Origin of the sequence: Variovorax sp. 278MFTsu5.1, assembly GCF_048305045.1 — a bacterium.
GTDB lineage: Bacteria > Pseudomonadota > Gammaproteobacteria > Burkholderiales > Burkholderiaceae_C > Variovorax > Variovorax guangxiensis.
This window is the reverse complement of the sequence record NZ_CP157622.1, coordinates 5,045,386-5,160,728: the sequence shown is the minus strand read 5'-3', so window position 1 is coordinate 5,160,728 and position 115,343 is coordinate 5,045,386. Positions and strand designations below refer to the sequence as shown.

89 protein-coding genes and 2 pseudogenes (2 of these 91 only partly in view) are annotated in these 115,343 nt (G+C 67.2%); 34 read left to right on the top strand and 57 right to left on the bottom strand.

The window, feature by feature from the left end; genetic code table 11:
• Positions 1–2,726: the 5' portion of a beta strand repeat-containing protein gene (locus tag ABL844_RS23850; protein ID WP_418125898.1), read on the bottom strand. It extends 688 nt beyond the left edge of the window; 2,726 of the gene's 3,414 nt are visible here — the first part of the coding sequence; it begins with the start codon at positions 2,724–2,726; its stop codon lies off the left edge, out of view.
• 69 nt (positions 2,727–2,795) lie between these two features.
• Positions 2,796–3,551: pseudogene (locus ABL844_RS23845) on the bottom strand (ESPR-type extended signal peptide-containing protein); the annotation flags it as partial.
• Between the two features lie 440 nt (positions 3,552–3,991).
• Between ABL844_RS23845 and ABL844_RS23840 the strand changes: the two are divergent.
• The 6 genes and pseudogenes from ABL844_RS23840 (at position 3,992) to ABL844_RS23815 (ending at position 11,557) form a co-directional block, all read left to right on the top strand.
• Complete coding sequence (locus ABL844_RS23840) at positions 3,992–4,837, top strand: PASTA domain-containing protein (protein WP_418129209.1); 846 nt, start codon at positions 3,992–3,994, stop codon at positions 4,835–4,837.
• Positions 4,838–5,007: 170 nt separating this feature from the next.
• Positions 5,008–5,966, top strand: a pseudogene (locus ABL844_RS23835) (DUF72 domain-containing protein).
• Between the two features lie 205 nt (positions 5,967–6,171).
• Positions 6,172–7,224 carry a hypothetical protein gene (locus ABL844_RS23830; protein ID WP_418129208.1) on the top strand — a complete coding sequence of 351 codons (1,053 nt, stop codon included), beginning with the start codon at positions 6,172–6,174 and terminating at the stop codon, positions 7,222–7,224.
• A 61-nt stretch (positions 7,225–7,285) separates the two neighbouring features.
• The gene (locus ABL844_RS23825) at positions 7,286–9,151 is read left to right on the top strand and encodes a DUF1963 domain-containing protein (protein ID WP_418129206.1); all 1,866 of its coding nucleotides are present in this window, start codon (positions 7,286–7,288) and stop codon (positions 9,149–9,151) included.
• A gap of 164 nt (positions 9,152–9,315) precedes the next feature.
• Positions 9,316–10,281 carry a glycosyltransferase family 2 protein gene (locus ABL844_RS23820; RefSeq protein WP_418129204.1) on the top strand — a complete coding sequence of 322 codons (966 nt, stop codon included), beginning with the start codon at positions 9,316–9,318 and terminating at the stop codon, positions 10,279–10,281.
• 10 nt (positions 10,282–10,291) lie between these two features.
• Complete coding sequence (locus ABL844_RS23815; protein WP_418122048.1) at positions 10,292–11,557, top strand: TCR/Tet family MFS transporter; 1,266 nt, start codon at positions 10,292–10,294, stop codon at positions 11,555–11,557.
• 19 nt (positions 11,558–11,576) lie between these two features.
• Here the strand turns inward: ABL844_RS23815 and ABL844_RS23810 are convergent, their stop codons facing one another.
• On the bottom strand, positions 11,577–12,269 hold the full coding sequence (locus tag ABL844_RS23810; protein WP_418129202.1) for an SMI1/KNR4 family protein: 693 nt from the start codon (positions 12,267–12,269) through the stop codon (positions 11,577–11,579).
• Positions 12,270–12,520: 251 nt separating this feature from the next.
• On the opposite strand from ABL844_RS23810, the gene ABL844_RS23805 reads away from it, so the two are divergent.
• Together ABL844_RS23805 and ABL844_RS23800 are read left to right on the top strand one after the other, a co-directional pair.
• Positions 12,521–12,943 carry a tripartite tricarboxylate transporter TctB family protein gene (locus ABL844_RS23805; RefSeq protein WP_260319668.1) on the top strand — a complete coding sequence of 141 codons (423 nt, stop codon included), beginning with the start codon at positions 12,521–12,523 and terminating at the stop codon, positions 12,941–12,943.
• Positions 12,944–12,959: 16 nt separating this feature from the next.
• Complete coding sequence (locus ABL844_RS23800; RefSeq protein ID WP_418129200.1) at positions 12,960–14,486, top strand: tripartite tricarboxylate transporter permease; 1,527 nt, start codon at positions 12,960–12,962, stop codon at positions 14,484–14,486.
• 109 nt (positions 14,487–14,595) lie between these two features.
• Here ABL844_RS23800 and ABL844_RS23795 read toward each other — a convergent pair whose 3' ends face one another.
• Positions 14,596–15,501 carry an AraC family transcriptional regulator gene (locus tag ABL844_RS23795; protein ID WP_418129198.1) on the bottom strand — a complete coding sequence of 302 codons (906 nt, stop codon included), beginning with the start codon at positions 15,499–15,501 and terminating at the stop codon, positions 14,596–14,598.
• Positions 15,502–15,616: 115 nt separating this feature from the next.
• On the opposite strand from ABL844_RS23795, the gene ABL844_RS23790 reads away from it, so the two are divergent.
• On the top strand, positions 15,617–16,366 hold the full coding sequence (locus ABL844_RS23790; RefSeq protein ID WP_418129196.1) for an SDR family oxidoreductase: 750 nt from the start codon (positions 15,617–15,619) through the stop codon (positions 16,364–16,366).
• 28 nt (positions 16,367–16,394) lie between these two features.
• On the opposite strand, the gene ABL844_RS23785 is transcribed toward ABL844_RS23790, so the two are convergent.
• From ABL844_RS23785 to ABL844_RS23765, 5 genes are all read right to left on the bottom strand, one after another.
• Positions 16,395–16,859 (bottom strand): hypothetical protein, encoded by a 465-nt coding sequence (locus ABL844_RS23785; RefSeq protein WP_418129194.1) that lies wholly within the window; start codon positions 16,857–16,859, stop codon positions 16,395–16,397.
• A 125-nt stretch (positions 16,860–16,984) separates the two neighbouring features.
• Positions 16,985–18,337 carry an MFS family transporter gene (locus ABL844_RS23780; protein ID WP_418129192.1) on the bottom strand — a complete coding sequence of 451 codons (1,353 nt, stop codon included), beginning with the start codon at positions 18,335–18,337 and terminating at the stop codon, positions 16,985–16,987.
• 204 nt (positions 18,338–18,541) lie between these two features.
• Entirely contained in the window at positions 18,542–19,168 is a 627-nt protein-coding gene (locus tag ABL844_RS23775) for a response regulator transcription factor (RefSeq protein ID WP_184642728.1), read from the bottom strand.
• Positions 19,165–21,357: an ATP-binding protein gene (locus ABL844_RS23770; RefSeq protein ID WP_418129190.1), complete on the bottom strand. Its 2,193-nt coding sequence runs from the start codon at positions 21,355–21,357 to the stop codon at positions 19,165–19,167. Before ABL844_RS23770 ends, ABL844_RS23775 begins: the two co-directional genes overlap by 4 nt.
• A 108-nt stretch (positions 21,358–21,465) precedes the next feature.
• Positions 21,466–25,026 carry an indolepyruvate ferredoxin oxidoreductase family protein gene (locus ABL844_RS23765; protein ID WP_418129188.1) on the bottom strand — a complete coding sequence of 1,187 codons (3,561 nt, stop codon included), beginning with the start codon at positions 25,024–25,026 and terminating at the stop codon, positions 21,466–21,468.
• 269 nt (positions 25,027–25,295) lie between these two features.
• Between ABL844_RS23765 and ABL844_RS23760 the strand changes: the two genes are divergently transcribed.
• Positions 25,296–26,183: a LysR family transcriptional regulator gene (locus ABL844_RS23760; protein WP_126023502.1), complete on the top strand. Its 888-nt coding sequence runs from the start codon at positions 25,296–25,298 to the stop codon at positions 26,181–26,183.
• Between the two features lie 159 nt (positions 26,184–26,342).
• Here the strand turns inward: ABL844_RS23760 and ABL844_RS23755 are convergent, their stop codons facing one another.
• From ABL844_RS23755 to ABL844_RS23740, 4 genes are read right to left on the bottom strand one after another with little or no spacing between them, the layout of a single operon-like run.
• Positions 26,343–28,067 carry a tannase/feruloyl esterase family alpha/beta hydrolase gene (locus ABL844_RS23755; RefSeq protein WP_418129186.1) on the bottom strand — a complete coding sequence of 575 codons (1,725 nt, stop codon included), beginning with the start codon at positions 28,065–28,067 and terminating at the stop codon, positions 26,343–26,345.
• A gap of 29 nt (positions 28,068–28,096) precedes the next feature.
• A complete protein-coding gene (locus ABL844_RS23750; protein ID WP_418129184.1) occupies positions 28,097–30,976 on the bottom strand; it encodes a carboxylesterase family protein in 2,880 nt (959 codons plus the stop codon).
• Positions 30,973–31,959, bottom strand: coding sequence for a Bug family tripartite tricarboxylate transporter substrate binding protein (locus ABL844_RS23745; protein ID WP_418122038.1), 987 nt, complete (start codon positions 31,957–31,959; stop codon positions 30,973–30,975). Before ABL844_RS23745 ends, ABL844_RS23750 begins: the two co-directional genes overlap by 4 nt.
• 33 nt (positions 31,960–31,992) lie before the next feature.
• Entirely contained in the window at positions 31,993–32,673 is a 681-nt protein-coding gene (locus ABL844_RS23740) for a TetR/AcrR family transcriptional regulator (protein ID WP_126023505.1), read from the bottom strand.
• 144 nt (positions 32,674–32,817) lie between these two features.
• Between ABL844_RS23740 and ABL844_RS23735 the strand changes: the two genes are divergently transcribed.
• On the top strand, positions 32,818–33,582 hold the full coding sequence (locus ABL844_RS23735; protein ID WP_418129182.1) for an alpha/beta hydrolase: 765 nt from the start codon (positions 32,818–32,820) through the stop codon (positions 33,580–33,582).
• 24 nt (positions 33,583–33,606) lie between these two features.
• Here ABL844_RS23735 and ABL844_RS23730 read toward each other — a convergent pair whose 3' ends face one another.
• On the bottom strand, positions 33,607–34,611 hold the full coding sequence (locus tag ABL844_RS23730) for a LysR substrate-binding domain-containing protein (RefSeq protein WP_260319671.1): 1,005 nt from the start codon (positions 34,609–34,611) through the stop codon (positions 33,607–33,609).
• 100 nt (positions 34,612–34,711) lie between these two features.
• On the opposite strand from ABL844_RS23730, the gene ABL844_RS23725 reads away from it, so the two are divergent.
• The 4 genes from ABL844_RS23725 (at position 34,712) to ABL844_RS23710 (ending at position 39,594) form a co-directional block, all read left to right on the top strand.
• Positions 34,712–35,338, top strand: a complete 627-nt coding sequence (locus ABL844_RS23725; RefSeq protein WP_418129180.1) for an FMN-dependent NADH-azoreductase — start codon at positions 34,712–34,714, stop codon at positions 35,336–35,338.
• A 48-nt stretch (positions 35,339–35,386) separates the two neighbouring features.
• Complete coding sequence (locus tag ABL844_RS23720) at positions 35,387–35,704, top strand: YciI family protein (protein WP_418122032.1); 318 nt, start codon at positions 35,387–35,389, stop codon at positions 35,702–35,704.
• 285 nt (positions 35,705–35,989) lie between these two features.
• Positions 35,990–38,830 (top strand): ExeM/NucH family extracellular endonuclease, encoded by a 2,841-nt coding sequence (locus ABL844_RS23715; protein WP_418129177.1) that lies wholly within the window; start codon positions 35,990–35,992, stop codon positions 38,828–38,830.
• Between the two features lie 494 nt (positions 38,831–39,324).
• Complete coding sequence (locus ABL844_RS23710) at positions 39,325–39,594, top strand: hypothetical protein (protein WP_418129175.1); 270 nt, start codon at positions 39,325–39,327, stop codon at positions 39,592–39,594.
• A gap of 141 nt (positions 39,595–39,735) precedes the next feature.
• Here ABL844_RS23710 and ABL844_RS23705 read toward each other — a convergent pair whose 3' ends face one another.
• A complete protein-coding gene (locus ABL844_RS23705; RefSeq protein WP_418129173.1) occupies positions 39,736–40,125 on the bottom strand; it encodes a nuclear transport factor 2 family protein in 390 nt (129 codons plus the stop codon).
• Positions 40,126–40,154: 29 nt separating this feature from the next.
• On the bottom strand, positions 40,155–40,904 hold the full coding sequence (locus tag ABL844_RS23700; RefSeq protein WP_418129171.1) for a glucose 1-dehydrogenase: 750 nt from the start codon (positions 40,902–40,904) through the stop codon (positions 40,155–40,157).
• A gap of 193 nt (positions 40,905–41,097) precedes the next feature.
• Between ABL844_RS23700 and ABL844_RS23695 the strand changes: the two genes are divergently transcribed.
• The 3 genes from ABL844_RS23695 (at position 41,098) to ABL844_RS23685 (ending at position 43,517) form a co-directional block, all read left to right on the top strand.
• Positions 41,098–42,072, top strand: a complete 975-nt coding sequence (locus ABL844_RS23695) for a LysR family transcriptional regulator (protein WP_418117435.1) — start codon at positions 41,098–41,100, stop codon at positions 42,070–42,072.
• Positions 42,073–42,547: 475 nt separating this feature from the next.
• Complete coding sequence (locus ABL844_RS23690) at positions 42,548–43,072, top strand: hypothetical protein (protein WP_418129169.1); 525 nt, start codon at positions 42,548–42,550, stop codon at positions 43,070–43,072.
• Positions 43,073–43,127: 55 nt separating this feature from the next.
• Positions 43,128–43,517, top strand: coding sequence for a hypothetical protein (locus ABL844_RS23685; protein ID WP_418129167.1), 390 nt, complete (start codon positions 43,128–43,130; stop codon positions 43,515–43,517).
• 81 nt (positions 43,518–43,598) lie between these two features.
• Here ABL844_RS23685 and ABL844_RS23680 read toward each other — a convergent pair whose 3' ends face one another.
• Positions 43,599–43,994 carry a winged helix-turn-helix transcriptional regulator gene (locus ABL844_RS23680; protein WP_418117430.1) on the bottom strand — a complete coding sequence of 132 codons (396 nt, stop codon included), beginning with the start codon at positions 43,992–43,994 and terminating at the stop codon, positions 43,599–43,601.
• Positions 43,995–44,085: 91 nt separating this feature from the next.
• Here ABL844_RS23680 and ABL844_RS23675 point away from each other — a divergent pair, with 91 nt between their 5' ends.
• On the top strand, positions 44,086–44,496 hold the full coding sequence (locus ABL844_RS23675; RefSeq protein WP_418117431.1) for a DoxX family protein: 411 nt from the start codon (positions 44,086–44,088) through the stop codon (positions 44,494–44,496).
• A gap of 12 nt (positions 44,497–44,508) precedes the next feature.
• Positions 44,509–45,255, top strand: a complete 747-nt coding sequence (locus ABL844_RS23670) for an SDR family NAD(P)-dependent oxidoreductase (protein ID WP_418129165.1) — start codon at positions 44,509–44,511, stop codon at positions 45,253–45,255.
• 155 nt (positions 45,256–45,410) lie between these two features.
• Here the strand turns inward: ABL844_RS23670 and ABL844_RS23665 are convergent, their stop codons facing one another.
• Entirely contained in the window at positions 45,411–46,337 is a 927-nt protein-coding gene (locus ABL844_RS23665; RefSeq protein WP_418129163.1) for an alpha/beta hydrolase, read from the bottom strand.
• 120 nt (positions 46,338–46,457) lie between these two features.
• Here ABL844_RS23665 and ABL844_RS23660 point away from each other — a divergent pair, with 120 nt between their 5' ends.
• Together ABL844_RS23660 and ABL844_RS23655 are read left to right on the top strand one after the other, a co-directional pair.
• The gene (locus tag ABL844_RS23660; protein ID WP_418129161.1) at positions 46,458–47,435 is read left to right on the top strand and encodes a LysR family transcriptional regulator; all 978 of its coding nucleotides are present in this window, start codon (positions 46,458–46,460) and stop codon (positions 47,433–47,435) included.
• 229 nt (positions 47,436–47,664) lie between these two features.
• The gene (locus tag ABL844_RS23655; protein ID WP_418129159.1) at positions 47,665–48,288 is read left to right on the top strand and encodes a tyrosine-type recombinase/integrase; all 624 of its coding nucleotides are present in this window, start codon (positions 47,665–47,667) and stop codon (positions 48,286–48,288) included.
• A 269-nt stretch (positions 48,289–48,557) separates the two neighbouring features.
• Here ABL844_RS23655 and ABL844_RS23650 read toward each other — a convergent pair whose 3' ends face one another.
• From ABL844_RS23650 to ABL844_RS23610, 9 genes are all read right to left on the bottom strand, one after another.
• Positions 48,558–49,451 (bottom strand): NAD(P)-dependent oxidoreductase, encoded by an 894-nt coding sequence (locus tag ABL844_RS23650; RefSeq protein WP_418129158.1) that lies wholly within the window; start codon positions 49,449–49,451, stop codon positions 48,558–48,560.
• 9 nt (positions 49,452–49,460) lie between these two features.
• Entirely contained in the window at positions 49,461–50,912 is a 1,452-nt protein-coding gene (locus ABL844_RS23645) for an aldehyde dehydrogenase family protein (RefSeq protein WP_418129157.1), read from the bottom strand.
• A gap of 24 nt (positions 50,913–50,936) precedes the next feature.
• Positions 50,937–52,358: an amidase gene (locus tag ABL844_RS23640; protein WP_418129156.1), complete on the bottom strand. Its 1,422-nt coding sequence runs from the start codon at positions 52,356–52,358 to the stop codon at positions 50,937–50,939.
• Positions 52,359–52,362: 4 nt separating this feature from the next.
• Positions 52,363–53,856, bottom strand: a complete 1,494-nt coding sequence (locus ABL844_RS23635) for an ABC transporter substrate-binding protein (protein WP_418129155.1) — start codon at positions 53,854–53,856, stop codon at positions 52,363–52,365.
• Between the two features lie 54 nt (positions 53,857–53,910).
• Positions 53,911–54,729, bottom strand: coding sequence for an ATP-binding cassette domain-containing protein (locus ABL844_RS23630; RefSeq protein ID WP_418129154.1), 819 nt, complete (start codon positions 54,727–54,729; stop codon positions 53,911–53,913).
• Positions 54,726–55,721, bottom strand: a complete 996-nt coding sequence (locus tag ABL844_RS23625; RefSeq protein WP_184641491.1) for an ABC transporter ATP-binding protein — start codon at positions 55,719–55,721, stop codon at positions 54,726–54,728. The genes ABL844_RS23630 and ABL844_RS23625 overlap by 4 nt, the downstream gene beginning before the upstream one ends.
• Positions 55,722–55,896: 175 nt before the next feature.
• A complete protein-coding gene (locus tag ABL844_RS23620; RefSeq protein WP_418117425.1) occupies positions 55,897–56,796 on the bottom strand; it encodes an ABC transporter permease in 900 nt (299 codons plus the stop codon).
• Complete coding sequence (locus ABL844_RS23615; protein WP_369661268.1) at positions 56,793–57,743, bottom strand: ABC transporter permease; 951 nt, start codon at positions 57,741–57,743, stop codon at positions 56,793–56,795. The genes ABL844_RS23620 and ABL844_RS23615 overlap by 4 nt, the downstream gene beginning before the upstream one ends.
• Positions 57,744–57,779: 36 nt before the next feature.
• Positions 57,780–58,865 (bottom strand): tartrate dehydrogenase, encoded by a 1,086-nt coding sequence (locus ABL844_RS23610; protein WP_126024279.1) that lies wholly within the window; start codon positions 58,863–58,865, stop codon positions 57,780–57,782.
• Between the two features lie 351 nt (positions 58,866–59,216).
• Here ABL844_RS23610 and ABL844_RS23605 point away from each other — a divergent pair, with 351 nt between their 5' ends.
• The gene (locus ABL844_RS23605; RefSeq protein WP_184641495.1) at positions 59,217–60,644 is read left to right on the top strand and encodes a sensor histidine kinase; all 1,428 of its coding nucleotides are present in this window, start codon (positions 59,217–59,219) and stop codon (positions 60,642–60,644) included.
• 31 nt (positions 60,645–60,675) lie between these two features.
• Positions 60,676–61,536: an aldo/keto reductase gene (locus ABL844_RS23600; protein ID WP_418129153.1), complete on the top strand. Its 861-nt coding sequence runs from the start codon at positions 60,676–60,678 to the stop codon at positions 61,534–61,536.
• 13 nt (positions 61,537–61,549) lie between these two features.
• On the opposite strand, the gene ABL844_RS23595 is transcribed toward ABL844_RS23600, so the two are convergent.
• From ABL844_RS23595 to ABL844_RS23560, 8 genes are all read right to left on the bottom strand, one after another.
• On the bottom strand, positions 61,550–63,040 hold the full coding sequence (locus tag ABL844_RS23595) for a nucleobase:cation symporter-2 family protein (protein WP_126024282.1): 1,491 nt from the start codon (positions 63,038–63,040) through the stop codon (positions 61,550–61,552).
• A 168-nt stretch (positions 63,041–63,208) separates the two neighbouring features.
• Entirely contained in the window at positions 63,209–64,192 is a 984-nt protein-coding gene (locus ABL844_RS23590) for an NAD-dependent epimerase/dehydratase family protein (protein ID WP_418129152.1), read from the bottom strand.
• A 55-nt stretch (positions 64,193–64,247) separates the two neighbouring features.
• Positions 64,248–66,014 carry an EAL domain-containing protein gene (locus ABL844_RS23585; protein ID WP_418129151.1) on the bottom strand — a complete coding sequence of 589 codons (1,767 nt, stop codon included), beginning with the start codon at positions 66,012–66,014 and terminating at the stop codon, positions 64,248–64,250.
• 116 nt (positions 66,015–66,130) lie between these two features.
• Positions 66,131–66,670 (bottom strand): helix-turn-helix transcriptional regulator, encoded by a 540-nt coding sequence (locus tag ABL844_RS23580; protein ID WP_418129150.1) that lies wholly within the window; start codon positions 66,668–66,670, stop codon positions 66,131–66,133.
• Positions 66,671–66,676: 6 nt separating this feature from the next.
• A complete protein-coding gene (locus tag ABL844_RS23575) occupies positions 66,677–67,432 on the bottom strand; it encodes a GntR family transcriptional regulator (RefSeq protein WP_418117417.1) in 756 nt (251 codons plus the stop codon).
• Between the two features lie 14 nt (positions 67,433–67,446).
• Entirely contained in the window at positions 67,447–68,184 is a 738-nt protein-coding gene (locus ABL844_RS23570; RefSeq protein WP_418129148.1) for an aspartate/glutamate racemase family protein, read from the bottom strand.
• Between the two features lie 42 nt (positions 68,185–68,226).
• The gene (locus tag ABL844_RS23565) at positions 68,227–69,720 is read right to left on the bottom strand and encodes an NCS1 family nucleobase:cation symporter-1 (protein WP_418129147.1); all 1,494 of its coding nucleotides are present in this window, start codon (positions 69,718–69,720) and stop codon (positions 68,227–68,229) included.
• Between the two features lie 459 nt (positions 69,721–70,179).
• A complete protein-coding gene (locus ABL844_RS23560) occupies positions 70,180–71,304 on the bottom strand; it encodes a hypothetical protein (RefSeq protein WP_418129146.1) in 1,125 nt (374 codons plus the stop codon).
• A gap of 341 nt (positions 71,305–71,645) precedes the next feature.
• Between ABL844_RS23560 and ABL844_RS23555 the strand changes: the two genes are divergently transcribed.
• Complete coding sequence (locus ABL844_RS23555) at positions 71,646–72,428, top strand: winged helix-turn-helix domain-containing protein (protein ID WP_418129145.1); 783 nt, start codon at positions 71,646–71,648, stop codon at positions 72,426–72,428.
• A 36-nt stretch (positions 72,429–72,464) separates the two neighbouring features.
• Here the strand turns inward: ABL844_RS23555 and gspD are convergent, their stop codons facing one another.
• Positions 72,465–75,131, bottom strand: a complete 2,667-nt coding sequence (gene gspD / locus ABL844_RS23550; RefSeq protein ID WP_418129144.1) for a type II secretion system secretin GspD — start codon at positions 75,129–75,131, stop codon at positions 72,465–72,467.
• A 431-nt stretch (positions 75,132–75,562) separates the two neighbouring features.
• On the opposite strand from gspD, the gene ABL844_RS23545 reads away from it, so the two are divergent.
• Positions 75,563–76,312 carry a TerC family protein gene (locus ABL844_RS23545; protein ID WP_126024292.1) on the top strand — a complete coding sequence of 250 codons (750 nt, stop codon included), beginning with the start codon at positions 75,563–75,565 and terminating at the stop codon, positions 76,310–76,312.
• Between the two features lie 31 nt (positions 76,313–76,343).
• On the opposite strand, the gene ABL844_RS23540 is transcribed toward ABL844_RS23545, so the two are convergent.
• Positions 76,344–78,062 (bottom strand): S-layer protein, encoded by a 1,719-nt coding sequence (locus ABL844_RS23540; RefSeq protein WP_418129143.1) that lies wholly within the window; start codon positions 78,060–78,062, stop codon positions 76,344–76,346.
• A 164-nt stretch (positions 78,063–78,226) separates the two neighbouring features.
• Here ABL844_RS23540 and ABL844_RS23535 point away from each other — a divergent pair, with 164 nt between their 5' ends.
• Entirely contained in the window at positions 78,227–80,257 is a 2,031-nt protein-coding gene (locus tag ABL844_RS23535) for a putative bifunctional diguanylate cyclase/phosphodiesterase (protein ID WP_418121988.1), read from the top strand.
• Between the two features lie 24 nt (positions 80,258–80,281).
• On the opposite strand, the gene ABL844_RS23530 is transcribed toward ABL844_RS23535, so the two are convergent.
• From ABL844_RS23530 to ABL844_RS23515, 4 genes are read right to left on the bottom strand one after another with little or no spacing between them, the layout of a single operon-like run.
• Complete coding sequence (locus ABL844_RS23530; protein WP_126024294.1) at positions 80,282–81,508, bottom strand: M20 family metallopeptidase; 1,227 nt, start codon at positions 81,506–81,508, stop codon at positions 80,282–80,284.
• A 17-nt stretch (positions 81,509–81,525) separates the two neighbouring features.
• A complete protein-coding gene (uraD, locus tag ABL844_RS23525; protein WP_418129142.1) occupies positions 81,526–83,328 on the bottom strand; it encodes a 2-oxo-4-hydroxy-4-carboxy-5-ureidoimidazoline decarboxylase in 1,803 nt (600 codons plus the stop codon).
• Positions 83,325–84,287: an allantoinase PuuE gene (gene puuE / locus ABL844_RS23520; RefSeq protein WP_126024296.1), complete on the bottom strand. Its 963-nt coding sequence runs from the start codon at positions 84,285–84,287 to the stop codon at positions 83,325–83,327. Before puuE ends, uraD begins: the two co-directional genes overlap by 4 nt.
• Before the next feature lie 8 nt (positions 84,288–84,295).
• The gene (locus ABL844_RS23515) at positions 84,296–84,970 is read right to left on the bottom strand and encodes a GntR family transcriptional regulator (protein ID WP_019655080.1); all 675 of its coding nucleotides are present in this window, start codon (positions 84,968–84,970) and stop codon (positions 84,296–84,298) included.
• Between the two features lie 94 nt (positions 84,971–85,064).
• On the opposite strand from ABL844_RS23515, the gene uraH reads away from it, so the two are divergent.
• A complete protein-coding gene (gene uraH / locus ABL844_RS23510; protein WP_418129141.1) occupies positions 85,065–85,415 on the top strand; it encodes a hydroxyisourate hydrolase in 351 nt (116 codons plus the stop codon).
• Positions 85,416–85,424: 9 nt separating this feature from the next.
• Here uraH and ABL844_RS23505 read toward each other — a convergent pair whose 3' ends face one another.
• Entirely contained in the window at positions 85,425–85,922 is a 498-nt protein-coding gene (locus tag ABL844_RS23505) for a hypothetical protein (protein ID WP_126024298.1), read from the bottom strand.
• A gap of 56 nt (positions 85,923–85,978) precedes the next feature.
• On the opposite strand from ABL844_RS23505, the gene xdhC reads away from it, so the two are divergent.
• From xdhC to ABL844_RS23490, 3 genes are all read left to right on the top strand, one after another.
• Positions 85,979–86,788 (top strand): xanthine dehydrogenase accessory protein XdhC, encoded by an 810-nt coding sequence (xdhC, locus tag ABL844_RS23500; RefSeq protein WP_184641695.1) that lies wholly within the window; start codon positions 85,979–85,981, stop codon positions 86,786–86,788.
• A 219-nt stretch (positions 86,789–87,007) separates the two neighbouring features.
• Positions 87,008–88,213: a urate hydroxylase PuuD gene (locus ABL844_RS23495; RefSeq protein WP_126024299.1), complete on the top strand. Its 1,206-nt coding sequence runs from the start codon at positions 87,008–87,010 to the stop codon at positions 88,211–88,213.
• Between the two features lie 78 nt (positions 88,214–88,291).
• Positions 88,292–89,635: a glycerate kinase type-2 family protein gene (locus tag ABL844_RS23490; RefSeq protein WP_418121985.1), complete on the top strand. Its 1,344-nt coding sequence runs from the start codon at positions 88,292–88,294 to the stop codon at positions 89,633–89,635.
• 27 nt (positions 89,636–89,662) lie between these two features.
• Here ABL844_RS23490 and ABL844_RS23485 read toward each other — a convergent pair whose 3' ends face one another.
• Entirely contained in the window at positions 89,663–90,250 is a 588-nt protein-coding gene (locus ABL844_RS23485) for a phospholipid scramblase-related protein (RefSeq protein ID WP_418129140.1), read from the bottom strand.
• A 230-nt stretch (positions 90,251–90,480) separates the two neighbouring features.
• Between ABL844_RS23485 and ABL844_RS23480 the strand changes: the two genes are divergently transcribed.
• Positions 90,481–91,923: an NAD-dependent succinate-semialdehyde dehydrogenase gene (locus ABL844_RS23480; RefSeq protein WP_418129139.1), complete on the top strand. Its 1,443-nt coding sequence runs from the start codon at positions 90,481–90,483 to the stop codon at positions 91,921–91,923.
• Between the two features lie 6 nt (positions 91,924–91,929).
• Here the strand turns inward: ABL844_RS23480 and ABL844_RS23475 are convergent, their stop codons facing one another.
• From ABL844_RS23475 to ABL844_RS23465, 3 genes are all read right to left on the bottom strand, one after another.
• The gene (locus ABL844_RS23475) at positions 91,930–92,646 is read right to left on the bottom strand and encodes an MgtC/SapB family protein (RefSeq protein WP_126024302.1); all 717 of its coding nucleotides are present in this window, start codon (positions 92,644–92,646) and stop codon (positions 91,930–91,932) included.
• A 93-nt stretch (positions 92,647–92,739) separates the two neighbouring features.
• Entirely contained in the window at positions 92,740–95,505 is a 2,766-nt protein-coding gene (mgtA, locus tag ABL844_RS23470; protein ID WP_418129138.1) for a magnesium-translocating P-type ATPase, read from the bottom strand.
• 226 nt (positions 95,506–95,731) lie between these two features.
• Positions 95,732–95,935 (bottom strand): hypothetical protein, encoded by a 204-nt coding sequence (locus tag ABL844_RS23465; RefSeq protein WP_369661290.1) that lies wholly within the window; start codon positions 95,933–95,935, stop codon positions 95,732–95,734.
• A 251-nt stretch (positions 95,936–96,186) separates the two neighbouring features.
• Here ABL844_RS23465 and ABL844_RS23460 point away from each other — a divergent pair, with 251 nt between their 5' ends.
• The gene (locus tag ABL844_RS23460) at positions 96,187–96,837 is read left to right on the top strand and encodes a low molecular weight protein-tyrosine-phosphatase (protein WP_418129137.1); all 651 of its coding nucleotides are present in this window, start codon (positions 96,187–96,189) and stop codon (positions 96,835–96,837) included.
• Here the strand turns inward: ABL844_RS23460 and ABL844_RS23455 are convergent.
• The 11 genes from ABL844_RS23455 to ABL844_RS23405 form a co-directional block, all read right to left on the bottom strand.
• Positions 96,803–103,048 (bottom strand): autotransporter outer membrane beta-barrel domain-containing protein, encoded by a 6,246-nt coding sequence (locus tag ABL844_RS23455; protein ID WP_418129136.1) that lies wholly within the window; start codon positions 103,046–103,048, stop codon positions 96,803–96,805. The genes ABL844_RS23460 and ABL844_RS23455 overlap by 35 nt on opposite strands.
• Positions 103,049–103,206: 158 nt before the next feature.
• The gene (locus tag ABL844_RS23450) at positions 103,207–103,641 is read right to left on the bottom strand and encodes an acyl-CoA thioesterase (protein WP_369661293.1); all 435 of its coding nucleotides are present in this window, start codon (positions 103,639–103,641) and stop codon (positions 103,207–103,209) included.
• Positions 103,641–104,942, bottom strand: a complete 1,302-nt coding sequence (locus tag ABL844_RS23445; protein WP_418117398.1) for a TRAP transporter large permease — start codon at positions 104,940–104,942, stop codon at positions 103,641–103,643. The genes ABL844_RS23450 and ABL844_RS23445 overlap by 1 nt, the downstream gene beginning before the upstream one ends.
• Complete coding sequence (locus ABL844_RS23440) at positions 104,939–105,463, bottom strand: TRAP transporter small permease (protein ID WP_418117397.1); 525 nt, start codon at positions 105,461–105,463, stop codon at positions 104,939–104,941. Before ABL844_RS23440 ends, ABL844_RS23445 begins: the two co-directional genes overlap by 4 nt.
• 3 nt (positions 105,464–105,466) lie before the next feature.
• Positions 105,467–106,519 (bottom strand): TRAP transporter substrate-binding protein, encoded by a 1,053-nt coding sequence (locus tag ABL844_RS23435; RefSeq protein WP_369661294.1) that lies wholly within the window; start codon positions 106,517–106,519, stop codon positions 105,467–105,469.
• Positions 106,520–106,564: 45 nt separating this feature from the next.
• Positions 106,565–107,800, bottom strand: coding sequence for an alpha-hydroxy acid oxidase (locus tag ABL844_RS23430; RefSeq protein ID WP_418129135.1), 1,236 nt, complete (start codon positions 107,798–107,800; stop codon positions 106,565–106,567).
• A 6-nt stretch (positions 107,801–107,806) separates the two neighbouring features.
• Positions 107,807–108,787: a Bug family tripartite tricarboxylate transporter substrate binding protein gene (locus ABL844_RS23425; protein WP_418129134.1), complete on the bottom strand. Its 981-nt coding sequence runs from the start codon at positions 108,785–108,787 to the stop codon at positions 107,807–107,809.
• Between the two features lie 38 nt (positions 108,788–108,825).
• Positions 108,826–110,442, bottom strand: a complete 1,617-nt coding sequence (locus ABL844_RS23420) for an indolepyruvate oxidoreductase subunit beta family protein (RefSeq protein WP_418129133.1) — start codon at positions 110,440–110,442, stop codon at positions 108,826–108,828.
• Between the two features lie 14 nt (positions 110,443–110,456).
• The gene (locus ABL844_RS23415; RefSeq protein WP_418129132.1) at positions 110,457–112,616 is read right to left on the bottom strand and encodes a thiamine pyrophosphate-dependent enzyme; all 2,160 of its coding nucleotides are present in this window, start codon (positions 112,614–112,616) and stop codon (positions 110,457–110,459) included.
• A 99-nt stretch (positions 112,617–112,715) separates the two neighbouring features.
• A complete protein-coding gene (locus ABL844_RS23410) occupies positions 112,716–113,321 on the bottom strand; it encodes a c-type cytochrome (RefSeq protein ID WP_184641521.1) in 606 nt (201 codons plus the stop codon).
• 38 nt (positions 113,322–113,359) lie between these two features.
• Positions 113,360–114,574, bottom strand: coding sequence for a PQQ-dependent sugar dehydrogenase (locus tag ABL844_RS23405; protein ID WP_418129131.1), 1,215 nt, complete (start codon positions 114,572–114,574; stop codon positions 113,360–113,362).
• 120 nt (positions 114,575–114,694) lie between these two features.
• Between ABL844_RS23405 and ABL844_RS23400 the strand changes: the two genes are divergently transcribed.
• Positions 114,695–115,343, top strand: the 5' portion of a protein-coding gene (locus ABL844_RS23400; RefSeq protein WP_418129129.1) for a LysR family transcriptional regulator. The gene runs 266 nt beyond the window's last position; 649 of the gene's 915 nt are visible here — the first part of the coding sequence; the start codon lies at positions 114,695–114,697; the stop codon falls past the right edge of the window.

Here is a 115,343-nt window from a genome sequence, read left to right as displayed (position 1 = left end):
AGTGCCACGCCGCCTGCCTGCGTCACGCTGGTGCCGGCGCCCAGCGCCACGCCCTGCACCGCGGCGGCCGAAGACTGCGTGCCCAGCGCGATCGAGTCGGCCAGGTGCGAGGTCGAGCCCTGGCCAATCGCGATGCCGCCGGGCGCGCTCTGCTGCACCACGGCACCGTTGCCGATGCCCACGCCGTTGTTGCCGTTGACCACCGTCTGCGGGCCGACCGCGACGGATTCCGCGCCGATGGCCAGCGAGTCGGCCGCCGTGGAGTTGGCGTGGAAGTACTGGATCGGCGTGACCGCGAAGGACTGCAGCGCGCCGCTGAGCTGGCGCACCGTGACCGCGTCCTGCGCCTGCGTGCCGTCGGCGACGTTGGTGATCTGGCGGTAGGTGGTCGCGCTGCCGACGGAGAGGGCGCCCAGCAGCGTGCGGTCGGTCGTGTTGAACGGGATCAGGGAGCTGCCCGCCGGGATGTTGCCGGTGCTGCCCGCGACCGTGCGGTCGGAAACGGAGCCCGAGCCTAGTGCGACCCCGTTGTCGACGGTGGCGCTCGCATCCTTGCCCACGGCGACAGCGTCGGCACCCGTGGCGCCGTTGTTGTTTTCGTTGCCGCCGCCGGTGGACTGGACGCTGAAGTACCTGATCTTGTTGGCGGTGACCGTGCTGCTCAGGTTCTCGATCGACTGGTTGGTGGCGAAGAGCTGCGAGCCGTTGATCGCGTCGGTCGAGGTGCCGGAGATCCTGCCGGCCGCCACATTGGTGATCGTGCGTTCGCCGCCGAACGTGCCGACGCTGACCGTGCCCACCGGCGCGATGCCCTGGAAGTTGTAGGCCTTGCCGTCGATCGTCGTGCCCGGTGTTGCCACCGCCGTCGCAGTGACAGAGCCCGCGCCCAGCGCCACGCTGTTGGCGGTGCCGGCCGTGGCGCCCAGGCCCATGGCCACGCTCGAGGCACCAGCGGCTGTCGCGTTCTTGCCTGATGCGATGGCGTCGGCACCTGTCGCACCGTCGTTGGCTTCGTTGCCCCCACCGGTGGAGTTGACGTGGTAGTACCTGGTCTTGCTACCAGCCACCGTGGAGGTCAGCTGGTCGATGTTCACGGCATCGGTGCCTGCCACGCCGGGCGCCACATTGGTGATCACCTTGCCGCCCGCGTTGATGCCAGTCAGCGTCACGCTCGGACCGCCCACGATGGTCAGGCCGTTGTTGTCGATCTTCGTGTTGCCGGTGGTCACCGAATTGAAGGTCGGATCCGGCACCACGTCGACCCTGATCTGGTTGCCCGTGCGTGTGACAGTCGTATTGCTGCCGTTGGCGAAATCCGCGGTCCCGCCCGGCGCGATGTTCTGCGGCGCGCCGCCGTTGGCGCTCAGGTTCCAGCCCTTGCCCGCCGTCGTTGCCACGTCGGCGATCGCTGAGTTGGTGGCGGCCAGCTGCGAGCCGTTGATCGCATCGGTCGACGTGCCGGAAATCCTGCCGGCCGCCACGTTGGTGATCGTGCGTTCGGAGCCCACCGCGCCGACGCTGACCGTGCTCGTTGGCGTAGTGCCCTGGAAGATATACGGCGTGCCGTTGATCGTTATGCCTGGCGTTCCCACCGCAGTCGCCGTTACCGAGCCTGAGCCCAGTGCCACGTCGCCGGCATTGTTCGCCACCGCCGTGTCGCCGAACGCGACCGCGCCCGCAGCCAGCGCCTTGCTGGTGCTGCCGATGGCCACGCTGCCCTGGCCGACTACGGTGTTCTGGTAGCCGATGCCGACCGCGCCCTGTGCCGGCGTGCCAGGTACGCTCACATCCTGGCCGCCGCCGCCGACCTTGTTGGTATTACCCATCGCCACGGAGCCGTTGCCGGTGGCGGTGTTGTCCAGGCCGTTCGCAATCGCGCCGTTGCCGGTGGCGGTGTTCGGGTCGCCGATTGCAACGGCGCCATTGCCGCTGGCAACATTGCCGGAGCCGATGGCCACCGCCTTGCCGCCGGTGGCCCTGGAACTGTTGCCGATCGCGACTGCATCGGCCGAATCGGCGACGGTGCTGTTGCCCATCGCGATTGCGTTGATTGCCGAGGCCTTGGCGCTGTTACCGATTGCGACTGCCTGGTCGGCGGACGCAGCGGCGAGTGCGCCCAGGGCGGTGGCGTTCTGACCGCTTGCCGCCGAGCCAAATCCGATGGAAGTTGCGCGGGTCAGGGTTGCGGCGGCGTTGTTGCCCATCGCCACGGCACCATCGGCGGCGGCGCTGGCTCCCGACCCCGCCGCGACCGAGCCGATTCCGGCCGACACGGCCTGATTGCCCATGGCCAGCGAGAAGTCCGCCGAAGCGTTGGCGAGATTGCCGAGCGCCGCCGAGCTGATTCCTGTTGCGTTGGCCAGCGTGCCTACGGCGACGGCATTCTCGGCTGCCGCGTGGGCCTGATAGCCGCCGGCGAACGCGAAGTTCGCGCTGGAGTTGGCGCCGACACCGACCGCGGTGGCATTCCCTCCCGTAACCGTGGCGAAAGTACCGAGTGCGGTGGCTCCGGCTGCGGTGGCCTGGGAGGCAGCGCCAAGTGCAACTGCATTGACATTGCTTGCGATCGTGCCGGATCCCAGTGCCATCGCGCCGCCGGCGCCCGAGGTCGCTGCATTGGGGCCGAGCGCCACCGAGGTTGCCGCATCCGCCTTGCTCTGGAAGCCGATCGCGGTCGCGTTGTCCTTGGAGGCCGTCACGTCCGTGCCGATGGCAACGGCCCCCACCGCTGTGGCCCCTGTTCCCGCAGCGGTGCGCGAGCCGATGTAAACCGAATTCAATTGGGTCGCGACCGACTGGAAGCCAACGGCGACGGCATTCTGGGCCGTCGCGGTGGCAGTGGTACCTTGAGCGACGGCATCCAATGCGGCCGCATTCGCTTGGTATCCCTGGGCGACGCTGCGCAGTCCGGTCGCTTTTGAGCTGGCGCCCAAAGAGATGGCGTTGTCCCCGCTGGCAATGGCGAGCAAGCCCGTTGCAACGGCATTGGCGCCGCTGGCAATGGCAACCGAGCCCGTTGCAATGGCATTGGCGCCGCTGGCGGTGACGTCCGTACCGATCCCGATGGCACCGCCTGCCGTAGCGCCTGTCGTGGGGGCGGTACGAGCGCCCAGATAGATAGAGTTGATGGCCGAGGAGTAGGCTTGGAAGCCCAGGGAGATGGAATTCTGTCCGGCGCTCAGGGAGGCATATCCCACTGAGAGTCCGCCGAGCAATTGGGCTTGTGCGCTAGCCCCGAGCGCGGTGGCCCCGATGCCTGACGCTGCGGAGCCAAGGCCCATGCAGGAGGCTGTGCTGTCGTAAGCGTTGTAGGGCGCCGGAGCACAAGTCACTGACTGTGCTTGCGCCAGCGAAGACCACCCGAGTCCACTCATCGCCAACAGCGCGGTCACGATCCCGTTGCGCAGATGCCCCGACGGAGGAGGGATGAGCGCGCTCCCTGCAGCCGCCGCCCGGCTCCCGCTGCGTTTTCCTCCAGCGGAAGTGATTTCAGACGCCGCTACCCAGGCGCCGAGGGATTCGTTCCACAACGAACGATAAGTCTTGTTCATGAGCCCCGTCCCATCCATTAAAAGATCGTTGAATAGCCAAGGCCATTCGGGCTCCCTGTGCAATTTCTAAATTATTTTCTGCAAACAAATCTTATGAAATGAATTGAAGGGGGTGCCTTTTAATGTCTCATTTTGGAGTCAATCGGTTGAATTTATTTGAATTTTAAATCAGGCCGAATGTCCAAATAGTAATATAAAGATACTCTTTGAATTATTTTGTTGTAGTTTTAAAAATCAGCCATTAAGGTATAGGTTGTAATCACATTTTTGACATGGATTGCGCTCGAAAATCTATTTGATTTTTTATTGAATTTGATATTTCCATGCCGAACGCGGTATCCGGAGAAGCGCGCATGCCGCGACTCGTCGTGATAATCCCGGCCGGTCCCGAGTGGCAACGCCGCTTCGAAGCCTTCCCACCACTTCTCTCCATCCCCGTCATGTCTTCCCGCTTCTGCTTCCCCGCCATTGCTGCATCCGCCGCCCTCGCACTCGGCTTCGCGCCGAGCTTGCCGGCCGTGGCCCAAACGGGCGCACCGGCGCCGCGCGTGCAGTCCGACCTGAAGGACATCCGCATGCGGGCGATCACCAGCCTGCCCAAGGCGGGCGGCAGCGCCGACGACCGCAATAGCTGCTCATGGCGCGTGATCCAGCCGAAGTCGCCAGCGGCCAAATTGGTGGCCGCGCAGGGCTGGGCGGTGACCGCCGATGTGCCGATGGGTTCCTATCGCGCCGTCAGCTTCGCTGGCCAGATGGAAGCCGGAACCAGCGGCACCTGCACGATCACCCAGGGCAACGTGGCGGTGTTCGATGGCGACAGGCTGGTCGCGCTGGCCTACGGCAAGTCGCCCGAAGACCCCGCCATCGGCAACCTGACCGCGCTGGAAGGCGGCTCCGTGCGCGTGTGGGACGGCGACCTCATCGGCTCGCCGGTGGGCGACCTGCGCGTCGAGGCCGACGGCACCCTGCGCCTGGGCAAGCTGGCCGACGAGGAGTCGGTCTGCAAGGGCCGAGCCAAGGTGCCGAACGTCTACGGCATGCCGATCGACAAGGCGCGCAAGGTCCTGGCTGCCAGCGGATGGAATCCGGTGCGCGGCGGGGCCAGCAGCGAGTCCCGGCAGGCCGGGTTTGTCAAGCGCGGCATCGCCGAGGCCGAGTCCTGCGCGGGCACCGGCCTTGCCTATTGCGACTTCGGCTATTCCGGCCCGGCCGGCCGGCTGACCGTGACCACGGCGGGAGAGAAGAGCCTTCCGAGCGTCGTCGGTTACGACGTCAACTGCCGCTGATGCAGATGAAGCCTGGCGCCGCGCACTGAAGCTAGGCAGGGCGGGGCGGGGCGGATTCAGGCAGGCGATGCCTGCGCACCTACACGGGTTGCCCGGCCGTTCCCACATTCGCCCGCATCGCGGCGCAAAAGCATCGACTCCGGATCGAGTACCAGCACCGGAGCACAGACTTGGCAACCCCGTCCACCCGAAGAACGCGCACGCGAGCAGCGAAAAAGCCGCATGGAGACATCCGCATCGGAATCTCCGGCTGGCGGTACGCGCCGTGGCGGGGCCGCTTCTATCCGGCCGGGCTGGCACAGCGCAACGAGCTTGCCTTCGCCTCGCGCATGCTGCCCAGCATCGAACTCAACGGATCGTTCTATTCGCTGCAGCGCCCCGAGTCGTACGAGACATGGCGCGACCAGACGCCCGACGGCTTCGTGTTCGCGGTCAAGGGCTCGCGCTACATCACGCACATGCTGCAGCTCAAGGACGTGCGCCCGGCGCTCGCCAACTTCTTCGCCTCGGGCGTGCTCGCACTGGGCCGCAAGCTCGGCCCCATCCTCTGGCAGCTTCCTCCGCGCATGCGCTACGACGCCGAGCGCGTCGAAGCCTTTCTCTCGCTGCTGCCGCACGATGCCAAGGCCGCGTCGGCGCTGGCGCGCGAGCACGACGAGCGCATGAACGGGCGGTCCTCGATGAAGGCCCCACGCGGCCTTCGCATCCGCCATGCCATCGAAGTGCGCAACCGCAGCTTTGCCGACCCCGATTTCATCGCCACGCTGCGCCGGCACGGCGTGGCCCTGGTGGTGGCCGACACCGCGGGCCGCTGGCCGATGCTCGAAGACATGACGGCGGACTTCGTCTACATCCGGCTGCACGGAGACAAGGAGCTCTACGCCAGCGGCTATGGCGACGCCGCACTCGACCGCTGGGCCGAGCGCATCGAAGCGTGGAGCCAGGGCGCCAGGTCGGCGACGCCAGGCTTGCTTCGGATGTCGGTGCACGGCGGGGCCGGCACGATGTGTACTGCTACTTCGACAACGACACCAAGGTGCGCGCGCCCTACGACGCGGCGCACCTGGCGATGCGGCTGGGGCTTCCGACGGGCTTCGAGCCGCAAGAGAAAGCCCGCCACCGAAAATGAAGGAGCCCGGCCGGCTCTCGGCGTGAAGCAATCTTCTTCAACTACATTGCCCGCATGACCGCACTCATGCCGGGCGAAGCGCCCATCTACCTCGAAGCCGCGGCAAGCGGCGAATTCATCGAACTGCACGAACACGACAACCTGCTGCGCGTGCGCAGCGGCGGGCGCGGTTGAAGGTATTGCAAGGCCAGGTCTTTTCCGCCCGATGATCTTCGACCGCGACACCTACCGCCGCTTCTTCGACGGCTACTTCATCCGCGACTGCACCATCGGCTTCGAGGATGGCCGCCTTGGCTTCCTGCTGTTCGAGGAGCAGGAGGACAAGGACCATGACGAGCCGTTCAAGGTCCGGTTGCTCGCCGTCAAGCTGGCGAATCCGGTCGAGACGCGGTTCTTCACGCTGACCACCCATGCGCTGGGGCTGGGCTGCGATCTGTCCAGCGCCTGGGCGCCGGACCATTCGGAGTTCGTCTCGGTGGGCATCGGGCGGGAGACGCTGGCCTACAAGCCGAAAGTCCACAAGGGGCAGGAGGCGCGCATTCCGTTTCATGGCGCGGGCGAGCCGCATCCCGCTTCTGGACTCATGTACGACAGCATCGTGCTGCGTACCGCGCGCGCCGGCACCACGGTGTTCTCGGTCGGTGCGCCGTTCCGGGTGTACGAGCGACTGGGCCCCGGGCAATGGCGCGAGCACACGGAGATTCCGCTGCCCGAGGGGCTGGCCAGCACGGAGCCGGATGTTGCTGACGAGGCCCTGTCGAACTCGGATTTCAACGATCTTGCCGGCCTGTCCGCGCAGGACCTGTACGTGGTCGGCTCGCGCGGCGCCGCCTGGCGACGGCATGAGGGGCTCTGGAGGCAGCTGCCCTTTCCCTCGACGCTGGATCTGAAGACTGTAGCCGTTGCGCCGGACGGCACGGCCTACGTCACCGACGAGCGCGGCCACGTATGGCAAGGGCGCGACGACAGCTGGCGTCGCCTGACTCAGAAGCCGCACAGCGAAAGCTTTCTCGACAGCGCCTGGTTCGCCGGCCGGCTCTGGTGCACCGGCAACACGGGCGGCTGCTACGTGCTCCAGGGCGGCAGGATGGTGCTGGCCATGGATGCACGCCGGCAACCGATGCCCAAGGGCTGCTCGCTGGTATCGCGGCGGCTCGATGTGTCGCCGGATGGCCGCAGGATGCTGGTTGCCGGTTGGCACGGGGCGCTGGAGTTCGACGGCGAGCATTGGACGGTGCTGTTCTACGGCGAACCCTGAGCCCGACCATCCATCGGCTGCCAGGCTCGCTTGCTCATCCCCCGAAAGAAGTCTCTCACCCATGTCCAGCAACAAGTTCCAGATCGGCAAGTGCGCATTCGAGTTCGCGCCGGATACCCAGGTCGTCTTCGAGGACGGCGGCATGTCCTTCGAACTGAAGGCTCGGCCCGTCGCCTTCGACAAGGCGCTGCACGCGCCGTCCTTCGACCCGGAGGGTTCCGACAACCCGGCGCCGGGGCAGGTTGCTCCTTCGTTCCGCTCCTCGACCTTTCACTTCCATGACAACCACGACACGCCGCACCGGCGCGTGCGCTACCTGAAGGATCAGCCGACGCACGGCTTCTATCTCTGGGAGAAGGGCTTCGACTTCGGCACGCGCTTCTTCGGCGAGATCGACCTGCGGCCCGACCGCATCAAAATGCACGGCCTGCTGCGGCACGACTACGAGACGGACGAAGAGGGCGTTGCGGTCGACGTGGTGTGGCACTGCACGCCGGGAGAGGTGGAACTGCGCGCGCACACCTACGGCAGCTTCGATGAGGCGATGGCTGCTCCGCCAGAGCGCGTGCGGCGGTTGATCATCAGCCATTGGGATGCCGTGTGGCGCGAGGAACTGCTGCGCTTCACGCAGCTCGAGTTCCTGTCGATGGAAGACCAGTGGACGGGCAACCCCGAGAAGGCCGTCACGGCCTTGCCCGAATCCCTTTGCACGCTGACGCGCCTGCGCGAGCTGCATCTGCGCAGCCGCCATATCGCCCGTCTTCCCGAGAACCTCGGGGCGCTCGAATCGCTGGAAGTGCTTTCGCTCCAGTACTGCCAGATCGAGACATTGCCCGACAGCATCGGCGAGCTCGTGCATCTGCAACGACTGCTGCTGGACGGGAACCAGCTCAAGACATTGCCTGAATCGGTAGGCCACCTGCCGGCCCTCCAGCTGCTGAGCATCAACCGCAATCCCTTCGAGTCGCTGCCGGCTTCGCTGCGGAACATCGCGAAGGTCAATATCGAGAGGAAGAACGAAGCGCTCTTCCGCGACATCCGCTATCGCCCCGACGTGGAGGTCGCGATCGACCGCGAGGCTTTCATGGCACGCAACAGCCCGCGGCATGTGGCGCTGTTGAGCGATGCGCTGGCACGTCACGATCTCAAGGCCTACGAAGGGCCGCTTCGGCGCCACGCGCGCCAGGCGCTGCGCCTGTGCACCACGGAGCGTGAGAACTATGCGATCCCGGGCGGCACGCGCATCGGCGGCAGGCCGGACCTGCCGCCCGGCATCGACTACCCGGCCACCGACGGAAAGCTCTGGCGCTTCTACGCGCAGATCGATCTTGCAGAAATCGCCGGGCTTCAGTCGTGGCTGCCGCGCACCGGCCGCCTCTACTTCTTCGGCGAGGGCCAGGAGGAGGGCGACGGTGTGCGCGTGCTGCATTCGAATGCTTCTGCCGCCGAGCTGCAACCCTATGCATGGCCGGAGGACGCGGAGTTCGCCGACGGCGTCGACGTGGGCGACGCTCATGAAGGCTACAAGGTCCGCATCGACGCCACCGTGTCGCTGCCGAACCTCTACAACGCCGGAGGAGGTCGCCTGAGCGGTGAAGACGCCTCGCTGCTCGAGATCGACAGGGACGACAAGCTGCAGGAAGCGTATTGGGCGCTCGAAGCCGAGCTCGCCGGCGATGGCGAGCGCAGGAACGGCGCGCACCTGATGAACGCACACGTCTTCACGCAGCACGAGAACCCGCAGGAGCAGGCCTCGCGCGAAAGGGGCGGCCTGCCGCAGGAGTGGATCAACCTGCTCACGCTCGATTCGGACAACAAGCCCGGCTTCTGCTTCTGGGATGCCGGCACCTTCACTTTCAGCATCCACGAGAAGGACCTGGCCCTGGGCGACTTCTCGCGCGTGCACTGGAGCCTGGAAAGCAGCTGAATCCGCTTGGTTGGTGCGGACTAGAACTTTCGCAGTCCCGCTCGCGTTGTTCTTTCGCAATACCCGCATTCCGCCGTGCCGGATGAGGCGTCGGCACGCATTCCCATACCTAGAATCGCGCCGGTCCGGGCGTCCGCCCGGCTCCATCAACCGGAGAAGCCGCGATGTCCTTTTCGTTCGGTGCCGTCGTCGTCACGTACTTCCCCACCGACGGGCAACTGACGAATCTCCATTCGCTTTCGCGCTCGTGTCCGCGTCTGTGCGTGGTCGACAACACGCCGGAGCCGGGCGACTGGCATGGCGCACTCGCCGATGCGGGAATCACCGTGCTGCACAACGGCAACCGTGGCGGCATCGCGGGCGCATTCAACTGCGGCATCACCGAGCTCGAAGCGCAACGCGTCGAACTCTTCTTCCTGCTCGACCAGGATTCGGTGCTGCCCGCTGGCTACTTCGACGCAATGTGCCAGGCGGCGGAGACGGCACAGAGAAAGGCTTCCGGTGAAGGCAAGCAAGACGCTGCCTTCCTGATCGGCCCGCTCGTCCACGACACCAACCTCGACGCGCTGATCCCGCAATTCGGCCTGCAGGGCAGGCGCGTCTACCAGCTCGACCTGCGCAAGCCCTTCACCGAGCCGCTGGCGCGCTGCGCCTTCATGATCTCGTCGGGCTCTCTGATTTCGCGCGGGGCCTGGGCCAAGGTCGGGCGCTTCGACGAGCGCTACGTGATCGACCACGTCGACACCGACTACTGCATGCGCGCCCTGCGCAGCGAGGTGCCGCTCTATCTCAACACTCAGGTGGTGCTGCGGCACCAGATCGGCGACCTCGAGGCGAAGTCGCTGTTCGGCTGGAAGATCTACGTCATCAACTATCCGGCCGTGCGGCGCTACTACATCTCGCGCAATGCACTCGACCTCTCGCTGGCGCACATGCGTGCCTTTCCGGCGATCCTGTTCATCAACGTCTACACGCTCAAGCAGATCCTGCCCATGCTGATCTTCGAGCGCGACCGGCTCAGGAAGAGCATCGCGCTGCTGGTCGGCTGCTTCGACGGCCTGCTCGGCAGGCTCGGCGGCATCCGCGAGGTGCGCCCGCGCGTGGGCAAGTACCTGAGCCGCAGCGGTTGAGGTTGCAGCGATGAGTCCGACCCTCCAGGCACCGCGCGTGCGCCGCGCAGCGCTCGCCTTCATCTTCGTCACGGTGCTGATCGACTTCCTCGCGTTCGGCCTGATCCTCCCTGGCCTGCCGCATCTGGTGGAGCGGCTGGCCGGCGGCAGCGCCGCGACCGCGGCGTACTGGATCGCGGTGTTCGGCACGGCGTTCGCGGCGATCCAGTTCGTGTGCTCGCCGGTGCTGGGCGCGCTGTCCGATCGCTTCGGGCGGCGGCCTGTGATCCTGCTGTCATGCCTGGGCCTTGCCGTCGACTTCGTGTTCATGGCCCTTGCCGACAGCCTGCCGTGGCTCTTCATCGGCCGCGTGGTGTCGGGCGTGTTCTCGGCCAGCCTCACCACCGCCAATGCCTACATCGCCGACGTGACGGCGCCGGAAGAAAGAGCCAGGAGCTACGGCATCGTGGGCGCGGCCTTCGGCGTGGGCCTGGTGCTCGGTCCGGTGCTCGGCGGCCAGTTGAGCCACATCGATGCCCGCCTGCCGTTCTGGTTCGCGGCCGGCCTCACGATGCTCAACTTCTGCTACGGGTGGTTCGTGCTGCCCGAATCGCTGCCGCCAGAGCGGCGCAGCCTGAAGTTCGACTGGTCGCATGCCAACCCGGTCGGCTCGCTGATGCTGCTGAAGCGCTATCCGCAGGTGTTCGGCCTGGCGGCGGTGATCTTCCTGGTCAACCTCGCGCAGTACGTGTACCCGAGCGTGTTCGTGCTCTTCGCCGACTACCGCTTCCAGTGGAAGGAAGACACCGTGGGGTGGGTGCTCGGCCTGGTGGGCGTGCTGAGCGTGGTGGTCAACGCGCTGCTGATCGGGCCGGGCGTGAAGCGTTTCGGCGAGCGCGCGGCGCTGCTGTTCGGGCTGGGTTGCGGCGTGCTGGGCTTCGCGATCTGCGGCGTGGCCGATGCCGTGGCGGTCTTCATGCTCGCGCTGCCGTTGTGCACCTTGCTGGCCTTCGCGGGGCCGGCAGCGCAGGCGCTGGTCACGCGGCAGGTCGACGCGGCGCAGCAGGGGCGCATCCAGGGCGCGCTGACGAGCCTGGTGTCGGTGGCGGGCATCGTCGGGCCCGCGGCCTTCGCCGGCAGCTTCGGCTATTTCATCGGCGTGGACGCACCGGTGCAGCTGCCGGGCGCGCCGTTCTTCATTGCCGCACTGTTCCTGTGCGTGGGCATGCGGGTCGCATGGCGGCGCACGCGGCCTGCGGTGGCGGCAGCCGGCGAGACAGCGACCGAGCCGACCTGAGGCCGCCGGGCGGGCCGCTTCAGCCCAGGAACTCGCCCTCGTCGAACTGGTGCTCCATGCGCCGGGTCGCCAGCGCGACATGGGCGGCGAGCATCTCGTCCAGGTCGATGCCGGCCAGCGCCTTCCGGCACAGCGGCTGGTAGCGCGCCACCCAGTCCTCTTCGCCCGCGTCGTGCTCGTAGACGACGTTGTGGAAGGCGCCGTTCCGGTCGAAGGCCAGCAGCGTGCGGTCTTCATAGCGGTGGTGCGCCCAGCCGAAGACCACGTAGTGCTCCGTCAGCGCTTCCTGCGAGGCCGGCTTCAGCCCGCCGAACTCCCGCCGGCTGCCGAAGGTGCACAGCGCTCCCATGAGGCTGGGCCAGGCGTCGTCGACGTCCGGGCTCTCGGCCCAGGAGAGCAATCTGTCGATGGAGAGCAGGTCGAGATGGCGCATGCGGTTCTCGGGCAGCAGCGAGAAGGCGCCCAGCGATTCATAGAGCGCCCTCAGCGGCTCGGGCAGGCGCATCCCGATGCGGGCCTCCAGGCGCTCGATGGCGTCAGGGGTCTCGGGGGCCTGGCGGACCGCCGAGAAGGCGTATGCGAAATCCTCGGCCGCGTCTTCGTCCTCGATCCGGGCGACCTGCCGGGCGAGTTCCTCGACCCTGGCTTCGTGGCGGTCGAGGGCGGCGGTGAAGCGGGGGAGGCGGTCGGTCAGGGAAGGAGCTGTCTGCATGGTCTGTGCGGCGGGGCGGGGCAGGGCGCCAGCCGTGCTGTTTGGGGCGCGGCGAGTATAGGTGGGCGGTCTCCGGGCGGCATCTGGGCAGTACTGGCCGCATGGCCCGTACGTAATTCCCCTTACGGTCCGGTCAGATTGCAATCAGTTTGGCGCCAGAGCATGCAGGGGTCCGGACTTCCGCCCGGATGGAGACGATCAGCCCCGGTTTGCCGGTGCCGGTGATTTCGAAACCCATCGCACAAGAAGAGATGAAAAACAGAACCCTTGTCAGAGGCTTGTTCCTCATGGCGATAGCGCTGGCCTTCGGCCTGACCTCGCTTCGCTACCCCATCGGAGACTTGAGCCGTGCCGGCCCCGGTTTGTTCCCCGCCATGATCAGCGCGATGCTGCTGGTGATCGCGGTTTCCACCGTGATCCGGTCGTTCTTCGTGGAGCGCGTGGCGCTGGAGTTCAACTTCAAGAACATCTCGCTGATCCTGGGCAGCCTCTGCGGCCTGGCGGTGATCTCCATGTACGTGAACATGATCGCCGGGATCATCTTCATGGTCTTCTGCTCGGGCTTCGCCGCGTCGTCCTACTCGGTCGTGCGCAACGTGAAGATCTCCGCCGGGCTGGTCGTCATGGCGCTGGCCCTGCAGAAGCTGCTCGGCCTGAACCTTCCGCTGTACTGAGGAAGGAACGAGCATCATGGAAGTCCTCAACAACCTCGCGTTCGGGTTCTCGCATGCCCTGACCATGCAGAACCTGCTGTTCTGCGCCATCGGCTGCACGGTGGGCACGCTCGTCGGCCTGCTGCCGGGCCTCGGCCCGCTGGCCACCATCAGCCTGCTGCTGCCGCTGACCTACTCCATTCCCACCACCGGCGCGCTCATCATGCTGGCCGGCATCTACTACGGCGCGCAGTACGGCGACAGCGTCAGCGCCATCACGATGAAGATCCCGCATGCGAGCAGCATCGTGGCCTGCATCGACGGCTATGCGATGACGCTCAAGGGCCAGACGGGCCTCGCGCTCTTCACCGCGGGCTTCTCCAGCTTCATCGGCGGCACGGTCGCCATCCTGGTGCTGTCGTTCCTCGCGCCCGTGCTCGGTGAAGTGGCCTTCCGGTTCGGGCCCGCCGACTACGTCGCGATGATGCTCGTGGGCTTCGTGTGCGTGAGCTTCGTGACCACCGGCAGCCTGCTCAACGGCCTGGCGATGTGCATGATCGGCGTGCTGCTCGGCACCATCGGCACCGACGTGAACAGCGGCATGCAGCGCTTCACGCTCGACCTGCCGTTCCTGGTCGACGGCGTTGGCATCGTGAGCATCGCGCTGGGCTGCTTCGGCATCGCCGAGATCACCAAGAACCTCGACTCGCGCGAGGAACGCTCGCCCTTCAACGGCAAGATCAACCTGATCCCGACCTGGGCCGAGTTCAAGCGGATCATTCCGAGCGCCCTGCGCGGCAGCGCGGTCGGCTCCTTCCTGGGCATCCTGCCCGGCGGCGGCCCCACCATCGCCCAGTTCGCCGCTTACGCGATCGACAAGAAGGTCAGCAAGTACAAGCACGAGATCGGCACCGGCTGCATCGAAGGCGTGGCCGGCCAGGCCGCTGCCGACGAAGCCGCCGCGCGCACCAGCTTCATTCCGCTGATGAGCATCGGCATCCCCGAGAACGCGGTCATGGCGCTGATGCTGGCCGCCTTCATCATCAAGGGCATCCAGCCCGGCCCGAACATGATCGGCAGCCACCCCGAACTCTTCTGGGGCCTGGTGGCCAGCATGTGGATCGGCAACGTGTTCCTGCTGGTGCTGAACGTGCCGCTGGTGCGCTACTGGCTGTCGGTGTTCAAGATTCCGTATGCGGTCCTGTTCCCGTCGATCCTGTTCTTCTGCTGCATCGGCACCTACAGCGTGAACAACAGCCTGGAGGACATCTTCATCACCGCCGCCTTCGGCTTCATGGGCTACATGTTCATGCGTCTTGAGCTCGACGCCGCGCCGCTGATGCTGGGCTTCATCCTCGGGCCGATGCTGGAGGAGAACTTCCGCCGCGCCATGCTGCTGAGCCGCGGCAGCTTCGGCATCTTCGCCACGCGCCCGATCAGCGCCACGCTGCTGAGCCTGGTCGGCGTGTTCATCGTGTGGCAGGTGGCTTCGTTCCTGATCAAGGTGCGCAAGAACAAGGGCGCGGCCCTGCCGCCGCAACCCGTGCCGGCGATGGAGGAATAGACACGCCTGCCGGCCGCTTCGGCGGCAAGCAATGAGAGACCTGTTCGCCGCGTTGCCCGCCTGGGTAACGCGGCGAACTGCTTTGAGGTGGCCCCGTTCGCGCGCACCGTCAGTGCATGCGCGCGAACTTCCCCGGCGGCTGCCCCACATGCCGGCTGAACGCCGTGCTGAAGGTGCTGGCCGAACCGTAGCCCACCCGCTCGGCCACTTCTGCGATCGCCAGCTCTTCGCGGCGCAGCAGCTGCTTGGCCAGGGCCATGCGCCATGAGAGCAGGTATTCCATCGGCGGCATGCCGACCGCGCGGCTGAAGCGGTCGAAGAAGGCGGAGCGCGATAGCGCGCTCTTGCGCGCCAGCTGTTCCACCGTCCAGCCGCGCGCGGGGTCGCCATGCATGTGGCGGAACGCGGCCGCGAGCCGCTTGTCCGCCAGGCCTCGCAGCAGGCCGGGCGGTGCCTCTTCGCCGGAGGTGGTGCGCAGGGCTTCCACCAGCAGCACTTCCACGAGCCGGGTGAGTACCAGCTCGCGGCCCGGCCGACGGTCCAGCGATTCCTCGCGCACCATCTGGGTCAGCAGCGGCAGCTTCTGCGAACCCCGCACATGCAGCACGGCGGGAAGCAGCGACACCAGCATCGCCGAATCGGGCGAGTCGAACTCGAAGTAGCCGCCCAGCATCCGCACCTCGGGCCGGCCGCCGCGCGTGCCGTGGCGTATTTCGCTGCCGCTCGTGTCCATGGCCGCCTTGCGCGCGTCGATGGGCACCGGCGTGCCGGGCTCCAGGCTCGTCATCGTGAAGCCGGGCGTGGTGGGCAGCAGCACGAAGTCTCCCGCGGTGAGCGTCAGCGTTTCCGCTCCATCGACCGACAGCAGGCAACTGCCTTCGAGCAGTGCGCAGAAGCTCGGCAGGCCGAACTGCGTGTAGCGCACGCCCCAGCGCCCGGCGCCGCTGATCACCTTCGAGAACACCGCCCGGGGCTTGAGCAGCGCGATCACCTGCGACAGCGGGTCGATGGCCATGGGTGGACTTTCGCAAACAAATGATGGACTGATGATTGTAGATGGTCCGGTAGGTCGAGCCTATCGTACGAGTTCCTTCCAACCGCTCGTTCACTTACCCATTCAGAGGACCACCATGAAGACTGTTCTGATCACCGGCTGCTCGTCCGGCTACGGCCTTGCCACCGCGCGCCATTTCCATGCTCAAGGCTGGAACGTCGTCGCGACCATGCGCAAGCCGCAAGACGGACTTTTCGAAGACTCCCCGCGCATGCGCGTGCTTGCGCTCGACGTGACGCGGCCCGAGAGCATCGTCGCCGCGCTGGACGCGGCAGGCCCTGTCGACGTGCTCGTCAACAACGCCGGCATCGGCCTGTTCGGTGCCTTCGAGGCCACGCCGATGGCGACGACGCGCGAGCTCTTCGAGACCAACACCTTCGGCGTGATGGCCATGACGCAGGCCGTGCTGCCCGCGTTCCGCGAGCGCCGCGGGGGCGTGGTCGTCAACGTGACTTCGAGCGCGACCCTTGCGCCCATGCCCCTGGTTGCGGCCTACACCGCCAGCAAGACGGCGGTCGAGGGCTTCACGGCCTCGCTCGCTCACGAGCTGAGGGCATTCGATGTCGCCGTGAAGCTCGTCGAACCCGGCTACGCGCCCACGACGCGATTCACCGAGAACGGTGGCGAGCGGATGCAGGGCCTGATCACCGAGCCGTATGCGCCCCTTGCTCGGTCGATCTTCGGTACGCTGGCGCAGGCCACGCAACTGACGAAGGAGTTGGATGTCGCCGAGGCGGTCTGGCGCGCGGCGAACGATGCGACGGGGCAACTGCGATTTCCGGCGGGCGCCGACGCGGTCGCGCTGGCGCAGCGGAGCGCGGGTTGAGGCAGCCGGCCGGCGCCGGCCGCGAGCTTCAGCCTGCCGTTGCCGCAGTTGCGGTCGCAGGTGCAGGTGCAGGTGCAGGTGCAGGTGCAGGTGCCGGTGCAGATGCCGGTGCAGATGCAATCGCAGCCGCGGTGGCCGGCAAGGCCTCGGGCTCGCACTGCAGCGCGCTGTCGGTGCCGGGGATGGGCGCGGTGAGGATCTGGGCCAGCCAGTGGTCGAGCGTGTCGTCCGGCGGTGCTGTGGGGCGATGCTCGCGGGCCGAGGGCTCCGCGGCGCCGGAGGCTCCGCGGGTGATGGGGCTCACCTCGTCGGGAAACCATCTGAAGATGCTGACCTGACTCTTGTAGCCATCACCCGAGCGCACGAAGAGGAATCCCTGCTGTGCGTTGCCTTCCGCGTCGACCGGGACACCGGCAGCCCGAAGGGCCGTGACCCTTGCGCCGGTTTCCATGTCGCGCGGCAGCTTCAAGGTGATGCTTGCGTTGTGGACCATCCGTCTCGCCATGTTCGTACCCTCATGCTTTCTTGCGGCTCGCTGACTCGAAAAGCTTTCCCAGGGGCCCGCGTTTTTTTGAGGGAGGCGCGGGCCTCCCGGAACTTCATTGCGGTAGCGCCTGCCTACTTGTCGTGATGCAGGTAGCTCGCCTGCTTCGGCAGCAGAAGGCTCACGGTGAAGGCCACGACCATCATGGCCGTCACGTACCAGTAGAAGTAGGACTCGTGCCCGATCGACTTCAGGCCCAGCGCCACGTACTCGGCGCTGCCGCCGAAGATCGCGTTGCCCACCGCGTAGGAGAGGCCAACGCCCAGCGCGCGGATCTCGGGCGGGAACATCTCCGCCTTCACGATGCCGCTGATCGAGGTGTAGAAGCTCACCACCGCCAGCGCGAGGGTGATGAGCGCACCTGCCACCAGCGGGCTGCCGACGTTCTGCAGGTTGCTCAGCACGGGCACCGTCATCAGCGCGCCCAGGGCGCCGAACAGCAGCATGTTGCTGCGGCGGCCGATGCGGTCCGACAGTGCGCCGAACAGCGGCTGCATGCACATGTAGATGAACAGGCAGGCCGTCATCACGTTGCTGGCGGTCTTGATCGACATGCCGGCGGAGTTCACCAGGTACTTCTGCATGTACGTGGTGAAGGTGTAGAAGATCAGCGAACCGCCGGCCGTGTAGCCGAGCACCACGAAGAAGGCGCGCTTGTGATGGGTGAAGAGCTCGCGCATCGTGCCCGCGCCCTTGGTGGCACGGGTCTTGTTGCTGGCCGTCTCGGTCAGCGTGCGGCGCAGCATCAGCGCCACCACGGCCGCCACGGCGCCGAGCACGAAGGGAATGCGCCAGCCCCAGGCCTTGAGCTCGGCCTCGTCGAGCACCTGCTGCAGCACCACAACGACCACCACCGCGAGCAACTGGCCGCCGATCAGCGTGACGTACTGGAACGAGGAGAAGAAGCCGCGCTGGCCGCGCATCGCCACTTCGCTCATGTAGGTTGCGGTGGTGCCGTATTCGCCACCCACCGACAGGCCCTGCAGCAGCCGTGCGAGCAGCAGCAGCGCCGGAGCGGCCGCGCCGATCTGCGCATAGGTAGGCAGGCAGGCGATGACCAGCGAGCCCACGCACATCATGACCACAGAGGTCACCATCGAAGTCTTGCGGCCCTTGCGGTCGGCGATGCGGCCGAACAGCCAGCCGCCGATCGGGCGCATCAGGAAGCCGGCGGCGAACACGCCGGCGGTGTTCAGCAGCTGCACCGTGGGGTCGGACTTGGGGAAGAAAGCTGGCGCGAAATAGATGGCGCAGAAGGCGTAGACGTAGAAGTCGAACCACTCCACCAGGTTGCCGGACGAGGCGGCGAAGATGGCGAAGATGCGCTTGCGCTTTTCCTCGAAGGTGTAGGGCGTGTTGTTGTTGGCGGTGGCGGGTGCCGCGTCGGGGCTGGAAGCGCCGGCGGCCGCGCTTGCGATGGCGGTCATGAAAGGGGTCCTTGTCTCTGGCTGCGGCCCGCGGCGTTAAGAAGAAAAGGCACGCGGGGGCCGTTGCGGCGAGTCTGTCCGGCCGCGGCAGCGCTGTCGTCCGTAACCGGCCGTTGGCCGTCTACGTATCGGTACGCAAGGGTAAATACCTAGATTGGGGCCGCGACGGGCGTGCGCCGTCGGCGATGGCCGGTGCCTGGCGAGCTACAGCGAGTGTTCCCGCAGGAACCGATCCAGCTGATGGCTGTTCGCCAGCCCCAGCTTCGCGAACACGTGCGCCCGGTGCGTTTCCACCGTGCGCTGCTCCAGCGGGGCGAGTTCCTGCGCGATCTGCTTGTTGGGCTTGCCCTCGGCGACCAGCCGGGCGACCTGCATCTCGCGCGGGGTGAGCTTGTCCCACAGCGCCTGCGCGGCCTGGCGGGCCTGGCGGCGGGTGGCGATCTCGCCGGCCTGTTGCAGGGCGCGGGCGATGGTGTCGAGCAGGCGCTCGTCGTTGCAGGGTTTCTCGAGCCAGCCGAAGGCGCCGTTCTGAACGGCCTCCACGGCCATGGGAATGTCGCCGTGGCCCGAGAGGAAGATGACCACGAGCGGGCTGTCCTGCGTGCGCAGCGTGTCGAACACCTGCAGGCCGCTCATGCCTTCCATGCGCAAGTCCATGATCACGCAGCCGGCGCGCTGCAGGTCGGTGCCTTCGAGGAAGGCTTCGCCCGAGGCGAAGGTCTGCACCGCGTAGCCGCGCGACAGCAGCAGCAGGCCGAGCGAGCGGCGCACGGCCTCGTCGTCGTCCACGATGCACAGGTTGTTGGCGGGAGCGGCGCTGTTGTGGGTCATGTCGGTGGCGATATTTCCAGCTCGAGGGTGAAGACTGTGCCACCGCCCGGACGGTCGGCAAAGGTGAGGCGGCCCCTGTGCGCCTCGACGATGGTGCGGCAGATGTTCAGGCCCAGCCCCAGCCCGCCGGTCTTGGTGGTGAAGAAGGGCGAGAACACCTGCTCGGCCACGGCGGCGTCGATGCCCGGGCCGCGGTCGGCCACGTGGATGTGCATGCGTCCTTCCTTGAGCCCCGCCTCGATCTCCACCAGCCGCTGCTCGGGCGGTACGGCCTGCATGGCGTGCAGGCTGTTCGACAGCAGGTTGAGCAGCACCTGCTCGAGCAGCACGCGGTCGCCGCGCACCTCGGGCAGTCCGGGCGGAATGCGAAGCTCGGCGCGCGCCTGGCGCATGCGGATCTCGCCCTGCAGCAGCGCGATGGCGTTGCCGGCCAGCGCTGCCACCGAGCAGTCTTCCGTGCCCACGGTGCGCTGGCGCACGAAGCCGCGGATGCGCCGCACGATCTCGGCGCTGCGCTGCGCCTGCATCACGGCTTCGTCCAGGCTGCTCACCAGCAATTGCTGGTTGCCCTGCTCGGCGAAGGCCTTGGCGGCGCTCGCGAAGTTGCTCAGCGCCATCAGCGGCTGGTTGAGTTCATGCGCCAGCGTGGAGGCCATCTCGCCCAGGCTCGCCAGGCGCTGGGCGTGCTGCAGCTGCTCGTCGTTCTGGCGCTGGCGCAGCTCGGCGCGCTTCTGCTCGGTGATGTCCACCACCGAGCTCATCCAGCCGGCGTGCTTGCCGTCGGCATCGATCAGCGCGGCGGTGTAGACCATGGTGATGACCTCGTGCCCGTCGCGGTGCCGCAGGCGCGACTCGAAACCGGAGCGCACGGGCTGGCCGCTCATCATCGCGTCGTAGTGGCGCCAGTGCTGCGTCACGTCGTTCGGGTGCCAGTAGGGGTAGGGCGGCAGCTTGCCCAGCAGCTCGTCGGCGCCATAGCCGGTCATTTCGCAGAAGGCCGGGTTCACGTAGATGATGCGGCCTTCGAGGTCGCGGGCGCGCATGCCCACCAGCAGAGAGTCTTCCATCGCCTTGCGGAAGGCATGGGCCTCGTCGAGGTCGTGGGTGCGCTCGCGCACGCGCAGCTCCAGCACGCGGCGCGCGTCGCGCTGCTCGGCGAAGCGGCGTTCGCGCAGCTGCCAGTAGAGGCCGGCCAGCAGCAGCACGACGGCGCACAGCAGGCCCAGCATCCAGGCGCGCTCGCGGGCATTTGAGACTTCCGCGTGGTCGGTCATCACTGTCAGTGTCCAGCCGAGGTCGGGCAGGCGCTCGTCCACCGCGAGGTACTCGCGCGGCCGGCCGCCGATATCGGTGCGCACCAGGTAGCCGAGCTGGCCTTCCTCGCGTTCCACCTTCCACGGCAGTGCCGTGAAGCTGGTGCGCGTGCCGTACTGCTGGTCGCGACGCATGCCTTCGAGCTCGGTGGCCTGCAGCGGGCGCGATGACCGGTACATCCACGACGGTACCGAGCTCAGGAACACGACGCCGCGAGCGTCGGTCAGCAGGATGGGGTCGCGCACGAAGGTCCAGGTTTCCTGCACCTGGCGCAGGCTGACCTTGACCGTCACCACGCCCCGGATCTCTCCGCCTTCGCCGCGCACCGGCGAGGAGATGAAGAGCCCCGGCTCGCCGGTGGTCTGGCCCACGCCATAGAAAAGGCCGTTGCGCCCCGCGCGGGCGTCGATGAAGTAGGGGCGGTTGGCATACGACTGGCCGACGAAGCTCTGCGGCGTGTTCCAGTTGCTGGCCGCCAGCGTGAGGCCCTGCATGTCGATCAGGTAGAGCACGTCGGAACCTGCCTGCCGGTTCACCCGCTCGATGTAGAGATTGGCGCGCTGCTTGGCGGCAATGTCGTCGGGGCGGGCCAGCGCGGCCAGCACGTCGGGATGCAGGCCCGCGGTGAAGGGCAGGTAGCTGTACTTGCCGGCGGCGTCGCGCAGGCCGAGCACGTGCACTTCCATGGCGCGGCGGATCGAGTCGGCCTGGAAGCTCGCTTCGCGGTTCGCCGCCCATTGGCCCGCGAGGCCGATCAGCAGCAGGGCCAGCGTGCACGCGGCCATCCAGGCGATCGTGCTGCGATGCCGCCGGCGAGGGCGGGCCTGGGCGGTCGCCGACGCCGTATGCGTCGGATCGGGGGCGGGGGTGGACATGGTGGGCGGCATGGGGGCAGGGCCGACCGGCGGCGGGAGGATTTTGCCCTGATCCTCCCGGGCAGGCTCTGCCGCCCGCCTTCCGCCGACCTTCCGCCCACCTTCCGTTCAGGCCGCCACCGGCTGCTCCTGCGTGCCGGCCCGCTGCATGGCCCGCCCGGCCGGGCGCGCGTCGAGCTGCCTTGCGAGCGCCTCCCACCGCACTCGCGCCGACACCACGCTTTCCTCCTTCACATGCCCGAAACCGCGGATCTGCTCGGGCAGCCGTGCGAGCGACAGGGCAGTATCGAAGTCGATGGCACCGAAGCGCGCGAGCACGTCCTCGACCATTGCACGGTAGTCCTCGATGAGCTGCCGCTCCATGCGCCGCTCGGCGGTGCGGCCGAACAGGTCGAAGGCCGTGCCGCGCAGGCCGCGAAGGCTCGCGAGGACGCGGAAGGCACCCATCACCCAAGGCCCGAAGCTGGTCTTCACCGCGCGGCCCTCGGTATCGCGGCGGCCGAGCACCGGCGGCGCGAGATGGAAGCGCAGCACCGGCTTGCCCTCGAACTGCTCGCCCAGCTTTTCCATGAAGCGCCGGTCGGTGTAGAGGCGCGCGACCTCGTACTCGTCCTTGTAGGCCATGAGCTTGAAGAGGCCCGATGCGACAGCCTTCGCCAGCTGGTTGCTGCCGCGCTCGCGCTCTTCGAGCGCACGCACGCGCTCCACCAGCTCCGCGTAGCGCTGCGCGTACGCGGCGTTCTGGTACGACGCGAGGAACTCGATGCGGCTCCTGACCAGCGCCTCCAGGCTCTGCGGCCGCTGCAGCGCGACGACCTTCTCCGGCGAAGCTTCTCGCGTCACCGCCGCGAGGTCGAGCGCCGCCTTGCGGCCCCAGCGGAATGCGGCCTGGTTCGCCTTCACCGCCACGCCGTTGATCTCGATGGCCTTGTCCAGCGCCTCGGCCGACAGCGGCACATGGCCCTTCTGGAAGGCGAAGCCCAGCAGGAACAGGTTGGCCGCGATCGCGTCGCCCATGAGCCGCGTGGCCAGCTGCGTCGCGTCGACGAAGTCGGCACGGCCTTCCACCGATTCCTCGATGAGCGCGCGCACCTGCGCCGCCGGAAACTGCCAGTCGGGCTGCTGCGCGAAATGGCCCGTGGGCTGTTCGAAGGTGTTGACCAGCGCATAGGTGCGGCCCGGCCGCATGCGCGCGATGGCGTCCGGCGCGCCGGCCGTGAGCATGTCGCATCCCAGGATCAGGTCGGCCTCGCCGGTGGGAATGCGCTGCGCCTTCAGCTGCGCCGCGTCGCGTGCGATGCGTACGTGCGAGGTGACCGAGCCGTTCTTCTGCGACATGCCCGTCATGTCGAGCACGCTCACGCCCTTGCCTTCGAGGTGCGCGGCCATGCCGATCAGCGCGCCGATGGTGATGACGCCCGTACCGCCGATGCCGGTGATCAGGATGTTGTGCATGCCTTCGAGCGCTGGCTGCTTCGGCTCGGGCAGAGGCGCCTCTTCGGCTGCAGCCTTCGCGGCGACCGGCGCCTGCCTGCGCGGCTTCACGCCTTCGACCGTCACGAAGCTGGGGCAGAAGCCCTTGATGCACGACTCGTCGGCGTTGCAGGCGCTCTGGTCCACCGCGCGCTTCAGGCCCAGCTCGGTCTGCTTCGGCAGCAGGGCGGTGCAGTTCGACTGCTCGCCGCAGTCGCCGCAGCCCTCGCAGACCGCGTCGTTGATGAACACCCGGCGCGCGGCCTGCGGGAACTCGCCCTTCTTGCGGCGGCGGCGCTTCTCGGCGGCGCATACCTGGTCGTAGATCAGCACCGAGACGCCCTCGAACTCGCGCAGCTCGCGCTGCACCGCGTCCATGCTGTCGCGGTGGTGAACGGTGAGCATGAAGCCGTCTCGGTCGGGCGGCAGCACGCTGCGGTCGGCCCAGCGCGAAGGGTCTTCGGCCACGAGCGCAAGGCGCTTCACGCCCTCGGCCGCCATCTGGTGCGCGATGCGCGGCACGGTGATGGGCCCGTCCACCGGCTGGCCGCCGGTCATCGCCACCGCGTCGTTGTAGAGGATCTTGTAGGTGATGTTCACGCCCGCCGCCACGGCCGCGCGGATGGCGAGCGAGCCCGAGTGGTAGTAGGTGCCGTCGCCCAGGTTCGCGAACACGTGCCTGCGCCTGGAGAACCACGCCTGCCCCAGCCACGGCGCGCCTTCGCCGCCCATGTGCGTGGTCGTGCGGTTGTGCTCGGGGTAGATGGCGGTGGCCATCACGTGGCAGCCGATGCCCGCGAGCGCGAGGCTGCCTTCGGGCACCTTGGTCGAGGTGTTGTGCGGGCAGCCCGAGCAGTACCAGGCCGGGCGCGACGGCGTCGCTACGGCCTTGCCCAGCACCACGTCCTTCGCGTCGAGGATCGCCAGCCGCATGCGGATGCGGTCGCTGGTGTGAAAGCGCGCCACGCGCCCCGCGACGACGCGCGCGATCTGCGCCACCGAGAAATCGGCCGTGGCCGGCAGCAGCCACTTGCCGCGCGGATGCGCGCCCCATTCGCCCTGCTCGTCGAACTTGCCGATCACGCGCGGGCGCACGTCCTCGCGCCAGTTGTAGAGATGCTCCTTGAGCTGGTATTCGACGATCTGGCGCTTCTCCTCGACCACAAGAATTTCTTCGAGGCCATCGGCGAACTCGCGGATCGAATCGGGCTCCAGCGGCCACGGCATCGACACCTTGAAGAGCCGGATGCCGATACGCGCGGCCTCGTCGGCATCGATGCCCAGTTCTTCCAGCGCCTCGAGCACGTCGCGGTACGACTTGCCCGAGGCCACGATGCCCAGGCGTGCCTTCGGCGAATCGATGGTCACGCGGTTGAGCCGGTTGGCGCGCGCATAGGCGATGGCGGCGTAGATCTTGTAGTCCTGCATCAGCGCTTCCTGCTTGCGCGCCTGCACGCCGAGCGTGTCGGTCGACAGGCGCGCATGCACGCCGCCGGGCGGGAAGACGAAGTTCGAAGGCAGCTGGGTGTGCACGTCGAGCACGCCGGCCGGAATGGAGCCTGAAGACTCCACCGTGTCGGCCAGCGCCTTGAAGCCCACCGGCAGCCCCGCGAAGCGCGACATCGCGAAGCCATGCAGGCCGAGCTCGATGTACTCCTCCACGCTCTGCGGGTAGAGCATCGGGATCATCGACGCGGCGAACAGGTGGTCGCTCTGGTTCGGCAGCGTGGACGAAGACGCGCCATGGTCGTCGCCCGCCACCAGCAGCACGCCGCCGTGGGGCGAAGTGCCCGCGTGGCTCATGTGCTTGAACACGTCGCCGCAGCGGTCCACGCCCGGGGCCTTGCCGTACCACATCGCGAAGACGCCATCGACGGCGGACTCGCCCGTCAGGTGCACCTGCTGGGTGCCCCACACGGCGGTGGCGGCGAGTTCCTCGTTCACGCCGGGCAGGAACTTCACCGCGCTGGCTTCGAGCTGGGGCTGCGCCTTCCACAGCGCCTCGTCCAGGCCGCCGAGCGGCGAGCCGCGGTAGCCCGAGACAAAGCCCGCGGTGTTCAGCCCGGCCTTCTGGTCGCGCCATTTCTGCACGAGCATGAGGCGCACCAGTGCCTGGATGCCGCTGAGGTAGATCCGGCCTTCGGTGGCCGTGTATTTGTCGTCCAGCGCAACGCTGGCCAGTTCGTGGGATGCCATGGCTGAAAAAAGACTCCGGGTAGGACTCGTCGGAATGCGGGCATGGCCCCGGTAGAGGGCCGGCTCGCGGAATGCCCCGGCGGGGTAGACGCCGGGGCAGCAACGATTCTTCCGCCTTGTCCGCGGAAAGTGCTTCTTCGTTTTGGCAAAGAGCAGCCAATTCCGGAAGATCTGTCTTTTACGGGCGCGATCCGCCGAAAGTATTTCGGTAGAGGCTGTGGTTCCCTCCGGCCCGACAATGTCTGCCTTGCTGACCCACCCCACACACCATGAGACCCGACCTCGATTCGCTGGCGCTCTTCCTTCGCGCCATTGAGCACGGCAGCCTGTCGAAGGCCGCCGCCGAGAGCCACATGGTGCTGTCGGCCGCCAGCCGCCGGCTTGCCATCCTCGAAGAGCAACTTGGCGTGGTGCTGCTCAACCGCACCTCGAAGGGCGTGACGCCCACCGGCGCCGGCGAGTCGCTCGCCATGCATGCGCGGCAGATATTGCGCGACGTCGACCGCATGCGCGCCGACCTGTCGGACTACGCGCAGGGCGCCACCGGCCGCGTGCGGCTGCATGCCAACGCATCGGCCATGGGCCAGTTCCTGCCCGACGACGTGGCGAGCTTCCGCCAGCGCTATCCCGAGATCCGCGTGAGCGTGGAAGAGCACCGCAGCGTCTACATCGTGCAGGCGATTCGCGACCGGCAGGCCGACGTCGGCGTCATCACCAGCGAGGCGGCCGACCCGGCGCTGCACTTCATTCCGTACCGCACGGACAGGCTCGTGGCCATCGTGCGGCAGAAGCACCCGTGGCGCGGGCGCGAGGTGTCGTTCGAGGAACTGCTCGACTACGACTTCGTCGGCCTGGAAGACGACTCCGCCATCTCCCGCACCATGGAAGACGCCGCGATGAGCGCGCGCAAGGTGCTGCGCTTGCGTGTGCGCGTGAAGAGCTTCGAGGCCGTGTGCCGGATGATCGAAGCGGGCATGGGCGTGGGCATCCTGCCCGAAGGCGCTGCGGTGGCCTATCGCAAGGAGATGAAGCTGCGCTTCATCAATCTCACGGACGCGTGGGCCTCCCGGCGGATGTACCTGTGCACCCGGCAGGAGGCGCTGAGCTTTCCGCAGAGGCGGCTTGTCGACCATCTGCTGGCGCGCGGGATGTCCTGAGGCTCGGGTCCGGGTTCGTTCAGGGCGAGGCTCACGCCGACGGGGTGCCTTGCTGCGCGAATGTCCCCCGGTCTTCGGCCTTTGTGATGGAGGGCGGTTCGGTTGAATCGCACTCTTCGGCAGCCTGCGATAGATGTGATTGCGCAGACGCCCGACAAGTCAGGGCAACGACGCAACACAACGATAGCTTTCAGCCTTCGTCACGTCGCCCGACACGTACGCCGGGTAGTTCGGATAGCGGCACATGGGGCGCGTCGCGAGTGTGCTGAAGGGGGCGGAGGGCGAGTTGCGCACCTGCACGAGTGCATCGGCCGGCGCGCTGCCACTCGTCACCCATTTATCCAGCGTCGTGAGCAAATCGTGATTGGTGGGAATTTCGGCGCCTGTCGTGAGGCTTGCCGCCGTACCGCCATGATTCGATGCGGGTGACACGTAGAGGCGCACGAACTCGTCGACGACCGGCTGCGTGAGCTTGTCGACGACGCTCTGGTAGTACTGGATGCCGGCCATCGGGCTCTGCGCCCAGTCGCCCGAGTTCTCGCGGATGATGAGCTTGCCGCCCCGCGCGCGGAAGGCCGAAAGATCGGGATCGGTCGAGTCCATCAGCGCCGACACCTTCTGGATGCGCGCCTGGAAGTTCGAGGCGTTCCATGTGCGGATGTCGAAGGCGGCGTTCTTCGCGATCACATAGCGAGCGTAGCTGCTGCCGTAGATCACACCGCGAGCGTCTGCCGAAGTCGGCGCCAGATTGGGAACGAGGCCTGTCGTCACCCATCGACCCACGCCTTCCCCGCCGAGTTGGATCTCGCCGCCGTACAGGCGGCCCGGGTAGGTAGTGAGACCGTTGGCGAGCGGGAAAGGCAGGACTGTCGGTCCGTACGACGCCTTGAGTACGGCGAGTTGCGCGTCGGACAGGCAGGTGTCGCCCGTGTCGCCGCCGCCAGGGCAGCGCAGGCGCTGCAGGTCGATGCGAGACGGACAGGCGAGATAGTTGCTCACCACGCCATCTGCGCTGTTGTCCAGCGCGTCGCATGTGGTGTTCACATAGTTGGCGAGCAGGCGCACCTTGCTGGCGTTGATTGCCCCGCCGGAGAACTGCGGCAACTGGTAGCTGATGAACCCGTTGAAGAGTCCCGTCCAGCTGATCACGGGCACGACGGAAACGATGCCGTCGAAATCTTGCGGGTAGCGCTGCGCCATGGTGAGGCCCTCGCGCCCGCCCTCGGAGCCGCCGTAGAAGTACTGTTTGGACGGCGTGCGCAGGTAGTACTGCTGCATCAACACGTGCGCGACGTCCTTGACCTTCTTGTATGACTGATGCGCGAAGTTCAGGAACATCTCGTCGTTCAACGCAAACCTGGCTGGATCGGTAGCGTTGTAAGCGGTTCCGTCGTGGCCAGAGTCGGTGCCGAAGGTCGCAAAACCCTGGGTGATCGGCTGCGCTTGACCCGGTGCCGCGTCGCGAAGCGCGGCGACGCCATCGATGACCGTGCCGTTGAAACCGCCACCTCCCACCATGACGGCCTTTTCGTTCCATGTGGTCGGCAGGTTGAGCTGGAAGCGTATCGGATCAGCATCCGGCGTAAGGGGAGCGATCGTGCCCTGCACCCTGCAATATTCGGCGAAAGCTGGCGCGGTAGTGACGGCGGGTACGAGCATGGCCGAAGACACAGTTGCCTTGCCGCTCGTCAGCGCGATCTGCCCCGGCGACACCGTTTTGCCGGCCATGCCGGCGCAAGCCTGAGCGAGCGAGGTCTTGTCCGGTACGGCCAGGTTGACGGCCTTGCCGCTCCAGCGGCCTGCGCCGCACGCAGCAAGCAGCGCAGAGCAGGCAACAAGGCCAGCTACGCCGAGCCAGCGGTTTGGATGATTTTCTCTCGTCATATGTGTCTCGGGTCGGGTTTCATGGGGCCTCAGGCGGCATCGAAGACGCGCCCTGCGTTGAGTATGTTCGCCGGGTCAAAAAGCAGCTTGAGGCTGCGCATCGTGTCGAGCTCCTCGCCGGTACGGCTGTGGGGCAGGAATTCCTTCTTGACCACGCCGATGCCGTGTTCCGCGGAGATGCAGCCGCCCGCCCGTTCCGTGGCGAGATACACCATCTTCTCGATCTCGTGCAGGCTGCCGTTGGCACTGTGCGGACCGGACAGCACGTGCAGGTTGCCATCGCCGATGTGACCGAAGAAGAGATGCTTCTGGTCCGGAAAGAGCTGCCTGAGATCCCGTCCGACCTGCTCGACGAACTCCTGCATGCGAGACATCGGAATGCCCACGTCGAAGGCGGCAAAGGGTTTCAATGCACCGAGGAGTTCACCAACGGCTTCACGGTACGTCCAGAGGCGCCTTGAATCCTCCACGGACTGGGCCACGATCACGTCGGCGACCAGGCCTGAATCGAGTGCCTGCCCCAAGGCTCGCTCAAGCGCCTCCCGATCGGCAAGGTCGTCGGCCCCGAGCGTCTCGATCAGCACGTACACCGGATGGTCTTCTTCGAACGGACGCCGCAGCGAAGTGATCTGCGTCGCGGCAGCCAGATAGTCGCTCCACATCACCTCGAACGCCGACAGCGCCGGCAAGGCCCGCTGCAGGTCTCTCACCAGCTGCGTTGCTGCCTCGAATGACGGCAGCGCGCAAAGGGCGGTGCTCGACGATGTCGGCTTGGGCGACAGCTTCAGGTCCAACCGGGTGATGACCCCCAGCGTGCCTTCAGACCCGATGAAAAGATGCTTCAGGTCGATGCCAGTCGTGTTCTTCGTCACCCGGTTGAGCATCGACAGAAGCCGGCCGTCGGGCAGCGCGACCTCCAGGCCGAGGACCCGTTCACGCATCGTGCCGAAGCGGATGACGCGGTTGCCGCCCGCGTTCGTGGCTGCGTTGCCGCCGACATGGCAGGAGCCACGGGCACCGAGGTCCAGCGGAAAAGTCCAGTCCCGCTTTTCGACCCACTGCTGGAGTTCTTCGAGCACCACGCCGGCCTGCACCCGCACGGTCCCAGCGACCTCGTCGAGGTCCTCCACGGCGTTGAGCCTGGCCAGCGAGAGCGCTATCTCGCCGTTGCACGGCGTCGCGCCTCCGGCCAGGCCGGTGAGGCCACCCTGCACCACCACCTGCTGCCCCAGGCGCGAGCAGACAGCGAGCGCACTGGCCACTTCCTGCGGCGTCCGTGGACAGATGACGAGCGATGGGCGCACGCGCTTGGCCTCGCTCCAATCGCCTGAATGCGCCTCCAGGCGACCCGGGTCCTGCAGGACCCGGGATTCGCCCAGAACCCCGACCAGCGCCTCGCGGACTTCTTCAATTGACAGTGCTGTGTTTTGCCTGGACATGAAAACTGCTTCTCGACTTTCGATGGGAGACATTGACTGCGAATGCGCCGAAGCGAGCTTTCTCGAAGGTCCGTCGAAGGTCCTGGTCCAGGGGCGCGCGGATGTGTGCGCGGGCCAGCCCGGATCACCTTCTTTTGCGAACCGCGCCCAGGCTTCGTGCATCTCGCGCGCCAGCTCACCGGGCGCCGCGGCTCCCGCAAACTCGCGGCCCATGGGGGTATGCAGGTTTGCGAAGACGAATGGCAATTCGACACCATGCGCAGCGCCCAACCGGCCGCCGCATTGCGGCGAGCGCCAGGAAAAGAGATACCGGTACGTCGGCCCGAGGTGCGCGTCGGCCAGCTCGGCGATCCGCCGGGCAGGGGTGCTGTAGAAGTACTCGGACTGCAACGCGCACAGCGCGGCGCCGGGGCTTTCCTGGCCGGCGGGCATCGGCAGGCCGGCTTCGCGAACGAAGTCCTCGAGGTCCGTGGCGGTCAGGCGGGAGAGCGCGTCCGTCGGCACGTAGTACAGGCGCATCTCTTGCGCATTGCTGCCCACCAGGATCTGCAAGCGCCTCGGTGCGGCCGTCCATTCATCCGCCATCGCCTGCAGGGGCTCTGCCCGCAGGATCCGCCCGTCGACGACAGGGCGCAACGGGAAGAGGTTGCGGGCGCTCATGCCGTGCGCTTTTCGCAGGCGCGGGTCGCTCGCCAGTGCATGCACCGCTTGCAGAAGACCGGTGATGGGCGCCGCGGCCATGGCCAATCGCGTCGGTTCGATGCCGGCCACCGACGCGATCGCCCGGAAAGCCACGGTGGCTTCGTCCACGCTCTGACAAGCGATGCTCGGGCTCTGAAGGATTGCGCGGTGAAAGAGGCCGCGCGAAGCGGGCATGCCCATCAGGCAAGCCAGGGCACCGGCCCCCGCGGATTGGCCGAACACGGTGACCCTTTCGGGGTCGCCGCCCCAAGCGGAGATGAAGGCCTGGACCCACTGCAGCGCCGCGAGCTGGTCGAGCAACCCGCGGTTGTCCGGCGCCGAAGGAAGGTGTGCGAAGCCGTCCACGCCAAGCCGGTACTGGATGGAGACGAACACCACGCCCTGCCTTGCGAACGAGGCGCCGTCGTACAGCGGATCGCTCGCGCCGCCGCGGAAGAACCCACCGCCATGGACCCAGACCATCACCGGCAGATGGGCGCCGGGCGGCGCATCCGGCGCCCAGATGTTCAGCCGCAGCGCGTCTTCGCCGCCGCGCGGGTCGTCCTGCGCCTGCGGGTCGCGCGGCCATTGGAAGGCGACCGGGCCGAACGAGGAGGCATCGCGCACGCCTGTCCATCCGGGCACGGGCATCGGGGCCTCGAATCGCAGCGCGCCGAAGGGCGGCTGCGCATAGCGCACGCCTTTGAAGACACGCACGCCGTCGAGCCATGCACCCCTGAGCCCGCCGCCATGGGCCAGGCGCACCTCGGGTGCGTGCTTCGCGTTCATTCGGTGGCCAGGCCCAGCCTGTCGATCAATGGGCGCCACACCGCGGCATCGCGAGCGGCCCAGCTGCGCACATCCGCGGGCGCGGAAGCAATGAGCGTGACGTTCATGGCCTCCATGCGTGCCTTGTACTGTTCGTTGGTGCGGCATTGCTCCGTTGCTACGTTGAGCTTGGCCGCGATCGGCTGTGGCAGCCCCGCCTTGCCCACCACCGCAATCCAGGAAGGCCTCGCAAGATCTGCCGCGGCCGGAACCAATTCGGCAATCGTAGGCACGTCAGGCAGCAGCTTCGATCGCTGGCTGTCGAAGACCGCCAGTGCCACGAGCTTGCCGGCCTTCACCTGCTGCGCCGCCGTGCCGATCACGAGCGTCATGGCCTGGATCTGCTTGCCGATCAGCCCGGTGAGGCCCGCGCCCTCGCCGACGAAGGGCACGTGCGTGCCTGGCACGCCAACCTTGTCCAGCAGCGCCGTGGTCAGCAAGTGTGCCGGGCTTCCCTTGCCGGGAGACCCGAAGTTGATGCCGCCGGGCGTGGTCTTCGCCAGCTTCTCCAGGTCAGCCAGCCGCGCGATGCCTTCGCCCGCGGGCACCGTCAGCACGAGCGGCGAGGTGCCCAGGATCGCGATGCCCTCGAAGTCGGTCGCCGGATCGTAGGGGCGCTGCTTGTAGGTGTAGGGCGTGATGCTCATCTGGGACATGCCGATGCTCATCAGCGTGTAGCCGTCGGGCGACTGCCCCTTGAGGTTGTTGATGGCCAGCAAGCCATTGGCACCTGGCTTGTTCTGCACGATCACCGGGTGCGCGAGTTCGCGTGCGATGCAGTCGGCCCAGACGCGCGTCATCGAGTCCGATGCGCTGCCCGGCGGTTGTTGCGCGATCAGTTGAATTGGCTTGGCTGGGTACACCGCAGCATCCGCCCAACTGGCTGCGGCGCATGAAGAGATGAGGATCGCGAGCAGCAGCCTGGGCGTGTGGATAGGGTTCATCTTGTCTCCTGGAAAATAGGTGTTCGCCCGGGCCTAGCTGCGTGCCGCCGGGGCGCGCGAAGGCTTCCTGGGCTTGCGAGGCGCCGCGGCCGCTTCGCAGTGCGCGACGATCAGATCCGCAAGGCACGCGAGTTGCGCTTGCGATCGCTCCGAGCGCACTTCCTCGGCGGTAGAGGGAAAGAGCTGCAGGAGGCCCAGGCCCCGCAGCGCGGAGAAGACAAGCCCTACGACTGCGTGCCGATCGGCGGCGTTCTCGAGTTCCGGGAAGGCGCCGAAGAATCCCGCTTCCATTTGTTCGCCGAGTTCGATCCGAAGACTGGCAATTTGTGCGAGGACTTCGGGTTGATTGCGCGTGCCGAGGTAGATGTTCCAGGCTGCGACGAAGCGAGGCTGCGCGTAGATCAACTGCCAGGCCGCGTTGACGAAAGCCGACGCGCGTTCGTGCAGCGGCAAGGTTTCCGCAGGCCAGAGTTCGCCCGCATCCACACCCGACTGGATGAGCTCGCCGAGCACCTGCATCATCAGCACCGCCTTCGATTCGAAGTGATGCTGGACCGCACCGGAAGTCATGCCGGCGGTCCTGGCCAGTTCGTGGATCGACATGTCCTCCAGGCTTCGGGTCTGGATCACATCGATGGCCGTGGCGATCAGGTGTTTTCTTGTGGCGGCGCTGCGTTCGGCATGCGTGCGACGGGGTGCGGAAGGTCTGTGCATGTATTTACATTACGGATTTTCAGTAAAATGTATTTGCATCCGGCGTGCCCCTGGATAGGGGTAACCCGATGGCACCGTCCGCTTCCGCAAGGAGCCTCTTCGATTTCCCGTTCCTCTTCGAGGATTCAAGGTATGAAGCGCTTGATGAAACTGTCTGTCGCCTTTGCTGCGTTGTCGCTGTTCGCAGCCCTCGCCATGGCCGGCCCAGCCGGGCCGCGTGTCGTGAAAGACATCGTGCTGGTCCACGGCGCCTTCGCCGATGGCTCCTCGTGGTCCGAGGTCACCGCACTCCTGCAGCGCAAGGGCTACAACGTCACAGCCGTGCAGAACCCGCTGACGGGCCTGGCCGACGATGTGGCTGCCACTCGCCGCGTGCTGGAACGCAAGGGAGATTCGGTGCTGCTGGTGGGGCACTCCTGGGCGGGCGCTGTCATCACCGAAGCCGGCAATGCACCCAATGTGAAGGGCTTGGTCTACCTCTCCGCGCTCGTGCCCGACTCCAACGAGTCCGTGGCCGAGCTTTTGACCCGACAGAAGGCGCCTATGGACGGCATGCAGCCCGACGCCAACGGCCTCGTGTGGCTCGACGATGCGGGTGCCTTCGGCAAGGTGATGGCCGGCGACGTGCCGCTGGCGAAGGTGCAACTGCTGGCCGCGGCGCAACAGCCGATGGCGGCGCGCGCGTTCGAAGAAAAAGTGACCCACGCAGCCTGGCACGACAAGCCCAGCTGGTACCTCGTCACCGAGAACGACAACGCACTGGCACCGCGCGTGCAGCGCTGGACCGTGCAGAACATCGGCGCGAAGAGCATCGCGCTTCGCTCGAGCCACATGTCGCTCGTTTCTCACCCGAAGGAAGTTGCCGCGTTCATCGAACGCGCAGCCGAAGCGGCGGCCGCGACACCCTAGCAGCCGCGCGCCGATTGCGCAGCGTCAATCGCGCTGGGCGGCTTCGAGCAGCACTGAAAAGCGGCGGTTGGCCTCCGTCATCGCCTGAGTGAGCTCCAGGCTCAACACGTCGATCAGTGCCCGAACCGCAGGCACCAGGCCGCGCCGTGATGGAAACACGGCATGCAGTTGGTGCGGCGCGAGCGTGTGGTCGGGCAGCAGGATTTTCAGTTCCCCCTTCTCGATCGACTCCGCACACAGGTTGAAGGGAAGCTTCGCGATGCCTACGCCCGCGAGCACGGTCTGCCAGATCAGGTGGACATCGTCGGTCGCGAGCATCGGCACGTACTCGATGGCCTCATCGACGCCTTGCGGACCGGTGACCCGCCAAGCCGGACGCTCGCCCAGGGTCACGCCGAGCCCGATGCCGACCTGGCCCTGTAGCGAGGCCACGGTTCCGAACGGGCCGTGCGCCGCGACGAAGCCTGGGCTGGCCACCAGCACCTGCTGACTCAGGCCGAAGTTGCGCACGATCAGTTGGGAATCGTCGACGACGGTCCGCACTCGCACCGCCACATCGAATCCTTCAGCGACGACGTCGACCCTTCGGTTGGTCAATTCCAGGTCGAGGCGGACGTCGGGGTACCGCGTCAGGAACACCGGGAGCACCGGCGCGAGAAAAAGATGCGCGATCCCCACTGGGCAGCTAACGCGCAACCGCCCGGCCGGCCGGGCGTTCGCATGCTCGGCCACTTCCATGGCGGCACGGGCGGCATGGGTCATGGCCTCGCAGTGCTGAAGGAACGCAGCGCCGACCTCGGTCACATGCATCGCACGCGTGGAGCGCTGCAGAAGCCGAACGCCGAGCCGCTTCTCGAGATCGGCGATGCGTCGGCTGATGCGCGACTTCGGCATGCTCATTGCACGCCCGGCGGCCGAGAAGCTGCCGTGCGACACGACCGCCACGAAGAGGGCGAAATCATTCAGGTCCACGGGCGAGTTCCCGCGCATGGCGAGGTCTGGGGACTGTGCGGGTGCGGGCTGCTGCATTGATTGTCCTGCGGGCCAGAACGAAGAGTTGCGATTGTGCCGTCTGGTGCCGCGAGGAGGCCGCGCCTATCTTCATGGCTCCTCTCGACACTCCCACATCATGCAAGTCCTTCATCTCGATTCCAGCATCCTCGGCGATGCCTCCGGTTCACGCGCCCTCAGTGCTTCCATCGTGTCGGCGATCCGCACGCACAACCCGGACGTCAACGTCGTCTACCGCGACCTCGTGCTGGACGCCATTCCTCATCTCGACGGCCCCATCGCTTCCGGATTCCGCGACCTGTCCATCGCTTCGGACGACCCCCACGTGGCGCGTGAACATGCCCGCTCCAACGCGCTGGTTCACGAACTCCAGGGCAGCGACGTCATCGTCGTCGGCGCGCCCATGTACAACTTCTCCGTCGCGACCCAGTTGAAGGCCTGGATCGATCGCGTCATGCAACCCGGCAAGACCTTCAAGTACACGCCCGCCGGTCCCGTCGGCCTGGCCGGCGGCAAGCGCGTGATCGTCGCTTCCACGCGCGGCGGCGTCTACACCGCGGGGCCCATGGCCGCGCTCGACTTCCAGGAGACCTATCTCAAGGCGGCCTTCGGATTCATCGGCATCACCGACGTGCATTACCTGCGGGCCGAGAGCATGTCCAGGGGCCCGGATATCCGGGCGCGTGCCATGGAAGACGCACGGGCCGGCGTGCTGCGGGTGGTCGACGCGGCTCTGCGCGACTGAAGGCGCATCGCCCCAAACACACGTTTCATTCAACATCCGAGGAAAACCATGCTTTACGTCGTAACGCTGAACTACGCGCGCCCCATCGAGGAAGTCAACGGGCATCTGGACGCCCACAAACAATGGCTGGGCAGGTTCACCAAGTCGGGACACATCCTCGCCGCAGGACCACTCGCGGACGGCACGGGTGGGGTGATGCTGGTCCATTGCGCCGACTCCAATGAACTCGAAGCCATGATGGAGCAGGACGCCTTCGTGATCGAGCGCGTGGTCACCGTCTCGGTGCAAAGTTTCGAGCCGGCGCTGCGCGCGGAGGCCTTTGCGGCGCAATGGGCGCCATTGGCAAAAGCCATTGCCGCCGGCTGATATCCGCACAGGCGACTTCACAAGAGACGCGCAGAGGCGCTCGACCTCGGTGCATGTTCCGGCGGGACCTCGCGCCATCTCCTCCTGGGAAACATGCCGCGAGGCTTGCGATATTCATGCTCGACACAAGCAGGACAGGACACAGGCGGGATTCGGCTTGGCGCTGGCGGCCAGCCCGGCGCCCCATCACCCAGGGTTGCCTGGGGGTGTCTCGGGGGTTACACACAAGAACCATAAAAACGGCCGCGGTTCGCTTGCCGGCCCCCACAACAAGAGAGACCCCAAATGACGCATCGAGGACGAGGATCGAGGCCCGCGTGGCCATTCAGGACACTGGCGCTGACTGCTCTTGCCATCGCGCTGACCGCCTGCGGCGGCGGTGGTGGTGGTGGTGGTGGCGCTTCCTTTCCACTGATTCCCCCATCGTCCGGCGGCTCGCCCTCCGGCAACACGCCGCCTCCGGCGACGCAGCCACCGGCCACGCAGCCTGACAACGCCACACCCGAGGTGCCGCCGCCCACATGCGCGGCAGCCGTTCCGGCCGGCGCACCGCTGACGGCCATCTCGTCCGTGCAAGGCACGGGCCACATCAGCCCCATGGCGAACCAGGCCGTGACCGTGCGCGGCGTGGTGGTGGGCGATTTCCAGAACTCCGGCTCCGCCTCGGTGAAGCTGAACGGATTCTTCGTACAGCAACTCGTGCCCGATGCCGATCCGCTGACCTCCGAAGGCGTCTTCGTCTACGCGCCGGGCGGCAGCACCCGCGTGGCCGTCGGCGACTTCGTGCAGGTCACCGGCGAGGTGACCGAGTTCGGCCAGACAGCCGGTGCCGGCGCGAAGCCTGACAGCATCACCGAGATCGTCGGAACTGGTGCCACTGCGCTGGCCGTCAGCGTCTGCGGCAGCGGCGTGGTCGTCAAGCCCACGCAGATCACGCTGCCGGTGGCGGACGAATCCACGCTGGAGCGCTACGAGGGCATGCTGGTCGAGATCGCGCAGCCCCTGGCGGTGACAGAGCTCTTCGAGCTGGGCCGCTACGGCCAGATGGTGCTGTCGCTGAACGGGCGCCAGTTCAACCCGACCAACGGCAACGCGACGGCGACGCATGCGCAGAACCTGCTCTCGCGCATCATGCTGGACGACGGCTCGTCGGTGTCCAACCCGAACCCCATTCCGTACCTGAGCGCGGCCGGCACCGAGGGCACCCGCCGCATGGGCGACACCACGCAGAAGATCACCGGCATCCTGAGCCACAACTTCGGCGCCTACCGCATCCAGCCGACGGTCGCGCCGGTGTTCGCGCAGGCCAATCCGCGCCAGCCCATGGCGCCGGTGGTCGGCGGCTCGCTGAAGGTGGCCAGCCTCAACGTGCTCAACTACTTCACCACCTTCCAGGACGGCACGAACTCTGCAGGCCAGACCGGTCAGGTCTGCCTGCTCGGCACAGGCGTAGCGACGGACTGCCGCGGCGCGAACAACCTGAACGAGTTCAAGCGGCAGCAGGCCAAGATCGTGGCGGCCATCGCGGGGCTCGACGCCGACGTGATCGGCCTGATGGAGATCCAGAACACCGACGTCGCGACGAACGACCTGCTGGCCGCCCTCAACGCCAAGGTCGGCGCGAACACCTATGCGGCGGTCAATAGCGGTGTGTTCGGCACCGACGCCATCAAGGTCGACATCCTCTACAAGCCCGCGAAGGTGCAGCGCGTCGGCAACGTCGTGCTGCCGACCGGCGCCGACCTGGCCGACTACACCGCCGCCAGCGGCCGCCCGCCGCTGGCCCAGCGCTTCAGCGTGGTCGGCAACAACGGCGGCTTCTGGTTAGTGGTCAATCACCTGAAGAGCAAGGGCAGCTGCCCGACCACGGGCGACGTCGACCAGGGCCAGGGCTGCTGGAACCTCGCGCGCGTCAAGCAGGCGCAGGCACTGAACAGCTTCGTCGGCAAGCTCAAGGCTATGGGCACGACCGTCGAGACCGATGTGCTGATGATGGGCGACTTCAACAGCTACCTGCTCGAAGACCCGACCAAGCAACTCGAGGCCGCGGGCAACGAGAGCCTGCTCAAGCGCATGCCCGCGGCCGACCGCTACACCTACGTGTTCGGCGGCGAGACCGGCGCGCTCGACCATGCCTACGTATCGGCCTCGCTGGCGACGCAGGTCAACGGCGTGAACGTGTGGCACATCAACTCCGACGAACCGACCGCGCTCGACTACAACACCGACTTCACCACCGACGACCGCTACGCGCCCACGCCGTTCCGCGCGTCGGACCATGACCCGGTGCTGGTGGGCTTGAACCTCGCGGCCGATGCCGCCGTGGTCGAGCCCATCGTCAGCGCGTCGATTCCGGCTTCGGCGAAGACCGGCGAGACCTACAGCATGGACATCACCGAAGCCACGCCTGGTGGTGCGACCACCCTGACGTCGCTGACGGTCGACTGGGGTGACGGCACCGCCGCCACCACGGCAGCGGGCACCGGCGCCGTCACGCACACCTACGCGGCCCCCGGCACCTTCAGCGTGGTGGTCATGCTCACCAACTCCGCCGGCCAGACCGCGACGAAGACGGGCAATGTGAATGTCACCACCACGGTCGTGGTGCTGCCGCCCGGCCCGCCCGATCTGTTCTTCAGCGAGTACGTGGAAGGTTCGTCGAACAACAAGGCGATCGAGCTCTACAACCCGACCGCTTCGGCGATCGACCTGAGCCTCTATGCCGTCAAGCTGTATTCGAACGGCGCGACCGCGGCTACGAGCACGCAGGCGCTGAGCGGCTCCCTGCCGCCTGGCGGCATGATCGTGCTGGCGAACTCCGGTGCTACCGCCGCCTTCAAGCCTGCCGGCACGTTCGACAGCGGCGTCGCCAACTTCAACGGCGACGATGCCCTGACGCTGGAGAAATCGGGTACGGTCATCGACCGCATCGGCCAGGTCGGGTTCGACCCCGGAACCGAGTGGAAGAGCGCCAACGGCGCCAGCACGCTGAACCAGACGTTGCGCCGCAAGCCCACCATCAAATCGGGCGATCCCAACCCGGGCATTGCTTTCGATACGGCGACGCAATGGGACAGTTTTCCCATCGACACCTCCGCGGGTCTGGGCTCGCACACGGTGAACTGAACGCTGCGGGGCGCCCGTACAAGGGCGCGCCGCATGCAGCAAAGAGATCGGGAAGGGGCGTTCAGCGCAACGCCTCGATCCGGCCGAAAACGATTCAAGCAAGCTCGAACCAATCGATGCGCTGCTTGTTCAGGGCGACGCTCACGCCGACGGGGCTGACTCGGTGAGAGGCCCGCGGGGTCTGCGCACAGCGTATTGCGGAAGCTGCATTTGTTGGCAGTCTCTGCGACTTCGTGCTGTGCGGAACGGCCGCTTGCCGTGTTCTTCTCTAGAGTGAATGCCCCTGTCACTCGATACCCCGCCAAGGGGAGAAGAAAGGCGCAACACACCAAGCTACCACCAGATGTTCGAAGGCTGCTTGCCTCGCGGCAGGTCGTCGGTGCGAAAGCAACGATGCAGATGCGAGGTATCAAAAGGCGACGGCCAGGGTGTTACCAGCACCCCAGCCGTCTAACCAAGTTCGTGCACCAACCTTGGAAGGAACCGCACAAAAAATGGCTACCAAGACTATAGCCCGGCCTCGCACGCCGGTAGCTTCCGCAGAAACCGCCCAAGACCCGGCGGATCTTCTTGAAAACACCCTCACTCAACTCGAAGCCCTGCTGTGGGTTTGCCACGGTGAAGAGATCGACTGGTGCAGCGGTGATGGGCCTCGGCAATTGAACAACCTGCTCTGGCTTGCGGCCGAGATGGCTCGCAAGGCTGGGGAGTTGTTTCAGGTGAGCGAGAAGGCGCGGCGTGGGGCGCCTGAGGCTGGCGGGTAGGAGCTGGTCTGCGGGCTGCAGGTTCGCCGCCTTGCATCGCCAGCGCGCTGGCGATGCAAGGCAATCAGCGGAGACCAAGTAGTCTCTACAACCTTGGACTCGCCAACTCAACATTGGTACGTCGGAAGGGGCAGGTCGAACTCAATCCTTCTTGAACGCGCGAGTCGCCTCGGCCGTATCAAGAGCCTCCCGCAACAGCTTGATTCGACCGTCCTCTGCGATCAGAACTCCCGCGTAGACCTGCCGGTAGATCTTGCCGGTGTCCGGAACCAGTGCCTCGACCCTGTACTCGGCAAACACTCGATCGGGCGTCTGGATCCAGAACGTAGGCTCTTGAAAAGCGAAGTCTGGAACTTTCTTCAGCAACCCCGTCAGCAAATTGGCAACAGCGGCCGGCCCCTGGGCTCGCGCATTGATGGTTGGAAGTTCCAGGATGCCATCTTCCGCAAAGAGTGCACCGGCTGCCGTGGGACTCGAGACGCTGTCCAGATAGGCGTTGAGCAGATCGGTCGCGGTGGTCAGTTTGGTCATTTGCAATTTCCTCTGGATGCGTGGGCAGCTCAGACTTGGGCCATGCCGCCGTCGACGAAGAGCTCGATGCCGTTGACGAAGCTGGCGGCGTCGGACGCGAGGAAGGCCACGGCCTTGCCGATCTCGCTGGGCTCGCCCAGCCGGCCCAGAGGTACCTGCGATGCCAGGTGGTCGAAGAGCCCCTGGCGCGCTTCCTCGGGCACGAGGTCGCCCAGGCCGGGCGTGCGGATCGGGCCGGGGCTCACGGCGTTCACGCGGATGCCGCGGCCCTTGAGGTCCAGGGCCCAGGAGCGCGCGAAGTTGCGCACCGCCGCCTTGCTCGCGCTGTAGACGCTGAAACTGGCCGTGCCCTGGATGGAGGTGGTGGAGGAGGTGAGGATCACCGAGGCCCCGTTGCTCAGCAGGGGCAGCGCCTTCTGCACCGTGAACAGCACGCCGCGCACATTGGTGCCGAAGATGCGGTCGAAGTGCTCTTCGGTGATGGCGCCCAGCGGCATCATGTCGCCGCCGCCAGCGTTGGCGAACAGGATGTCCAGCCGGCCGGCCGTCTTCGCGATGTGAGCGTAGACGGCATCGAGGTCCGACAGCACCGATGCGTCGGCGCGCAGCGCCGTGGCGGAAGAGCCGATCTGAGCGACCGCCGCGTCCAGCTCCTGCTGGCGACGGCCTGTGATGAAGACGCGCGCGCCCTGCGCCGCGAGTTCCTTCGCGGCACCGAGGCCGATGCCGCTGCTGCCGCCGGCGACCAGGGCGATCTTGCCTTCGAGTTGCTTGTTCATGGTGTGCTCCGTTTCGTGAATGGATGAGGATGGATCGGTGCCTCGCGGCGGTCCGCTGCACTTCTGCAGCGACGCCTTGTTGGAGGCATGGAGCAAATGTAGGCCTCGCTCATTGAACGAAAAAGAGAGATGAATGGAATGACTATCCACGCATATGGATAATCAAGGGCTTGTTCTGCAGCAAGGAATGCCCATGGACCAACTGCTGGCGATGCGCGCCTTCGCCCGCGTGGTGGAAGCCGGCGGGTTCACCCGCGCGGCCGATTCGCTCGACATGCCCATCGCCACGGTGAGCAAGCTGGTGCGAGAGCTGGAAGCCCATCTTGGGGTGTCGCTCCTGCAGCGCACGACCCGGCGCGTGACGGTGACGCCGGAAGGCCAGGACTACCACGCCAAGTGCACGCGCATCCTGCGCGATCTTGAAGACATCGATGCCTCGTTCAATCTCGCACGCGGCAGGCCGCGCGGACATCTGCGCATCGACGTCGGCGGCTCCACCGCGCGTGACGTGCTCATTCCGCTGCTGCCGGACTTCATGGCGCGCTACCCGGACATCCGCATCGACCTGGGCGTGTCCGACCGCCCGGTGGACCTGATCGGCGACAACGTCGACTGCGTGATACGCGGCGGTCCGCTGGACAGTTCATCGCTCGTGGCCCGGCACCTGGGCAACGCGGCGCTCATCACCTGCGCCACGCGAAACTATCTCAAGCAGTTCGGCACGCCGGCATACCCCGACGAACTGAAAAACGGCCACCGGCTGGTGAGCTACGTGTCCAGCCAGACGGGCCGGGCCATGCCGTTTCGATTCGAGCGCGACGGCGAGAAGATCGAGATCAAGGTCGAGCATCGCATGGGCGTCAACGAAAGCAACGCACATCTGGCCGCGTGCGTCGCAGGCCTGGGGATCGTGCAGACATTCACCTATGCGGCCGACTCATCGCTGCGCGACGGCTCGCTGGTGGAGATCCTGAAGCCCTGGCGACCGGCGCCGTATCCTTTCCACGTCGTCTACCCGCAGACCCGGCATGTCACCCATCGACTGCGGGTCTTCATCGATTGGGTGGTCGAGGTCTTCCCTGGGCGACTCAATGAAGGAAAGTCTCCCGCGAAGACGGCATCTTCCTACGCGAGGCCGCGTGCACGGCATGCAGGGCGAACTGGCTAGTCGCTGGGGCGCTGCTCTTTCCATCGCCAGCCAAGTCATGGGGTCGCCCCCGCACGGATCATCCTGAGGACTGCCATTTCGTGCGCTTGGCGGCTTCCGCTTGCCCCCCCAGGCCTTCATCAATAACCTGGTTGCAGCCTTTCTCTGAACGCTTTATGACGGAATTTGGAGAGAAGTCGGCGGTGGGCGCAAGAAATCATCTGCATCCCATAGTGTTAGGCGCGAGAGCTAGCGCTGCCGCCTGCATGGCGCTGAGTGTGGGCGGACATCGCCCTACAACCAGACAAACGACTGCTATCCGATGTAGCGGTCATTTACGGTGGCTGGAACTGATTGCTGCAAGGGGCCCGGGGCGTCAGCCTCGCCTCGGCTACAGTCGGCAGAATCCGGCCAAGAGCTGTCGTTCGGCGGTGCAGCTGAATCCGCATTCAAGCGCCGCTGTCTCTGCGGTTGATGAAGCCATCATAGTCTTGCCATGCCAATTGAAGTGAATCTCTCGGTGCTCGAATCGGGCCAGATCGTAGCCCGGCTAGGGCGCTGCGAGGGATTGCGTGAGGCGCTTGAACACGCCCATGTTTCCGACGGCCATCTCAAAATAGAAGTTCGGCATGTTCTTTTGCTAAAGGACATTTACGGCGATGAATCCACGCAGCACTCATCGGACCTTGCACTCTGGAGAGGCGCGGAGAGCTGTTCGGTGTTGCACGAGTTGGACCTCGACGACGCCGAGAAGGTCGGATACATCGGCGATTGGAATCTGCCATTTCTTCGGTGGTTGCACGGGCTTGCCATCGAGACATTTGAACCAGTCAGTATCTGCTACGAGCACGAGCGAGGCGACTATCTTTACGAGGTGGCGTACTGGTCCGCTGACCCTCAGGCCACTGACGGGTATGCAGAGGAATTCATCGTGGAAAACTACGAGGGGGACACCGAGCCTCTCTGGATTTGTGGAGTAGTGCGCCGTGCCGATGGTCTGGTAGAAGTCCATGCGAGCTAAACGGGTGACCTCGGCCAATACCAGACGTTCAAGTCTTTCTCCAATCGTCCCTCCAATGGAATCCGAAGCTTTCACGCCCGAACAGTTTAAGAAGAGGCCTGCGGCGGCCCAAGTAGACGTCGATCTACGAAAGTGGCTTCGAGGCATTTCAGTTGAAAAACGGTTGGCGTTCATCCGTGCGCTCTGGCCGCTGAACTACACGTACAGCATGTCGCTCGCAAGATCGTCGCAACTTCCAAATAATCATGTTGAGGCGTTGCTTGTGGAATGGCTTCACGCTGCGCAGAATAGCGCCGGCAATGGTCTGGTTGCCCTGGCGCCTCTCCTTGGTGAAGCCAGATTTTGGAAGGTCGTAGATGCCTCGGACCTGACGGAGGAAATGCGAAACTTTTTTAATCTCTACCGTAAAAGCTATCGTCGATACAACGGCGCCACTGGGGCCTAACGGCCAAGACCAGACCTTCGAACATGGGTCGGAATTTAGGCGAGCCGAGCATCGAAGCCCCCGCGTGGCGCGGGCATAGCATCACCCTGACTTCGACTTTGTCGCCTTAGCAGCGCGGCCACGCGTAGCATTCTTGACGGGCACGCTTCGCCCGTATTCGGTCCACCACGCGGTGAGTGCCGCCATCGTCGGTCCGAGTCCTCGCGCCTTCTCGGTGATTTCGTATTCGACCCGCGGTGGGACTTCCGCGAACACCGTGCGCGACACCAGGCCATCTGCCTCCAGTTCGCGAAGCTGAGCCGTCAGCATGTGCTGGGTGATGCCAGGAATGGCCTTGCGCAGTTCTCCGAAGCGGTACACGCGCTGATTGAGCAGCCACATGATTTCCAGCTTCCATTTGCCCGATAGCAGGGCAAAGGCGCGACGCATTTCCTCGTGCATGTTGAGACCTGAGTCTTCATTAGTCTGCTTAACCATACTAAGCGCCATTTTTTCATCCTACTTGTCAGTTTTTATCTTAGTCGACATCCTTGCTGCATTTCGAACTCAAGGAACTGATCAGGAAATCATGGCCGCTACATACATCTATTGGCTCAGCACCGCGCTACTCGCTCTGCTTTATTTCGCGTCCGCCACCATGTACATCGCCAAGGGCGACTTCGTTCGCAACGCGCAGGCAGATCTTGGCTATTCAGCGCCCTACCTGGTGCCCCTCATGGTCGTGGTCAAGGTGCTCGGACCTCTTGCGATTTTGTGGCGCTTCAACGTGGCGCTCAGTGATCTGGCCTACGCCGGCATCTTCTATCACCTGATCCTGGCTGGCATGGCTCACCTTGGTGTCCGTAAGCCCACAGCCGCGGTCCCGGCGGCCGTAGGCCTCGTCCTTCTAATCGCCTCATTCGTGACGCAAAACGCCGTTCGCCAACTTCCATCGCCCTACGCACCGCTCGCCACGGTCTTCCAGGCACCCCTCATCTAAAAGGAAACAGACATGACACGACTCAATGGGAAAGTGGCAATAGTCTTCGGGGCGGGCCGCGGAATCGGCCGCGCCACGGCCAAGCTCTTCGCAGCAGAAGGCGCAAAGGTAGCTGTTGTCTCACTCACTCAGGCCAACATCGATGCTGTCGTGGGCGACATCGAGATCGCGGGCGGCACCGCCCTAGGCGTGCGCTGCGATGTGAGCAAGACTGAGCAGATCTCGATGGCAGTGGAGAAGGTGGTAGCAGCCTACGGTGGCGTCGACATCCTGGTAAACGTCGCGTTCGACCCATCGGTAGTTCAAGCTTCGATCCTCGAACTCTCTGCCGAGCAGTTGCAGCGCAACTTCGACATGAGTCCGATCGCCTACCTCCGGACGATGCAAGCCTGCTATCCGTATTTGAAGGCGTGCGGTGAGGGGCGAGTTATCAACTTCGCGTCCTTGGCCGGTGTGACCGGGCTCACGCCCTACGGCCCGTACAACATGGCCAAGGAGGCTGTACGCGCGCTGACTCGGACCGCAGCACACGAATGGGGCAAGGACAACATTACGGTCAACAACGTCATGCCCGTTGCCGATACGTGGGGCGCTGCGGCGGCCAATGCGCCTCCACCGTCAAATGCGCTTGGTCGGTATGGCTCACCCGAGCAGGACATCGCACCCGTCGTCTTGTTTCTTGCGAGCACGGATGCGAAATTCTTGACCGGGTACAGCCTCTCCCCTGATGGCGGCCACATCATCGATGCAGGTCGCTGATGAGAGCGCCAGCAGAACAGCCGCCCCCAAGAATGACCGCTACGGAGCAACACGTATAGCCGGTATGGGCCCTGAGCCGCCGCTCATCAGACCGCGTTTACGCGTGGCAAAGCGGACAGTCGGCGCCCTTGCTGAAACGCAGGCTTCAGCAGCTTTCAACCTAGGTGCTTGCGCATGAAGGGGATGAGCTTCTCCAGGGCTTTGCCCACCGGACCCGGCTGGTCGTACAGCTCGTAGTGGGACGCGCCCTCGACTACTACAAGTTCCTTATGCTTGGACGCCGCCCGGCCATAAATTTCCTGTCCATCGCGATAGGCGCCGAAGGAACCGGGCTTGTCGCCCATCACCACGATCATCGGCGCGGTGAGCAACGTCTCCGCGAGATGAAAGGCATCCCAGCCCACGGCCGAGGCCCGGCGCGAGAAAAGCGCGCGCGTGCCGGCGCCCTCATTGACGCAGCGGTTGCGGTAGTAGTCGGTAGCACCCAACACATCGACGTCGGTCATGCCGGCCTTCCGTGCATCGTCGAGTGAGGTTGGCACAAAAAGATCGACTTGTGGCTGGCCGCCGCGGGCTTCGGCCGTGCGTTGCCGCGCCATGGCCTCCATCGCCCCGATGGGGTCGTAGCCGCTGAAGCCTTCGCGACACAGGCGGCCGAAGTTGACGCCGGTGATGCTGGCCAAAGCCTTGAAGCGTCGTTCGGTCATCGTGGCGTTGATGGCATACCCTCCACCGCCGCAGATGCCGAGCACGCCAATGCGCTCGGCATCGACGTAGGGCAGAGTGACCAGATAGTCCACCACGTGGCGGAAGTCTTCCACTGCCAGCACCGGGTCCTCGATGTAGCGCGGCTCGCCGCCGCTGGCGCCCTGCGTGCTGCGGTCGAAGGCGATGACGACGAAGCCGGCTTCGGCCAACGCCTTGCCGTAGACGTTGCCCGCGGTCTGCTCCTTGCAGCTACCGATCGGGTGCGCGCTGACGATGGCGGCATAAGTCTTCTTCTCATCGAAGTCTGGCGGGAACTGCAGCGTGGCGGCGATGTCGCCCAGCATTCCTGGGTGGCGAATGGTGACGGCCTTCATGGGGACTCCTTGGTAGCGGTGGTCGAGAGGATTAATCGATGCAGGAGTGCAGCGTAGACAAGCCATTGGTCAATGGGAAGCCCATAATCGCAAGCACAGTGATAAGCCAGGATTGACAAAATGCCTCTTCGCACCGCAGTGGATCCAGGGCTTCTGCCGGCGCTGGCGTGGTTCGCAGTGATCGCACGTCACCGCAGCTTCACCAAGGCCGCGGCAGAGATGGGCGTCACGCGCGCTGCGCTGTCGCAGAACCTGCAGGCCCTGGAGCGACGTCTGGACGCGCGGCTCCTTCACCGCACTACACGCGACGTCTCGCTCACCCAAGAGGGGCAGCGCCTTTACGACGCCTTGCTTCCAGCACTGGGCGGCATTGACCGCGCGGTGCACGGGCTGGGCGAATCGCTTGCCGAGCCTAGCGGCCTGCTCCGCGTCAACAGCTCGCGTATTGCGGCGCGTTGCTTGATTGAGCCCCACTTGCAGGAGTTCCTGGCGCGCCATCCGAAGCTGCAGCTCGAACTGGTGATGGACGACGCGCTATCGAATATCGTCGCCGACGGGTGCGATGCGGGTATCCGGCTGGGCGAGAGTCTGGCCGAGCATGTCGTGGCGGTGCCGATCTCGCCCATGCTGTCGATGGCGGTGGTTGCCTCGCCCGACTACTTCGCGCGCCGCGGCCGGCCCGAGTCCCCGGGAGACCTGGTGCAACACGACTGCATCCGGTTCCGCCAAACGGGCAGCGGCGCAATCTTCCGCTGGGAATTCAGCGACCCAAGTGTCGCGGGCCATGCATTCCGCTTCGAGCCCAAGGGCAGCTATCTGACCAACGACGACGAGGGCATGCTGCGGGCGGCGTTGCAAGGCGTGGGCTTGATCCAGCACCTGGACCTCGCCGTGCAGCCGCACTTGGCCGCAGGTCAACTCGAACGAGTGCTGGCTGGCTGGTGCATGCCGTTCGCAGGCTTCTACCTCTACGTGCCCACACGCGATCAGATGCCTGCCAAGGTGCGTGCTCTGATGGACTTTCTGGTCGAGAAGCGTGAGGCCCCTGCCGCGCCCACCAAGTCACGGGAGGGCAGGTCCAAAGAGAAGCGTAGCTGATGCCGCTGGCCCTCGGGGGTGTCGCCGTAGGTGCAGCGCGCTTGCGCGGCCGGACTACCGCATTGCAGACCTTCGCCGCCGACCGCTTGTGGCCAATTGTGCCCCTTGCCGCAGTTCAGGCATAGCCGCGAAAGCGGATGCCTAACCCATGGAACGCAAGTGCTGCATCAAGGACAACTGCACACGGCGCGCGCATGCTCACGTTCCCTCAACTCGATGGGAGACCATCATGGGATCAGCAGACACTGGAAACTGTCGTGAGCCCTGGAGCAAGGGCAAGATCGTCGGCCAGAAGGCGCCTTTCAAGCTCAAGGACATTTGGGCGCTGCGGGTGCGGCTGCAACTGCAGGGTCGAGTGCGCGAACTCGCCCTCTTCAACTTGGGCTTGGACAGTAAGCTGCGAGGCTGCGACCTTGTCAGCCTGAAAGTCAGGGACGTCTGCCACGGAGAGCAAGTTGCCCCACGGGCAACGGTGATGCAGCACAAGACGCAGCGTCCGGTGCAGTTCGAGCTGACGCCCGGAACCCGCGAGGCCGTGCAGGCCTGGATCCGGCGCACCGGACTGCGATCGGACGACTTCCTGTTCCCGAGCCGAATGCACGACTCGCCGCACCTCGGCACCCGGCAGTACGCCCGGATTCTTGGCGGCTGGGTCAGAGAGCTTGGACTAGATCCTGCCGACTACGGAATGCACTCGATGCGACGGACGAAAGCGACGCTGATCTACCGGCGAACGAGGAACCTCCGCGCGGTGCAGCTGCTGCTCGGCCACTCCAAGCTCGAGTCGACCGTCAGATACCTGGGCATCGATGTGGATGACGCCCTGGAGATCTCGGAGCAGACGGAAATCTGAGCGAGTGCCGATTGAGAGGCGCAGATCCGTCTTCCACGCTACGGCGGTGAAGCGGCTCGATGCGCCGCCGGATGGCTCGATCGCGGCGCATGGCAGTCATTCAGCGGGCCGCGTCGACTGGCTGAAACCAGTCTGGAACGGGCATTGAACGCAGTCATGCCCATGTCGACCGCGGCCGAGATCGATCCTTCGGAGCAATGCCTGTCCGGTGCCCTGTGCATGAGCCCCGAATGAAATCGGCATCGCACAGGGCAGGAACGGTCGAGTATTCAGCGCAAGGCCTCAACCAGATCAAGCACCATCCGGTCCCCACCGAACTTCTCGACCCCATGCGTCAGCAGCGCATCCACAGCCTGCGCAATGCCATGGCTCGAAGACGACTGCTGGGCCATGTCGTTGTAGTACCCCAGGTCCTTCTTCGCATTCGCCATCGAGAACTTCAGCGAATCGGTGCTGCCGGTCAGCAGCTTGGGCTTGACGCGTTCCAGCGCCACGCCGTTGCCGCCGCCCTTGGCGAGCACATCGACGAACACGTCGGGCTTCACGCCGGCGCGTTCGGCGCAGGCCGCGGCCTCGCACAGCAGCGCCACGGTGCCCAGCGACACGAAGTTGTGCAGCAGCTTCATCGCGTGGCCGGCACCGATGCCGCCCACGTGCGTGATGTTCTCGGCGAAGCAGCGCAAAACCGGCAGGCACGAGGCCAGCACTTGCTCGTCGCCGCCCACCAGCAGGTTCAGCCGGCCTTCGGCGGCTTCCTTCGCGGTGCGGGTCATGGGCGCGTCGATGAACTTGCCGCCCTTGGCGCTCACGGTTTCAGCCACCTTGGCGGTGGAGGCGGGCACTGCGGTGGAGCAGTCGATGACCACGGTGCCGGGGCGCAGCGTGGTGAGCGCGCCGTTGTCGCCCAGCATCACGGCCTCGACCTGCGGCGTGCCGGTCACGCACAGGATCAGCACGTCGACCTGCGCGGCCAGCGTGGCCACGTCCTTCACCGAAGTGGCGCCGGCCTTCAGCAGGCCGTCGATGGGCTGGTTGCCCGCGTGCTCCAGCACGGTGAGCTGGTGGCCGTGCTTGACGATGTTGCTGGCGATGCCGTGGCCCATCAGGCCCACGCCGACGAGGCCGACCTTGCGCGGCGCTTGCTGCTGTTCAGTGCTTGTCATGTGTTGTCTTCATCCGTGCTTGATGGCGATGGTCTTGAGGGTCGTGAAACCGAGCAGGGCCTCGAAGCCCTTCTCGCGGCCGAAGCCGCTGGATTTCACGCCGCCGAATGGCAGTTCTACACCACCCGCCGCACCGTAATTGTTGACGAAGACCTGGCCGCAGTGCAGCTTGTGCGCCATGCGCAGCTGGCGCGCGCCGTCGCGAGTCCACACGCCGGCCACCAGCCCGAAGTCCGTGCCGTTGGCCAGGCGCACCGCCTCGGCCTCGTCGGCGAAAGGCGTCAGGGCCAGCACGGGGCCGAAGATCTCGCGCTGCGCGATGTCGCTCTCGTGCGGCACGTCGCGGAAGAGCACAGCTTCCTGGTAGTAGCCGGTGGAAGACGCGTTGGGCGACACGGTGCCGCGCGCCGCCACCTTCAGGCCGGCGGCCTCGGCGGTCGCGACCATGTCTCGCACCTGGCGGAACTGCTTTTCGTTGATGAGCGGGCCCATGTCCAGGTCTTCGGCGGGCGTGCCGGCGCGTACGGCCGTGAAGCGCTTCGCGAGCCGCTGCACCACTTCTTCATAGACCGACTGCTCCACCAGCACGCGGCTGCCCGCCGAGCAGGTCTGGCCGGCGTTCTGGATGATGGCGTTCAGCAGCACCGGCTCCGCCGCGTCGAGGTCGGCATCCGCGAACACGATCTGCGGCGACTTGCCACCCAGCTCCAGCGTCACCGGGCAATGGCGCTCGGCAGCGGCCAGGCCTACGCTGCGGCCGGTCATGGTCGAGCCGGTGAACGAGATGTGGTCGATGCCGGGGTGTGCGCACAGCGCAGCGCCGGCTTCCTTGCCGTAGCCGGTCACCACGTTGAGCGCGCCGGCCGGAAAGCCGACCTCGGTCGCGATCTCGGCCAGGCGCAGCAGCGACAGGCTCGCGTCTTCCGCCGGCTTCACCACACAGGCGTTGCCGGCCGCGAGGGATGCGCCCACGCTGCGGCCCGCGATCTGCATCGGGTAGTTCCAGGGAATGATGTGGCCCGTCACGCCGTGCGGCACGCGCACCGTCAGCACGGTGTAGCCGCGCTCGTAGGGCAGGGTGTCGCCGTGCAGCTTGTCGCAGGCGCCGGCGTAGTACTCCATGTAGCGGGCCAGCGCGGTGGCGTCGTTGCGCGCCACGCGCAGCGCCTTGCCGGTGTCGCGCGCCTCCAGCTGGGCCAGCTCCTCGTGATGCTCCATGACGGCGGCGCCGAGCTTGGCGAGCAGGCGGCCGCGCTGCAGCGCGGTCATGCCGCCCCAGGGGCCGTCGAAGTTCTCGCCCATGGCCTGGCGTGCGGCGCGCACGGCGGTGTCCACGTCGGCGGCGGTGCCGCGCGCGATCTCGCCGAACTTGCTGCCATCGCTCGGGTCGATCACGTCGATGGTGGCGTTGCCTTCGGACTGCACGTGGCGTCCGTCGATGTAGTGGGCTGCTGCGTTCATGATGTCTTGTCTCCTGAAGGCCGGTCAGCGGGACGTGTTGGGTTCCGGCCAGGGTTTCTGCGGTTCGCGGATCTGCTCGAAGGCGCGGCTGAACTGCAGCACGCCCAGGTCGTCGAAGCGGCGGCCGGCAATCTGCAGGCCAATCGGCAGGCCCTCGGCCGAGTAGCCGCAGTTGATCGAGGCAGCGGGCTGCTCCGACATGTTGTAGGGCACCGTGAAGCCGATGTGCTCCAGCGGCAGCATCGGGTCGTTGGTGGGCGATGCGTGGTCGGCCGGCGCGGGCATGTTGGGCGACACCGGCGAGATCACGAAGTCGTAGGCCTTGGTGGCCGCAATGGCCGCCGCCCGCGCCGCGATGAACTGGCTGTAGGCGTCGAAGATGTGCGCGCCCGAGAAGCCGGCCGCGCTCTCGGCCCATTCGCGGATGTACGGCAGGATTTTCGCGCGCACTTCGGGCGCCATCGCCTGGATGTCGATGCACGAGCGCATGCGCCAGAAGTGGTCCATGCCCTGCAGCATCTTCGGCGTCATGAAGGGCGGGATCTCTTCGATCACGGCGCCGGCGGCCTCGATGCGCTCGGCCGCGCGGCGCACGGCCTCGGCGATCTGCGGATCGAGCGGCAGGCCGCAGCCCGCGTCCATGTGCAGCGCCACGCGCTTGCCCTTGATGAACGACGGGTCGACCTCGAAAGCCGTCCAGTCGATGGCGGGCGGCGGCAGTTCCGAATAGTCGCGGTCGTCGGGCTGCGCGACCGAGGCCATCATCAGCGCCGAGTCGGCCACGGTGCGCGTCATCGGGCCGGCGCAGCGGCCCATGTAGGGCGAGCTCAGCGGAATGCGCCCGAAGCTGGGCTTGAGCGTGTAGATGCCGCACCAGCTCGCCGGCAGGCGCAGCGAGCCACCGATGTCGGTGCCCACGTGCAGCGGGCCATAACCTGCAGCGGCTGCGGCGCCGGCGCCCGCGCTCGAGCCGCCGGGCGTGCGCGACAGGTCCCACGGGTTGCGCGAGAGTTCATGAAAGCTCGACAGTCCCGACGACAGCATGCCCAGGTCGGGCATGGTGGTCTTGGCGATCAGCACGGCGCCATCTTCCTTCAGGCGCGCGGCGGGCGGCGAGTCGTACGTCATCGGCACCAGCTCGTAGGCGGCGGTGCCCAGCGGCATCGCATCGCCCTTGGTCGCGAGGTTGTCCTTGATGGTCACCGGCACGCCGTCGAGCGTGCCCAGCGGCTTGCCGGCCAGCCAGCGGGCTTCGGAGGCGCGGGCCTGCTCCAGCGCCAGCTCGGGGCGGAAGAGCCAGGTGGCGTGCAGCTCGGGCTCGTACGCCGCGATGCGCTCGTTCACCGAGCGTGCCACTTCCACCGGCGAGAGTTCCTTGGCTGCATAGGCGGCATGCAGCTCCTGCACGCCCAGGGCATAAAGCGGCTTCGAAGTCGAGGTGCTCATCGCATCAGCCCCACGAGATCGCGGCCAGGTCGTTCACCACGATCGGCATGCTCGGCCACAGGCCCTTCACTTCCTTGCGCGCGATGGTCGGGAACACCGCCTGGTAGAGGAAGCCGTTGACCGCATCGGTCGCCAGCATGCGCTGGGCGTCGGCCAGCAGGTCGGCGCGGCGCTTCTTGTTCTCTTCGTTCTGGATGGTGACGAACAGGTCGCGGAACTTCTTCGAGTCGTAGCCCCAGTAGTAGTCGGGCTCGGTGTACTTCACCAGGTCGAAGGGCTCCACGTGCGCGACCATGGTCAGGTCGAAGTCGTGCGCGCCGCCGAAGGTGCCGCTGAGCCACTGCGCCCATTCGACGTTCTGGATCTTCACGTTGATGCCGATCTGCGCGAGCTGCGCGGCGATCACCTCGCCGCCCTGGCGGGCGTAGGAGGGCGGAGGCAGCTGCAGGCGCAGTTCCAGCGGCGTCTTCACGCCGGCCTCGGCCAGCAGCTTCTTCGCCTTTTCCACGTCGAAGGGGTTCATCGCGGTGGTGTCGATGAAGCCCGGCGCGCCCAGCGCGTAGTGGCTGCCGATGGGCCTGCCGAAGCCGTCCGCCGCGCCCTGGATGATCGCGTTGCGGTCGATGGCCGCCAGGATCGCGCGGCGCACGCGCACGTCGTCCAGCGGTTTCTTGCGGTTGTTGATGGTCAGGATCACCTTGCCGCGCGTGCCAACCTCGATCACCTGGAAGCGCGAGTTACCCTTGAACTGGCTCACCGAGCGCGTGCCCGCGCGCGGGAAGATGTCGATGTCGTTCGACAGCAGCGCGGCGGTCTGCGCGGCGGTGTCCGACATGAAGCGGAAGACGAACTTCTGCGTCTTCGCGAGGTTCGGGTCGCGGTAGGTGGGCGATTTGACGAGCGTGCACGAGGCGCCGCGCTGCCATGCCGCCAGCTTGTAGGGGCCGGTGCCCACGGGTGCGGTGGCGTTCGTCTCTGCGCTCTTGGGCTCGACAATGCAGGCGGTCGACTGGCCCAGCATGAAGGGCAGGTCGGGGTTGGGCAGCGTGCTGTTGACGCCCACCGTGTACTCGTCGAGCACCACGGTGCCGATCTCGCTGAAGAAGCGCTTGTCCTTGTTGGTGCTCTTGGCACCGCCCGCGCGGTCGTACGAGAACTTCACCGTGTTCGCGTTGAAGGGCTGCCCGTTCTCGAAGCGCACGCCCTTGCGCAGCTTGAAGACGAAGGTCTTCATGTCGGGCGACGACGACCAGCTCTCCGCCAGCATCGGCGTGACCGATCCATCGGCATTCACCTTGGTGAGCGTCTCGAAGATGTTGTATTGCGTGATCTCCGCGATGGCCGACGCGGCGCCGCTGGTCGGGTCCAGGCCCGGCGGTTCGAGTGGCATGCCGATCGTCAGCGTGTTCTTGCCGGCCTGCGCGCGGGCCTGGGGCAGGAAGACACCCGGGATCGCCGCGGCCATGGCGGAAGTCATGAGTGTGCGTCGCTTCAACATTCGATAGTTCCTGGAGGTGAGGGTGAAAGGGAGGGGAAAGAGGGCTCGTCCCGGCTAGCGCGACGGCGTGTGCAGGACGGCGGAAAGCAGGGTGCGCGTGTACTCGTGCTGCGCGTGCTCGAACAGGTCGGCCGGGCGGCCGCGTTCCACGATGCGGCCCTTGAAGACCACGCAGACCTCGTCGCAAAGGTGGTTGACCACTGCGAGGTCGTGGCTGATGAGCAGGTAGCTGATGCCGAACTGCTGCTGCAGGTCCTGCATGAGGTTGAGCACCTGCGCCTGCACCGACACGTCGAGCGCGCTCACGGGTTCGTCGGCCACGATGAGCTTGGGGCGCGTGATGAGGGCGCGTGCGATGGCGATGCGCTGGCGCTGTCCGCCCGAGAACTCGTGCGGGTACTTGTCCATGTCGGTGGTGCGCAGGCCCACGGCGGCCAGGGTCTCGGCGGCGCGTTCGCGCTGCTCTGCACGCGTGGTGGCAGCGAGCGCTTCGAGCGGCTCTGCGACGATGCGCGCGACCGTCTGGCGCGGATCGAGCGAGCCGTACGGGTCCTGGAACACCATCTGGAAGTCGCGGCGTGCGACGCGCAGCTCTTCCTTGGAAAGCGCGTGCAGGTTGCGACCTTCGAGCGACACTGTGCCCGAGGTCGGCGTATCGAGGGCCATCACCAAGCGCGCGATGGTCGACTTGCCCGAGCCCGATTCACCGACGATGCCCACGCTCTGGCCGGCCTGCACTTCGAAGCTCACGCCGTTGAGCGCCTTCACGGTCGGCGGCGGGCCGAAGAGCTTTTCGCGCGGGAGCGCGTAGTGGCGATAGAGGTTGTTCACTGCCAGCAGGGGCTGGCGGGCGTTAGCAGCGGGCTGGCTCATGCGGTGGCGGTCCTGGCGGTGGATGCGGCGATTTCTCCGAGCCGCAGGCAGCGCACCACGTGATCGTTGGGCAGCAGCGTCTCGCGCGGCCGCGTGCTCTGGCACAGGTCGATGGTGTGGGCGCAGCGGCCGGCGAAGGCACAGCCGCGCGGCATGTCGACCAGCTCGGGCACGCTGCCGCGGATGGTCGGCAGCCGGCCCGCGCGCACCGCGCCGAGGGCGGGGCGCGCCGCGAACAGGCCGCGGGTGTAGGGATGGGCGCGTCCGGCGAACACCGCGTCAGTCGGGCCGCTTTCCACCGCGCTGCCGCCGTACATCACGAGCATGCGCTTCACGCTGTTGGAGATCACGCCGAGGTCGTGCGAGATCAGGATCAGCGCCATGCCCATTTCCTTGACCAGGCCTTGGATCAGGTCGAGCACCTGCTTCTGGATGGTCACGTCGAGCGCGGTCGTCGGCTCGTCGGCAATCAGCAGGTCGGGGCCGCAGGCGAGCGCCATCGCGATGCCGATGCGCTGGCGCTGGCCGCCGGAGAACTGGTGCGGGTACGCATCGAGCCGCGAGGCCGCGTCGGGAATGCCCACGCGGTCGAGCAGGTTCAGCGCTTCCTTGCGGGCCTGCTCCTTGGTCAGGCCGCGATGCAGCCGCAGCGGCTCGCCGACCTGGCGCGCGATGGTGTGCACCGGGTTCAGGGCCGTCATCGGCTCCTGGAAGATCATGCCGATGCGGTTGCCGCGGATCTCGCACATCTTCTTTTCGGGCAGCCCGACGAGCTCCTGCCCGTCGAGCTTGATGCTGCCCGAAACCTTGGCGGTGGAGGGCAGCAGGCCCATCAGCGACATCACGGTGATCGACTTGCCGCAACCGGATTCGCCGACGATGCCCAGCGTTTCGCCGCGCTCCAGCGAGAACGAGATGCCGCGCACGGCCTGCGCCGGCCCGCGCTGGGTCTGCAGGCCGATCTGGAGGTTGTTGACTTCGAGGAGTGGCATGGTCAGTGGATCGGGATCGGGCAGCCGAACGCAGAAGGAAGACAAAAGCTACGCAGAAGTCGCAGAAGGGAATCAGGAAAATTGTTTATGGATTTCTTTCGCGACCTTCGCGAAACCTTCGCGCCCTCTGCGTACTGGTACCCGCATTTGAAGTGCTCGTTCATCGACCACCTCTTCACCGTGCACGCGCAAGACGAGGATCGAGCAGGTCGCGCAGGCCGTCGCCGAGCATGTTCAGGCCGAGCACCGCGAGCGCGATCGCCATGCCGGGAAAAACGGCCAGCAGCGGCTGCTGGAACATGAGGGTCTGGGCTTCGCTGAGCATGCGCCCCCACGAAGGTTGCGGCGGCTGCGTGCCCAGGCCGAGGTAGGAGAGGGCGGCTTCCGCGAGGATGGCGATGGCGAAGCGAATGGTGATCTGGACGATCAGCACGGCCGAGATGTTCGGCAGCACGTGCTGCATCGTGATCGCGAAACTGCCCTTGCCGCAGGCGCGCGCGGCGGCGACGTACTCGCGCGACCAGATCGCGTTGGCCGATGCACGCGTGATGCGCGCGAAGGTCGGGATGTTGTAGATGCCGATGGCCACGATGGCATTCACGATGCCTGCGCCGAACACGGCCGTCATCATGATGGCCGAGAGAATGGCGGGAAACGCCAGCGTGAAGTCGGACAGCCGCATCACTGCTTCCTCGACCCAGCCGCGCCTGGCGGCTGCTAGCAGGCCCAAGGCGGTGCCGACCACCAGGCCGATGCCCACCGCGATCACACCCACAAGGATGGATGCGCGCGCGCCGACGAGCAGCAGCGAGGCCACGTCGCGGCCGAACGCATCGGTGCCGAGCCAGTGCGAACCGGACGGCGCCTGCAGCTTGTTCGCCATGTCCATGCCGTAGGGCGAGTAGGGCGTCCACACATAGGAGATCAGCGCGGCGAGCACCAGCAGTGCGGCCAGCACGCCCCCGATGCAGAAGCTGCGATGCCGCAGTGCGCGGCGCCAGAAGCCGGGGGCCTTCAGTGCCACGCCGGAGGGAGCGGCGGGCAGCGCGGCGGAGGTTGGATTGACGGCGCTCATATGTCGCTGGCCTTGATGCGCGGGTCGATCACGGCATACAGCACGTCGACCACGAAGTTCACGATGACCACCATGGCCGCCAGCAGCATCACGCAGTTGCGCACCACGATCAGGTCGCGGTTGCTGATGGCCTGGAAGATCAGCCGGCCCAGGCCGGGAAGATAGAACACGTTCTCCACGACGATGGTGCCGGCCAACAGCTCCGAGAACTGCATGCCCATGACCGTGATGACGGGGATCATCGCGTTGCGCAGCACGTGCGTCCAAAGCACCATGCGCTGCGACACGCCCTTGGCGCGCGCGGTGCGAACGAAGTCCTCGCGCATCACCTCCAGCACTGCCGAACGCGTGATGCGCGCCAGGATCGCCGCTTGCACCACGGCCAGGGAAAGGGCTGGCAGCAGCAGCGACTTGATCCCCGCGAAGATGCCTTCGCCCCATCCCTCGAAGCCGCCGGCGGAGAACCACTGCAGCTGCACCGAGAACACCAGGATCAGCAGGATGGCGAACCAGAAGTTCGGAATGGCGATGCCGACCTGGGCCATGCCCATGAGGCCGACGTCGCCGAGCTTGTTGTGGCGGGCCGCGGCGGTCACGCCCACGAGCAGGGCGATCACGACGGTGAGCGCCATGGCGAGCACGGCCAGGGGCACCGTCAGCGCCAAGCGTTCGAGGATGAGGTCGAGCACGGGCGAGCTGTAGGCGTAGCTGTCGCCGAGGTTGCCGGTGAGCAGGCCGCCGATCCAGTGCCAGTAGCGCGTCCACGCGGGCTGGTCGAGGCCGAGCTTGGTGGCCAGGGCGGCCACGGCCTCGGGCGAGGCGTCGGGGCCCATGAGCATCTGCGCGGCGTTGCCGGGCAGGATCTCGAGCACGAGGAAGACGATGACCGAGGCGCCGATCAGGGTGCCGATCAGCGTCAGCGTGCGCTTCAGCAGGAACAGGCCCATCTCAGCCTCTCAGGTCGCTACTGGGGAGGCAGGGCGTCATGCTGCCGAGATGCATTCGGCGATGGCGCGGCCCACGTCCACGGTGTTCGCGGTGCCGCCCATGTCGCGGGTGCGGGGGCCTTCGCTGAGCACGGTCTCGATGGCGGAGAGCACGGCGGCCGAAGCCTGTGCATAGACGGGATCGTCGCCGCCGAGGTGGTCGAGCATCAGCGCGGCCGACCAGATCTGGCCGATCGGGTTGGCGATGCCCTTGCCCGCGATGTCGGGTGCGGAGCCGTGCACCGGTTCGAAGAGCGACGGGAACTTGCGTTCGGGGTTGAGGTTGGCCGACGGCGCGATGCCGATGGTGCCGGTGCAGGCCGGGCCCAGGTCGGACAGGATGTCGCCGAAGAGGTTGGAGGCCACGACCACGTCGAACCAGTCGGGGTGCTGCACGAAATGCGCGCACAGGATGTCGATGTGGAACTTGTTCGTCGCCACGTCGGGGTAGCGCTTGGCGATCTCGGCCAGGCGCTCGTCCCAGTAGGGCATGGTGATGGAGATGCCGTTCGACTTGGTGGCGGCCGTCAGGCTCTTGCGCTTGCGGCGGTTGGCGAGCGTGAACGCGTAGTCGATGATGCGGTCCACGCCGGTACGGGTGAACACCGCTTCCTGGATCGCCATCTCGCGCGGCGTGCCCTCGAACAGGCGGCCGCCCACGGAGGTGTATTCGCCCTCGGTGTTCTCGCGCACCACCAGGAAGTCGATGTCGCCGGGCTTGCGGTGCGCCAGCGGGCCGGGCACGCCGGGCATCAGGCGCACCGGACGCAGGTTGACGTACTGGTCGAAGTCGCGGCGGATCTTGATGAGCAGGCCCCACACGGCGATGTGGTCGGGCACCTTGTCGGGCGCGCCCACGGCGCCGAAGTAGATGGCGTCGTGGCCCTGGATCTTGTCGGCCCAGTCGGCCGGCATCATCAGGCCGGTGCGCACGTAGTGGTCGGAACCCCAGTCGAAATGGTCGTAGGAGAAATCGATGCCGAAGCGGCGACCGACCGCGTCGAGAACGCGCAGCCCTTCGGGCATGACCTCGACGCCGATGCCGTCTCCGGGAATGACTGCAATCCTGTGCTTTTTCTGCATTGACTCAACCTGTTCAAAGTTCGTTTCGTTCGGGGGGCACCGGCGCTCGTGACGCGGGCTTTCGAAAAAATTCTAGAAGCGAGAAACGGGCCTGCGCAGGGGGTTCGCACCCAGTTCGCCTTGACAAAATAAGAAGGCTGTGTCGATGCGTTTCCCTATGGCAATGAAGAAATCGTGTGTCACGGAACCGACTTCGAATTCGAATAATTAGAAGGCGAAAGCTCCCGATGACTCTCGCATGAAAGCCCTCGAGCCTCCTACATGAAGGTTTTCTGAAGCAGCCCGCGCGGCCCTGCCCGATACTCCGCGCGCTCGCGAGGCGCTCCGCAGAGACCGCTCGCCAGGAGACCCATGAATTTCTTGTCCGTTGCCGCGAAGGCGGTCGCACGCCGCATCCGACGGTGGCTCCAGCCCTCGCTGGTGCGGCGCCTGCTGTTCGCGCAGATCGCGGTGGCGGGGCTGCTGTGGTGCGCCACGCTGGCGCTCTTCCTGTATGACTCGAACCGCCTGCCCGAGCTGGTGCGCTACGACAAGGTCTTCGAAAGCATCATGGCCTGCGCGCAGAACCTGGCCTTCGATCCCGCGCGTCAGCAGCAGACGCTCAAGGCCTTCGACATGGCGCTGCAGGAGACTTCGAGCGACTTCAAATCCGATCAGGATCGGGCGCCCGTGCTGCAGGTGTGGCAGCAGGGCCGGCTCATCTACAACTCCGCGCCGAGTGCGCCGCTCATGCACACGCAGATGCCCGGGCGGGTGGAGCAGGTGCGCGCCGGCGATCGCGTGTGGCGCGCCCGCTCGATGACTTCGCCGCTGCTGGACACGCGCGTACTGCTGGCGGAGCCCGACGTGCTGCGCCTGAACTTCACCATCGAACACCGCAGCTACTACCTGCTGCCGCTGGCCATCAGCCTGCCGTTCGTCGTCTTCCCGGCCTGGCTCTCGGTGATGCTTGCGCTGCGGCCGTGGCGGCAGGTGACGAAGGAGACGGCCGAGCGCGGCCCGGCCGATCTTTCGCCGCTGACCTTCGAGCCGCCGCACAAGGAACTGCAGCCACTGGTGAGCGGCATCAACGGACTGCTGCGCAGCGTGCGCGACCGCGCATCGCGCGAGCGCGGCCTGATCGCCGACGCGGCCAACGAGCTGCGCACCCCGCTCGATGCGATGCGCGTGAACGTCGAGGCGCTGAAGGCCCGGACCTCCGACCCCGGGCAGCGCGAGCTCATGGCCAACCTGCTGCGAAGCAACGACCGCGCGGCACGGCTGGTGGGCCAGCTGCGGCAACTGATGCGAAGCGACGAGATGCCGCTGGACGCCTTGCCCGCGACGCTGGCCTTCGATGCGCTGGTGCGCGACCGCATTCCGCTCGTCGAGGCACTGGCGCGGGCGCGCGGCATCGCGCTGGAGTTCGCCTCTGAAGTACCCGAACCGGTGCCGGTGCACGGCGAGAGGGAAAGCCTGATCTCGATGGTGAGCAACCTGGTGGAGAACGCCATCAAGTACAGCCCCGATGGCGGCGCTGTCACGGTGCGCGTCGGGCGCGAGTCATCGGATGCGGTGCTGCGCGTGACGGACCAGGGCCCGGGCATTCCGCCCGCGCTGCGCGAGCGCGTGTTCGACCGCTTCTTCCGCAATCCGGACCAGACGCAGTCGGGCAGCGGACTGGGGCTGGCCATCGTCAGGTCGGTGCTTGAGAAGCATGGCGGGCGCATCGAGCTGTCCGACGGGGAGGGCGGTCGTGGCCTGCGCGCGACCGTGTGGCTGCCGCTGTCGGCTGGCTGACAAGCGGGCGCATCCCTCTTAGGATGGGGCGATGCGAACACTTCAACTCCCCACCGGCGGCGAGATGCCGGTCCTGGGCCTGGGCACATGGCGCATGGGCGAAGACGCGAAACGCCGCGCCGACGAGGTCAAGGCCGTGCGCGAAGCCATCGTGCTCGGCTATCGCCTGATCGACACGGCCGAGATGTACGGCGACGGCGGCGCCGAGACCGTGCTGGGGCGGGCCATCGCCGAGGCCCTGCGCGCGAACGACGTGCGGCGCGAAGAGCTCTTCATCGTCAGCAAGGTCTACCCGCACAACGCCAGCCGGCGCGGCACGCGAGATGCCTGCGAACGCAGCCTGAAGCGGCTCGGGCTCGACGCCCTCGATCTCTACCTGCTGCACTGGCGCGGCAACCATCCGCTGCGCGAGACGGTGGCGGCGATGCATTCGCTGGTCGACGATGGCCGCATCGCGCACTGGGGCGTGAGCAATTTCGACATCGACGACATGGAGGAACTGGAGGAGGCAGCCGGTGGCAACGGCCCGGCTTGTGCGGCCAACCAGGTCTACCTGTCGCTGGGCGAACGAGGGCCCGAGTTCGGCCTGCTGCCTTGGCAGCGTGAGCGCGGCATGCCCTTGATGGCCTACAGCCCCATCGACCAGGGCGCGCTGGCCGAGGACGATGGGCTGGTGGAACTGGCCGAGCGACTGGGCGTGACGGCAGCGCAACTCGTATTGGCTGCCGTGATCGCTCGGCCCGGTGTGGCTGCGATTCCGAAAGCGGTACGCAGCACCCACCTGAAGGAGAACCTGGCCGCTGCCGAATTGAAGCTCGATGCGGCGACGCTGGCCGAACTGGATCGCCTACATCCGCCGCCGAAGCGCAAGATGCCCCTGGCGATGATCTGAGCGCCGCCGGCGATCAGTGGGCTTCGGCCTGCTTCGCCGCGGCGATCACGGCGCTCTCATCGTGCTTCGCGCCGTTGAGGAACAGGTTCAGCAGCACCGCCGCGATCGACGCCAGCAAAATGCCCGACTCGATCAGCGAGTGGATGGCGTGCGGCATCCATTGCTTGAAGTTGGGCGCGATCAGCGGAATCATGCCGATGCCCAGCGAGACCGCGACGATCATCGCGTTGTGGCGGTTGTTCCTGAAGTCCACGCCCGAGAGGATGCGGATGCCGGTGGCGGCCACCATGCCGAACATCACGAGGCCCGCGCCGCCGAGTACCACGGTGGGCAGCGATTCGACCAGCGCCGCCATCTTCGGCAGCAGGCCCAGCACGATCAGGATGATGCCGCCGGCCACGCACACATAACGGCTCTTGATGCCGGTGACGGCCACGAGGCCCACGTTCTGCGAGAAGCTGGTGTAGGGGAAGGTGTTGAAGACGCCACCGATCAGCGTGCCCAGGCCGTCGGTGCGCAGGCCGCGCGCCAGATCCTTCTGGCTGATCTTGCGCTCGGTCATTTCGCCGAGTGCGAGGAACATGCCTGTCGATTCGATCATCACGACGATCATGATCAGTGTCATGGTGAGTATCAGGATCGGATCGAACTGCGGCATGCCGAAGTGGAAGGGCAGCACGATGTCGACCCACGCGGCCTTGCCCACCTTCTCGTAGGTCATGAGGCCGGTGAGCGAGGCCACGACGGCGCCGATCACGATGCCCAGCAGCACTGAGATGTTGGCGACGAAACCCTTGGCGTACTTCACGATCAGCAGGATCGACACCAGCACCAGCGCGGCCACGCCGAAGCCCGAGAGGTCCGCGTACTTGGGGTTGGGCACCGTCGGCAGGATCGCGAAGCCCTTGGGCACGGCGGGAATGGAACTGCCGGGCGAGGTCACCTCGGCGAGCCACTTCGCATAGACCGGGTCGACCAGCGCGGGCGCGGTCGGGCCCACGGGGTTGCCGAAGATCCAGTTGATGCCCACGCGCATCAGGCTGATGCCGATGACCGCGATGATGGTGCCGGTGACCACCGGCGGAAAGAAGCGCAGCATGCGGCTGACCAGCGGCGCGATCAGTATCGACACCACGCCCGCGCCGATGATGGCGCCGAACAGCAGCTGCGCGCCGTTCTGGCCGGGGTTGGCGTTGGCGATGGCCACCATGGGCGCGACGGAGGCGAAGGTCACGCCCATCATCACCGGCAGCTTGATGCCGAAGAACTGCGTGGCGCCCAGCGCCTGGATCAGCGTGGCGATGCCGCAGCAGAACAGGTCGGCGGAGATCAGCAGTGCAACCTCGTCGGGGCTGAGCTTGAGCGCGCGGCCGACGATCAGCGGCACCGCGACGGCGCCCGCATACATCACCAGCACGTGCTGAAGGCCGAGAGCGGCGAGCTTGCCGGTGGGCAGCCGCTGATCCACGGGATGGACTGTTGAGGGGGTGCTGTCGGCCGTCATCATGTGTCTCCTGCTGCGGCGAGAGAGGGATTGATCGAGGAGAGGCGGGCGACACGGCTCGGCATGCGCACACCTGTTTGTGTACGCCAAACTGTATACAACTTATGCAACAATCCGGATTCAGGAAAACCCGTATCCGGTCCGGGGCCTTGCCCCGGTCGTTTCTTGCTATGCGACGGGGTAGGGGCCGTCGTCGAAAGCCTCGGCGTGATAGCCCTTGCTGCCCACTTCGCGCGCGAGCTGGCTGCGGAAATCGCTGCCTTCGCGCAGGCAGCGCAGCACATGAGCGAAGTCATGACGCGGCTGCCATCCGAGGTCGCGCCGCGCGAGTTCGTTCACGTAGACGCGATCGAGCTGCCTTGGCAGCGTCCATCCCTGCTTCGCGTAGAGCGCCTCCGCCTCGGGGAAGAGCCGGCGCAGTACGGCGGCCGCGTTCTCCCGCAGCATCTGCAGGTCGTCGCGCGCGAAGGGCGTGGTGGCCGAGACGATGTAGCGGCCGAAGCCGATGCGCGGTGCGTGCCGGGCCGCAAGAAGATGCGCCTGCACCACGTCCTCGATGTCGGCGCGGCGATGCAACAGCTCGTTGGCCTGCGCGTTGTCCAGCGAGTGCAGGCTGCGCGCCGCGGCATCGTCGTCTTCCTCGGGGAAGAAGCGCGAAGTCTTGAGCACCACCACTGGCAGCTGTTGCTTGCGATGAAACAGCTCGCACAGGCTCTCGGCCGATGTCTTGGTCACGCCGTAGATGTTCTTCGGAACAGGCGTCACGTCCTCGGTGATCCACGCAGCCGGCATGCCCTCTGCAGGCGTGAGCGCGGAGCCGAAGGTGCTGGTCGTGCTCGTGAACACGAACGACTCGACACCCGCGGCGACAGCCTCCTCGAGCAGCACCAGTGTGCCCGTGATGTTGGTGTCGACGAACTCCTGCAGGCTGTGCGTTGCCACATGCGGCTTGTGCAGCGTGGCCGCGTGGATGACGGTGCGCACGCCCTTCATGCAGCCGCGCACGAAAGCGCGGTCGACGATGGAGCCGGTGCGGTCGGTGAACCCGGAGGAAGCGATGTCGATGCCGCGCGCGGCCTGCGAGCTTGCGCGCAGCGTGCGCATCAGGGCCTCGCCGAGGTGGCCGGCGCTGCCGGTGATGAGGATGGTCATGGCCGCAAGACTAGCCGCGGCCGCATGGACCGTCCACGCATAAGTTATGCGCGATTCAGGCGCGTGGCCTTGCTTCCCGCACCGTGAGCCCGGAGGCTGCCTGCTTGGCGTCGTGCTTCGCGATGGCCGCTTCGCTCGCCACGTCCTCGGCGTGCCGGAACATGCCCGGCGGAATGCGCACCGCGCCTATCGCCAGCGTGGCGAAGGGCGTGAAGCGGACCACGCCATGCCGGTCCTCGCCCTCGATGCCGCCGGACTGCCGGTCGGCTTCGTCGTAGAGGCCGGGTGCCTGCCGGTTGAACTCGGCGATCAGCCCGGCGCAGCGCCGGTACCAGTCGGGGCTCTGGAACAGCATCAGGAAGTCGTCGCCGCCGATGTGGCCGACGAAGTCGCGATGCGCGTCGGCATGCTGCGTCGCCAGCCGCGCGAGCAGCAGGATCATCTCGTCGCCGCGCCAGTAGCCGTAGTGGTCGTTGAACACCTTGAAGCTGTTCAGGTCCGCATAGCAGGCCGCGAAGTCGGCGCCGCTGTCGAGCAGCCGCGCGATGTGGATGTTGATGGGGATGTTGCCCGGCAGCGAGGTCAGTGGGTTGGCGTGCCGCGCCGCCTCGATGCGCGCCTCGGTGACCGCGCGCACCAGCTGGTCGCCCGTGCCCAGCCCCGCATAGCGCTTCTGCTCCGTCACGATGAAGCCTTCGCTCAGGTAGCGCTGGTCTTCCGACATCAGGATGCCGAGCAGGCTCTCGACGTTCTCCTCGCGTTCCACGACCAGCGGCGTATTGCTGCCATAGGCCAGGCAGGGGCGGCGGCCGTGCACCTCGCGGAAGTACAGCCGCGCGTAGTCGTTCATGAACGACTGGCGGTTGATCAGCGCCACGGGCGTTCCATCGTCGACCACGGCCAGTGCATGCAGCGCCGGATGCTTCTGGAAGGCCGCCGCGACCTCGTCGACCGGCGTCTGCGGGCTCAGCGCGGGCGCCTGGATCACCGAGAGGCCGCGCAGCACGCTGGGTTGCGAGGCTTGCGCCGCATGCGGCATCACCGCGATGCGGGAATCGCCGATGGTGGCCGCCACGGCCTCGGGCAGCGCCGGCAGCAGCTCCGGCGCAGGCGGGCCCAACAGGTAGCCCTGGCCGAGCGCGATGCCCAGGTCGCGCAGTACGCGCAGGTCCTTGGCGTTCTCCACGCCCTCGGCGATGAGTTCGCTTCCCATCGCATTGCCCAGGCCGGCGATGGCGCGCACCAGCGCCACGTTTTGCGGGCAGTTGGCGATGTCCTGGGTAAGCAGCTTGTCGATCTTGACGAAGTCGGGCTGTAGTTCTTTCCAGCGCCGCAGGTTGGAATGGCCCTCGCCGAAGTCGTCGAGCGCGATGCGCGCGCCCAGCGCATGCAGCGCCTTGACTGCCTGGCGCAGCGCCTCGGCATCGCCCGCGGCGCATTGCTCGGTGAGCTCCACCGTCACGTCGCGCACCGCGATGTTGTAGTTCGCCAGCATGCGCTCTAGCCAGCATGTGCCGCCGGCGGCGCTCATGGCCTCGATCAGCGTATCGGCGCTCATGTTCACGAAGAGCCGGCCCGGCTTGCTCAGGCGGCCCCATTGCGCGAGCACCGCTTCCACGCAGTGAAGCTCGAAGCCGGTCAGCCTCGACTCCGCCGCGGCCAGCGCGAGCATTGCCTCGGGGCTGGGTAGCGCGATGCCGGCACCGCCGCGTATCAGGGCCTCGTGGCCGAAGATCGTTCCCTGGCGCAGATCCACGATCGGCTGGAAGAACGCAGTGATCGCAGGATGCGGCTTGGCGCTGGACAGGGATGGCCGGAGCATGCTGTGGAGATTGTTCGTCGGCGGCCCTCGCGCAGAAGAACAGCGAGTAGCCCTTTTGGGCTACAGCATGCCGCATTTATATGACAGGAGCACGGGCCGCCCTGCCGGCGACGTGGTCAGGCGATGGTGGTGACGATGCGCCCCGCGCGTCCGTCGGAAAGCGCGATGCGCTCCCACAGCACGCGCCCAGGCAGGATCGGAACGATCCGGTCGGTGTTCGCCCCGGTCGCGACTTCGAGCGACGACAGCTCGCCCGCATGCCAGCCCAGCTCTTCGAGCGTGGCTTCGGCTTCCAGGATCTCCCTGGAGGCAAAGCCGATCAGCGAACGGCCCATGAACTCGCTGGCGTCGGCGCGCCATTCGGCCTGCCGCGAAGGCGATGCGGCCAGCAGCCGGTGCGTGCGGTCGCAGACCAGGTGCACCTTGCGCGTGGACGATTCGACCAGCCGCTTCAGCGCCGCGTCCTGCGCCGAGTCGCAGGCCGTCGCGAGCAGCCTGTGCGCCATGGCTTGTTGTGCCGGCGAGAGCGCGAGCTGCCCGCGCTCCCAGCGCGACACCGTCGCCTGGTTCACGCCCATCAACTGCGCGAAGTGCGTCTGCTTGATGCCACGCAGCAGCCGCATCTGTCGCAGCGCGAGGCCGAGGTTCTTCCGCATGCCGGGTCAGGCCAGCAGGGCCTTGACCAGGTCGAGCTGCCGGTCGGGCTTTTCGGTGCCGAGCTCGAGGCTGGCCTCGATGCGCTCCAGGTGCTCGGTCATGCTCTTCACGGCGGCTTCCACGTCGCCCTTGCGGCACAGCCGCAGGAACTCGGCGTGCTCGTCCGACGAGCAATGCGGGTCGTTCGACGAGTGGTACAGCATCGCGATCAGCGAGCTGCGCGCCACCAGTTCGCGCACCAGCTCGGCCAGCGTGCGGTTGCCGGTGGCTTCGGCCAGCGCCACGTGGAAATCGCCCAGCAGTTTCTCGCGCACGGTGCCCATGGTGGTTGTCTGGCGCAGGGCGGTGCGCTCGAACTTGATGTGCTGCTCCAGCGCCTGGTAGTCACGCGCCTTGGCGCATGCGATGAAGAGGCGCACCACCTCGCTCTCGAGGATGCGCCGCACGGCGAAGACCTCGCGAGCCTCCTCCACCGAGGGCTGGCTCACGAAGGCGCCCTTGTCGGGAATCATCTCGATGAGCTTGTCCTTCGACAGCATCAGCAGGGCGGCGCGCACCTTGGTGCGGCTCACCGAATACACGCGGCCCAGCGCTTCCTCGCGCAGCCAGGTGCCGGGCGGCAGCCGCTTCTCGACGATCGCGGTGGCGATGTCGTTGGCGATGCTCTCGATGGAGCTGTTCTTGTCGGTCACGGCTGAGCCGTTCTCGTCCGGAACGGCGGCAGCGGGGGGAACGGAAGGTTTGGAACTGGCGCGGGGCATGCGCGGATTGTGGCCTAGCGCGAGAGTGTGAAGCTTTCGAGCGCACCGATGATGGGCTTCGGCAGGGGCTTTGCGAGCTCTCCGCGCTTGCTGGTGCGCAGCTTCAGCGCGACCAGCGACTCGATGAGCTTGGTGCCGGCGGCCACGCCGTCGATCACCGGCACGCCCAGCACGCCCTCGATGTGCTCGCACAGGTCGGTCATGCCGGCGCAGCCGAGCACGATGCAGTCGGTGCCGTCTTCTTCCAGCGCGCGGCGGCACTCGTCGACGATGCGCTCGCGGGCCCGCGAGCCGGGCTCCTCCAGTTCGAGCACCGGCAGCTCGCAGGCGCGCACGTTGGCGCAGAAGCGCTCCATGCCGTAGATCTCGGCCAGGTGCCAGGCCTGCCCGATGGTGCGGCCCAGCGTGGTCACCACGCTGAAGCGGCTGCCGATCATGCTGGCCAGGTGCATCGCCGCCTCGGCGATGCCCACCACGGGGCCGTGCGCCAGCTCGCGCGCGGCCTTCAGGCCGGGGTCGCCGAAGCAGGCGATCACGTAGCCGTCGATGCCGTCGCGCTCGCCCGCCGCGATTTCCTGCAACAGGCCCGGAACGGCCAGAGCCTCGTCGTAGTGGCTTTCGATGGACACCGGCCCCATGGCCGGGCTCACTGCGACGATCTCGGTGCCGGCCTGCGCCACGGCCCGGGCGCAGGCACCGATCTTCTCGGTCATGCTCCAGGTGGTGTTCGGATTGATGATCTTGATGCGCACGGCGCGGTCCCTTTCTTTCTGTCTAACTGACTAACCGATGATTCAAGTCTTGTTGCTGCGGTTCAGCACGGCATAGATGATGAAGCCCAGGCCCATGCCGATGAACCACGCATAGTTGGCGGCGCCGCGCAGCGTCGGCACCATCACGCAAAGAATGGGCACGATGGCCGCCGGCACCAGCGCCTGGATCGCCTTCGGGTTGTAGCCGCCGCTGTACCAGTACTCGCCCTTGGGGCTCATGCTGTAGAGCGCGTCCACGTCGATGCGCTGCCTGCGCACGATGTAGTAGTCGGCAATGAGGATGCCGAACAGCGGGCCGATGAACGAGCCGAGCACGTCGAGCGTGTAGTGGATGACTTCGGGGCTGTTGTAGAGGTTCCACGGAGTGAGGAACACCGAGCCCGCCGCGGCGATCATGCCGCCCGTGCGCCAGCTGATGTGCTGCGGCGCCACGTTGGAGAAGTCGAAGGCCGGCGAGACGAAGTTGGCGACGATGTTGATGCCGATGGTGGCGATCATGAAGGTCAGCGCGCCCAGCACCACGGCGGTGGTGCTGTCGATCTTGCCCACGGTGTGCACGGGGTCGGTGATGAGCTCGCCGAACACCGGCAGCGTGGCCGCGGTGGTGATGACCGTCAGCAGCGAGAAGAACACGAAGTTCACCGGCAGGCCCCAGAAGTTGCCCTTCTTCACCGCCTCGAAGCTCTTGCCGTAGCGCGAGAAGTCGCCGAAGTTGAGCATCGGGCCGCTGAAGTAGCTCACCACGAGTGCAATGGCCGAGAGCATCACGGGCAGCGCGTCCCAGCCCTGGAACTTGATGCCGCCCAGGTTCAGGTCGATCTTGCTCCAGCCGGCCTTCCACACCAGCCAGCCGCACAGGATGGCCATGACCACGTACACGGCGGGACCGGCCCAGTCGATGAACTTGCGGATCGCGTCCATGCCGTGCCAGAACACGAAGGCCTGCAGGACCCACATGACCATGAAGGCGACCCAGCCCAGGGCGGACAGGCCCGCGAAGCCGTACCTGGTGACCTCGGCGTAAGGCGCCAGGCCCGGCGCCATGTGCAATGCGAGCACCATGAAGGCCGCCGAGGCGAGATAGGTCTGCACGCCGTACCAGGCCACCGCGATCAGTCCGCGGATGATGGCCGGGATGTTCGCGCCCAGCACGCCGAAGGGCGCGCGGCACACCACGGGGTAAGGCACGCCCGTCACCTGGCTGGGCTTGGCCACGAGGTTGCAGAAGATCTGCACGATCACGATGCCCACCAGCAGGGACACCAGCACCTGCCAGCTCGACAGGCCCAGCGCGAACAGGCTGCCCGCGGTGATGTAGCCGCCCACGCTGTGCACGTCGGACATCCAGAAGGCAAAGATGTTGTACTGGCCCCAGGTCTGCTTCTTCAGCGGAGCGAGGTCTTCGTTGGTCAGGCGCGGGTGGTAGCCGGGCTTGATGATGGCGTTGGATTCCGCGTGCGGCGCAATGCCGGCTTCGCTCGCCCCCGCGGGGGCCTGGCTGACGACTGTGCTCATGGTCTTCTTCCTCGTGCGAGTGGGTGGATCAGGACCTGTTTTGACGCAAATTTCGCGCCGGTTTTTCGGATGCGTTATTTGTATACAAAAAATGGGCGCAATCAAGCTCATTGGAGAACTCATATATCGGTGTAATCCCTGAGGTCTTGCGTTGGCGTCGGGTGCGGACCGGGCCGGATGCCTCGGAACGGGGCGCGGCCGCGTAGTGGTGCACCCGTGAGGTGCACCGCTACGCGGCCGGTATCGCCCGATGCGGCGGCGTGAGGCGTGCGACGACCTTACTGGCCGTGCTCTTTCTTGTGCGGGGGAGCGCCGCGTTCGTGGGGAGCCGGGGGATGCTCGGGGTGCCCATGTGGCGGCGCGGGCGGGCGCGGCCTCGGTACAGGAGCCGGCGCGGGTCTTGGCGGACGCTGGATCTTCTGCTCGGCTCCCTCGCGCGCGGCGATTGCCGGACGCCCTTCATGCGCCATTCGAGGATCTTCCCCGGGCGCCATGCGGGCCTGCGGCTCCACGGCGGCCGGCTTCGGTTGCTGGGACATCTCCGCGTGAGCCTGCGCCGGTGTCGGCGAGGCCATCGCTGCCTCGGGCCTCCTGGCGGGCGCTTCGGACACGAGCGGCTCGGGGCGTGCCCGAGGTGCGGAGGGCGGCTGCGAAGGCGGGCGAACCGCGGCAGCCTGCTGTGCGGCAGGAGTGCCGGGAGCCGTAGGACGCATAGCCTCTGCCGGCCGTGCCGCGGGTGGCGGCTGGCGGCTGGTGGTCGGCCGGCAGGGCGGCGATCGGCTTCGGGCTCGCCGGAACGGGCGCCATCGAATGCACGACGGGCGGGAGCGCGGCGGCAAGGTGGGCGCTTGCCGGTATCGCAGCTTCGAACGGCCGCCCACTCGCAGTCGCGCTGGCTGGCGCCACCACTTTCACTGTCTGGTTGTTGTTGGTGATGTTCGTGACGTTGGTGATGTTGTTGACGGTCGTGTTGTTCGTCACGTTGTTGATCGTGGTGTTCTGCACGCGCATGCCGACGTTGGTGACGGGCGGCGCACTGACGACCACCGCCGGCGGCGTACCGATCGGCGCGGGCACGATCAGGCCGGGCCGCGAACCGGGAGGCGCGGGAACGAACACGCCAGGCGGCCCGATCGGAGCGATCCCCGCCACCACGCCTGCCGCCGCGATCGACACCGCGAGGCTCAGGCCCAATGGCGGCGGCACGAATGCAACGCCCGGCGGCGACCAATGGCCGGCGACGAAGACCACCACGTTGTCGCGATGCTCGTAATAGGGTTGCACCCATGCATAGCCCGGCTGTGGAGGCGCGGACCAGCGGCCCGCGGCCCACACCCAGTTGCCGTGCCATGTCCAGTAGCCGCCGGTCCACACGGCGCCCACGAATGGCGAGGGTGGCGGCACTTCCACGAGCATCGGCGGCGGAGCCCATGCCACCGCGATGGCAGGAGGCTGATACAGCGGCGGATCGACGTACACGCTCACGACCGGTGGCGCGGCGACGGCGACATGCGCGGGTTGCACGACGGTGCGGACTGCCGTGGCCGGTGGTTGAACGACACAGCCTGCGATCAGGCTCACCATCAGAATTCCGGCGAGTTGAAAGGCCGGCAGAGAAGATGCTTTTCTCATTCGATATTCCCGGTGATGTGCACGTGGCACAGGGAACGACCCAACGGGCTCTCGAGAACCGCCGATGACAGCGCCGGAATGAATTTCATGCGGTAACGATATTCCCACTGTCAAGTCGATCCGTGTCAGGCTGCGCTCAGCCTGGATCCCCTCGACGAGGAAGAAATCGAACGCTCCACAAGCAGGAAGATGAAAAGACCAGTCATCTCCCTAAGTAATGAATTAGATCAATGATTTGCAGCAAACATATAACGGCACGGTAGTTCCATCTCGGCGCCTTGGAAGGAGAAACTGTGCGGCTGCTGGATTCCCAACTTTCGCTCGAGAACGAATCGGGTGGTTCATTCCCCGGGGCTTCGAAAGGTCGAGTTAAGGGGCCTGCCGAAGATATCGATGCCACCAGGATATTGCTCGTCGAGCATCGCTCCAGCTTTTGCGATTCGATGAATGAAGCGTTGCAGCAGCGGGGGCTGCTGATCGATACGGCACGCGGCACCAATGCGATGGAGACTCCCGCGCTCGCACGGGACTATTCACTGGTTCTGCTGAACTCCATGCAACTCGGCGCCGCAGGACTCAGTGCCGTGCAATCAATCCGGCGAAAGACGAATGCGCCGCTGCTTGTTCTTACCGAGCGCGACAGCGTCGCCTTGCGCCTGGCAGGGCTGGAACTTGGCGCGAGCGACTACCTGGTCAAGCCTTTCACGATGCCCCAGCTGCTGGCGCGCATCAGGGCATTGGCGCGCAACAGCGTTGCACGTCCTCAGCCGATACTTTGGCTGGATGATCTGGAAATCAACGAGCGAGATGCGACGTGCTCCCGCGACGGCAAGGACCTCGGGCTGACCAGGATGGAGTTCGTGCTGTTGCTTGCGCTGCTTCGTAATCAGGGGCGCGTGATGTCGCGCGAAACGCTCGCCCGCGAAGTCTGGGGCACGGAGTTCGATCCCGCCACCAATGCGATCAACGTGGCCATACTGCGCCTGCGCAACAAAGTCGATGCGCCCTTCGACGTGAAGCTGCTGCATACGGTGCGAGGCAAGGGCTACGTGCTCGAGCTCAGATCCGGCTCCTGAGCCGACGATCGGCAGGCAGCAGCCCTGCCGTCCGTCTTACGGCAGCTCGCGCGCACTCACCGGGTCTGCCGTCGGCGGCAGCGCGCCGCGCAACGGGCTCGGCGCGAGCTTGCGATCGCCCGTGGCGGCGCGCGGTGGAGGGATGAGTTCGGTGCCTTCCATGCGGGTGCTGCCGTTTCGTCCCTGCGCAGGTACCGGCGGTGTTGCCGGCAGCAGCGGCGCCGCATCCACGGCGCGCAGCATGAGGTTGCCGGTGTCCGGCTGCGTGCGCTGCTGCATGCTGCGGATCTCGTCGTAGCGGCCATAGGAGAAGGACTCGATGGCGTCCGCATCGCGCATCACGGCGGGACGCAGGAACATCATCAGGTTGCTCTTGGTGCGCGTCCGGTCCTCGTTCTTGAACAGGTTTCCCACCACCGGCACGTCTGCGGCCAGCGGTACCTTCTCGATGGTGTTGTTGTAGGTGTCGGAAAGCAGGCCCCCGAGCATGACCAGGCCCCCGTCTTCCACCAGCACGTTCGACTCGATGGAGCGCTTGTTGGTGGTCGGCCCGTTCTGGTTGTTGACCGTATTCTGGTCGACCGTCGAGGCCTCCTGGAAGATGGTGAGCTTCACCGTGCCGTTCTCGTTGATGGTCGGGCGCACGCGCAGCGTGAGGCCCACGTCCTTGCGTTCCACGGTGGTGAACGGATTGACGCCGGCCGAGCCGGCCGCGCTCGCGTACTGTCCCGTGACGAAGGGCACGTTCTGGCCGATGACGATACGGGCCTCCTCGTTGTCCAGCGTCAGCAGGTTGGGCGTGGAGAGGATGTTGGCATCGCCGTCGCTGCCGAAGAAGTTGGCGATGGCGCCCAGCACGTACTGGCCGCCGATCCTGCCGCCCACGCCGATGTTCAGCCCCGGCGCGATCTGGCCCGCCACGCCGGCGGCATTGCGTGTGGCCAGTGCCTGGGTGAGCGCGAGGATGTTGTTCCTGTTGAGGCTGGAGTTGGTGCCGATGACCGCGTTGCGGCCCAGCGCGCTCTGCCATTGCACACCGAAGCTCGCGGCCTTGCTGGCGTTCACCTCGACGATCAGCGCTTCGATCATCACCTGCGCGCGCCGGCCGTCGAGCCTGTCGATCACCGCGCGCATCTGCCTGTATTGCGGCTCGGGCGCGGTGATGATCAGCGAGTTGGTCGACGGGTCGGCCTGGATCTGGCCGCCGGTGGAGGGCTGGTTCGCGTTGTTCAGGGGCGCGTCGGCGGCGCTCGAAGCGCTGCCCTGGCCGCCGCCGTTCAGGCCCACCGGCGAGGCTTGCTGTCCTTGCTGGGACACGCCGCCGCCTGCAGCCTGGGACGCGTTCTGCTGGCCCGCCGCCATCGCGGCACGCAGCGTAGCGGCGAGCCGCACCGCATCCGCATTCTTCAGGTAGACCACGTAGATGTTGCCGGCGGCGCCGTTGCCGGTGTCCGCCGGCGCGCGGTCGAGTTTGTCGATCAGCGCGCGCACGAGCTGCATGCGCGCCGGGTTGGCCGCCCGCACGAGCACCGAGTTGCTGCGCGGATCGGCCATCAGGGTGGTGCGGAACGATGTGTCCGCTGCGTTCACGACAGGCATCGCATCCGGTGACCCTGGCATGCTCGACATGCCGGAAATGGCCGGCCCGCCCGATGCACCCGAGCTGCCGCCGTCGATCAGCCGCTGCAGCATCGGCACGATGTCGGCGGCGAGTGCGTACCGCAGCTGGATGATCTCGACGTCGGATGCGTTTGGAACATCCAGCGACGCGATGACGCGCGCGAGCCGGCGCATGTTGTCCGCGTAGTCCGTGATCACGAGCGAGTTGGTGCCCGGGTTCACGTTGATGCTGTTGTTCGGCGCGATCAGCGGACGCAGCACCGGCAGCAGGTTGCTCGGCGACTCGTAGTTGAGCCTGAAGATCTGCGTGACGACCTGGTTGCCGGCGTTCGGCGGGATGGCGCCGATCGAGGTGTTGACGCTACCGCTTTGCAGCTTGGCGCTGGCCTCGGGCACCACCTTGTAGAGCCCCTCGGCTTCCACCAGGGCGAAGCCCCGTAGCCGCAGCGCAAGGGCGAACTGGTCGAAGGCCGCGGCCGGAGGGATCGCGCGTTCGGTAACGAGGTTCATCGTGCCCTTCACCCTCGGGTCGATCACCACGTCGCGGCCGGTGACCACCGCCATGGTGCGGGCCACCGCCTCGATGTCTGCGTTGAAGAAGTTCAGGGTGATGGGCTCGCCGCCGGCGGGCGCTGCCTTGGCGCCTGCGGGCGTGCGAGCCTGCGTCGGGGAGGCGGCAGCGCCGGCGGACAGCAGTGTGACCTTGAGCGAACTGCCCTGTATCTCGGTCTTGTATGAAGCGGGTTGCCACAGGTTCAGCACGACCCGGCTGCGCTCTCCTGCCTGCACGACATTGATCGAACGCAGGTTGGCCTGGTTCACTTCGACGGCCGCGCGGCCGACTTCGCTGGCAACCCCGGGAAAGTCGAGTGCGATGCGCGGTGGGTTCTGTATGGCGAATCCGCCGGGCAGCTCATCGAGCGGCTGCGCCAGGTCGATCTGGACGACCGCGGTTCCATGCTGCACGTAGCCCGATACCGCCTTGACGGTGTTCTGCGCATGGGCCGCGCCCAGTGCGCCGCAAATCAGCAAGCCGAGGCATGCGGCGCGAACGCCGCGCGCGCCGTTGGGCGACGCCTTCATGCGTCAGTGCCCGCACAACCTGGGGTTGCAGAGGTACTTCGCAGTTGCAGGGCTCGTCCGCCCTGGTATGACGCGGGCGGATTCTTCGTGCATGTTCGAATCGCGGGGCAAAACGGCATCAGGGCCGACAACGATGGTTTGAGTTTCCGCACCGATCCACATCGTTGCTGCTTGGGGCTATGCCGGAAGACGGATGCGCTGTCCGGTACTTCCGGGCACGGATGCTCGCCGATCTGCCTTCATTCCACTAGCCGTCGAAATGAGATTGAGAACCTCATTTTTGCAAGCAATCGGCCAGCGCCCGGGCCGGGATCGCCGGCAATTTAATGGCCCATGAGGCGAGGGGACGCTGGCGCCTGTCGCGCGGGGACCCGTAAGATGCGCTCGCCCGCAGCGGCCGCCGGCCGCGCGTGCTGCAACCGCGTCGTTCCATGCTCGAACTTCTTACCGACCCTCAGGTCTGGATCGCCTTCGCCACCCTGACCGCCCTGGAGCTGGTCCTGGGGATCGACAACATCATCTTCATCTCGATCCTGGTCGACAAGCTGCCCCTGGCCCAGCGGGAGTTCGCGCGGCGCATCGGCCTTTTCATGGCCATGTTCATGCGCATCGGGCTGCTGCTGGTGCTCGCCTGGATCGTCGGCCTGGTGGCGCCGCTCTTCACTGTGTTCAACCAGGAGATCTCGGGGCGCGACCTGATCCTCATCCTGGGCGGGCTGTTCCTGATCTGGAAGAGCACGAGCGAGGTCCACCAGTCGCTCGAAGGCGAGCATGAGCACAAGCAGAGTGCCGTCAAGGCGACCTTCGCCTCGGTGATCCTGCAGATCATGATCATCGACCTGGTGTTCTCGCTCGACTCCATCATCACCGCCGTCGGCATGGTGGACGACGTGCGCGTGATGATCGCCGCGGTCATTGCCTCGGTGCTGCTGATGATGCTGTTCGCCGGCCCGATCGGCCGCTTCGTCTCGGCCCATCCGACCATCAAGATGCTGGCGCTGTCCTTCCTGGTGGTCGTGGGCGTGGTGCTCGTGGCCGAGGGCTTCGACCATCACGTGCCCAAGGGCTATGTGTACTTCGCGATGGCGTTCTCGCTGATCGTGGAAATGCTCAACATCCGCATGCGCACCAAGGCCGCCCGGCGCGTCGAACTGAACCCGCCGCGCATGCCCGGCGATTGAGCCGGGGGCTGCGCGGCGTTCGGCCGCCCGGCTACCGCGCGGCGACCTTCACGAACACCGGGTTCGAATAGAACCAGAGGTCGCTGTAGTTGCGCACGTTGATCGCGTTGAAGCGGGCCACGTTGTCGGTGCCCGTGGTCTGCGCGTCGAAGAGCGGCTCGCCGCCGGCCGTTTCGTTGGGCACGTCGGTACCCAGGTTGGTGCCGCGCAGGCGGAAGTACTGGTTGTTGCCGGCCTTCACCGTGTAGCTCACGGCGAAGTAGCCGTCGGCGTCGAGCTTCCAGTCGGCGCGCGTGAAGCGCTTGAGCACGCGCGTCGACGGGTTGGTGTCGCGCGAGTAGCCCGGTGTGCCCGGCAGTTCGGGGCCGGTCACGTCGCCCGCGATCAGGTCGATGTGGTCGACCACCGGCTTCACGTTGGCGAAGCGGCCGCTGCCGAGCTGGTACTCGAAGTTGTTGCGCTCGGGGCTCTTGAAGCGGATGGTGATCGTCAGGTCTTCACCGGCCTTTGCCGCCACTTCGGAGCCCATCTCGCCGGCCGTCTTGGCGCTCTGGACCTTGAAGTCGAGCGCATCGATCAGGCCGCCGTTCACCGCGAAGAGCTTGCCCGAGCGCATGGCCGCGAGCAGCGACTTCGGATCCTTGATGTCGCCGAACAGATGGTTCTTCGCGTACTCGCCAGGCGCGTAGCCGCTGCTGTACTGGCCCTGCGAGATGGTGAAGTGGTAGTCGGAGTCGGCCACGTTCCAGATGCGGCGGCCTTCGGAGAGCAGCGCGTCCCAGGTGCCGCCGAGCTTGGCGACGAGGTAGTCGACGCCGCCATAGGTGCGCGAAGGCAGGTTGGCATCGATGTAGGCGCTGTTGTAGCCGCCGCGGTCGGGCTCCATCTGGTTGCCGACCATGCCTTCGAGCGAGAAGACGATGTTCGGCGCGAGGTCGTTCATCTCGCGCAGCTGCGCGATCGTGTACTTGCCGGGGTTGCGCGACGGGTGGTTGATCTGCAGGTAGCTGGTTTCGGGGTAGTTCTTCTTGAGCCAGGCGATCGCCGCCATGGTCTCGGCGTGCGTGTTGTAGCCGGTGCCGGCCTTGGGGCCCCAGGCGGCCACGTCGGCGGCCGGGAAGAGCGCCGGATCGCGGTTGGTGAAGAGGTACTCGAACTGGCTCACGGCCTTGAGCGCGGCGTCCGACATCGGGTTGTCGGTCAGGATGCCCACGTTGCCGTGGTCGTGCGAGGGCATGTCCCATTCGAAGGCCGCGAAGATGGTCTTGTCGGCGTACTTGCCGCCGGCCTGCAGCGCCTTGATGCGCGGCACCTGGTACTTGGCCATGCCTTCGGAGAACGGAATCTGCGCGGCCAGCTTGTTGCCGTTGTTGTCGTAGGAAGACAGGCGCAGGTGATCGGAGATTGCCGCCCAGTCGAGCCCGAACTGGTCGAAGGCCTTGGCCAGCACCTGGTCGAGCGTGGAGATCTGCTGGGTGTCGTCCGACTGCATCGTATGGATGTGCAGGTCGCCGACAGTCCATCGGCCCGCCGGGCCGGGAGCCGGCGGCTGTGCCGGGGCGGGTGCGGGTGCCGGCGCAACGGCGGTCGGAGTGCCGGGGGCGGTGGGGAGGAAGGCCGGGCCGCTGGAGCCGCCTCCGCCACCGCAGCCGGTGAGCATCAGGGTGCCGACGGCGAGCGTGGAGAACAGGGTGCGGCGGAACGGCAGGGCGGGCAGGGCGGTCGGGAGGGAGATCGGAAGATTGAACATGGCAGGCTGGAAAAGGAGACGCGCACCTGAAGTGCGCGTCTTCGAGAAAAGCCGCGAGTCTCGGAGGTCGCGATGACGTCCCGATGAAAGTTGAACGAAAGTTCGTTGTCGCCACGCACCACTGGGGCGCTTATGTGCCCTGCGCTCTATAAACTGTGCGGCTCATGAATTCCAGCGCGCCTTCCTCACCGCTCACCGCGTCCGTCGACGAAGAGGTGCTGTCGCGCATGGTGCGCACCGACCAGATGGTGGCGGTGCGCCGCAGCGTGCTCTCGGCCATCCCCATCAACGTGGTGCTGAGCTGCGTCGCGGCGCTGGTCGCCCTGAACGCCGGCCGCGCCTTCGAAGGTCTTTGCTGGCTGCTGCTGTCGCTCATGGTGAACGGCATCCGCAGCTACATCTGCCGCTGGCCCTTCGCGCCCTGGCCGGGCATCGTGCCCGAGAACGGCATCGCGACCTCGCCGGATGCCCGCCCGGTCGAGTGGCATCTGCGGGTCGCGGCGGCCATGGCGGCGGTGTCGGGCTGCGTGTGGGCGCTCATCCCGCTGTTGTGCGACGGGTACTCCTCGCCGCAGGCGGTGTTCTACCTGACGGTGGTGTGCGGTATCTGCGCAGGGGCGGTTACCTACGGCATCGCTTATGCGTTCGTGCCTATCAGCTTCATTGTGCCGGCGCTGCTGTCGGTGGCCGGCTGCCTGGCCTATGCGGGCGGCTTCGACAACCTGAGCCTGGCGGCGATGGTGCTGCTGTACCTGGCGGCGCTCGTGCGTGGCGCGGTGCACAGCGACAGGAATTTCCGCGCAAGCAGCCGCATCCGCAACGAGGCCACTGCCATGGCGGTGCAGCTGCGCAAGGCGCACGCGCAGTCGCTCGACGCGACGCAGCAACTGGCCTTCCGCGCCTCGCACGACTCGCTCACCGGCCTGCTCAACCGCGAAGGCTTCACCGACGCGGCCACGCTGCACCTCGCCGCGCACGATGGCCGCCAGCATGCCCTGCTGCTGCTGGACCTCGACGGCTTCAAGGCGGTGAACGACGCCTTCGGCCACAAGGTGGGCGACCGCGTCCTGCAGGACGTGGCCCACTGGCTGCAGCGCGAAACCGCCGAGATGCAGGCCGTGCTCGGCCGCTGGGGCGGTGACGAGTTCGCCTTGCTCTACTGCCTGCGCAATGAACGCCAGGCGCCGCCCGAGATCGCGCAGGCGCTGATCCGCTCCATTTCCTTCGCCACGGCGCACTACGGCGGCCACCTGGGCGTGAGCATCGGCATTTCGCTCTCGGGCGAAGCCGAGGTGGCCGACATGATCAGCTTCGCCGACGAGGCCCTTCACGAGGCCAAGCGCACCGGACGCAACCGCTACCAGGTCTTCGACAGCGCGCTCAACCAGCGCCTGGCCACGCGCCGCGACGTGGAGCGCGACCTGCTGCAGGCCATCGAATCGCGCGGCATCGGCGTGTGGTACCAGCCGATCATGAGCAGCGACGGCAGCGAGGTCCACAGCCTGGAGGCGCTGATGCGCTGGAACCACCCCCGCCACGGCCACATCGCCCCGGAGGACGTGATCTACGCGGCCGCGAGCACCGGCGTGGCCGAGCCGCTGCTGCGGCACCTGGTCGACGAGGTCTGCCGGGGCATGCGCCAGATGGAGGCCGCCGGCTCGAGCCTCGCGGCCGTGCCGGTGGCCGTCAACGTCTCGCCGCGCGAAATGGCACAGCTGGCGGTGGACGACATCGTGCTCGGCATGCTGAAGCTGCGCGGCATCGCGCCGCGGCGGCTGCAGATCGAGATCACGGAAGAGGTGGCGCTCGACACCCACGCCACGCGCGGCCGGCTGAACGCGCTCTCGGCCGCGGGCGTGGCGATCGTGGTCGACGACTTCGGGGTGGGTTACTCGTCGCTGGCCTCGCTGCGCAGCGAATATGTGCGGCAGGTGAAGATCGACCGCAGCTTCATCCTCGACCTGTCGTCCTCGCCGAGCAACGAGGTGCTGGTGGATGCCATCGTGCAGCTCGGCCACTCGCTGGGCGTGCAGGTGGTGGCCGAGGGCGTGGAGACGCAGGCCGAGCTCGACGTGCTGCGCAACCTGGGGTGTGGGCTGGTGCAGGGCTATCACCTCGCGCGGCCCGCGCCGCTGCCCGAGGTGATGGCGTGGGCCGCCGCGCGCTCGGCGCCTGCGCCCGCCAGGGCAGGCTGAGCTGCCCCCACCCGACCCGTTTGATTACGCCAGCAGGTCGCTGAGCGTGCGCGCGATCACCTTGGTCGCGCGGCGCAGGTCCTCCAGCACCACGCGCTCGTCGCTGCGCTTGGCGTGCGATTCGAGCACGGTGCGCGGGCCGGCGCCGTAGATCACGCCGGGAATACCGGCTTCCACGTACAGGCGCACGTCGGTATAGAGCGGGGTGCCCATGGCCTTGATCGGCTCGCCGAACAGCTCGCCGCCATGCTTCTGGATCGCATCGACCAGCGGCTTGTTGCCCGCCAGGGGCTTCATCGAGTTGGCCAGCAGCAGGCGCTTGATCTCGACAGTGATGCCTTCGCTCTCGGCGGCCGCGTCGGCGATCACCTTGCGGATGGTGGCTTCGACCTCGACCGGGTTCTCCTCGGGGATCATGCGGCGGTCGAGCTTGAACACCACCTTGCCCGGAACCACGTTGGTGTTGGTGCCGCCCTCGATGCGGCCGACGTTCAGGTAGGGGTGCGTGATGCCCTCGACCTTCGACGTCACCTGCTTGTAGAGGGTGTTCTGTGCATAGAGCGCGTTCAGGATCTTCGTGGCGCCCTGCAGCGCGTCGATGCCGGTGGCCGGCACGGCGGCGTGCGCCATCTTTCCGTGCACCGTCACCTCCATCTGCAGGCAGCCGTTGTGCGCCGTGACCACTTCGTAGCTGAAGCCGGCCGCGATCATCAGGTCGGGCTTGGTCAGCCCCTTCTCGAGCAGCCAGCCCGGGCCCAGGATGCCGCCGAACTCCTCGTCGTAGGTGAAGTGCAGCTCGATGCTGCCCTTGGCCGGCTTGGCCACCGCCTCGAGGGCGCGCAGCGCGAAGGTGAAGCTGGCGAAGTCGCTCTTGCTCACGGCGGCGGCGCGGCCGTAGAGGCTGCCGTCGACGATCTCGCCGCCGTACGGGTCGTGCGTCCAGCCTTCGCCGGGCGGCACCACGTCGCCGTGCGCGTTCAGCGCCACCGTGCGGCCGCCGTCGCCGTACTTGCGGCGCACGATCAGGTTGGTGATCGATTCGAGGCCGTAGTCCTTCACTTCCTGCGCGGGCACGGCGTGCTTCTCGGCCGTGAGGCCGAAGTCGTTCAGCAGCTCGGCGGTGCGCTCGGCGTGCGGCGCGTTGTTGCCCGGCGGCGTGTCGGTGGGCACCTGCACCAGTTGCTGCAGGAACTTCACTTCCTCGTCGAAGTGGGCGTCGATCCAGGCGTCGAGCTTGGCGTAGTCGGTCATGGCGTTTTTTCTGTGTTTCAGTGGGCTTGTTCGGTCGCCAGGTTGTCCAGCAGGAGCTGGAATGCCTCCACGGCGAGCTGGATGTCGTCGTTGGTGCTCGATTCGAGCGGGTTGTGGCTGATGCCCGAGTTGATGCCGCGCACGAACAGCATCGCCTGCGGCATCACCTCGTGCAGCTTCATGGCGTCGTGGCCGGCGCCGCTGGGCATGCGAAAGAGCGGAATACCCAGCGCGTCGACGGCCTTTTCCCAGCGTTGCTGCCAGGCGGGCGCGCTGGGCGCGGCGGCCGCGCGCATGGTTTCCTCGAGCTCGTAGCGAACGCCGCGGCGCTCGCAGATGTCCTTCAGCGCCGCGACCACGTCGTTGGCCAGCGCGTCGCGCTGCGCGTTGTTGGGCGCGCGCAGGTCGAGGCTGAACTTGCAGCGCCCCGGCACCACGTTGATGGAGCCGCTGGGCACTTCGAGCATGCCGACGGTGCCGACCGAGTCGCCGTCCTTCGCGGCGCGCTGCTCGGTGTAGAGGATCAACTCGGCCACGGCCGCGGCCGCGTCGCGGCGGCGGTCCATGGGCGTGGTGCCGGCGTGGCTGGCCATGCCGATCACCTCGCCCACGTAGCGCACGCTGCCGTTGATGGAGGTGACGATGCCCAGCGGCAGGTCGAGCTCGGTCAGCACCGGGCCCTGCTCGATGTGCACCTCGACGAAGCCGAGGTAGCGGGCCGGGTCGCGCTGGATCTTCGGGATGTCTTCCTGCTTCAGGCCGGCATGCTGCATGGCCTCGCGCATGGTGATGCCGTCGACGTCCTTCTGGTCGAGCCAGCGCTGGTCGAAGTGGCCGATGAGCGCGCCCGAGCCAAGGAAGGTCGCCTTGTAGCGCTGGCCTTCCTCCTCGGCGAAGCCCACCACCTCGAAGGCGAAGGGCAGGCGCCTGTTCTGGCGCTTGAGCTCGCGCACGCAGGCCATCGGCACGAAGATGCCGAGGCGGCCGTCGTACTTGCCTCCGTTGCGCACGGTGTCGTAGTGCGAGCCGGTCAGCAGGGTCTTTGCGTCGGGCGTGGCGCCAGAACCTTCGACGAAGCCTGCGGCTTCATAGCGGCCGACCACGTTGCCCACGGCGTCGATGTGCACCGAGTCGAAGCCCACGTCGCGCATCAGCGCACTGATCTGCGCGGCGCAGGCGCGGTGCGCGTCGGTCAGGTAGGTGACGGTGAGCTGGCCCTTCTCGGCATAGCCGGGGTCGGTGTGCACCGAGAGCTGCTCCTGCCAGTCCCACACGTCGTTGCCGAGCGTGATCTCGGCGGCGAACTTGTCGTTCAGGCGGATCTCGGCGATGCGATGGATGTTGCGCAGCGCCTCGCCGAGTTCGAAGTCGGGGTGGTTGTGCAGCCGGCGAGCGAAGGTCTCGATGATCTCGCGCTTGGCCAGCCCGGTGCCGCGCGGGCCGCGCACCGCGAGGATGAAGGGAAAGCCGAACTTGGCGTTGTAGTCGGCGTTGAGCTGCTGGATCTTCGCGAACTCCTCGGGCGTGCAGTCGGTCAGGCCGGCTTTGCTCTGCTCGTTGGTCGATTCGGCTGTCAGCGTCTTGCTGACCATGGCCTTGCCGGCGAGCTCGGGGTGGGCGCGGATCAGGCCGATCTGCTCATCGGCCGACGAAGCGGCCAGCGCCTGCACCAGCGCGTGCTTGAGGTGCGCGAGCGAGCGGAAGGGGCGCGCGGCGAGGGCGCGCTCGGCGATCCAAGGCGAGTGCTCGTAGATGCCGTCGAGCAGCGCGACGGCTTCGGCCGGCGCCGCGGCGTTGAGTTGGGCGATGGTGAGGCTCATGATGCGGCTCCGGCTTCAAAGGGATGCGCCTGCTTCCAGTGGCGCGCGATGTCCACGCGGCGGCAGACCCACACCTTGTCGTGCTTGGCGATGTGATCGAGGAAGCGCTGCAGCGCGGTGATGCGCCCGGGCCGGCCGAGCAGGCGGCAATGCATGCCGATGCTCATCATCTTCGGGCTGTCGTCGCCGTTCGGGTCGCCTTCGGCATAGAGCGCGTCGAAGCTGTCCTTCATGTACTGAAAGAACGGGTCGGCGTGCGAGTAGCCCTGCGGCAGCGCGAAGCGCATGTCGTTGCAGTCGAGCGTGTAGGGCACGATGAGCTGCGGCACGACGGTGCCGTCGGTCTTCTGCACCTTCATCCAGAAGGGCAGGTCGTCGCCGTAGTAGTCGCTGTCGTATTCGAAGCCGCCGTAGTCGGCCACGAGGCGGCGCGTGCGGGGGCTGTCGCGGCCGGTGTACCAGCCCACGGCGCGCTCGCCGGTGAGCTTCTCGATGGCTTCCATGCCCAGGCGCATGTGTTCGCGCTCGGTGGCCTCGTCGATGTTCTGGTAATGAATCCAGCGCCAGCCGTGGCAGGCGATCTCGTGGCCCAGTTCCTTGAAGGCGGCGGTCAGCTCGGGATAGCGCTGCAGCGCCATGCCCACGCCGAACACGGTCAGCGGCAGCCCGCGCTTCTCGAACTCGCGCAGGATGCGCCATACGCCGGCACGCGAGCCGTACTCGTAGATGCCTTCCATGCTGATGTGCCGGTCGGGAAAGCTCGCCGGATTGAACATCTCCGAGAGGAACTGCTCGGAGCCCGCGTCGCCGTGCAGCGTGGCGTTCTCGCCGCCTTCCTCGTAGTTCAGCACGAACTGCACGGCGACGCGCGCGCCGTTCGGCCATTGCGCATGGGGCGGGTTGCGGCCGTAGCCGATCAGGTCGCGCGGATAGGGCAGGGTGGAGTCGTAGACGGTCATTGTGTGGATCAGGACAACGCCAGCGAGATGTCGTTGGTCGGGACCTTGCGGTCGAAGGTGAGGTTGGCCTCGACGTGCTCGAGGTGTTCGGTCATGAGGCGCACGGCGCGCTCCTCGTCGCGCGCGGCGAGTGCCTTCACGATGTCGGCGTGCTCGTCGTTGGAGTGCTCGGCCGCGCTGGCGCTCTGGTACATCAGCGTGATGAGGGCGCAGCGCGAGATGAGCTCGCCCAGAATCTGCGCCAGCACCTGGTTGCCCATGAGCTCGGCCATGCGCACGTGGAAGTCGCCCAGCAGTTCGGTGCGCCCGGAGACGTCTTCGCCCGACACGGCGGACTTCTCGAGCGCCACGTGCTCCTTCAGCGCCTTGATCTTGGCCGGGGTGACGGTGCGCACGAACTCGCGCGTCATCTCGGCCTCGAGCATGCGGCGCACCGCGAACACCTGCTTGGCCTCGTCGACCGCGGGCGCGGCCACGAAGGCGCCGCGCGCGGGCTCCAGCCGGATGAGCTTGTTCTGCGACAGCTGGAACAGCGCCTGGCGCACCAGCGTGCGCGAGACGCCGAAGTGATCGGCCAGCTTCTGCTCGGCCAGCTTGGTGCCGGGCTGAAGCCGGTGCTCGACGATGGCCTTCGTGAGGGCATCGACGATCGAACGGGTGGTGGAGGACTCCATGTTTTTCATGATAGACCCAAAGCCGGTAACTGTATACACTTTTGTCCACCGGAATTTCCCGCACCCGCCGATCCGAGCTTTTCGGACTTTCAAGGAGCGCCCCATGGGCCTTAGCACTCACGTACTGGACACGATGCACGGCGGCCCCGCGGCCGGCATGGAGGTTGCGCTGTACACCACCGACGGCGATGCCGCGACGCTGGTGAAGCGCTTCACGCTGAATTCGGACGGCCGCAGCGACGGGCCTCTCTACGACAACAATTCGCTGAAGGTCGGCACCTATCGCCTGGTGTTCGACGTGGCCGGCTACTTCAAGGCCCTCGGCATCGAGCTGCCGGAGCCGAACTTCCTGAACAAGGTCTCGCTGGACTTCGGCGTGGCCCACACCGACCAGCACTACCACGTGCCGCTGCTCGTGAGCCCGTGGAGCTACTCCACCTACCGCGGCTCCTGAGCCGGGGCTTCAGTCGCCTTGTTGCTGGCCTTCGGTCAGGGTGTCGAGTTGGAAGCGTCCGCTCTCGTCCCACAGCCAGGTGTCCGTCCAGGTGACGGAGCCCAGGCGCGTTGCCGGAGGGAAGGGCGACGCCTTCAGCACCGTGCGCTCGATCTCGGCAATCACTTCGGGCGCATGCTTGGGCGCGCGCAGCCAGTGCATCGAACGCACCTTGCCGCCAGCGTCGATGTTCACCTCGAGCGTGCCTACCGCGTACAGCACCGGCGGCAGCTGGCCCTTGTAGATGCGCGAGCGGTTGGCTTCATAGACATGGCGCGCGGCATCGCGGCGATAGGCGCGCGCGGAAGAAGCACTGGATGCGGACGGCACCGGCCCGGCCCCGACATCGCCGCTGGCCCCGCTCAGCTGGCCGGGCACCGACCCGGTGGAGCCGCAGCCGGCAAGCCAGAGGGCCGAAACAACAGAAGCTGCAAGTGCGAGGCGGCGAGGCGTAAGCTGGCGATTCATGGCCGGGTTTATACCGTGAGTCGTCGCGCGCCCGGCAACCGAAGGTATCGATGACGATGAGCGGTGCGGTCGATCAATTGCTGGCGCGCCTGCGCCATGAAGACGCGGTGCTGGTGCGCGTCGAGTCCACACAGGGCTCGGCGCCGCGCGAGGCCGGGACCTGGATGGCCGTGTGGGCCGACGGCCTGACCGCCACCATCGGCGGCGGGCAGCTGGAGTTCCAGGCGACCAAGGAAGCGCGCGAGCTGCTGGCAGGCACGCGCAAGCCCTTCGACGGCATCCAGCGCTATCCGCTCGGACCCAGCCTGGGGCAGTGCTGCGGCGGGGTGATGTTCCTCTCCTACGAACGCATCACCGCCGCCGATGCGCCGAGGCTGCAGCAGGACCTGCTCGCTCAGCTCGAGCCGGTGGCCCTTTTCGGCGGCGGGCACGTGGGCGCGGCGCTGGCACGCCTGCTGTCGACGCTGCCGTTCTCGGTGCGCTGGATCGACAGCCGCGACGGCGTCTTCCCCGACGGGCTGCCCGCGCAGATCGACACCGAGCATTCCGAGCCCGTGCAGGACGCCGTGGCCGCGCTCGCGCCGGGCAGCCGCGTGCTCATCATGAGCTTCAGCCATGCCGAAGACCTGGACATCGTCATCGCCTGCCTCAAGCGCCTGCGCGAGCGCAACGACTTGCCCTACATCGGCCTGATCGGCAGCAAGACCAAATGGGCCACCTTCAGCCACCGGCTGGAGGCGCGCGGCTTCACGGCCGACGAACTGGCCCGCGTCACCTGCCCGATCGGCGTGCCCGGCATCACGGGCAAGGAGCCCGAGGTCATCGCGGTGGCGGTGGCGGCACAGTTGTTGCAATCGCTGGGCTGAACAGGGTTTTCCCGGCGGTCGCATCCCAAAAAAACCGCACCCTCCCTTGCCAAAACTGTATACACTTTCGGTCCACAACAAGCCGCAGCGGAGCGAGGCCCATCTGCCCATGGAGCCTGCGTTCGCGGCACTTTCTCTGCTTACAGCGCCCGCGGTGGTGAGCAGGCTGAAACCCTTTCCTGGCGTCCTCACGCGCCAATCGGGTTGAGAGAGAAGCATATGGAAAGCTACTACCTTGACTGGGCCAACCTGCTGCTGCGCTGGGTCCACGTCATCACCGCCATCGCCTGGATCGGCGCCTCCTTCTACTTCGTGATGCTGGACAACAGCCTCGAGAAGCCGCAGGACCAGGAATCGCTCGACAAGGGCGTGGGCGGCGAGCAATGGGCCGTGCACGGCGGCGGCTTCTACAACATGCAGAAGTACGCGCTGGCGCCCAAGAAGCTGCCGGACCACCTGCACTGGTCTTACTGGGAGAGCTACTCCACCTGGATCACGGGTTTCTCGCTGTTCACCATGTCGTACCTGTGGAACGCGAGCACCTACCTCATCGACAAGTCGAAGATGGACTGGCAGCCTGGCGCCGCCATTGCGGTGGCGCTGGCCTTCTTCGTCGTGTTCTGGATGGTCTACGACGGCATCTGCCAGATCTTCGGGCGCCGCAAGCACGGCGACACCATCGTCGGCGTGCTGATCGCCGTCTTCATCGCCTTCGCGACGTGGCTGGCCTGCCAGTGGTTCGCGGGTCGCGCGGCCTTCCTGCTGGTGGGCGCCATGATGGCCACGACCATGAGCGGCAACGTGTTCTTCTGGATCATTCCCGGCCAGCGCAAGAACGTGGCGGCGCTGCGCGAGGGCAGGCCGGTGGACCCGGTGCACGGCCAGCGCGGCAAGCAGCGCAGCGTGCACAACACCTACTTCACGCTGCCGGTGCTGTTCGCGATGCTGAGCAACCACTACAGCTTCGCCTACACGCACAAGTACAACTGGATCGTGCTGCTGCTGATCATGCTCGGCGGCGCGGCCATCCGCCAGTTCTTCGTGGTGCGGCACCGCTTCAAGCTGGGCAACGCGGGCAATCCGCTGCCCTATGCGCTGGTCGGCATCGTGGTGCTGGGCCTGACGATCGTGTGGATGAAGCCAGAGCCGGTCGCCGCGCCCGCGGTGGCTGCCGCCGCTCCGGCCGTGCAGTTCAAGGACGTGCAGAAGGTGCTCGAGCAGCGCTGCTTCATGTGCCACGGCCCTGCCGTGCAGATGAAGAACGTGCGGGTCGATTCGCCCGAGCAGGTGGCGGCCCACGCCCAGGCCATCTACCAGCAGGTGGTGGTCACCAAGATCATGCCGATGAACAACGCCACGGGCATCACCGACGAAGAGCGGGCCCTGGTCGGCCGCTGGTTCCAGGCAGGCGCAAAGACCAACTAGTCAGACAGAAGTTGACCGGCGGCAAGCGGGGCCGGTCACGGTCCGCAGCACAATCGCCGGATTGGAGACAAAGCAGCAATGACGACCGCATCGACCCCGGCCTTCGGCCCCGCCCCCGATCCGCGCGAAGCCCCGCGCGCCTTCCTCGAACATCTCTACCGCGTGGCGGTGGACCGCGCGCTGCCGCTGTCCACGCTCGGCGCCCACCTGCCGCCGCCACCCAAGGGCCGGACGCTGGTGCTGGGCGCCGGCAAGGCCGGCGGCTCGATGGTGCACGCGCTGGAGGCCCTGTGGCCGGCCGACGCGCCGCTGTCGGGGCTGGTCGTCACGCGCTACGACCACATTCCGCCGCGCCCGGAAGGGCTGCCGCAGCGCATCGAGATCGTCGAGGCCGCGCACCCCGTGCCCGACGCAGCGGGCCAGCAGGCGGCCGAGCGCATCCTCGCGCTGACGAAGGGCCTCACGGCAGACGACCTCGTGCTGTGCCTGATTTCCGGCGGCGGCTCGTCGCTGCTGGTGCTGCCCGCCGAAGGGCTGACGCTGGCCGACAAGCAGCGCATCAACAAGCAACTGCTCGAAAGCGGCGCCGGCATCGGCGAGATGAACTGCGTGCGCAAGCACCTGTCGCGCATCAAGGGCGGCCGGCTGGCGGCGGCATGCGCGCCGGCCCGCGTGGTGACGCTGACCATCAGCGACGTGCCCGGCGACGATCCGGCCGTCATCGCCAGCGGCCCGACCGTTCCTGACGCCACCACCTGCGCCGACGCGCTGGCCATCCTCGACCGCTACGGCATCGAGGTGCCCGCGCCGGTGCGTGCGCGCCTCGAGAGCGGCGAACTCGAGACGCCCAAGCCCGACGACGCCGTGTTCAAGGGCCACGAGACGCACATGATCGCCACGCCCCAGCAGTCGCTCGAAGCGGCGGCGCGGGCGGCGCGCGAGGCCGGCATGGAGGCGCACATCCTCAGCGACGAGATGGAAGGCGAGTCGCGCGAAGTCGGCAAGGTGCATGCCGCGCTCGCGCGCGCCGTGGCGCACCGCGGCGAGCCTTTCGCGCGGCCCTGCGTCATTCTTTCGGGCGGCGAGACCACCGTGACGATCCGCCCCCGCCAGCCGGGCCAGGCCAAGGGCAGGGGCGGGCGGGCCGGCGAGTTCTGCATGGGACTGGCCGGGGCACTCATGGGCCAGCCGCAGGTGTGGGCGCTGGCGGCCGACACCGATGGCATCGACGGCGTGGAAGACAACGCCGGCGCCTTCGTCACCCCGGACACGCTGGCGCGCGCCACGGCCGCCGGAAAGAAGCTGTCCGACCACCTCGACCGCAACGACGCCTACGGCTACTTCGACGCCATCGGCGACCTGTTCGTGACCGGGCCCACGAACACCAACGTCAACGACTTCCGCGCGCTGCTGGTGTTGTAGTCGGGCGGCTGAAGGAGCGGCTCCCCGTTACTCCTTCAGCACCATGTCGATGCACATCACGGCCGCCATGATCAGCAGGCGGCGGGCGTCGCTGGCCGGCACGCCCGGGTCGATCGAAAGCATGTAGTTGTCGGCGGTGGTGAAGAGCTCCTTGCCCAGCCCCGCCCACTTCTTGGACACGGCGGCAAGCTCGCTGCTGCCCTGCACGAAGCGGAAGTCCCAGCTAGTCCACTTGCCCCTGAGCGTGCAGACGACCTCCTCCTGCGCGTCGAGCACATCGAACTTGCCGCCGATGGAGAAGAGCTTCTGCTTGAACGAGCCGACCAGCCGGTCGTTCTCGTCCAGCACCTCCACTTTCGACAGGAAGATGGAAACGCCTCGCCGGACCGACAGCACCTTCTGTCCCTCGGGCGTCGACACCACCACGTTGAAAGGCGTGAAGCGCTTGTAGTCGGTGAAGCGCAGCAGCTTGCTGAAGAAGCCCAGGTCGGGCTCGCGGCATTCCAGAATCTTCTGCTGCGAATGCGGGTCGAAGATGTCGTAGTTGTTGGCCGCCTTGAAGATGCCGACGTGCTCCTTGATGAAAAACAGGTTGTTGCGCAGTGCCGAGTGCATGGTTCCTCTGATCCCTCTTGGTGTTGGTTGGGCGGCGATTATGTTCGGCGCGCATGGCTGGTCCGGCCCTCGCCGGTGGCCGCCCAGCCGGCGAGGTTTGTGAACTCGGGTTAATCTATGCCCCCTGCGGCCCGTGGCCGCCGCCGCCGTCGCCACCCCCGGTGCCGCGCCGCACACCCAGAATTCCCCATTCTTCTTTTCATCATCCAGTCCTGAAGGAATAGCTCGCCATGACCGCCACCTACACCGACACCCGCCTGCTGATCGACAACGAGTGGGTCGACGCCACCGGCGGCAAGACGCTGGACGTCGTGAATCCCGCCACCGGCAAGGCCATCGGCAAGGTGGCGCATGCCAGCATCGCCGACCTGGACCGCGCTCTCGCCGCCGCGCAGCGCGGCTTCGAAACCTGGCGCAACACCCCCGCCAACGAGCGCGCCGCCGTCATGCGCCGCGCCGCGGGCCTGATCCGCGAACGTGCCCCCGAAATCGCCAAGCTGCTCACGCAGGAGCAGGGCAAGCCGCTGGGCGAGGCCAAGGTCGAGACGATGGCCGCCGCCGACATCATCGAGTGGTTCGCCGACGAAGGCCGCCGCGTCTACGGCCGCATCGTGCCCTCGCGCAACCTGGCCGCGCAGCAACTGGTGCTGAAGGAGCCCCTGGGCCCCGTCGCCGCCTTCACGCCCTGGAACTTCCCGATCAACCAGATCGTGCGCAAGCTTGGCGCTGCGCTGGCCACCGGCTGCTCGTTCCTGGTGAAGGCGCCCGAGGAAACCCCGGCGTCGCCCGCCGCGCTGCTGCGCGCCTTCGTCGACGCGGGCATCCCGCCCGGCGTGGTCGGCCTGGTGTTCGGCAATCCCGCCGAGATCTCGAACTACCTGATCGCCCACCCGATCATCCGCAAGGTCACCTTCACCGGCTCGACCCCGGTCGGCAAGCAGCTGGCCGCACTGGCCGGCCAGCACATGAAGCGCGTGACGATGGAGCTCGGCGGCCATGCCCCGGTCATCGTTGCCGAAGACGCCGACGTGGCGCTGGCCGTGAAGGCCGCCGGTGCCGCCAAGTTCCGCAACGCGGGCCAGGTCTGCATCTCGCCGACCCGCTTCCTGGTGCACAACAGCCTGCGCAACGAGTTCGCCAGCCTGCTGGTCAAGCACGCCGAAGGCCTGAAGCTCGGCGACGGCCTTGCCGAAGGCACCAACCTCGGCCCGCTGGCCAATGCGCGCCGCCTCACGGCCATGGCCTACGTGCTGGAAGATGCCCGCAAGAAGGGCGCCACCGTCGCGACGGGCGGCGAGCGCGTCGGCGATGCCGGCAACTTCTTCGCTCCCACCGTGCTGACCGACGTGCCGCTGGACGCCGACGTGTTCAACAACGAACCCTTCGGCCCCATCGCCGCCATCCGCGGCTTCGACACGCTGGAAGAAGCGATCGCCGAAGCCAACCGCCTGCCTTTCGGCCTGGCCGGCTACGCCTTCACCAAGTCGATCAAGAACGCCCACCTGCTGAGCCAGAAGCTCGAACTGGGCATGCTCTGGATCAACCAGCCCGCAACCCCCTCGCCGGAAATGCCTTTCGGCGGCGTGAAGGATTCGGGCTACGGCTCGGAAGGCGGCCCAGAGGCGCTGGAGGCTTACCTCAACACCAAGGCGGTCTCGATCCTGGGCGTCTGACGCCCCTTACTCTTCGGCGGTGGCATTCCAGAAGGCCTGCTGCACGCCGTCGAGTGCCTCCAGTTCCTCGATGACGCGGTCGAGCTCCTCGGGCTCGACCGCCGTCGCGTAGAGCGTCGCACCGATCTCGGTGTCGGCCGGCCCGAAGGGGTGCTGGTCGACGTCGCGCACCGGGTAGTTCGCGGCCTCCAGCAGCACCAGCAGATGGTCGAGCACGTCGGGCCGCGCCGCGCGCGAGCAGATCACGCGCACCACGTACGTCGCTTCGCTGCTCTCCTCGCTGATCGGCTGGCGGTTGATGCGGTTCACAACCGGCCGCAGCAACGTGTTGCTGGCCAGCACGAACAGCGCCGCAATGAGTGCTTCGCCGAGCAGGTCCGCGCCCGCGCAGGCGCCCACTGCCGCCGATCCCCACAGCGTCGCCGCCGTGTTCAGCCCCGTGACGTTGGCGCCTTCCTTCATGATCGCGCCCGCGCCCAGGAAGCCGATACCCGACACCACATAGGCCACCACGCGCACGGCGCCCCCGCTGCCGTCCAGCCGGTAGGCCATGTCGACGAACACCGCCGCGCCCACCGCCACCAGCGTGTTGGTGCGAAGGCCCGCCGTGCGCTGCCGTATCTGGCGCTCCAGGCCGATCACCGAGCCGAGGATGAACGCAGCTGCCACGCTGATGAAGGTGTCGAGCAGCGAAGCCAGGTTGATGTTGTGGATGGCTTGCATCGATGGATTCCCTCTTGTTGTTGATGTTGGTGCGGCAGTTTGAAGCCGCCCGGTGTCATGAACATGTCATGCAGCCCGGACGACCACGGGAAGTCACTGCCACCCGTACCTGCGCGCATACCACCCCTTCACCGCCTGCGTCAGCAGCGCATAGCCCAGCAGCATCGCCGCCAGCCACGGGAAGTACGCCAGCGGCAGCGCCTGCAGCTTGAAGTAGTGCGACAGCGGCCCCATCGGTAGCCAGATGCCCACGGCGGCGATGGCGGCGCCCATGATCAGCAACGGCCATGCGGCGCGGCTTTGCAGGAAGGGGATCTTGCGGGTGCGGATCAGGTGCACGATCAGCGTCTGCGACAGCAGGCCTTCGACGAACCAGCCCGACTGGAAGAGCGTCTGGTGGTCCACCGAGTTGGCTGCGAAGACGAACCACATCACCGTGAAGGTGAGGATGTCGAACAGCGAGCTCAGCGGGCCGAAGAACACCATGAATCGGCCCAGGTCGGCCGGGTTCCAGCGCTGCGGGCTCTTGAGGAACTCGTCGTCCACGTTGTCGAACGGGATCGCGATCTGCGACACGTCGTACAGCAGGTTCTGCACCAGCAGGTGCAGGGGCAGCATCGGCAAAAAGGGCAGGAAGGCGCTGGCCACCAGCACCGAGAACACGTTGCCGAAGTTCGAGCTCGCGGTGAGCTTGATGTACTTGAGCATGTTCGCGAACGTGCGGCGGCCCTGGATGACGCCTTGCTCCAGCACCATCAGGCTCTTTTCCAGCAGGATGATGTCGGCCGACTCCTTGGCCACGTCCACCGCGCTGTCCACCGAGATGCCGATGTCCGCGGCGCGCAGCGCGGGCGCGTCGTTGATGCCGTCGCCCATGAAGCCCACCACGTGCCCGTTGGCATGCAGCGCGTGCACGATGCGTTCCTTGTGCGCGGGCGTGAGCTTGGCGAACACCTGGTGCGCCTCGACGACCAGCTTCAGGTCGGCATCGACCATCTCCTCGATCTCCGCACCGAGAACGATGCGACCCACTTCCAGGCCCACGTCGGCGCAGACCTTGCGCGTGACCAGCTCGTTGTCGCCCGTCAGCACCTTCACCGCCACGCCGTGCTCGGCCAGCGCGCGCAGCGCGGGCGCGGTCGATTCCTTCGGTGGATCGAGGAAAGCCACGTAGCCCAGCAGCGTGAGCCCCGATTCGTCAGTCACGCCGTAGGCCGGCTTCTGCTCATCGACCTTCAGCGAGCGGCTGGCCACGGCCACCACGCGAAGACCTTGGGCATTGAGCTCCGAGGCCACGCTGTGGATGCGCGCGAGCACGTCGGCGTCGAGCGACAGTACTTCCGCGCCGCGTTCGACCGAGGTGCACACCGAAAGGATCTCTTCCAGCGCGCCCTTGCAGATCAGCAGGTGCTCGCTGCCGCCGTTGGCCACCACCACCGACATGCGGCGGCGCGAGAAGTCGAAGGGCACTTCGTCGATCTTGCGGTAGGCGGTCTGCAGGCGGGTTTCGAGCTGCATCTCGGCGTGGCTCAGCACGGCCTTGTCGAGCAGGTTCTTCAGTCCCGTCTGGTGGAAGCTGTTGAGATAGGCCAGCTGCAGCACGTGGTCGGACTGCTCGCCCCATGCGTTGGTGTGGCGCTCGAGCACGATCCGGTCCTGCGTCAGCGTGCCGGTCTTGTCGGTGCACAGCACGTCCATCGCACCGAAGTTGTGGATGGCTTCGAGCCTTTTGACGATCACCTTCTGGCGCGACATCACCACCGCGCCCTTGGCCAGCGTGGCGGTCACGATCATCGGCAGCATCTCGGGCGTGAGGCCGACCGCGATCGACAGCGCGAACAGCGCGGCCTCCCACCAGTCGCCCTTGGCCACGCCGTTGATCACCAGCACCAGCGGCGCCATCACCAGCATGAAGCGGATCAGCACCCAGCTCACGCGGTTGATGCCGGCCTGGAAGGCGCTGGTGCCGCGGTCGGCGGCCGTCACGCGCTGGGCCAGCGCGCCGAAGAAGGTGCGGTCGCCGGTGTGCACGATCACCGCGGTGGCGGTGCCGCTGATGACGTTGGTGCCCATGAAGAGCAGGTTCTCGCGTTCCAGCACGCCCACCGCGTGGTCGCCACGGTCGACCACGAACTTCTCGACCGGCATCGCCTCGCCCGTCAGCGCCGACTGGCTGATGAAGAGGTCCTTGGCAGTGATCAGCCGGCAATCGGCCGGAATCATGTCGCCGGCCGAAAGCGCGATCACCTCGCCGGGCACCAGGTCGCGCATCAGCACCTCGACGCGTACCGTGCCGGCGTGCGTGGTGTCGAAGCCCTCGTCGCCGGCCGCGCCTTCCTTGTGGCCCGGCGCGGGGCGCAGCACGGTGGAGGTATTGCTCACCATCGCCTTGAGCCGGTCGGCTGCCTTGTTGGAGCGCGACTCCTGCAGGAAGCGCAGCACCGTCGACAGCACCACCATGCTGCCGATGACGAGCGTGGCCTTCATGTCCTCGGTGACGTAGGAGACCAGCGCCAGCACTGTCAGCAGCAGGTTGAACGGGTTGCGGTAGCACTGCCACAGATGCTGCCACCAGCGCAGCGGCTGCTCGTGGCGCACCTCGTTGCCGCCCAGGCGTTTGCGCAGCACCTGCGCGTGTCCTTCGCTGAGGCCGCGCGGCGAGCTGCCGAGCTTGACCAGCATCTCGCCGGCATCGGTGCGCGAGGCCGCGTTCAGGGCCTTCGCGATGTCGGGCGGCATGCTGATGGAGCCGGTTCCGACGGGCTTCGAGCCCAGCAGCGTCTGCCAGCGCTCGAAGTGGTGCAGCATGTGGCGGCTGCGCAGGAAGCTTTCGAAAAAGGACTTGAGGACGTTGTTCATGATGTTCTCCTTCGGAGCGGCCGCCACCGGCGCCCGCGGAAGGAGAACCCCGGCATCGATCAGCCGGCCGGGCTCAACCCTCTGCGAGGCGCGGCAGCGGGCCGCGTCGTTGTTGGAATAGGTCTTGGCGAAGGGGGCGCGCTATGGCGCCAACAAGAGGCGGGGTCCATGGTGTGCTCCTGGGTTGCTTGCGGGTTGCTCGAAGAGAAGAGTGGCGGCGCGCGCTTCAGCGGCGGGGCACGCAGATCGGCTGCAGCAGCAGATAGCTGCGGATGCGGCGCGTGGTCCAGATCGCGGCGGCCTGGTCGAGCCTGGCATCCACGGCAGGCGGTGCTTCCGCCGCCGCAGGGGCGGCGTGCGCAGGCACGTGCGCCGACGGACGAACACGCGGCTGTTCGTGCGGCTGACGACGAAGATGGAAGTGACGCATGACAAGGCTCCTTCGCACAGAAGGGCCTCGCGCACGGACGCACGCAAGCTGACTGAAAAGTCAGTGACGAGAACGACGGGAATCGGGAGGAGGGGAGCCGCTTGCCGGAATGGCAAACGGGTCACGCTGTGTGCAACGACCGGCACGCAGCGCGGGGGAGGCCTGCGCTAGAGGGCCGGATGTGTCACGCCTGCCGAGGCACGCGTCTTGTCACTGATCCAACTGGCACTGTCCACGCACGGGGCTCCGAAATGAAGATTTCCGGATTGTTGCACCGCATCACAGGGTGCGTCAACCCGCGGGACGGTGTTTTACGATGCGATTCGCGGGCTTATTGCCTCCATGTTGCGATTGGCCTGCAGCATTCGACGCTAACCTTTCAATCTGCATTCAATTCGATGAAGACACCGTCAGTCTTGTTCATCTGCACGGGGAATATCTGCCGCTCCCCGACAGCCCACGTTCTCCTGATGCACAAGGCTCGCGCAGCCGGCTTCGATGTCGAAGTCGACAGCGCCGCCATCTCCAATGAAGAGTGCGGCAACCCGCCGGATCCGCGCTCGGTGGCCGAGGCCAGGCGGCGCGGCATCGAGATGCACGCGCACTGCGCGCGGCAGGTTTGCAAGTCCGACTTCGATCGCTTCGAACTGATCATCGGCATGACCGCGCAGCATTGCGCGGCGCTGCGCAGGCTCGCGCCCGCCAGCACGGCCGGCAAGATCCATCTGTTCACCGAATACGCCGACGGCATCGAGGGCGATGTGCCCGACCCGTGGTACGGCGGGCAGAAGGATTTTGTCGAGGTCTTCGACCTGATCGACCTGGGCGTGGATGGCCTGCTCGCGCGACTGCAAGCCGACGCCGGGGCTACCAGCGCACCCGCACGCCCACCGAGGCGTTGAGCGAGCTCTTCATGCGCGTGTCTCCGCCGGTGGCCCACAGCTTGCCCAGCTCGCCGTAGATCGCCGTGCGCTCGCCGAGTGCGAGGGTGAAGCCGCCGGCCAGTTCGGTGCTGGTGCCGCCTGTTTCGCTGGCGATGCCGGTGCTGCCGGCCGGCCCTGTCAGGCGCGCGATGTCGGTGCCGCTCGATGCGCGGTTCACGTTGATGCGCGCGTAGGGCTGCAGCAAGCCGGCACCGGTGGCGATGGAGCCCTTGATGCGCACGCCGGCGCGCGCGATCAGGCCGTCGTGCGTGTCCTGCGTGATCCACGCGCCGGAGATGCTCGCGCCGTCCATGCTCAGGCGCTGGTGGATGAGCTGCAACTGCGGCTCCACGCGCCAGCCGCCGCCGATGTCGAAGGCCTTGCCCACTTCCAACGAAGCCAGGAAGCTGTCGCCCTTGCCCGAGCTGCCCATGCTCGCAAGAGGCCGCGCGGTGTAGCGGTGCTGGCCGCCTTGCAGCACGATGTCGGTGTACCAGCCGGCATCGTTGTGCCAACTGGCGTACACCCCGAGGTAGCGGCTGCGCAGATCGCTGCGGCCCACGCGCAGGCCCTGGATGCCGCTGGCGAAGCCGCGCACGTCGACGTCGCCCTCGAGCTGGCCGACGTAGATGCCGGCACGCCAGTTCGCATCGGCCCACAGGTCGGTGCCGGCCTGGAAGCCGGTGAGGCGGCCCTTGCTCTCGGGGCTCACGGTGCCGCGCTGGCGCACGTCGATGTCGGTGCTCAGCACGCGGCCCCATGCGCGGCGTCCGGCGTAAGTCGTCGTGTCGCCGGCGTCGTTGGGCTGCCGCATCTCGTCGCCGCCGCGCAGGTGCAGGTTGCCGAGCATCGCGACATTGGCCTGGCGCAACTGCTGGGGCAGGGCGGCATAGAGCGGAACTTCGGCGCGATAGGTCGGCAGGCCCGGCCCGCCCGGTGCACCTGGCACGCCGGGGCCGCCCGCGCCCGTGGTCGAGCGCAGGTACCAGTTCTCGCCCGCACCGTTCGCATCGGCGGGATAGAGGCGGTATTCATAGGCACCGGCATCCACGTGCCCGCCGGCGAGCGTGAAGGCGTCCCTGGTGGTCTGCGCGGTGGTGGTCGCGCCGTTGAGGGCGCTGATCACCTCGATGCCGTTGCCCGTGGTCAGCGCGCCCAGGCCTGCGAGATTGACGATCTGCACGGTGGTGCGGCCGCTGGCCGTTGCGCCGGCGCCGTCGAGCACCAGCCGGTCGGACGGGCCGCTCGCGTTCAGCACCGCGCCCAGCCGCAGTACGCCGTTGTTGCCCACGTAAGGCCCGGTCACGGTGAGGCTGGCGCCGGCCGTCGCGCCCGGCAGCGAAACCGTGCCGCTGTTGTTCAGCGACGCGACGGTCTGGTTGAAGCCCGCGAGGTCGAGCGTCGCGCCCGCGGCCACGCCGTGGGCCGAAGTCGCGCTGAAGGCGTTGGCGGCACCGGCCTGCAGCGTGCCCGCATTCACCTGCGTCGCGCCGCCGTAGCTGTTCGAGCCGGCGAGGGTGAAGGTGCCGGTGCCCTGCTTCACGACGCTGCCGCTGCCGCTCAGGCTGCCGCCGAACGTGGTGCTGGTGTTGTCGCCGCCGGTGGTGAGCGTCGCGCTGCCCAGCTTCAGTTCGCCGCCCGCGCTGCCCCCGCCCGAGAGCGAGCCGATGGTCTGGTCGAAGCCGTTCAGGTCCAGTGTGGCGCCGGCCTTGTCGGCCAGCGCGATCGTCGCCGCCGGGTTCAGCAGATCGGCCGCGCCGAGCCGCAGCGTGCCGGAGTCGACCACCGTGGCACCCGTGTGGTTGTTGGTGCCGGCCAGGGTCAGCGTGCCCTGGCCCGATTTGACGAAGGTGCCGCTGCCGCCCAGCGTGCCGCTCGCGGTGAAGTCGTGGGCCGCGTCGACGACCTCGATGCCGCCGCCCGCCGCGCCGATGTCGATGTCGCGTGCCGTACCGGCGAAGCCCGTGCCGGTGACCTGCAGGCGCCCGCCGTCGAGCGCGAGCCCGCCGCCGGCCGCGCCGAGGTTGGCATCGGCGGAAACCGACAGCACGCCACCCTGCACGGTCGTGCCGCCTGTGTAGGTGTTGGTGCCGCCCAGCACCAGCGTGCCCGCGCCTGTCTTGGCGATGCCCGCGCTGCCGTCGATGGCGCTGTTCACCGTCGCGACAAAGCCCGTAGAGGCCGCGCTGCCGTCGCCCACGCGGATCTCGGCCTTGCCGCCGCCGTTGCCCAGCAGCGTGAGCGCATCGCCGGCCAGCGTATAGCCGCCGCTGGTGAACTGCATGCCCAGCGCCTGCACCGCGCCACCGGTCTTGTCGATGGTCACGGTGCCCGGCGCGCCGCCGAAGATGGCGAAGCCCGGCTGCGGCTGCATGGGCACGGTCACGGTGCCGGCCGCGTCGGTCCAAACCGGGCTGGTGGTCGACCACGTGCCCGTGCCGCCGCCGGATTGCACCGGGCTGGCCAGGCCGTCGGCGTTCCAGAAATTCAGCGTCAGGCCGGTGGTGTTGAGCAGGTTGAAGCGCTTGTCGGCGCTGAGGTTCTGCAGCAGCACCGTGCTGCCGCCCGGCAAGCCGCCGAGCGAAAGGCTGCCGGCGCCCGTCAGCGAGCCCCCGTAGTCGACGAGCCGGTACACGCCGGGGCCGAAGCTGCCGGCGTTGGCGACGTTCAGCGTCACCGCGCCGCCGAGCGACAGGTCGCCGCCCACGCTCACGCTGTCGCTCGCGCCCGGCGTGCTGAAGTTGGGGCCAGGCGCGCCGAAATCGAAATCGAGCGTGCTGCCGGCGGCGAGCGAAAGATTGCCGCCCACGGCCAGCACGCCAAAGCTTCCGGCGGTGCCGGCGCCCGGAGCCAGCTTCGCGCCCGTGTTCAGGGTGACGTCGCCGCCGATGCGGCCGGTTCCGCCCAGCGTGGCGCTGGTCAGCACCGTGACCGCGCCGGTGCCCGTGGCGCTGCCGCTCGCATTGGTGGCCAGCAGCGTGCCCGAAGCGACGGTGGTGGTGCCTGCATAGGCGTTCGCGCCGCCAAGGCTCAGGATGCCGGTGCCGCTGTAGCTGAGGCCGGAGCCGCCACCGATCATGCCGCCCAGTGCGATGTTCTTCGCGCCCGTGACGCTCAGCGCGCCATCGAGCGTGACGTCGTTCGCCAGCGCGACGTCGGCGCTCGATGTCAGCGTGGCGGCGCCGCTCACAGTCAGCGTGCCCGTGCCCAGCGAGGTGCCGGTGCCCACGCCGAGCGTGCCGGCCTGCAGCGTCACACCGCCGCCGAAGTTGTTGGCGCCGCCGAGCACCAGCGTGCCGGCGCCGGTCTTGATGAGAGAGCCTCCGCCGCCGATGGGCCCGTTCAGCGTGAGATCGTTGGCGCCGCCCACCGTCAGGCCCGCGCCTGCGCCGAGCGATACGGCGTTGACCAGCGTCAGGGCGCCGCCCGCGCTTTGCAGGCCGGCATTGCCCGTCACGCCGAGGGTGCCGCTGCCCAGCGAGGTGCTGGTGCCCAGCGAGAGAGTGCCGCCCGCCAGTGAAACGCCGCCCGAGAAGTCGCTCGCGCCGTCCAGCGTGACGCCGCCGGGACCGTTCACCGCGAGCGCGCCGGCGCCGGTGATGGTGCCGCCCAGCGCGAGCGCGTTGGCACCGGTCAGGCTCAGCGTGGTCCCGCTGCCCAGGGTTACGCCGTTGCCGAGCACGATGCCCGGCACGTTCGCCGTGAGGCTCGCGTTGCCTGTCACGGCGAGCCCGCCGGTGCCCAGCGCGAGGTTGTTGCCCACGCCGAGCGTGCCGCTGCCCAGCGTGACGCCGCCGCTGAAGCCGGCGTTCGCGGCGTTCAGGCTCAGCTTGCCGGTGCCGTTGAACGACAGCGCACCCGCGCCCGACACCACCCCGCCCAGCGCGATGTCGTTGCTGCCGCCCACATCCAGGCCCGCGTTGAGCACTACCGCGTTGCCCAGGTTCACACCCGCGCTGGCATCGAGCGTGGCCGCGCCGTTGACCGTGAGCGCGCCGAGTCCCAGCGAGGTGTTGGTGCCAACGCCCAGTCCGCCGCCCAGCAGGTTCACTCCGCCGGCGAAACCGTTGGCGCCGCCCAAGGTGAGCTTGGCTGGCCCCGACTGCGTCAGTCCGCCGAGGCCGCCGATGGTGCCGTTGAGCGAGAGAGCGCTGCTGCTCGCAACGTTCAGCCCCGCATTCAGGTTGAAGTTGTTGGTCAGGCCCACGGGCGTATTCGCTGCCAGCGAACTGGCGCCACTCACCGTCACCGCGCCCGTGCCCAGCGCGAGGTTGTTGCCCACGGTGAGCTGGCCGCCCCCCAGGTTGAAGCCACCGCTGAAGTCGTTGGCACCGTTGAGCGTGAGCCCTGGCGCGCCGGCCAGGCTCATCCCGCCCGCGCCGCTGATCTTGCCGTTGAGCGTCAGCGCACCGCCGCTTCCGCCGCCGCCCAGGTTCAGCGTGTTGTTGAGCACGATGTCGTTGCTCAACGCGAGGCCGTTCTTGCCGGTCAGCGTGGCGGCGCCATCGACCGTCAATGCGCCGGAGCCGAGCGCGGTTGCGGAGCCGAGGTCTATCGAGCCGGCCTGCAGCACGGTGCCGCCGCTGTAGTTGTTAGCGCCGTTCAGCACCAGGTCGCCGCTGGCGAGCGTCAGGCTGCCGCCGCCGTTGATGTTGCCGTTCAAGCTCAGCGTGCCCGCGCCGTTGAGCGTCAGCGCGCCGTTGAGCTGCACCTGATTGGTCAGCGTGCCGGTGAAGGCGGTGTTGAGCGTGGCGGGGCCGCCGACCAGGAACAGGCCCGTGCCGAGAGAACTCGCGTTGCCCAGCGTCAGGCCGCCGCCATTGAGGGCCAGCCCGCCGCTGAAGTCGTTGTTCCCCGACAGCGTGAGCGTGCCGCTGCCGTTCTTGATCAGCCCTCCGGCGCCGGTGACGGTGCCGCCGAGCGTCAGGGAGTTTGCGCCCTGAACGATCAGGCTGCCCGTGAGGCTGATGTTCTGCGTCAGCGTCAGGCCTGCCACCGAGGCCTGCATGGAACCACCGTTCGCCGTGAGCGTTCCGGTGCCGAAGGACAGCGCATTGTCGAAGATCGCGGTGCCGCCGTTGAGCGCGGCCGCGCCGCTCACCACGGGGCCCTCGAGCGTCCAGGTGCCGCTGTTGACGACGAGGTTCTCGAAGTTCAGGTACTGCAGGCTCGAGACCGTGCCCGCGCCGCCGCTGCCGGAACCAGGCCCCGCCACGGTGTTCTGCAGCACCAGCGTGTCGTTGCCCCCTATGCCCGCGTCGACCGTACCCCCGGCGGCGAAGGTGAGGAAGCTCGGCGGCACCGCGGGCGTCGGAATGGTCACGCCGGGCAGCGGCACCAGCCCGCCGTTGATCGACGAGCCCGTGACCGCCACGAAAGTGTCGTTGCTCAGCGTCGTGCCCAGCGAGACGCTGCCGTTGATCGTGCCAGCGTTGACGAAGGCGTTGCCGCCGCTGTCGGGGCTCTGGAAGGCCACGCGGCCGGTGATCGTTCCGGTGTTGATGAAGTTGACGTTGCCGCCGCCGTACACGGCGACGGCGATCGAGTTGATCGGATCGAAGAGCCCGAGCGCGCTCATGCCGATCGTGCCGCTGTTGTTGAAAGTCGTGGTCCCGGTGGTGGCGATGACGGCCGCCGCGCCCAGCAGGCCGAAGGTACCGTCGAAGGTGCCTTCGATCGTGCCCTGGTTGTTCACCGTGACGTTGCCGCTGCCGGGCACGACCAGGTTGCCGATCGTGAGGGCCCGCGAGAGCACGAGGGAGCCCGCTGCGTTGGCGTCGATGGCGCCCAGGTTGTTGAGCGTGATGCCGTTGCCACCCAGCGTCATCGCCGTGCCGCCCGGCAGGGTGCTCATGATGCCGCCCGACTGCACCGTGACGGCAAGACCGTTGGCGTTGCTCAGGAAGCTGTTCGGGTTGGGGGGCAGCAGGATCGGAACGCCGGTGCAGGTGACCACGTCGTTGTCGACAGGCGAGGCGGGCGTGCAGGCCGCGAGCGCCGTGCCGCCATGCAGTGCCAGTGCGGCCAGGGCCGCGAGGGCCCCGAGCGCAGGAGCTGCGCCCCTGCGCGCGGTGCGCCTTCGTCCCCTGACTGCTGTCCCTCCGGAACCGCTGGCGCTCTTCGCCAGTTCGGAAACCACGCGATACCGGCTCTGCCGGCGGTCGAAGATCACACGGTAGACATGGTTCACGGCTCGCCTCCAAGCCTTTGTAATGCGTGTGATTATTTGTGAGGCATGGGCGAGGTGAATATCTGCCGAAAGGACTCAGGACGCGTGATGCGGCAAGAGAAAGAAGAAATATGGCGTAGGTGAAAACCAGCGCCGCGCAGGTGGCGCCGGCTTCGCGGCTATTCGCAGAGCACCCGTATGGAAGGCGGAATCGCCACGGCCCGGATCCCGCCGCCTTCGCGCTTCGCCCCGAAGATGCGCACTTCCTCGCACTCCAGGATCAGCTCGCTCCCGCGCGTCACGCGGTAGGTCTGCACGAAGCTCTTCTCGCGCCACTCGGTGATGCGCACCGCAATCTGCAGCGTGTCGCCGTAGCTCGCGGACTTCACGAAGCGCGTGTGCGTGTCGACCAGCGGCGTGCCGATCACGCCCAGCGTCTCGGTCGTTTCCTCCCAGCGCGGCACGCCGCATTCGGCGAAGAAGTGGCGCGAGGCCGCATCGATCCAGCGGAAGAAGTTCGGAAACCAGACGATGCCGGCGGGGTCGCAGTCGCCGAACTCCACGCGCACGGTGTAGACGACTTCCTTGGTTGCGTTGGTGCTTGTATTGCTCATCAGCCCATTCTCGTCGGCAGCCACAGGGCAATGATGGGGAACGCGATCAGGATCACCAGCCGCACGATGTCGGTCACGATGAACGGCAGCACGCCCTTGAAGATGGTGGTGAAGCTCACGTCCTTCACCACGCTCTTGATGACGAACACGTTCATGCCCACCGGCGGGTGGATCAGGCCGAGCTCGACGGTCATCACGATGATCACGCCGAACCAGATCGGGTCGAAGCCCAGGTGCACGATCACCGGGTAGATGATCGGCACCGTGAGGATGATCATCGCCATCGCGTCCATCAGGCAGCCCAGCACCAGGTACATGAGCATGATGAGCGCGAGCACGCCGTAGCGGCCGATGCCCAGGCCGGTAAGAAACTCGGTGAGCTTCTGCGGGCTCTGCGTGATGGTGAGGAAGTAGCCGAACAGCAGCGCGCCGATCAGCACCGTGAACACCGCCGCCGCCGTGCGCGTGGCCGACAGCAGCGCCTCGCGGATCTTCGGCCCGTCGAGCTTGCGCCGTACCAGCCCGAGGATGAAGGCGCCGCTCGCGCCCACGCCGCCCGCCTCGGTCGGCGTGAAGAAGCCGCCGTAGAGCCCGCCGATCACGAACACGAACAGCACCAGCGGCGCCCACACGTTCTTCAGGTCCTTCAGGCGCTCCGACCAGGGCTTCACCTCGCCGCCAGGCAGCCAGCCCGGCCGCGTCTTCACGATGACCGCGATGGTCAGTACGTACATGGCCATCGCGAGGATGCCCGGCACGATGCCCGCCATGAAGAGCTTGCCGATGTCCTGCTGCGTGAGGATGGCGTACACCGCAAGCACGGTCGATGGAGGCAGGATCGCGCCCAGCGTGCCGCCCGCGGCGATCACGCCGGTGGAGAAAGACTGCGGGTAGTTGAAGCGGCGCATCTCCGGATAGGCCACCGCCGAGAACGTGGCGGCCGTGGCCACCGACGAGCCGCAGATCGCCGCGAAGCCGCCGCATGCCACCACGGTGGCCACGCCCAGGCCGCCACGCAGGTGGCCGATCATCGAGTTGGCGGCCTTGAAGAGCTCGCGGCTCACACCCGAGACCGACACCAGCGCTCCCATCAGCATGAACATCGGGATCACGCCGAAGGTGTAGTCGGTCACGGTGCGCATGGAGGTCTGGCCCACCAGCTTGAGCGCGGGGCCCGGCCCGACGAGGTAGCTGTAGCCCACCACGCCCACCAGGCCCATCGCCATGCCGACCGGCACGCGCAACAACATCAAAGCAAAGAGGGCGACGAAGCCCAACACTGCGACTGCATCGGGGCTCATTCGTCGGCCTTCTGTTCTGCGTGAACTTCTTCGAGTTGTTCGGGATGGAAGATCAGCCTGTAGGTGCGGATGGCGATCAGCAGCACGGCGCACACGTCGCCGGCCCAGGCCACGGCGTAGAACGGCCAGGTCGGGATGTTGAGGTCGTAGGTCTGCACGTTGTCGACATAGGTGCCGCGCACCTTGTCGAACAGCATGATGGTCTGCACCGCCACCACGAAGAGCAGCACCAGCGTGGCGAACACGTCGATGGCGCGCTTCATGCGCGGGCTCGCCGCCGTCCACACCAGGTCCACCGTGATGTGGCCGCCCCGGTAGCTGGTGGCCGCGATGCCCCAGAAGATCAGGATGCCCAGCAGCATTCGGCCGAAGTCGTAGGCGTCCGGGATCGAGGTGTCGAAGAACTTGCGCAGCACCACGGCCACGAAGATGTTGAGCGCGACGATCCCCACGAAGATGGCGGCGAGCCATTCGATCGTGTTGATCGCGCGGTCCATATAGCTGGCGGACCGTGTAGCCATCGCTCAGAGCGCCGATTTGTACTTGGCGAGGCTGGCCTTCAGCGCGTCCATGACGGCCTTCGGATCTTCACCGGCCTTCTTCACGCCCTCTGCCCACTGCGCCTCGGCGGGTGCCGCCGCCTTGCGCCATGCATCCAGCTGATCGGGCGTGAGCTTGTAGATCTCGTGGCCCGACAGTGCCGCCATCTTGGCGTGGCCCGCGAACTCGAAGTCGGCCCACGGTCCGGCCACCTTCTGCGCCCATTCGCTGGTGCAGTGGTCGTCGATCACCTTCTTCTGCGCGGCGGACATGGCGTCGTACTTGCCCTTGTTCATCACCCACACGAAGGGCGTGACGTAAAGCGGCACGTCCATGTGGTACTTCACCACCTTGTCGATGCCGAAGAGGCCGATGGAGCCCCACGGGAAGGTGATGGCGTCGGCCACGCCGCGCTCGAGCATGTCGCGCGACTCGGGCGCCGAGGCCTGCACGTTGGTGCCACCCAGCGAGGTGATGAGCTGGCCCACGGTGCTGGTGGCCGGGCGCACCTTCATGCCCTTGATGTCGCCGGGCACGGTGATCTTCTTGCGCGAATGGAAGGTACCCGGGTCGTGCACGAAGGCGAAGCAGTACTTGACGTCCTTCATCTCCTTGGCCGCGTAGTTGCGGTACCAGGCATCGATGGCGGCGGAGCCTTCCTTGCCGTTGGCGAACAGGAAGGGCAGCGACGCGCCCGCCATCACCGGGAAGCGGCCCGGCTGGTAGCCCGGGTTCACGTACGAGAAGTCGGCGATGCCGTCGCGCGCCATGTCGTAGTGGTCGAATGCCTTGCCCAGCTGCTCCGACGGGAAGAGGATCGCGGTGATGGTGCCGCCCGATTCCTTCTTGATGTCGTCGGCCCACGCCTGCAGCGCGGGGTTGAGCGGGTGCTGCGCGGGCACCCAGCTCGACAGCTTGAGCTGCACCGGCTTGTCCTGCGCCTGCACGGCCGGGGCGATCAGCGCGAGGGCTGCGGTGGCCGCCGCGAGGCTCGTGGCCAGGCGACGGGACGGACGGGATTGGCGATTGGCTTTCATGGTCTCCTTCGTTGTGTTGTGTGTCTCTACGAGTGAATCCGCAATCTAGGCAGCCGCGTGCGCGGGGTAAATGGAGGCTTTCCCGTGCGCCTGCACGGGTGCGGGCCCAGCCTGTTCGGCGTGCGAACGCGGCGCATGTATTTCGACGTGCCTGCGCCCGAGTTCGCCCACGCGCGAGGCACCGAGCAGGGTCATCGTGCGTTCGGTTTCCTGCGCGAGCAGCTGCAGCACCGAGAGCGCGCCCTGTTCGCCGCCGCAGGCCAGGCCGTAGACCGGCGCGCGGCCCACGAGCGCCGCGCTGGCGCCGAGCGCGAGCGCCTTGACGATGTCGCTGCCGCGCCGCATGCCGCTGTCCACCAGCACCGGAATGCGGCCGCCGACCGCATCGAGCATGGCCGGCAGCGCGGCGATGGTGGCCGGCGCGGCATCCAGCTGGCGGCCTCCGTGGTTGGAGACCACGATGCCGTCCGCCCCATGCCGCAGTGCGCGGCGCGCGTCCTCGGCGCCCAGCAGGCCCTTGACCAGCAGCGGCCCATCCCAGAGCCTGCGCAGCCAGCCCAGGCTGTCCCAGGTCAGCGTGCGGTCCATGGCGCGCGAGAGCAGCGCGGCCTGCGTCTGCGCGGAGACCGGTGCGCCGTCGTCTTCATCCGGCAGCAGGTTCGCGAACTGCGGCATGCCGCCGCTGGCCAGCCGCAGCAGCCACGCGGGATGCCGCGCCATGTCGAGCACCGTGCCGGGCGTGAGCCGCATGGGCACGCGGAAACCATGGCGCAGGTCGCGCTCGCGCAGGCCGCTCACGGGAACATCCACCGTAAGCACCAGTGCCTCGAAACCTGCGTTGCGCGCGCGGCGCACGATGCGCTCGGCGATGGCGCGCTCGCCCATCACGTAGAGCTGCATCCACAGCGCGGCATCGGGCGCGGCGTTGCGCACGTCCTCGATGCGGGTGTTCGAGGCGGTGGAAAGAACGAAGGGCACGCCTGCCGCCTGCGCGGCAGCGGCCAGAAGTGCGTCGGCGCGCGGGCGCACCAGACCGGCCAGCCCGATGGGTGCGATGGCGAAGGGTGCGCGCCAGCGGCGGCCGAAGAGTTCGGTGCCGATGTCCACCTTGCTGGTGTCGCGCAGGCATTCGGGAATCAGCGGCAGCGCTTCGAGGGCGTCGCGGTTGCGCTGCATGCAGCGCTCGTCTTCCGCACCGCCGTCGATGTAGTCGAACACCAGCCGCGGCAGCGCGCTGCGGGCGCGGCGCCGGTAGTCTTCCACGTTGAGCAGTTGGGCCATCCTTGCTCAGTCCGCCGCGATCCGGCGTTCGCGGATCAGCGCGCCGAAGCGCTGGAAGTCCGTCGCCGCGCGCTGCTGGAACGCAGCCGGCGAGCCGGGCTGCGGCTCGCCGCCGATCGACGCGATGCGCTCCTGCACGGCCGGCAGCGCGAGCGTGCGGTTGATCTGCGCGTTGAGCTGCGCCACCACTTCGGGCGGCGTTCCGGCCGGAGCGTAGAAGCCGAACACGGTGTCGGCGTCGAAGCCGCGCAGCCCGGCCTCGTCGAGCGTGGGCACGTCGGGAAAGAGCGGCGAGCGCTTCGGGCTGCCCACGGCCAGCAGCCGCAGCTTGCCCGCGCGCACCTGCGTGAGCGCGATGCCGGGGTCGAAGGCGTAGTCGATCTGGCCGGCCAGCAGGTCCTGCAGCGCGGGCGCGGCGCCGCGGTAGGGCACGTGCAGCGCGAACAGGTTGGCCTGCGTCTTGAACATCTCGCCCGCGAGGTGCGGCGAGCTGCCGTTGCCCGGCGAGCCGTACGACAGCTTGCCCGGGTTGGCCTTCACGTACGAGATGAACTCCTTCACGTTCGCCGGCGGCAGCGAGGGCCGCGTGACCAGGAACACCAGCACGCGCGCGGCGGCCGCCACCGGCACCAGGTCCTTCGCGGGGTCGAAGCTCATGCGGGAGTACAGGTGCGGGTTCACCGACACCATGCCGCCAGAGCTCATCAGCAGCGTGTAGCCGTCGGCTGGCGCGCGGGCCACGGCCTCTCCGCCGAGGTTGCCGTTGGCGCCGGCGCGGTTCTCGATCACCACCGGCTGCTTCAGCGACTCCTGCAGCGGCTGCGAGATGGCGCGCGCGATCTGGTCGGCGGCGCCGCCTGCGGGGAAGTTGACGATCACCTTGATCGGCTTGGCGGGCCATGTTGTGTTGGCATGCGCCGGGGCGAGCAGGGCAGCGGCGGCCAGTGCCAGCAGGCATCGTCGCCAGGGAAGGGCGGGGCGGGTCATCGGTCTTGTCTCCTTTTCTTGTATTTCGCAGCGTCCGGTCAGGCCTTGACCGACGGGGGGCGCTTCATCCAGCGGATCGGCTGTGCCTGCACCGGTCGCGGCGCGGCGCCGTGCGCGGCCAGCGTGGCGTCGAGCGCCTTGCCGCCCTCGTCGGCCAGTGCCGCTTCGCGCGCCGCCGCGATGGCCGTGGCGCGCGCGGGGGCGGGCAGCGTGTTGCGGCCGGCGAGTTCGTCGATCACGTGCAGCAGGTTGTGCTTGCCGCGCTCGTTGGTGCTGCCGTAGCCCTTGATGAGCCGTCCGCACAGCGCCAGCTCGTGGCCCAGCGCCCAGGTCTCGCGCGTGCCCGCTTCCAGGGCCTTGAGCCAGCGTTCGATCAGTGCCTGCTCCTGCGCGAAGCGGCTGCCCAGGCGGCGCAGCCAGCGCAGCGAGGCCAGCAGCCGCAGCGAGGCCATGCCCAGCACCGAGTGGCTGCCCACCTTCAGCGGCAGCGCCCAGGGCGCGAGGCCGCGCGACTGGCGGCCCCGGTCCCAGGCCGTGACGCGGCGCGAGAGCGAGGGCGGCAGCAGCGCCGCGAACTCGGCCGCGCCGGGCTTGAAGTGGTCATAGACCTTCACGATGTCTTCCTCGCCGGCGCGGACCTCGCGCCGCACGCGCTGCGCGCGGCTGGCGCGGCCCTTGAGCGCGGCCACCCGCACGATGTCGTCGAAGGCCATCCACAGTGCGAGCCAGCGGGCGGCCTCGCGGGTGATGGCGAAGCCCCGCGCGCCGGCCGGATCGGCGGCGCGTTCGGCGTCGAGCAGGCGGCCCAGCCGCTCGGCGTAGAGCGATGCGTAGGCGGCGTCCTGGTAATCGAGCACTCGGGCATGGCCCAGCGCGAGCATGTCGTGCACGGCCGGCGGAAAGCGCCGCGCCAGGTCGGAGGGCAGGGCCGCGGGCGGCGGCGGCGCGTCGTTGGTGTCGCCGGCCATCACGCTGCTGACGAAGGCGGCCTGCGCGCGCGGGGCGTTCACCGCGTCGAAGGCCGAGGCGAAGCCGCGCAGGCTGGCGGCGGCCATCTTGCCGAGCTTCTCGGGCGCGCTGGTGTCGCCGCCGCGAACGACGCGTTCGTAGGCCTCGCGCGGGAACGGGAACAGCCCGCTGCCCGCGATGGCGCCGAGCATCACCGCGCTGACCACCGTGCCGCTGTCGCGCGCGATGGCGTTCATGTCGAACACATGGTGCTCGCGGCTGAAGGCCTTCACCACGTCGAGCAGGCGCTGCGCGTCGGCGCGGCCGTCGCCGGGCACCATGCGCTCGACGGTGGTGAGGATGCGCGCCGACGAACTGATGACCAGCGTGCGCTGCGGCGCGCTCATGCCGTTGCCGATCTGGCGCGCGGTTTCCAGCAGCTCCGAGGAGACGATGGCATCCAGCGCGCCCGGCACGGGGCTCAGGCTGAACACCGGGCGGCGCCCGCCGAGCTGCGCGAGCGGCACGGGGAACACTTCGATGTAGTAGGTGGTGGCGCCGGTGCGCTGCGCCACGCCGGGAATGGACGTGCTCTGCGCCGCGTAGCCGGCATGGCGCGCGGTGTCGACCAGCCATTCGGTAAGCACGCCGCCGCCTTCGCCGCCGAGGGCGCAGACGAGCAATGTGATGGGGCGGTTCTGTTCCATGGTTTCCTCGCCCCTCATGCCGGTTGCAGTGCGCGAACGAAGGCGCCACGCAGGCCGTGAAGAAGCCGCTCATGCCACTTCGGGTTCTGCACCACCTCGGCCCGGTAAAAGCTCGGGCACAGCGTGGCCGCATGGGCGTTCGCGCCGCACAGGCCGCAGCCCACGCAGCCGTCGATGACGGTGGCGACCGGGTCCACCTTCAGCGGATCGGGGTTGTCGCGCAGCGTGAGCGTGGGGCAGCCCGACAGGCGGATGCAGGCGTGGTCGCCGTTGCACACGTCCTCGTCCACGCCGTACTTCACGCGCACCACGCGCTCGCCCTTCTTCAGCAGGCTTGAGATCCACGGCTTGATGCGGCGCTGCCGCTCCAGCTGGCATTCGCCCTCGGCGATCACCACCTTCAGGCCGTCGAAGTCGCTGGTGAGCGCCTCGGTGAGCGTGCGGCGCATGCGCTCCACGTCGTAGGTGGTCACGGTGCGCATCCACTGCACGCCCAGGCCCTTGAGCGTGGCCTCGATGGTCTGGTTCTTGTCGACCAGGCTCTGCTGCTTGTCCTCGGCGCGTTCCTTGATCTCGTCGTCCGGCGTGGAGATGATGTCCTGCGTGCCGGTGGCCGAGGTGTAGCCGTTCTTGAAGATCAGCAGCACCGCGTCGTCGCCGTTGAAGAGCGCGCTCTGCACGCCGGTGAGCAGGCCGTTGTGCCAGAAGCCGCCGTCGCCCATGATCGACAGGGTGCGCCGGTTCATCATCGGCGCCACGCCCGCGCGGCTCGCGAGGCTCATGCCGTAGCCGAGGATGGAATGGCCCATCGAGAAAGGCTCGAAGGTGCCGAAGGCATGGCAGCCGATGTCGGCGGCCACGTGCACCGGCCCGGTCTCCTGCTGCGCCAGCTTGAGCGCGGAGAACACCGGCCGCTCCGGGCAGCCGACGCAGAAGCTCGGCGGCCGGTTGGGCAGCGGAGAACTCAGACTTCGCGCCACGGCCTCGCGGCGTTCGCGGTTGCCTGCCAGCCAGGCCTGCGCCGAGTGCGAGGCCTCGTCCGGCTCGATGTACTTCGCGACGAACGCGCCGATGCCCGCCGAGAGCACCTCCACGCCGTACTCGCCCGCCGGGGGCAGCATGTCCTTGCCGTGCAGCGGCGTCTGGATGTCGCGCCGGCGCAGCAGCGTGGCGATGTCCTGCTCGATGTACTCGGGCTGGCCTTCTTCCACTACCAGCACCGCGCGCTTGCCTACGCAGAAGTCGGCGACCTGCTCGGGCACCAGCGGGTAGGTCACGTTGAGCACCAGGATCGGGATGTCCGTCTCGCCGAAGGCGTCGGCCAGGCCCTGCTGCTGCAGGCTGCGGATCAGCGCGTTGTAGAGCCCGCCCTGCACCACGATGCCGAGGTCGGCATGGCGCCGCCCGGGCATCAGCTCGTTGAGGCCGTGCTCGGCGATGTAGCTGCGCGCGGCCGGGATGCGCGCATCGCCCTTGAGCTTCTCGTGCCTGAAGGTGACGGGCGGATGCGCGAGGCGCATGTAGTCGAAGCCGGCGGGCTCCTCCATCAGCGAGCGCGTGGAGACGGTGGGCGCGACGTTGTCCTTGCACTCGAAGCTGCCGCGCACGTGGCAGGTGCGGATGCGCAGCTCCATCAGGCAGGGCATGTTCGAGCTTTCCGAGAGGCGGAAGCCTTCCTCGACCATGCGCACCATCACGCCGAGATCGGGCCTCGGGTCGAGCAGGCACATGCTCGACTTGAGCGCGTAGGCATGCGTGCGTTCCTGGATCACGCTGGCGCCTTCGCCGTAGTCCTCGCCCACCACGACGAGCACGCCGCCGGTCACGCCCGGCGACGACAGGTTCGACAGTGCATCCGCCGCCACGTTGGTGCCGACGATCGACTTCCACGTCACCGCGCCGCGCAGCGGGTAGTGGATGGAGGCGCCGAGCATGGCGGCGGCCGAGGCTTCGTTGGAGCAGGCCTCGACGTGCACGCCCAGTTCGTCCATGTAGGCCTTGCCCTGGACCATCACGTCGAGCAGGTGCGACACCGGCGCGCCCTGGTAGCCGCCCACATACGCCACGCCCGACTGCAGCAGGCCCTTGGTGATCGCGAGGATGCCCTCGCCGTGAAAGGTGTCGCCCGCGCCGAGGCGCAGCATTTCCACTTCCTTGCTGAATGAAACTTCCAAGAGATTCGGCTCCGATGTTGAGGGGGTTGTTCGGGATTCGGGGTGAGCCGTGCCCGCACCGCGCTTGTCCTGCGGGTGCCGCACGTCGGGTGATGGCGTCTATCTGGTGGGCGAAGAAGTCGGCTTTGCGGTGGCCCCGGGGAAGCGCGCCACGTAGTAGGCAAGGGTGTCCAGGTCTTCAGGCGACATGCGGCCCACCGCCTCGCTCATGGCCTGCGTGTAGCCCGGGCGCTTGCCCGTGCGGAAGCCCTGCAGGGTCAGCTGCAGGTAGTCCTCGTGCTGCTGCGCGATGCGCGGCACCTGCTGCCCGCCGGCCAGGTCGGCGCCATGGCACAGCAGGCAGCGGTTCTCCTGCGCCAGCGCCTGGCCGCGTGCCATGCGCGCCGCGTCGGGCGGCGTGGCCGGCGGCGGCGCGGGCACGGCGGGCAGGGTGGCGATGAAGTCCGAGAAGCCGCGCAGGTCCTCGTCCTTCATGGTCTTGGCCACCGCGCTCATCGCGGGGTTGTCGCGCCGTCCTTCGCGGAACAGGTAGAGCTGCGTGATGGCGTAGAACGAATGCTGCCCGGCGAGCACCGGCGTGCCCGCCATGTCGCTGCGGCCGTTGGCACCGTGGCACGAGGCGCACAGCTCGGCGTAGCGCTGGGCGTAGACGCTGCCCTTGGTGCCTTGCGCACCGGCCGGCGATGCCGCCGCTGCCACGGTCATTGCCGCCACCGCGCATCGGAAGAGAAGGCTCGCAGGTGTCATCGGCCACCGTAGCTGATGCGGTAGATGGCGCCGGCGTGGTCGTCGCTCACGAGCATGGAGCCGTCCTTCAGCACCAGGAAGTCGACCGGGCGGCCGAGGTAGTTGTTGTTCTCGACGAAGCCGGTCATGAAGGGCTCCACCTTCGCGCCGCCCTTGCCGTCGGGCCAGGCGACGGCGATGTCGGCGTACTTGACGGTGCGGTTCCACGGGCCGTGGCGCGCGATGAACATGGCGCCGCGGTACCTGGCCGGGAACATCTTCCCGTTGTAGAAGGTCAGGCCCAGCGCGGCGGCGTGCGGGCCGAGCAGTGCGGCGGGCTTCTGGTAGTCGCTGCAGCTCTTGCCCCAGCCGAATTCCGAGTCGAGGATGTTGCCCTGGTGGCAGTACGGGTAGCCGAAGTGCTGGTCGGGCCTGGTGACCACGTTCAGCTCGTCGTTGGGCAGGTCTTCGCTGAGCCAGTCGCGGCCGTTGTCGGTGAACCAGAGGTTGCCGGTCTTGGGGTCGAAGTCGAAGCCCACCGTGTTGCGCACGCCGCGCGCCACGGTCTCGATGCCGCTGCCGTCGGGGTTCATGCGGAAGATGCGCGCATGCGCGTCGTCGGGTTCGCACAGGTTGCAGGGCGCGCCCACGGCGTAGTAGAGCTTGCCTTCGTGCATGCGCAGGTAGCGCCAGCTGTGGTCCTGCCCGCCGGGCAGCTTGTCGTTGAGCACCACCGGCGTGCCGGGGTTGTCGAGCTTGTCCTCGATGCCGTCGTAGCGAAGAATCTGCTTGTGCGTGGCGAGGTAGAGCGCGCCCTTGTCGAACTCGATGCCGGTGGCGAACTCGGTCTTGTCGATGATGGTCTTGGGCTTGCGATCGCCCTTCTCGGCGATGGCGTAGACCTTGTTGCCCACGAAGAGCGTGCTCACGAACACCGTGCCCTTGGCGCCCTGGCGCAGCTCGCGCGCGTCGAGCACGCCCGAGGCCCAGGTCTCGACCTTGAAGCCCGGCGGCAGCTTGAACTTGGCCGTGGGTAGCTGGTCGGGCGCTGTCGGAATGGGGAAGGAGGGCACCGGTGCCATGCGCGTGGCCGCCTCGGTCTTCGGCCGGCCCTTGGCCCAGCCAGGCTCTTCGGCCGGCGGCTGTTGTGCGGCGGCGGTGACGGCGGTGCAGAGCAGGGCGGCGAGCGCCGCATGCGCGCGGAACGCGCGGAGTGCACGAATCGGGGCCATGTGTCGTCTCCTTCTTGTCGTGGGGCGCCGGCCGGCGCCTTTCGAGGTGCGATCCGGACAGCGCCCGCCAGTGTGCGTGGCGCCGCCGCCATGCTCAATAAAATGATCGAGCTAAGTAATATGAATGGCATGCATATGGAAGCGCTCGATCTCAACCTGCTGCGGCTCTTCGACGCGGTCTACCGCGAGCGCAACGTGAGCCGCGCGGCCGAGTCCCTGGGCCTCACGCAGCCGGCGGCCAGCCACGGGCTGGGGCGGCTTCGGCTGCTGCTGGCGGACGCACTCTTCACCCGCGCCCCCGGCGGCGTGGCCCCCACGCCGCGCGCCGACCGGCTCGCGGTGGCGGTGCAGGCGGCGCTGAGCACGCTGGAAGAGGCGCTGCACGAGCCCGACCGCTTCGAGCCCCAGGTGTCGCGCAAGACCTTCCGCATCCACATGAGCGACATCGGCGAGGGCCGCTTCCTGCCGGCGCTGATGGCGCGGCTGCGCGAGCTGTCGCCGGGGGTGCGGCTGGAGACCATGCCGCTGGCGCCGGGCGACGTGGCGGCCGGCCTCGACAGCGGCAAGGTCGACTTCGCCTTCGGCTTCCTGCCCGGCGTGAAGGACACCCAGCGCGCCCAGCTGCTGAAGGACCGCTACATCGTGCTGCTGCGCAAGGACCACCCCTTCGTGAAGCGCAGGCGCAGCGGGCAGGCGCTGCTGGAGGCCCTGCAGGAGCTCGACTACGTGGCGGTGCGCACGCACGCCGAGACGCTGCGCATCCTGCAGC

Bases quoted from the DNA above. Each gene is read 5' to 3' on its own strand.
- ABL844_RS23430 (WP_418129135.1), bottom strand. From the start codon at position 107,800: ATGGCCCAACTGCTCAACGTGGAAGACTACCGGCGCCGCGCCCGCAGC.
- ABL844_RS23505 (WP_126024298.1), bottom strand. From the start codon at position 85,922: ATGAATCGCCAGCTTACGCCTCGCCGCCTCGCACTTGCAGCTTCTGTT.
- ABL844_RS23810 (WP_418129202.1), bottom strand. From the start codon at position 12,269: ATGCAGACAGCTCCTTCCCTGACCGACCGCCTCCCCCGCTTCACCGCC.
- ABL844_RS23465 (WP_369661290.1), bottom strand. From the start codon at position 95,935: ATGCGTCACTTCCATCTTCGTCGTCAGCCGCACGAACAGCCGCGTGTT.
- ABL844_RS23685 (WP_418129167.1), top strand. From the start codon at position 43,128: ATGGAATCCGAAGCTTTCACGCCCGAACAGTTTAAGAAGAGGCCTGCG.
- ABL844_RS23450 (WP_369661293.1), bottom strand. From the start codon at position 103,641: ATGAGCAATACAAGCACCAACGCAACCAAGGAAGTCGTCTACACCGTG.
- ABL844_RS23495 (WP_126024299.1), top strand. From the start codon at position 87,008: ATGGAAAGCTACTACCTTGACTGGGCCAACCTGCTGCTGCGCTGGGTC.
- ABL844_RS23485 (WP_418129140.1), bottom strand. From the start codon at position 90,250: ATGCACTCGGCACTGCGCAACAACCTGTTTTTCATCAAGGAGCACGTC.
- ABL844_RS23575 (WP_418117417.1), bottom strand. From the start codon at position 67,432: ATGCCCCGCGCCAGTTCCAAACCTTCCGTTCCCCCCGCTGCCGCCGTT.
- ABL844_RS23715 (WP_418129177.1), top strand. From the start codon at position 35,990: ATGACGCATCGAGGACGAGGATCGAGGCCCGCGTGGCCATTCAGGACA.
- ABL844_RS23680 (WP_418117430.1), bottom strand. From the start codon at position 43,994: ATGGTTAAGCAGACTAATGAAGACTCAGGTCTCAACATGCACGAGGAA.
- mgtA (WP_418129138.1), bottom strand. From the start codon at position 95,505: ATGAACAACGTCCTCAAGTCCTTTTTCGAAAGCTTCCTGCGCAGCCGC.
- ABL844_RS23700 (WP_418129171.1), bottom strand. From the start codon at position 40,904: ATGAACAAGCAACTCGAAGGCAAGATCGCCCTGGTCGCCGGCGGCAGC.
- uraH (WP_418129141.1), top strand. From the start codon at position 85,065: ATGGGCCTTAGCACTCACGTACTGGACACGATGCACGGCGGCCCCGCG.
- ABL844_RS23490 (WP_418121985.1), top strand. From the start codon at position 88,292: ATGACGACCGCATCGACCCCGGCCTTCGGCCCCGCCCCCGATCCGCGC.
- ABL844_RS23585 (WP_418129151.1), bottom strand. From the start codon at position 66,014: ATGCTCCGGCCATCCCTGTCCAGCGCCAAGCCGCATCCTGCGATCACT.
- ABL844_RS23410 (WP_184641521.1), bottom strand. From the start codon at position 113,321: ATGACCGTGGCAGCGGCGGCATCGCCGGCCGGTGCGCAAGGCACCAAG.
- ABL844_RS23625 (WP_184641491.1), bottom strand. From the start codon at position 55,721: ATGCCACTCCTCGAAGTCAACAACCTCCAGATCGGCCTGCAGACCCAG.
- ABL844_RS23515 (WP_019655080.1), bottom strand. From the start codon at position 84,970: ATGAAAAACATGGAGTCCTCCACCACCCGTTCGATCGTCGATGCCCTC.
- ABL844_RS23600 (WP_418129153.1), top strand. From the start codon at position 60,676: ATGCGAACACTTCAACTCCCCACCGGCGGCGAGATGCCGGTCCTGGGC.
- ABL844_RS23735 (WP_418129182.1), top strand. From the start codon at position 32,818: ATGAAACTGTCTGTCGCCTTTGCTGCGTTGTCGCTGTTCGCAGCCCTC.
- ABL844_RS23755 (WP_418129186.1), bottom strand. From the start codon at position 28,067: ATGACGAGAGAAAATCATCCAAACCGCTGGCTCGGCGTAGCTGGCCTT.
- ABL844_RS23440 (WP_418117397.1), bottom strand. From the start codon at position 105,463: ATGGCTACACGGTCCGCCAGCTATATGGACCGCGCGATCAACACGATC.
- ABL844_RS23480 (WP_418129139.1), top strand. From the start codon at position 90,481: ATGACCGCCACCTACACCGACACCCGCCTGCTGATCGACAACGAGTGG.
- puuE (WP_126024296.1), bottom strand. From the start codon at position 84,287: ATGACCGTCTACGACTCCACCCTGCCCTATCCGCGCGACCTGATCGGC.
- ABL844_RS23620 (WP_418117425.1), bottom strand. From the start codon at position 56,796: ATGAGCGCCGTCAATCCAACCTCCGCCGCGCTGCCCGCCGCTCCCTCC.
- ABL844_RS23615 (WP_369661268.1), bottom strand. From the start codon at position 57,743: ATGGGCCTGTTCCTGCTGAAGCGCACGCTGACGCTGATCGGCACCCTG.
- ABL844_RS23595 (WP_126024282.1), bottom strand. From the start codon at position 63,040: ATGACGGCCGACAGCACCCCCTCAACAGTCCATCCCGTGGATCAGCGG.
- ABL844_RS23670 (WP_418129165.1), top strand. From the start codon at position 44,509: ATGACACGACTCAATGGGAAAGTGGCAATAGTCTTCGGGGCGGGCCGC.
- ABL844_RS23445 (WP_418117398.1), bottom strand. From the start codon at position 104,942: ATGAGCCCCGATGCAGTCGCAGTGTTGGGCTTCGTCGCCCTCTTTGCT.
- ABL844_RS23640 (WP_418129156.1), bottom strand. From the start codon at position 52,358: ATGAGCACCTCGACTTCGAAGCCGCTTTATGCCCTGGGCGTGCAGGAG.
- ABL844_RS23745 (WP_418122038.1), bottom strand. From the start codon at position 31,959: ATGAACCCTATCCACACGCCCAGGCTGCTGCTCGCGATCCTCATCTCT.
- ABL844_RS23740 (WP_126023505.1), bottom strand. From the start codon at position 32,673: ATGCACAGACCTTCCGCACCCCGTCGCACGCATGCCGAACGCAGCGCC.
- ABL844_RS23815 (WP_418122048.1), top strand. From the start codon at position 10,292: ATGAGTCCGACCCTCCAGGCACCGCGCGTGCGCCGCGCAGCGCTCGCC.
- ABL844_RS23800 (WP_418129200.1), top strand. From the start codon at position 12,960: ATGGAAGTCCTCAACAACCTCGCGTTCGGGTTCTCGCATGCCCTGACC.
- ABL844_RS23645 (WP_418129157.1), bottom strand. From the start codon at position 50,912: ATGAACGCAGCAGCCCACTACATCGACGGACGCCACGTGCAGTCCGAA.
- ABL844_RS23655 (WP_418129159.1), top strand. From the start codon at position 47,665: ATGGGATCAGCAGACACTGGAAACTGTCGTGAGCCCTGGAGCAAGGGC.
- ABL844_RS23720 (WP_418122032.1), top strand. From the start codon at position 35,387: ATGCTTTACGTCGTAACGCTGAACTACGCGCGCCCCATCGAGGAAGTC.
- ABL844_RS23540 (WP_418129143.1), bottom strand. From the start codon at position 78,062: ATGTTCAATCTTCCGATCTCCCTCCCGACCGCCCTGCCCGCCCTGCCG.
- ABL844_RS23750 (WP_418129184.1), bottom strand. From the start codon at position 30,976: ATGAACGCGAAGCACGCACCCGAGGTGCGCCTGGCCCATGGCGGCGGG.
- ABL844_RS23725 (WP_418129180.1), top strand. From the start codon at position 34,712: ATGCAAGTCCTTCATCTCGATTCCAGCATCCTCGGCGATGCCTCCGGT.
- ABL844_RS23420 (WP_418129133.1), bottom strand. From the start codon at position 110,442: ATGGAACAGAACCGCCCCATCACATTGCTCGTCTGCGCCCTCGGCGGC.
- ABL844_RS23605 (WP_184641495.1), top strand. From the start codon at position 59,217: ATGAATTTCTTGTCCGTTGCCGCGAAGGCGGTCGCACGCCGCATCCGA.
- ABL844_RS23665 (WP_418129163.1), bottom strand. From the start codon at position 46,337: ATGAAGGCCGTCACCATTCGCCACCCAGGAATGCTGGGCGACATCGCC.
- ABL844_RS23590 (WP_418129152.1), bottom strand. From the start codon at position 64,192: ATGACCATCCTCATCACCGGCAGCGCCGGCCACCTCGGCGAGGCCCTG.
- ABL844_RS23705 (WP_418129173.1), bottom strand. From the start codon at position 40,125: ATGACCAAACTGACCACCGCGACCGATCTGCTCAACGCCTATCTGGAC.
- ABL844_RS23730 (WP_260319671.1), bottom strand. From the start codon at position 34,611: ATGCAGCAGCCCGCACCCGCACAGTCCCCAGACCTCGCCATGCGCGGG.
- ABL844_RS23780 (WP_418129192.1), bottom strand. From the start codon at position 18,337: ATGACCGCCATCGCAAGCGCGGCCGCCGGCGCTTCCAGCCCCGACGCG.
- ABL844_RS23535 (WP_418121988.1), top strand. From the start codon at position 78,227: ATGAATTCCAGCGCGCCTTCCTCACCGCTCACCGCGTCCGTCGACGAA.
- ABL844_RS23565 (WP_418129147.1), bottom strand. From the start codon at position 69,720: ATGAGCACAGTCGTCAGCCAGGCCCCCGCGGGGGCGAGCGAAGCCGGC.
- gspD (WP_418129144.1), bottom strand. From the start codon at position 75,131: ATGAAGGCGTCGCCCAACGGCGCGCGCGGCGTTCGCGCCGCATGCCTC.
- ABL844_RS23675 (WP_418117431.1), top strand. From the start codon at position 44,086: ATGGCCGCTACATACATCTATTGGCTCAGCACCGCGCTACTCGCTCTG.
- ABL844_RS23610 (WP_126024279.1), bottom strand. From the start codon at position 58,865: ATGCAGAAAAAGCACAGGATTGCAGTCATTCCCGGAGACGGCATCGGC.
- uraD (WP_418129142.1), bottom strand. From the start codon at position 83,328: ATGAGCCTCACCATCGCCCAACTCAACGCCGCGGCGCCGGCCGAAGCC.
- xdhC (WP_184641695.1), top strand. From the start codon at position 85,979: ATGAGCGGTGCGGTCGATCAATTGCTGGCGCGCCTGCGCCATGAAGAC.
- ABL844_RS23530 (WP_126024294.1), bottom strand. From the start codon at position 81,508: ATGACCGACTACGCCAAGCTCGACGCCTGGATCGACGCCCACTTCGAC.
- ABL844_RS23560 (WP_418129146.1), bottom strand. From the start codon at position 71,304: ATGGTGAGCCTGATCGCAGGCTGTGTCGTTCAACCACCGGCCACGGCA.
- ABL844_RS23435 (WP_369661294.1), bottom strand. From the start codon at position 106,519: ATGAAAGCCAATCGCCAATCCCGTCCGTCCCGTCGCCTGGCCACGAGC.
- ABL844_RS23710 (WP_418129175.1), top strand. From the start codon at position 39,325: ATGGCTACCAAGACTATAGCCCGGCCTCGCACGCCGGTAGCTTCCGCA.
- ABL844_RS23630 (WP_418129154.1), bottom strand. From the start codon at position 54,729: ATGAGCCAGCCCGCTGCTAACGCCCGCCAGCCCCTGCTGGCAGTGAAC.
- ABL844_RS23805 (WP_260319668.1), top strand. From the start codon at position 12,521: ATGAAAAACAGAACCCTTGTCAGAGGCTTGTTCCTCATGGCGATAGCG.
- ABL844_RS23545 (WP_126024292.1), top strand. From the start codon at position 75,563: ATGCTCGAACTTCTTACCGACCCTCAGGTCTGGATCGCCTTCGCCACC.
- ABL844_RS23475 (WP_126024302.1), bottom strand. From the start codon at position 92,646: ATGCAAGCCATCCACAACATCAACCTGGCTTCGCTGCTCGACACCTTC.
- ABL844_RS23820 (WP_418129204.1), top strand. From the start codon at position 9,316: ATGTCCTTTTCGTTCGGTGCCGTCGTCGTCACGTACTTCCCCACCGAC.
- ABL844_RS23425 (WP_418129134.1), bottom strand. From the start codon at position 108,787: ATGACCCGCCCCGCCCTTCCCTGGCGACGATGCCTGCTGGCACTGGCC.
- ABL844_RS23840 (WP_418129209.1), top strand. From the start codon at position 3,992: ATGTCTTCCCGCTTCTGCTTCCCCGCCATTGCTGCATCCGCCGCCCTC.
- ABL844_RS23635 (WP_418129155.1), bottom strand. From the start codon at position 53,856: ATGTTGAAGCGACGCACACTCATGACTTCCGCCATGGCCGCGGCGATC.
- ABL844_RS23580 (WP_418129150.1), bottom strand. From the start codon at position 66,670: ATGCGGAAGAACCTCGGCCTCGCGCTGCGACAGATGCGGCTGCTGCGT.
- ABL844_RS23785 (WP_418129194.1), bottom strand. From the start codon at position 16,859: ATGGTCCACAACGCAAGCATCACCTTGAAGCTGCCGCGCGACATGGAA.
- ABL844_RS23695 (WP_418117435.1), top strand. From the start codon at position 41,098: ATGGACCAACTGCTGGCGATGCGCGCCTTCGCCCGCGTGGTGGAAGCC.
- ABL844_RS23825 (WP_418129206.1), top strand. From the start codon at position 7,286: ATGTCCAGCAACAAGTTCCAGATCGGCAAGTGCGCATTCGAGTTCGCG.
- ABL844_RS23405 (WP_418129131.1), bottom strand. From the start codon at position 114,574: ATGGCCCCGATTCGTGCACTCCGCGCGTTCCGCGCGCATGCGGCGCTC.
- ABL844_RS23690 (WP_418129169.1), top strand. From the start codon at position 42,548: ATGCCAATTGAAGTGAATCTCTCGGTGCTCGAATCGGGCCAGATCGTA.
- ABL844_RS23760 (WP_126023502.1), top strand. From the start codon at position 25,296: ATGAGACCCGACCTCGATTCGCTGGCGCTCTTCCTTCGCGCCATTGAG.
- ABL844_RS23460 (WP_418129137.1), top strand. From the start codon at position 96,187: ATGAAGATTTCCGGATTGTTGCACCGCATCACAGGGTGCGTCAACCCG.
- ABL844_RS23770 (WP_418129190.1), bottom strand. From the start codon at position 21,357: ATGTCCACCCCCGCCCCCGATCCGACGCATACGGCGTCGGCGACCGCC.
- ABL844_RS23660 (WP_418129161.1), top strand. From the start codon at position 46,458: ATGCCTCTTCGCACCGCAGTGGATCCAGGGCTTCTGCCGGCGCTGGCG.
- ABL844_RS23650 (WP_418129158.1), bottom strand. From the start codon at position 49,451: ATGACAAGCACTGAACAGCAGCAAGCGCCGCGCAAGGTCGGCCTCGTC.
- ABL844_RS23795 (WP_418129198.1), bottom strand. From the start codon at position 15,501: ATGGCCATCGACCCGCTGTCGCAGGTGATCGCGCTGCTCAAGCCCCGG.
- ABL844_RS23790 (WP_418129196.1), top strand. From the start codon at position 15,617: ATGAAGACTGTTCTGATCACCGGCTGCTCGTCCGGCTACGGCCTTGCC.
- ABL844_RS23830 (WP_418129208.1), top strand. From the start codon at position 6,172: ATGATCTTCGACCGCGACACCTACCGCCGCTTCTTCGACGGCTACTTC.
- ABL844_RS23775 (WP_184642728.1), bottom strand. From the start codon at position 19,168: ATGACCCACAACAGCGCCGCTCCCGCCAACAACCTGTGCATCGTGGAC.
- ABL844_RS23765 (WP_418129188.1), bottom strand. From the start codon at position 25,026: ATGGCATCCCACGAACTGGCCAGCGTTGCGCTGGACGACAAATACACG.